At 69.6% G+C, this 114660-nt stretch carries 102 protein-coding genes, 3 tRNA genes and 1 riboswitch (2 of these 106 only partly in view); of the genes, 48 read left to right on the top strand and 57 right to left on the bottom strand.

The genetic code is table 11. The features are described 5' to 3' along the window. The 3 genes from treS to ELQ94_RS12075 form a co-directional block, all read left to right on the top strand. Nucleotides 1–1936, top strand: the 3' portion of a protein-coding gene (treS, locus tag ELQ94_RS12085) for a maltose alpha-D-glucosyltransferase (protein WP_127050849.1). It extends 437 nt beyond the left edge of the window; 1936 of the gene's 2373 nt are visible here — the last part of the coding sequence; its start codon lies beyond the left edge, outside the window; it ends in the stop codon at nucleotides 1934–1936. Nucleotides 1937–1967: 31 nt separating this feature from the next. Then, nucleotides 1968–2318, top strand: coding sequence for a hypothetical protein (locus ELQ94_RS12080; RefSeq protein ID WP_127050610.1), 351 nt, complete (start codon nucleotides 1968–1970; stop codon nucleotides 2316–2318). Between the two features lie 203 nt (nucleotides 2319–2521). Then, nucleotides 2522–2983, top strand: a complete 462-nt coding sequence (locus ELQ94_RS12075; protein WP_127050609.1) for an iron chaperone — start codon at nucleotides 2522–2524, stop codon at nucleotides 2981–2983. A 37-nt stretch (nucleotides 2984–3020) separates the two neighbouring features. Here the strand turns inward: ELQ94_RS12075 and ELQ94_RS12070 are convergent, their stop codons facing one another. The 3 genes from ELQ94_RS12070 to ELQ94_RS12060 all read right to left on the bottom strand — a co-directional run bounded on the left by ELQ94_RS12070 (nucleotide 3021) and on the right by ELQ94_RS12060 (nucleotide 4568). Continuing rightward, the gene (locus tag ELQ94_RS12070; RefSeq protein ID WP_127050608.1) at nucleotides 3021–3407 is read right to left on the bottom strand and encodes an ester cyclase; all 387 of its coding nucleotides are present in this window, start codon (nucleotides 3405–3407) and stop codon (nucleotides 3021–3023) included. Nucleotides 3408–3489: 82 nt separating this feature from the next. Next, nucleotides 3490–3927 carry an alternative ribosome rescue aminoacyl-tRNA hydrolase ArfB gene (arfB, locus tag ELQ94_RS12065; RefSeq protein WP_127050607.1) on the bottom strand — a complete coding sequence of 146 codons (438 nt, stop codon included), beginning with the start codon at nucleotides 3925–3927 and terminating at the stop codon, nucleotides 3490–3492. Nucleotides 3928–4496: 569 nt separating this feature from the next. Beyond that, nucleotides 4497–4568 (bottom strand) — tRNA-Arg (locus ELQ94_RS12060). Nucleotides 4569–4890: 322 nt separating this feature from the next. On the opposite strand from ELQ94_RS12060, the gene ELQ94_RS12055 reads away from it, so the two are divergent. Next, the gene (locus ELQ94_RS12055; RefSeq protein WP_127050606.1) at nucleotides 4891–7449 is read left to right on the top strand and encodes a LamG-like jellyroll fold domain-containing protein; all 2559 of its coding nucleotides are present in this window, start codon (nucleotides 4891–4893) and stop codon (nucleotides 7447–7449) included. Between the two features lie 672 nt (nucleotides 7450–8121). On the opposite strand, the gene ELQ94_RS12050 is transcribed toward ELQ94_RS12055, so the two are convergent. The 4 genes from ELQ94_RS12050 to ELQ94_RS12035 all read right to left on the bottom strand — a co-directional run bounded on the left by ELQ94_RS12050 (nucleotide 8122) and on the right by ELQ94_RS12035 (nucleotide 12043). Then, on the bottom strand, nucleotides 8122–8625 hold the full coding sequence (locus ELQ94_RS12050; protein WP_127050605.1) for an HNH endonuclease: 504 nt from the start codon (nucleotides 8623–8625) through the stop codon (nucleotides 8122–8124). Between the two features lie 351 nt (nucleotides 8626–8976). Further along, the gene (locus tag ELQ94_RS17700) at nucleotides 8977–9765 is read right to left on the bottom strand and encodes a C40 family peptidase (protein WP_208007670.1); all 789 of its coding nucleotides are present in this window, start codon (nucleotides 9763–9765) and stop codon (nucleotides 8977–8979) included. Nucleotides 9766–10022: 257 nt separating this feature from the next. Next, nucleotides 10023–11015 carry a peptidoglycan DD-metalloendopeptidase family protein gene (locus tag ELQ94_RS12040; RefSeq protein ID WP_243696998.1) on the bottom strand — a complete coding sequence of 331 codons (993 nt, stop codon included), beginning with the start codon at nucleotides 11013–11015 and terminating at the stop codon, nucleotides 10023–10025. A gap of 332 nt (nucleotides 11016–11347) precedes the next feature. After that, nucleotides 11348–12043, bottom strand: a complete 696-nt coding sequence (locus ELQ94_RS12035; protein ID WP_127050603.1) for an iron-dependent transcriptional repressor DtxR — start codon at nucleotides 12041–12043, stop codon at nucleotides 11348–11350. A gap of 112 nt (nucleotides 12044–12155) precedes the next feature. Between ELQ94_RS12035 and serC the strand changes: the two genes are divergently transcribed. After that, nucleotides 12156–13268 carry a phosphoserine transaminase gene (gene serC / locus ELQ94_RS12030; protein WP_127050602.1) on the top strand — a complete coding sequence of 371 codons (1113 nt, stop codon included), beginning with the start codon at nucleotides 12156–12158 and terminating at the stop codon, nucleotides 13266–13268. A gap of 72 nt (nucleotides 13269–13340) precedes the next feature. Here the strand turns inward: serC and ELQ94_RS12025 are convergent, their stop codons facing one another. Beyond that, nucleotides 13341–14120, bottom strand: a complete 780-nt coding sequence (locus tag ELQ94_RS12025; protein ID WP_127050601.1) for a DUF3027 domain-containing protein — start codon at nucleotides 14118–14120, stop codon at nucleotides 13341–13343. Continuing rightward, complete coding sequence (locus tag ELQ94_RS12020; RefSeq protein WP_106564800.1) at nucleotides 14113–14496, bottom strand: cold-shock protein; 384 nt, start codon at nucleotides 14494–14496, stop codon at nucleotides 14113–14115. Before ELQ94_RS12020 ends, ELQ94_RS12025 begins: the two co-directional genes overlap by 8 nt. Nucleotides 14497–14742: 246 nt before the next feature. Between ELQ94_RS12020 and ELQ94_RS12015 the strand changes: the two genes are divergently transcribed. The 3 genes from ELQ94_RS12015 to ELQ94_RS12005 all read left to right on the top strand — a co-directional run bounded on the left by ELQ94_RS12015 (nucleotide 14743) and on the right by ELQ94_RS12005 (nucleotide 18687). Next, a complete protein-coding gene (locus ELQ94_RS12015) occupies nucleotides 14743–15012 on the top strand; it encodes a multidrug ABC transporter ATPase (protein ID WP_243696997.1) in 270 nt (89 codons plus the stop codon). A gap of 28 nt (nucleotides 15013–15040) precedes the next feature. Continuing rightward, a complete protein-coding gene (locus ELQ94_RS12010) occupies nucleotides 15041–16912 on the top strand; it encodes a helicase-associated domain-containing protein (protein ID WP_127050600.1) in 1872 nt (623 codons plus the stop codon). 131 nt (nucleotides 16913–17043) lie between these two features. Continuing rightward, complete coding sequence (locus ELQ94_RS12005; protein WP_127050599.1) at nucleotides 17044–18687, top strand: DNA repair helicase XPB; 1644 nt, start codon at nucleotides 17044–17046, stop codon at nucleotides 18685–18687. A gap of 64 nt (nucleotides 18688–18751) precedes the next feature. On the opposite strand, the gene ELQ94_RS12000 is transcribed toward ELQ94_RS12005, so the two are convergent. Together ELQ94_RS12000 and folP are read right to left on the bottom strand one after the other, a co-directional pair. After that, nucleotides 18752–19516 carry a pyrimidine reductase family protein gene (locus ELQ94_RS12000; RefSeq protein ID WP_127050598.1) on the bottom strand — a complete coding sequence of 255 codons (765 nt, stop codon included), beginning with the start codon at nucleotides 19514–19516 and terminating at the stop codon, nucleotides 18752–18754. Next, a complete protein-coding gene (gene folP, locus ELQ94_RS11995; RefSeq protein WP_127050597.1) occupies nucleotides 19509–20438 on the bottom strand; it encodes a dihydropteroate synthase in 930 nt (309 codons plus the stop codon). Before folP ends, ELQ94_RS12000 begins: the two co-directional genes overlap by 8 nt. A gap of 91 nt (nucleotides 20439–20529) precedes the next feature. Here folP and ELQ94_RS11990 point away from each other — a divergent pair, with 91 nt between their 5' ends. From ELQ94_RS11990 to ELQ94_RS11980, 3 genes are all read left to right on the top strand, one after another. Further along, nucleotides 20530–21225, top strand: coding sequence for a response regulator transcription factor (locus ELQ94_RS11990; protein WP_127050596.1), 696 nt, complete (start codon nucleotides 20530–20532; stop codon nucleotides 21223–21225). 14 nt (nucleotides 21226–21239) lie between these two features. Continuing rightward, nucleotides 21240–23009, top strand: coding sequence for a sensor histidine kinase (locus ELQ94_RS11985; RefSeq protein WP_127050595.1), 1770 nt, complete (start codon nucleotides 21240–21242; stop codon nucleotides 23007–23009). Nucleotides 23010–23159: 150 nt separating this feature from the next. Continuing rightward, the gene (locus tag ELQ94_RS11980) at nucleotides 23160–23447 is read left to right on the top strand and encodes a WXG100 family type VII secretion target (RefSeq protein WP_127050594.1); all 288 of its coding nucleotides are present in this window, start codon (nucleotides 23160–23162) and stop codon (nucleotides 23445–23447) included. A gap of 97 nt (nucleotides 23448–23544) precedes the next feature. Here ELQ94_RS11980 and groL read toward each other — a convergent pair whose 3' ends face one another. From groL to ELQ94_RS11960, 4 genes are all read right to left on the bottom strand, one after another. Then, nucleotides 23545–25164, bottom strand: coding sequence for a chaperonin GroEL (groL, locus tag ELQ94_RS11975; protein ID WP_127050593.1), 1620 nt, complete (start codon nucleotides 25162–25164; stop codon nucleotides 23545–23547). 197 nt (nucleotides 25165–25361) lie between these two features. Beyond that, nucleotides 25362–25565: a cold-shock protein gene (locus ELQ94_RS11970; RefSeq protein ID WP_127050592.1), complete on the bottom strand. Its 204-nt coding sequence runs from the start codon at nucleotides 25563–25565 to the stop codon at nucleotides 25362–25364. 204 nt (nucleotides 25566–25769) lie between these two features. Continuing rightward, nucleotides 25770–26357, bottom strand: coding sequence for a LytR C-terminal domain-containing protein (locus tag ELQ94_RS11965; RefSeq protein ID WP_127050591.1), 588 nt, complete (start codon nucleotides 26355–26357; stop codon nucleotides 25770–25772). A 39-nt stretch (nucleotides 26358–26396) separates the two neighbouring features. Beyond that, nucleotides 26397–26699 (bottom strand): DUF3263 domain-containing protein, encoded by a 303-nt coding sequence (locus ELQ94_RS11960; protein WP_127050590.1) that lies wholly within the window; start codon nucleotides 26697–26699, stop codon nucleotides 26397–26399. Between the two features lie 153 nt (nucleotides 26700–26852). Here ELQ94_RS11960 and msrB point away from each other — a divergent pair, with 153 nt between their 5' ends. Together msrB and ELQ94_RS11950 are read left to right on the top strand one after the other, a co-directional pair. Then, a complete protein-coding gene (msrB, locus tag ELQ94_RS11955) occupies nucleotides 26853–27257 on the top strand; it encodes a peptide-methionine (R)-S-oxide reductase MsrB (RefSeq protein WP_127050589.1) in 405 nt (134 codons plus the stop codon). 35 nt (nucleotides 27258–27292) lie between these two features. Beyond that, entirely contained in the window at nucleotides 27293–27832 is a 540-nt protein-coding gene (locus ELQ94_RS11950) for a nitroreductase family protein (protein WP_127050588.1), read from the top strand. Nucleotides 27833–27879: 47 nt separating this feature from the next. Here ELQ94_RS11950 and ELQ94_RS11945 read toward each other — a convergent pair whose 3' ends face one another. The 4 genes from ELQ94_RS11945 to ELQ94_RS11930 form a co-directional block, all read right to left on the bottom strand. Next, a complete protein-coding gene (locus tag ELQ94_RS11945; RefSeq protein ID WP_243696996.1) occupies nucleotides 27880–28815 on the bottom strand; it encodes a DMT family transporter in 936 nt (311 codons plus the stop codon). Between the two features lie 72 nt (nucleotides 28816–28887). Then, the gene (locus ELQ94_RS11940) at nucleotides 28888–29298 is read right to left on the bottom strand and encodes an arsenate reductase ArsC (RefSeq protein ID WP_127050587.1); all 411 of its coding nucleotides are present in this window, start codon (nucleotides 29296–29298) and stop codon (nucleotides 28888–28890) included. Nucleotides 29299–29359: 61 nt separating this feature from the next. Beyond that, nucleotides 29360–29435: transfer RNA gene (locus ELQ94_RS11935), tRNA-Thr, on the bottom strand. 45 nt (nucleotides 29436–29480) lie between these two features. Next, nucleotides 29481–30401, bottom strand: coding sequence for a DsbA family protein (locus ELQ94_RS11930; protein ID WP_127050586.1), 921 nt, complete (start codon nucleotides 30399–30401; stop codon nucleotides 29481–29483). Between the two features lie 304 nt (nucleotides 30402–30705). Between ELQ94_RS11930 and ELQ94_RS11925 the strand changes: the two genes are divergently transcribed. Then, on the top strand, nucleotides 30706–31806 hold the full coding sequence (locus tag ELQ94_RS11925) for an ABC transporter ATP-binding protein (protein ID WP_127050585.1): 1101 nt from the start codon (nucleotides 30706–30708) through the stop codon (nucleotides 31804–31806). 92 nt (nucleotides 31807–31898) lie between these two features. After that, entirely contained in the window at nucleotides 31899–33194 is a 1296-nt protein-coding gene (locus tag ELQ94_RS11920; RefSeq protein ID WP_127050584.1) for a DUF4032 domain-containing protein, read from the top strand. An 85-nt stretch (nucleotides 33195–33279) separates the two neighbouring features. On the opposite strand, the gene rlmB is transcribed toward ELQ94_RS11920, so the two are convergent. The 4 genes from rlmB to ELQ94_RS11900 all read right to left on the bottom strand — a co-directional run bounded on the left by rlmB (nucleotide 33280) and on the right by ELQ94_RS11900 (nucleotide 37555). Beyond that, a complete protein-coding gene (rlmB, locus tag ELQ94_RS11915) occupies nucleotides 33280–34305 on the bottom strand; it encodes a 23S rRNA (guanosine(2251)-2'-O)-methyltransferase RlmB (RefSeq protein ID WP_127050583.1) in 1026 nt (341 codons plus the stop codon). Further along, nucleotides 34292–35716: a cysteine--tRNA ligase gene (cysS, locus tag ELQ94_RS11910; RefSeq protein WP_127050582.1), complete on the bottom strand. Its 1425-nt coding sequence runs from the start codon at nucleotides 35714–35716 to the stop codon at nucleotides 34292–34294. The genes rlmB and cysS overlap by 14 nt, the downstream gene beginning before the upstream one ends. 9 nt (nucleotides 35717–35725) lie before the next feature. Next, nucleotides 35726–36904, bottom strand: coding sequence for a 2-C-methyl-D-erythritol 4-phosphate cytidylyltransferase (ispD, locus tag ELQ94_RS11905; RefSeq protein ID WP_127050581.1), 1179 nt, complete (start codon nucleotides 36902–36904; stop codon nucleotides 35726–35728). Nucleotides 36905–37072: 168 nt separating this feature from the next. Then, a complete protein-coding gene (locus tag ELQ94_RS11900; protein WP_106561850.1) occupies nucleotides 37073–37555 on the bottom strand; it encodes a CarD family transcriptional regulator in 483 nt (160 codons plus the stop codon). Nucleotides 37556–37716: 161 nt separating this feature from the next. On the opposite strand from ELQ94_RS11900, the gene ELQ94_RS11895 reads away from it, so the two are divergent. Beyond that, a complete protein-coding gene (locus ELQ94_RS11895) occupies nucleotides 37717–38211 on the top strand; it encodes a hypothetical protein (RefSeq protein ID WP_166404766.1) in 495 nt (164 codons plus the stop codon). 82 nt (nucleotides 38212–38293) lie between these two features. On the opposite strand, the gene ELQ94_RS11890 is transcribed toward ELQ94_RS11895, so the two are convergent. Together ELQ94_RS11890 and ELQ94_RS11885 are read right to left on the bottom strand one after the other, a co-directional pair. Continuing rightward, nucleotides 38294–38974, bottom strand: a complete 681-nt coding sequence (locus ELQ94_RS11890) for a response regulator transcription factor (RefSeq protein ID WP_127050579.1) — start codon at nucleotides 38972–38974, stop codon at nucleotides 38294–38296. Continuing rightward, the gene (locus ELQ94_RS11885) at nucleotides 38971–40140 is read right to left on the bottom strand and encodes a sensor histidine kinase (protein ID WP_127050578.1); all 1170 of its coding nucleotides are present in this window, start codon (nucleotides 40138–40140) and stop codon (nucleotides 38971–38973) included. The genes ELQ94_RS11890 and ELQ94_RS11885 overlap by 4 nt, the downstream gene beginning before the upstream one ends. Before the next feature lie 186 nt (nucleotides 40141–40326). Between ELQ94_RS11885 and phoU the strand changes: the two genes are divergently transcribed. Then, on the top strand, nucleotides 40327–40998 hold the full coding sequence (gene phoU / locus ELQ94_RS11880; protein WP_127050577.1) for a phosphate signaling complex protein PhoU: 672 nt from the start codon (nucleotides 40327–40329) through the stop codon (nucleotides 40996–40998). A gap of 101 nt (nucleotides 40999–41099) precedes the next feature. On the opposite strand, the gene ELQ94_RS11875 is transcribed toward phoU, so the two are convergent. Then, complete coding sequence (locus tag ELQ94_RS11875) at nucleotides 41100–41849, bottom strand: phosphoglyceromutase (protein ID WP_127050576.1); 750 nt, start codon at nucleotides 41847–41849, stop codon at nucleotides 41100–41102. 55 nt (nucleotides 41850–41904) lie between these two features. Here ELQ94_RS11875 and ELQ94_RS11870 point away from each other — a divergent pair, with 55 nt between their 5' ends. Further along, a complete protein-coding gene (locus tag ELQ94_RS11870) occupies nucleotides 41905–42732 on the top strand; it encodes a class I SAM-dependent methyltransferase (protein ID WP_127050575.1) in 828 nt (275 codons plus the stop codon). 30 nt (nucleotides 42733–42762) lie between these two features. Here ELQ94_RS11870 and ELQ94_RS11865 read toward each other — a convergent pair whose 3' ends face one another. The 4 genes from ELQ94_RS11865 to ELQ94_RS11850 all read right to left on the bottom strand — a co-directional run bounded on the left by ELQ94_RS11865 (nucleotide 42763) and on the right by ELQ94_RS11850 (nucleotide 46073). Then, nucleotides 42763–43896, bottom strand: coding sequence for an FUSC family protein (locus ELQ94_RS11865; protein WP_243696995.1), 1134 nt, complete (start codon nucleotides 43894–43896; stop codon nucleotides 42763–42765). Nucleotides 43897–43900: 4 nt separating this feature from the next. After that, nucleotides 43901–45046 (bottom strand): CAF17-like 4Fe-4S cluster assembly/insertion protein YgfZ, encoded by a 1146-nt coding sequence (gene ygfZ, locus ELQ94_RS11860; RefSeq protein ID WP_127050574.1) that lies wholly within the window; start codon nucleotides 45044–45046, stop codon nucleotides 43901–43903. Then, nucleotides 45046–45642 carry a heme-binding beta-barrel domain-containing protein gene (locus ELQ94_RS11855; protein ID WP_127050573.1) on the bottom strand — a complete coding sequence of 199 codons (597 nt, stop codon included), beginning with the start codon at nucleotides 45640–45642 and terminating at the stop codon, nucleotides 45046–45048. The genes ygfZ and ELQ94_RS11855 overlap by 1 nt, the downstream gene beginning before the upstream one ends. A 137-nt stretch (nucleotides 45643–45779) precedes the next feature. Next, complete coding sequence (locus tag ELQ94_RS11850; protein ID WP_127050572.1) at nucleotides 45780–46073, bottom strand: hypothetical protein; 294 nt, start codon at nucleotides 46071–46073, stop codon at nucleotides 45780–45782. A gap of 78 nt (nucleotides 46074–46151) precedes the next feature. Between ELQ94_RS11850 and ELQ94_RS11845 the strand changes: the two genes are divergently transcribed. From ELQ94_RS11845 to pstB, 8 genes are all read left to right on the top strand, one after another. After that, the gene (locus tag ELQ94_RS11845) at nucleotides 46152–46841 is read left to right on the top strand and encodes a response regulator transcription factor (RefSeq protein WP_208007669.1); all 690 of its coding nucleotides are present in this window, start codon (nucleotides 46152–46154) and stop codon (nucleotides 46839–46841) included. Beyond that, nucleotides 46813–47715 carry a mycothiol synthase gene (gene mshD, locus ELQ94_RS11840; RefSeq protein WP_127050571.1) on the top strand — a complete coding sequence of 301 codons (903 nt, stop codon included), beginning with the start codon at nucleotides 46813–46815 and terminating at the stop codon, nucleotides 47713–47715. Before ELQ94_RS11845 ends, mshD begins: the two co-directional genes overlap by 29 nt. Before the next feature lie 56 nt (nucleotides 47716–47771). Beyond that, nucleotides 47772–49946 carry an RNA degradosome polyphosphate kinase gene (locus ELQ94_RS11835; RefSeq protein WP_127050570.1) on the top strand — a complete coding sequence of 725 codons (2175 nt, stop codon included), beginning with the start codon at nucleotides 47772–47774 and terminating at the stop codon, nucleotides 49944–49946. Then, nucleotides 49943–50890, top strand: coding sequence for an NUDIX hydrolase (locus ELQ94_RS11830; RefSeq protein WP_127050569.1), 948 nt, complete (start codon nucleotides 49943–49945; stop codon nucleotides 50888–50890). The genes ELQ94_RS11835 and ELQ94_RS11830 overlap by 4 nt, the downstream gene beginning before the upstream one ends. Before the next feature lie 169 nt (nucleotides 50891–51059). Further along, nucleotides 51060–52157 carry a phosphate ABC transporter substrate-binding protein PstS gene (locus ELQ94_RS11825; RefSeq protein ID WP_127050568.1) on the top strand — a complete coding sequence of 366 codons (1098 nt, stop codon included), beginning with the start codon at nucleotides 51060–51062 and terminating at the stop codon, nucleotides 52155–52157. A gap of 92 nt (nucleotides 52158–52249) precedes the next feature. After that, nucleotides 52250–53197, top strand: a complete 948-nt coding sequence (gene pstC / locus ELQ94_RS11820; RefSeq protein WP_127050567.1) for a phosphate ABC transporter permease subunit PstC — start codon at nucleotides 52250–52252, stop codon at nucleotides 53195–53197. Further along, nucleotides 53197–54300: a phosphate ABC transporter permease PstA gene (gene pstA / locus ELQ94_RS11815; RefSeq protein WP_127050566.1), complete on the top strand. Its 1104-nt coding sequence runs from the start codon at nucleotides 53197–53199 to the stop codon at nucleotides 54298–54300. Before pstC ends, pstA begins: the two co-directional genes overlap by 1 nt. A 23-nt stretch (nucleotides 54301–54323) precedes the next feature. After that, entirely contained in the window at nucleotides 54324–55103 is a 780-nt protein-coding gene (gene pstB / locus ELQ94_RS11810; RefSeq protein ID WP_127050565.1) for a phosphate ABC transporter ATP-binding protein PstB, read from the top strand. 176 nt (nucleotides 55104–55279) lie between these two features. Here pstB and ELQ94_RS11805 read toward each other — a convergent pair whose 3' ends face one another. Together ELQ94_RS11805 and ELQ94_RS11800 are read right to left on the bottom strand one after the other, a co-directional pair. Beyond that, nucleotides 55280–56194 carry an anti-sigma factor gene (locus ELQ94_RS11805; protein WP_127050564.1) on the bottom strand — a complete coding sequence of 305 codons (915 nt, stop codon included), beginning with the start codon at nucleotides 56192–56194 and terminating at the stop codon, nucleotides 55280–55282. Next, complete coding sequence (locus ELQ94_RS11800) at nucleotides 56191–56901, bottom strand: sigma-70 family RNA polymerase sigma factor (RefSeq protein ID WP_341807732.1); 711 nt, start codon at nucleotides 56899–56901, stop codon at nucleotides 56191–56193. The genes ELQ94_RS11805 and ELQ94_RS11800 overlap by 4 nt, the downstream gene beginning before the upstream one ends. A gap of 353 nt (nucleotides 56902–57254) precedes the next feature. On the opposite strand from ELQ94_RS11800, the gene ELQ94_RS11795 reads away from it, so the two are divergent. Further along, nucleotides 57255–57914, top strand: a complete 660-nt coding sequence (locus ELQ94_RS11795) for a fasciclin domain-containing protein (RefSeq protein WP_127050563.1) — start codon at nucleotides 57255–57257, stop codon at nucleotides 57912–57914. A 278-nt stretch (nucleotides 57915–58192) separates the two neighbouring features. After that, nucleotides 58193–59764: a metallophosphoesterase gene (locus ELQ94_RS11790; protein WP_127050562.1), complete on the top strand. Its 1572-nt coding sequence runs from the start codon at nucleotides 58193–58195 to the stop codon at nucleotides 59762–59764. 507 nt (nucleotides 59765–60271) lie between these two features. Here ELQ94_RS11790 and ELQ94_RS11785 read toward each other — a convergent pair. Further along, a complete protein-coding gene (locus tag ELQ94_RS11785) occupies nucleotides 60272–60901 on the bottom strand; it encodes a DNA-directed RNA polymerase subunit beta (protein ID WP_127050561.1) in 630 nt (209 codons plus the stop codon). 122 nt (nucleotides 60902–61023) lie between these two features. On the opposite strand from ELQ94_RS11785, the gene ELQ94_RS11780 reads away from it, so the two are divergent. After that, nucleotides 61024–61096, top strand: a tRNA-Lys gene (locus ELQ94_RS11780). Between the two features lie 201 nt (nucleotides 61097–61297). Beyond that, a complete protein-coding gene (locus ELQ94_RS11775; protein WP_127050560.1) occupies nucleotides 61298–62461 on the top strand; it encodes a glycosyltransferase in 1164 nt (387 codons plus the stop codon). 11 nt (nucleotides 62462–62472) lie between these two features. Here the strand turns inward: ELQ94_RS11775 and ELQ94_RS11770 are convergent, their stop codons facing one another. Next, nucleotides 62473–63099 (bottom strand): TetR/AcrR family transcriptional regulator, encoded by a 627-nt coding sequence (locus ELQ94_RS11770; protein WP_127050559.1) that lies wholly within the window; start codon nucleotides 63097–63099, stop codon nucleotides 62473–62475. 95 nt (nucleotides 63100–63194) lie between these two features. Between ELQ94_RS11770 and ELQ94_RS11765 the strand changes: the two genes are divergently transcribed. From ELQ94_RS11765 to ELQ94_RS11755, 3 genes are all read left to right on the top strand, one after another. After that, complete coding sequence (locus ELQ94_RS11765; protein WP_243696994.1) at nucleotides 63195–64691, top strand: MFS transporter; 1497 nt, start codon at nucleotides 63195–63197, stop codon at nucleotides 64689–64691. Nucleotides 64692–64817: 126 nt separating this feature from the next. Further along, complete coding sequence (locus ELQ94_RS11760) at nucleotides 64818–65618, top strand: ABC transporter ATP-binding protein (protein WP_127050556.1); 801 nt, start codon at nucleotides 64818–64820, stop codon at nucleotides 65616–65618. After that, on the top strand, nucleotides 65600–67174 hold the full coding sequence (locus tag ELQ94_RS11755) for a transporter (RefSeq protein WP_127050554.1): 1575 nt from the start codon (nucleotides 65600–65602) through the stop codon (nucleotides 67172–67174). Before ELQ94_RS11760 ends, ELQ94_RS11755 begins: the two co-directional genes overlap by 19 nt. Nucleotides 67175–67211: 37 nt before the next feature. Here the strand turns inward: ELQ94_RS11755 and ELQ94_RS11750 are convergent, their stop codons facing one another. After that, nucleotides 67212–68117, bottom strand: coding sequence for an EamA family transporter (locus tag ELQ94_RS11750; protein ID WP_243696993.1), 906 nt, complete (start codon nucleotides 68115–68117; stop codon nucleotides 67212–67214). 114 nt (nucleotides 68118–68231) lie between these two features. Here ELQ94_RS11750 and ELQ94_RS11745 point away from each other — a divergent pair, with 114 nt between their 5' ends. From ELQ94_RS11745 to ELQ94_RS11720, 6 genes are all read left to right on the top strand, one after another. Beyond that, nucleotides 68232–69197 (top strand): MmpS family transport accessory protein, encoded by a 966-nt coding sequence (locus ELQ94_RS11745; protein WP_127050552.1) that lies wholly within the window; start codon nucleotides 68232–68234, stop codon nucleotides 69195–69197. Nucleotides 69198–69253: 56 nt separating this feature from the next. After that, nucleotides 69254–71086 carry a gamma-glutamyltransferase family protein gene (locus ELQ94_RS11740; RefSeq protein ID WP_127050550.1) on the top strand — a complete coding sequence of 611 codons (1833 nt, stop codon included), beginning with the start codon at nucleotides 69254–69256 and terminating at the stop codon, nucleotides 71084–71086. A gap of 151 nt (nucleotides 71087–71237) precedes the next feature. Then, on the top strand, nucleotides 71238–71897 hold the full coding sequence (locus ELQ94_RS11735) for an SDR family oxidoreductase (protein WP_127050548.1): 660 nt from the start codon (nucleotides 71238–71240) through the stop codon (nucleotides 71895–71897). A gap of 46 nt (nucleotides 71898–71943) precedes the next feature. Then, nucleotides 71944–72171, top strand: a complete 228-nt coding sequence (locus ELQ94_RS11730) for an RNA-binding S4 domain-containing protein (protein ID WP_127050546.1) — start codon at nucleotides 71944–71946, stop codon at nucleotides 72169–72171. 211 nt (nucleotides 72172–72382) lie between these two features. Beyond that, nucleotides 72383–72811, top strand: coding sequence for a YciI family protein (locus ELQ94_RS11725; RefSeq protein WP_127050544.1), 429 nt, complete (start codon nucleotides 72383–72385; stop codon nucleotides 72809–72811). Between the two features lie 13 nt (nucleotides 72812–72824). Then, nucleotides 72825–74087 carry an RNA polymerase sigma factor gene (locus ELQ94_RS11720; RefSeq protein ID WP_127050542.1) on the top strand — a complete coding sequence of 421 codons (1263 nt, stop codon included), beginning with the start codon at nucleotides 72825–72827 and terminating at the stop codon, nucleotides 74085–74087. Between the two features lie 102 nt (nucleotides 74088–74189). On the opposite strand, the gene ELQ94_RS11715 is transcribed toward ELQ94_RS11720, so the two are convergent. From ELQ94_RS11715 to ELQ94_RS11670, 10 genes are all read right to left on the bottom strand, one after another. Next, nucleotides 74190–77663, bottom strand: a complete 3474-nt coding sequence (locus ELQ94_RS11715; RefSeq protein WP_127050540.1) for an error-prone DNA polymerase — start codon at nucleotides 77661–77663, stop codon at nucleotides 74190–74192. Beyond that, a complete protein-coding gene (locus ELQ94_RS11710; protein WP_127050538.1) occupies nucleotides 77663–79300 on the bottom strand; it encodes a DNA polymerase Y family protein in 1638 nt (545 codons plus the stop codon). The genes ELQ94_RS11715 and ELQ94_RS11710 overlap by 1 nt, the downstream gene beginning before the upstream one ends. Then, a complete protein-coding gene (locus ELQ94_RS11705) occupies nucleotides 79300–80184 on the bottom strand; it encodes a hypothetical protein (RefSeq protein WP_127050536.1) in 885 nt (294 codons plus the stop codon). The genes ELQ94_RS11710 and ELQ94_RS11705 overlap by 1 nt, the downstream gene beginning before the upstream one ends. 110 nt (nucleotides 80185–80294) lie before the next feature. Continuing rightward, a complete protein-coding gene (locus ELQ94_RS11700) occupies nucleotides 80295–81707 on the bottom strand; it encodes a serine hydrolase (protein ID WP_127050534.1) in 1413 nt (470 codons plus the stop codon). A gap of 180 nt (nucleotides 81708–81887) precedes the next feature. Further along, nucleotides 81888–82865, bottom strand: coding sequence for an aldo/keto reductase (locus ELQ94_RS11695; RefSeq protein ID WP_127050532.1), 978 nt, complete (start codon nucleotides 82863–82865; stop codon nucleotides 81888–81890). A 228-nt stretch (nucleotides 82866–83093) separates the two neighbouring features. Then, nucleotides 83094–84509 carry an amidase gene (locus tag ELQ94_RS11690; RefSeq protein WP_243696992.1) on the bottom strand — a complete coding sequence of 472 codons (1416 nt, stop codon included), beginning with the start codon at nucleotides 84507–84509 and terminating at the stop codon, nucleotides 83094–83096. After that, a complete protein-coding gene (locus ELQ94_RS11685) occupies nucleotides 84506–86314 on the bottom strand; it encodes a dipeptide ABC transporter ATP-binding protein (protein ID WP_127050530.1) in 1809 nt (602 codons plus the stop codon). The genes ELQ94_RS11690 and ELQ94_RS11685 overlap by 4 nt, the downstream gene beginning before the upstream one ends. Beyond that, a complete protein-coding gene (locus ELQ94_RS11680) occupies nucleotides 86311–87204 on the bottom strand; it encodes an ABC transporter permease (protein ID WP_127050840.1) in 894 nt (297 codons plus the stop codon). Before ELQ94_RS11680 ends, ELQ94_RS11685 begins: the two co-directional genes overlap by 4 nt. Before the next feature lie 2 nt (nucleotides 87205–87206). Further along, nucleotides 87207–88154, bottom strand: coding sequence for an ABC transporter permease (locus tag ELQ94_RS11675; RefSeq protein ID WP_127050528.1), 948 nt, complete (start codon nucleotides 88152–88154; stop codon nucleotides 87207–87209). A gap of 58 nt (nucleotides 88155–88212) precedes the next feature. Then, nucleotides 88213–89736, bottom strand: a complete 1524-nt coding sequence (locus ELQ94_RS11670; RefSeq protein ID WP_127050526.1) for an ABC transporter substrate-binding protein — start codon at nucleotides 89734–89736, stop codon at nucleotides 88213–88215. Nucleotides 89737–89927: 191 nt separating this feature from the next. Here ELQ94_RS11670 and ELQ94_RS11665 point away from each other — a divergent pair, with 191 nt between their 5' ends. Continuing rightward, nucleotides 89928–90623, top strand: a complete 696-nt coding sequence (locus tag ELQ94_RS11665) for a FadR/GntR family transcriptional regulator (RefSeq protein ID WP_127050524.1) — start codon at nucleotides 89928–89930, stop codon at nucleotides 90621–90623. Between the two features lie 108 nt (nucleotides 90624–90731). On the opposite strand, the gene ELQ94_RS11660 is transcribed toward ELQ94_RS11665, so the two are convergent. From ELQ94_RS11660 to ELQ94_RS11645, 4 genes are all read right to left on the bottom strand, one after another. Then, nucleotides 90732–91214 carry a YbaK/EbsC family protein gene (locus ELQ94_RS11660; RefSeq protein ID WP_127050521.1) on the bottom strand — a complete coding sequence of 161 codons (483 nt, stop codon included), beginning with the start codon at nucleotides 91212–91214 and terminating at the stop codon, nucleotides 90732–90734. Between the two features lie 10 nt (nucleotides 91215–91224). Beyond that, nucleotides 91225–92100 carry a bifunctional methylenetetrahydrofolate dehydrogenase/methenyltetrahydrofolate cyclohydrolase gene (locus ELQ94_RS11655; RefSeq protein ID WP_127050519.1) on the bottom strand — a complete coding sequence of 292 codons (876 nt, stop codon included), beginning with the start codon at nucleotides 92098–92100 and terminating at the stop codon, nucleotides 91225–91227. A gap of 8 nt (nucleotides 92101–92108) precedes the next feature. Continuing rightward, a complete protein-coding gene (gene glyA / locus ELQ94_RS11650) occupies nucleotides 92109–93398 on the bottom strand; it encodes a serine hydroxymethyltransferase (protein WP_208007668.1) in 1290 nt (429 codons plus the stop codon). Nucleotides 93399–93441: 43 nt separating this feature from the next. Continuing rightward, a riboswitch (ZMP/ZTP riboswitch) is annotated at nucleotides 93442–93546 on the bottom strand. 36 nt (nucleotides 93547–93582) lie between these two features. Next, on the bottom strand, nucleotides 93583–94239 hold the full coding sequence (locus ELQ94_RS11645) for a pentapeptide repeat-containing protein (RefSeq protein WP_127050517.1): 657 nt from the start codon (nucleotides 94237–94239) through the stop codon (nucleotides 93583–93585). 87 nt (nucleotides 94240–94326) lie between these two features. Here ELQ94_RS11645 and ELQ94_RS11640 point away from each other — a divergent pair, with 87 nt between their 5' ends. Beyond that, nucleotides 94327–94848 (top strand): DinB family protein, encoded by a 522-nt coding sequence (locus tag ELQ94_RS11640; protein WP_127050515.1) that lies wholly within the window; start codon nucleotides 94327–94329, stop codon nucleotides 94846–94848. Continuing rightward, on the top strand, nucleotides 94845–96014 hold the full coding sequence (locus ELQ94_RS11635) for an N-acetylglucosamine-6-phosphate deacetylase (protein WP_127050513.1): 1170 nt from the start codon (nucleotides 94845–94847) through the stop codon (nucleotides 96012–96014). Before ELQ94_RS11640 ends, ELQ94_RS11635 begins: the two co-directional genes overlap by 4 nt. A gap of 53 nt (nucleotides 96015–96067) precedes the next feature. Here the strand turns inward: ELQ94_RS11635 and mnhG are convergent, their stop codons facing one another. Genes mnhG through ELQ94_RS11605 form a run of 6 tightly spaced genes read right to left on the bottom strand, consistent with a single transcriptional unit; the run spans nucleotide 96068 to nucleotide 102449 of the window. Then, entirely contained in the window at nucleotides 96068–96466 is a 399-nt protein-coding gene (gene mnhG, locus ELQ94_RS11630) for a monovalent cation/H(+) antiporter subunit G (RefSeq protein WP_127050511.1), read from the bottom strand. Further along, the gene (locus tag ELQ94_RS11625; protein WP_127050509.1) at nucleotides 96463–96726 is read right to left on the bottom strand and encodes an MrpF/PhaF family protein; all 264 of its coding nucleotides are present in this window, start codon (nucleotides 96724–96726) and stop codon (nucleotides 96463–96465) included. Before ELQ94_RS11625 ends, mnhG begins: the two co-directional genes overlap by 4 nt. Next, nucleotides 96726–97322, bottom strand: a complete 597-nt coding sequence (locus ELQ94_RS11620) for a Na+/H+ antiporter subunit E (RefSeq protein WP_127050507.1) — start codon at nucleotides 97320–97322, stop codon at nucleotides 96726–96728. Before ELQ94_RS11620 ends, ELQ94_RS11625 begins: the two co-directional genes overlap by 1 nt. Continuing rightward, entirely contained in the window at nucleotides 97322–98884 is a 1563-nt protein-coding gene (locus ELQ94_RS11615; RefSeq protein WP_127050506.1) for a Na+/H+ antiporter subunit D, read from the bottom strand. The genes ELQ94_RS11620 and ELQ94_RS11615 overlap by 1 nt, the downstream gene beginning before the upstream one ends. Then, nucleotides 98881–99381 (bottom strand): sodium:proton antiporter, encoded by a 501-nt coding sequence (locus ELQ94_RS11610; protein WP_127050504.1) that lies wholly within the window; start codon nucleotides 99379–99381, stop codon nucleotides 98881–98883. Before ELQ94_RS11610 ends, ELQ94_RS11615 begins: the two co-directional genes overlap by 4 nt. Next, on the bottom strand, nucleotides 99378–102449 hold the full coding sequence (locus ELQ94_RS11605) for a Na+/H+ antiporter subunit A (RefSeq protein ID WP_243696991.1): 3072 nt from the start codon (nucleotides 102447–102449) through the stop codon (nucleotides 99378–99380). The genes ELQ94_RS11610 and ELQ94_RS11605 overlap by 4 nt, the downstream gene beginning before the upstream one ends. A gap of 603 nt (nucleotides 102450–103052) precedes the next feature. Here ELQ94_RS11605 and ELQ94_RS11600 point away from each other — a divergent pair. Further along, nucleotides 103053–105569: a sigma-70 family RNA polymerase sigma factor gene (locus tag ELQ94_RS11600; protein WP_166404764.1), complete on the top strand. Its 2517-nt coding sequence runs from the start codon at nucleotides 103053–103055 to the stop codon at nucleotides 105567–105569. Between the two features lie 113 nt (nucleotides 105570–105682). On the opposite strand, the gene ELQ94_RS11595 is transcribed toward ELQ94_RS11600, so the two are convergent. After that, nucleotides 105683–106915, bottom strand: coding sequence for an MFS transporter (locus ELQ94_RS11595; RefSeq protein WP_127050500.1), 1233 nt, complete (start codon nucleotides 106913–106915; stop codon nucleotides 105683–105685). 170 nt (nucleotides 106916–107085) lie between these two features. Here ELQ94_RS11595 and purU point away from each other — a divergent pair, with 170 nt between their 5' ends. The 4 genes from purU (at nucleotide 107086) to ELQ94_RS11575 (ending at nucleotide 110257) form a co-directional block, all read left to right on the top strand. After that, nucleotides 107086–107952, top strand: coding sequence for a formyltetrahydrofolate deformylase (gene purU / locus ELQ94_RS11590; protein ID WP_127050498.1), 867 nt, complete (start codon nucleotides 107086–107088; stop codon nucleotides 107950–107952). Nucleotides 107953–108009: 57 nt separating this feature from the next. Beyond that, nucleotides 108010–108366, top strand: a complete 357-nt coding sequence (locus ELQ94_RS11585; protein ID WP_127050497.1) for a YrdB family protein — start codon at nucleotides 108010–108012, stop codon at nucleotides 108364–108366. After that, entirely contained in the window at nucleotides 108363–109739 is a 1377-nt protein-coding gene (locus ELQ94_RS11580; protein WP_127050495.1) for an FAD-binding oxidoreductase, read from the top strand. The genes ELQ94_RS11585 and ELQ94_RS11580 overlap by 4 nt, the downstream gene beginning before the upstream one ends. A gap of 101 nt (nucleotides 109740–109840) precedes the next feature. After that, a complete protein-coding gene (locus tag ELQ94_RS11575; RefSeq protein WP_127050493.1) occupies nucleotides 109841–110257 on the top strand; it encodes a ribosome-recycling factor in 417 nt (138 codons plus the stop codon). A gap of 181 nt (nucleotides 110258–110438) precedes the next feature. Here ELQ94_RS11575 and ELQ94_RS11565 read toward each other — a convergent pair whose 3' ends face one another. Further along, nucleotides 110439–114077, bottom strand: a complete 3639-nt coding sequence (locus ELQ94_RS11565; RefSeq protein WP_243696990.1) for a S8 family serine peptidase — start codon at nucleotides 114075–114077, stop codon at nucleotides 110439–110441. Between the two features lie 381 nt (nucleotides 114078–114458). On the opposite strand from ELQ94_RS11565, the gene ELQ94_RS11555 reads away from it, so the two are divergent. Next, nucleotides 114459–114660, top strand: the start of a protein-coding gene (locus ELQ94_RS11555) for an Hsp20/alpha crystallin family protein (protein ID WP_127050491.1). 245 nt of this gene lie beyond the right edge of the window; the window shows 202 of its 447 coding nt (coding positions 1–202); its start codon is at nucleotides 114459–114461; its stop codon lies beyond the right edge, outside the window.

Below are 114660 nucleotides of genomic sequence, written 5' to 3'. Positions count from 1 at the left end.
GAGCGCCTTCCAGGCGATCGGCATCAACGGCGTGCACACCGGACCCGTGAAGCGCGCCGGTGGAATCACCGGCTGGTCCGAGACGCCGAGCGTCGACGGTCACTTCGACCGCATCAGCACGCAGATCGACCCCGTCTTCGGCGACGAGGAGACCTTCCTGCGCATGGCCGACGTCGCTGAGGAGCACGGCGGCAGCATCATCGACGACATCGTGCCCGGACACACCGGCAAGGGGGCCGACTTCCGCCTTGCGGAGATGGCGTTCAAGGACTACCCCGGCATCTACCACATGGTCGAGATTCCGCCGGAGGAGTGGGACCTGCTGCCCGAGGTTCCCTCGAACCGCGACTCGGTGAACCTCTCCCCCGCCACGGAGGCGGCTCTCTCCGAGCGCGGCTACATCATCGGCGAGCTGCAGCGTGTCATCTTCTACTCCCCCGGGGTGAAGGAGACGAACTGGAGCGTCACGGCCCCCGTCGTGGGCGTCGACGGCGTCACGCGGCGCTGGGTCTATCTCCACTACTTCAAGGAGGGTCAGCCGTCCGTCAACTGGCTCGACCCCACCTTCGCTGGCATGCGTCTCGTGATCGGCGACGCGCTGCACTCGCTCGGCGACCTCGGCGCGAGCGCCCTGCGTCTCGACGCGAACGGCTTCCTCGGTGTCGAGAAGAGCGCCGAGGGTCTGCCGGCGTGGTCCGAGGGTCACCCGCTCTCCCAGGCCGCGAACCACATCATCGCCGGCATGGTGCGCAAGGTGGGTGGCTTCACGTTCCAGGAGCTCAACCTCACCGTCGACGACATCCGCGACACGGGTGCCGTGGGTGCGGACCTCTCGTACGACTTCATCAACCGGCCCGCGTACCAGCACGCCCTCGCGACCGGCGACACGGAGTTCCTGCGACTCACGCTGCGCACCTCTCTCGAGTACGGCGTCGAGCCCGTGAGCCTCGTGCACGGCATGCAGAACCACGACGAGCTCACCTACGAGCTCGTGCACTGGTCGACCCTGCACCGCGACGACGTCATCACGTACCGGGGCGTCGAGACGACCGGTCTCGCCATCGCCGACTCGATCCGCGCGGAGCTCACGTACGTGCTCACGGAGAACGCCGACTACAACATGGTGTTCACGCAGAACGGCATCGCCTGCACGACGACGTCGCTCATCGCGGCCTCGCAGGGCCACCAGACGCTCGACTCCATCACGGAGGACGACATCCCGAACATCCGCGAGGCTCACCTCGTGCTCGCCGCGTTCAACGCGTGGCAGCCGGGAGTGTTCGCGCTCTCCGGGTGGGACCTCACGGGTGCGCTCACCATCCCGAAGGAGGAGGTCGCCGACCTCATCGCCGACGGTGACACGCGCTGGATCGAGCGTGGCGCGCATGACCTCGTGGGTTCCTCGCCCAACGCGACGCGTTCCCTCTCGGGCATGCCCCGCGCGCGGTCCCTCTACGGCACGCTGCCCGACCAGCTCACGAAGTCCGATTCCTTCGCCACGGGGCTCAAGGAGATGCTGCGGATCCGCGCCGAGAACGGCATAAACACGGCTCGCCAGGTCGACATCCCCAACGTGGCCCAGCGAAGCATGCTCGTGATGGTGCACGAGATCGACGGGGAGGACGGCGAGGTCACCACCCAGGTGACGGTCCTCAACTTCTCAGGCGAGCCCATCGACGGAGCCGTGCTGTCGGAGTCGCTGCCGCCGCGGGCGATCGTGACCGACGTCGCGACGGGCGAGACGATCGCGAAGGTGGACGATCTCCACAGCTTCCCGATCAGCCTCGAGCCGTACGGTCGCGCCTTCCTCATGCTGAAGCCCGGGCCGCCCGAGGTCTCGACGGCCACGACGGCGATCCCGATCATCGTGGGCACGGGCACGTCCGCGATCCCGACGATCACGTCGGCGATGCCGATCATCCCGCCGACGCACTGACCCGGCGAGGCGTCGTCTCGAGGAGGCATCGATGGTGATCGAGGTCCTGTTCAACCTCGCGATGATGGTGCTCGACGCGCTCAGCGTGTTCTTCACCGGGCGTCGACGATTCGACTTCCGTGGGACGGACGCGTCCGAGGACGGTGGGTTCACCCTCGGCCTCGAGCGGCGGAAGAATCATCCGTACCTCGAGATCCGCGTGAAGACGGCGATCGGGACCGGCCGTGAGCACTATCGGCTCACGGCCGAGGAGTACGGACGTTTCCTCAACGATCACGCTGCGGGCGCGGCCTTTGCTGAGGAGTGCCGCGTGGAGCAGCACGACGACCGGTTGTTCCGGCGTCGGCGCTGGTCGGCGGAACAGAGCGACGCTTCGACCTGAGAGCCCGCACCGGCGCGCCGCAACTTTTGCGTCGTGCGCTGCAATTCCTGGTGAGCGCTGCTGCAATTGCTACAGCGCTCACCAAGAACGGCAGCGCTGCACCAGCGCCCATCGAAGTGGTCGATCGAACACCTCGGGAGAAGCGGGCGGCAGGTCCGCGCGGCACACTGGAGTCATCGCATTCGATGACGAAGGAGACCACCATGGCCGAGACCTCGGAACCCACCGATGCCCGCACCGACGACGAGCAGGACGGCTTCTCCGACAAGGAGAAGGCCGCGATGAAGGAGCGCGCCGCCGAGCTGCGGAAGCAGAAGCGCGGTGCGAAGAAGGATCCGGAAGCCGACCTGCTCGAGAAGATCGCCGAGATGCCGCACTCCGACCGTGCGATCGCCTCGCGCATCCACGAGCTCGTCACGGAGCACGCCCCGTCGCTCACGTCGAAGACCTGGTACGGCATGCCCGGCTGGGCGAAGAACGGCAAGGTGCTCTGCTTCTTCCAGGGGGCAGCGAAGTTCGACACCCGCTACGCGGCCCTCGGCTTCAACGACATCGCGACCCTCGACGACGGCACCATGTGGCCCACCGCCTATGCAATCACGGAGATGAACGCGGCTAACGAGAAGCTCATCATCGGCCTGTTGAAGAAGGCCGTGCAGGAGTAGTAGCGGCGAGCGCCGGGAGTCTGCCCCTCGGCCCCGATCAGGCGAGCTGAGCGCGCAGCTCCGCGTCGGACGATCCCGAGAACTCCGCGATCCGGCCGTTTGTCACGCGGTAGATCGCGAACTCGGCCACGTTGACGTGCCGTCGTGTGGGCGCGATGTCGCGGTAGTGGCCGGAGTGCGTTCCGCTCCCTCGCAGGTGCGCGGCGATCCGGTCGTCCTCGATCACGAGCTGGATGCGCTTCCACCGCCAGTCGGGGAAGGCGTGGAAGAACTCCCCGAGATCCGCGATCCATGCCTCGCCCCCACGTGGCAGGTGCGCGCGCCGGACGCCCGGATCGATGAGTGAGCGCACGGCCTCGAGGTCGTGGCGGTTCAGGGCGTCGAGGAACTCGCCGTACCACTCCCCCAGTTCCCACGACTCCACCCGTCCATTATCCCGGGGCGGTGCGGGTGTCGGGACGTGTCGCGGTGACTGCGGGCGAGCGCTACTCGGCCCGCGACGCGCGTCAGTCGGTGGGACGCTTGCGCAGCTGCTTCGTCTGGCTGCGCTTCTGGTTCGCCACCACCCGCCGCTTCTGCGCACCCTTGCTCGGCTTCGTGGCTCGGCGCGGCGCCGCAGGCGGCCGCAACGCGTCGGCGACCACGGTCGCGAGCCGCGCGAGCGCGGCCTCCCTATTGCGCAGCTGCGCCCGCTGCTCCGACGCCGCGATCGTGAGCACGCCGTCCACGAGCCGGCTACTCAGTCGATCGAGGACACGCTCCTTCTGAACGGGCGACAGCGCGCTCGATCCGGCCGCGTCCCACACCAGCTCCACACGCGAGTCCGTCGTGTTCACGCCCTGCCCGCCCGGCCCAGACGACCGCGAGAACCGCCACGACAGCTCGGCGTCGGGGATCGTGACCCCCGACGTCACGCGGAGGCCGGGGCGGTGTGCGGTGGCCATGAGTCCATTATCCCGCGCGTGGGTGACCCGGTGAGAGTGACAGAATCACGGTTGGATGCTTTCCGGCCTCCTCTTCCCACCAGGAGAATCCGCCCGGTATGTCGCGTGACGGCTAAGGGACGCTGATGACGAAACGAACCTCGCCACAGAAACGTGCGACTACGGCTCTCCTCAGTGCAGGAGGGCTGGTGATCGCCGTGTGGCTGCTCAATCTCGCGTACATCTCACTGGACGAGTCGGCCACGCCTCCGACGACCAGCCTCTCGGCGATTCCAACGGGAGCCGAGTCAATTCGGACTGAGAAGATCTGTGCATCCGGGGGATGCTGGCAGGAAGCGACGATCGTGCCGTCCGACGGAGAGTCGCCCGACGATTTGGCGGCTCGAATGGGACTGGCGACGGAGACGTGCTCGCCAGGAACGATCATCGATCCGCGGACCATCTGTCGCGGCTCGATGACGTCGAAGGACGGGCAGCTCGTGATCTACGTGTCGTGCTGGGCTCGCGGCTACTGAGAGCGGCGGAGGGAGGGCGTCCAGTCGGCCTCGGTTCTCGAGACGATCACAGAGTGCCCCTGGAGGGACTCGAACCCCCAACCAACTCCTTAGGACGGAGGTGCTCTTCCATTGAGCTACAGAGGCCAGCGCACGACAGTCTATCCGACGGCCCCGCCCGAGCTCTCGTCGCGCCCTCGGCTCCGCCACCTGAGGCTTTTGAGCGTCTTCGCGCCGGTGTAGCGGCGCGAAGACGCTCAAAGGCCCCACCTGACGGGTGGAAGTCCCGGCGGGTGCGACGGGGTGGGGGCCCGCACAGCGGCGGAATTCCTCCACGTACCGGGCGTTCACCGGCGGGACACGCCACGGGGCGCGGCGGGCCATACAGGGTTCATAGGGAACCGGAAGCGTTGAGACGTTTCCAGTGGAAACGACTCCCCCTCCGTACGACCTTCCGAAGGACACCCCTGTGCATTCCTCCCCCTCCGCCCCCGCCGGCGGATCCGGGCGACGCCGAACCGTCGCTCGTGCGACCGCTGCGGCGGCCGCGAGCGCCGTCGCGCTGAGCCTCCTCGCCACGGCCCCCGGCACCCCCGCCGTCGCCGCGCCCGAGGACCTCGCGTCGCGCTTCACGTTCGCCGTGCTGCCCGACACGCAGTTCTACTCGCGGTATTCCGCCGACCAGTTCCTCCCCCGCTATGGCACCGACCCGTTCCGCGTGCAGACCGAGTTCCTCGCGGAGAACGCCGACGCCCTCAACATCCCGTTCGTCGCGCACCTCGGCGATGTCGTCGACCGCGTGGGAACCACCCGCGAGTGGGAGGCGGCCGACGTCGCCATGCAGACCCTCGACGACGCCCCACTCCCCTACTCGATCCTGCCCGGCAACCACGACGTTCGGAACTCCAACGACCAGCTGAGCGACGTCGACTACGACCTCGCGAACGAGCCGTTCCTCGACTGGTTCGGCCCCGACCGCGCTGCGGGCGTCTCCACCTACGAGGGCAGCGACCCCACCGGGCTCAGCCAGTACCACGTGTTCGAGGCCGAGGGCCAGGAGTTCATGGTGCTCGCCATGACCTGGCGCGCGTCCGACCAGACATTCCAGTGGGCGCGCGACGCGATGGCCGCGCACCCCGACGTGCCCGTCATCCTCACCACGCACTCGCTCCTCAACATCGAGGCCGACCAGGAGACGCCGCGCGACACCGAGTACGGCGACAAGCTGTGGGACGAGCTCATCGCCCCGAGCGACCAGATCTTCCTCACGCTCAACGGTCACTTCCACGGCGCCACGAAGCAGACGAAGATCAACGACGCCGGCCACGCCGTCACGCAGGTGCTCATGGACTACCAGATGGCCTATGAGGGCGGGAACGGCTACCTCGGGCTCATGGAGTTCGACCTCACGAACAACGCGATCAACGTGCAGACGGCGTCGCCGTGGGTCGTCTCGAAGCCGCAGGAGAGCCTCACGAGCTACGACCAGCCCTTCGTCGAGTCCGCCGGTCAGCAGTTCACGATCGACATCGACTTCGCGGAGCGCTTCGCCGCCTTCGACCCCGACTTCACCGCCGGGGAACCGACGCAGCCGAAGCTCACCGAGGTCGCCCGCGACATCCTGCTCGACGGCTTCGAGGGTCCCGACCCCATCTCCACCGAGATCCCGGGCAACTCACTCGACTACCTCGAGGCCGACGGCACCGTCGCGCACTGGCGCATGGGCTCGCTCGACGAGGGCGTGCTGCCCGAGGGCGGCGTCGTGCCCGACGTCGCGAACGGCAACGACCTCACCCGCGCCTCCATCGAAGAGTCCGGTTCCGCCACGGCCGAGGTCGGCGACGTCACGATCGTGAAGGACGACGTGCACGACTTCTCCTCCGACGGCGCCGCGATGTGCTTCGCGAACACCGACCAGGCGGCCGGTCGCTTCAGCTACCTCGAGACCGCCGAGGACGCCCCCGCCAACGACGAGACCTTCGAGGACGGCTACACGCTCGAGACGTTCATCAAGCTCGACGAGAGCTGGACGGCCGAGAAGAACGGGTGGTCCAAGGCCATCGTCCGCTCGGGCAACCGCGAGAAGCTACCCGGCATGCCGTGGTCGCAGTGGGACCGAACGGCGTCCCCCGCCGCCCTCGGTATCTCGAACCTCCGCGAGTTCCAGTACACCGAGGTCCCCACGGAGACGACGAAGGGCGACCGCACCGCCTGGTCCGGCGAGATCATGGTCGACAGCTGGGCGCACGTCGCCATCGTCAACGACCCGGACACCTCGACCACCACGATGTACGTCGACGGTGCCCCCGTGCTCCGCAACGCGACCGACACCCTCGGGCAGAGCATCAACGAGGACACGACATGGCTCTTCGGCGCCGACTTCGTGGACGAGGCCGCTCGCAACGGGTGGAACGGCTGCATCGGCGAGACGCGCGTGATCGACCACGCGACCGACCAGACCGAGTGGCTCACCCAGCGCGCCGACCTCAGCACGCTCACGGTCGCTGCCCCCACGGGCACCCTGCCGTGGGACACGGAGCTGACGGAACTCTCGGGAACCGGCTTCCCCGGCGCCGAGGTCACCGTCGGTGACGCTCCCGTCGACGCCGCTGCGGCGCTCGCAGCGGGCGAGCTCGCCGGCACCACGACGGTCGACGAGGACGGCACCTGGACGGTGTCCTTCGACGAGGCCCTCGCAGCGGGTGACTACGCGGGATCGGTCGTCCAGGCCCTCGGTGCCCGGGCGTCCGACGCGATCGGTCTCGACTTCGCGATCGCCGCGGCACCCGCGGAACCGACCCCGGGACCGACCGACCCGACGGATCCGAGCGACCCGAGCGACCCGCCCACCGCGCCGACGGATCCCTCCGATCCCGACGCCGACGCTCCGGGCACCGGCGGTGACGACGACCTCGCCGTCACCGGTTCCGACGCCGCCCCGTGGCTCATCGGCGCCGCGATCGCCCTGCTCCTCGGAGCAGCGTCCGTCGTGATCGCGCGCACCCGCCGCCGCCACACCGCCGACTGACCCGCACCTCGGTCACAACGCACCCATCCACACCGGAACGCCCCGCCCGCACTCGCGAGCGGGGCGTTCCCCCGTCCACCCGGCTGTCTCCCCCAGCCCGCCCGCCTCACCTTCGGGTGGACGCAAAAGGTCACGCAACCGCCTTCTGGGCAACACAACGCGTCCACCCCGCTGGTCCTCTTCCGTCGAGTGGACGTGAATGGTCATGCGACCGCCTTCTGGAGGACAAAACGCGTCCACCCCCCGCTGCCGTTTCGACCCGACCGCGCCCCACAACCGACCCGCCTGCGATCCATCCGCGATCCATCCGCGACCAACACCCGACCCACCCCAATCCACCGGCCCACCGCACTCGGATGGACGCGAATCGTCGCGCGACCGCCTCCCGGGCGACAAAACGCGTCCACCCCGCTGCTCCCTTTCCGCAGGGTCGACACGAATGGTCGCCCAGTTTCCCGGAAGGCGACAGGTTGCGTCCACCCGGAAGGCGACAGGTTGCGTCAACCTGGAAGGCGACAGTTTGCGTCAACCCGGAAGGTGGCAGTTTGCGTCAACCCGGAAGGTGGCAGTTTGCGTCAACCCGGAAGGCGACAGTCTGCGTCCACCTGGAAGCGGCGCGGTGCAGCGCTCGGCGATGAGGAGCGTGAGGAGCGCGCGGAAGCGAGGTGTGCCTCAGGCCGCGGTGACGATGTCGAGGTACTGGTCCCACACCGGGGTCGTCCGCTCGACGCCGCGCACCGCCCATGTGGGGCCGTGCGGCGTCTTGGGCGTGACGCGGAGCTGCCAGCCCATCTCGGCGGGTGTGCGGTCGCTCTTCAGGTTGTTGCACTTGAGGCAGCACGCCACGAGGTTCTCCCAGGAGTCCTCGCCGCCGCGAGAGCGAGGCAGGATGTGGTCGATCGTCGTGGCCGTCTTACCGCAATACCCGCAGTGCTGCCCGTCGCGACGGAGCACGCCCCGCCGCGTGACGGGCACGCGTCGGGAGTGCGGGACGCGCACGTAGCGCGTCAGCACGATCACGCTCGGGCGATCCCACGAGCCCGATGCCGCCCACACCGGGTGGCCCGTGTCGACCTCGACGACGGTGGCCTTGTCATTCATCACGAGCATGAGGGCCCGCTTGAACGACACCACGGCAAGGGGTTCGTATCCTGCGTTCAGCACGAGTGTGCGCATCGGTTGTTCCTCTCGAACGGCCGCTTGGGTTTCCGGTAATTCGAACTGCACCGACACGAGACGAGGATCCAGGGGTCTTCAGGCAACAAAAAAGGCACCGTCCAATGGACGGCGCCTTTCTCCACTCGGTCCGAGACCGAGGCACAGTTGGCTGAAATGCTTCAGGACGTACAGGCCGCGCGCATCCATGGGGTGGATACCCGTAACCCTGTCCATTCGGCTCCCCTTCTCCTCGAGAAGTGTCAGAGCATCAGAGTAACCCGATTTCGTCGGAAATCGTCCCAGACCAATCGATCGTCCTCATGTCGTCACGCGGAGTTCACACGGGGCTCCCGCAGCCAGGGGAACGGGTCAGCCGTTGATCCGCACGATGTAGTAATCGCTCGTCCAGATGGAACGCATCTGCACGACCTTGCCGGGGCGCGGGGCGTCGAGGATCATCCCGTTGCCCGCATAGAAGCCGTCGTGGCCGTTCATGATGACGAGGTCACCCGGCTGCGCCTCGGACAAAGGGATGCGGGTCCCGGCGGCGGCCTGCGCGCTCACGGAGTGGGCGAGGTCGATGCCGAACTGCGCGTACACATACATGACGAAACCGGAGCAGTCGAAGCCCGAGGGTGTCGACCCCCCGAACACGTACGGGGTTCCCCGATACTGCAGCGCGGTCTGAAACACCGCATCGAGGCTGAACGACGTGGTGGGCACGGATCCGGTTGACGGCGGGGCGGAGGTCGTCCCCGCGGACGTCGCCGACGCGTTGGCGGCGGCCGCGGCACGCGCTGCCGCCTCTGCTTCCGCTGCCGCTTCGGCGGCAGCCAACTCCTCCGGGGTCGTCGCCGAGTAGGCGCCGGCGGAGGCTCCCGCGAGAGCGATGTCACCGTTCACCGTGAGGGACTGCGTCTCGATCGCGGCCGTCTGCGAGGCGGGAGTGGGCTCGGGGCCTGGCTCCGTCGCGAAGGCGGGGAGCGCCGTGGTGCTGAAGAGACCGACGACGATCGCGGTGCCGATGACGCGGGCCCGCGCCTTGCGGGCGCGGCTCGCGGCGACGAACCGTCGTTCCGCTTCCCGGCGGGCGGCACGAGAGGTGTGGATGGACACGTCGGCGGGGGTGGCGGAGCGGCGGATGTCAGCGGAAGTCACGAAATGAATCTCCTGTGCCCGCTCGACGCGACCGGAGTCGTCCGCCGCCTCGCTCGGTGGTTCCGGGATCGATCACCGGGGCGAGGCGCGGGCACCCGGGAACGTGTCAGCCCTGAGAGGATCTGGGGGCGGACCTCGACCACACTAGGCCACGATCAGACGAATGGCCAATTGTCCAGAGCCTCAGGTCACGAACGCATAACGACTGCCAGGTGATTCAGAGTCGGGAGTCACCTCCCGAGGACGCTACGAACGCGTCAGGCCACGCCGTTGGCGCGAAGCCAGGCCATCGGGTCGACGAGGGATCCGTTGATCTTGACCTCGAAGTGGAGGTGGTTGGCCGTCGAGCGGCCGGTGCTGCCGACCTGGCCGATGATCTGGCCGGCCGTGACCGTCTGACCCACCTGCACGGCGCGCGTGCCGTAGGTCATGTGCGCGTAGAGCGTGGAGACCGTCTGTCCATTGATGACATGGTCGATGATCACGGCGACCCCGTAGCCGAAGTAGCCCTCGGAGGAGACGCGCACGACGCCGTCGGCGGCGGCGCCGATCGCGGTACCCCCGGCGCAGAGCATGTCGACGCCGTTGTGGGCTCCGCCGCGCGAGCCGAAGCCGTCGCCGATGGTCGCCGTGACGGCGAGCGGGTACCGGACGGCACCCGAGCCGGCGATCGCGCCGAAGATGGCGGAGCCGCCTCCGCTGGAGCTGCTCGAGTCGCCACTCGCGAGAGCGGCCTCGGCGGCCTTCTTCGCTGCGGCGGCCGCCTCGGCCTCTTCCTTGGCCTTCTTCGCCGCGGCGATCTCCTCGGGGGTGGTCGCCGCGTACATGTCACGGTTCACCGTCAGGGCACCGGAGGCGGAGGAGACGACGAGGGTCTGGGCCGAACCCTCTGCGACGGAGTGTGCCGTCTCGGTGACCGAGACGTCGGGCGCGACCGCGTAGGCCGGGAGCGCGACGGTGGCGAAGAGACCGGGAACGACGAGGGCCACGATGGCCGTGGAGCGGAACGACTTGCGCGGCGCCGGGCGCTTGGCCGCCGATGCCGGAGCGGTACGAGCGGGCTGCCGGAAGGCGTCGTCCGAGGAGCGTGCGTTCGACGTCGGGATCGACGCGGCGGAACGCGGAGCGGATGCGCGCTGTTCGGCGCGAGCGGTGGCCGCCGTGGAGGCGTCTCGACGCAGCGACCGCCGCGAGGGGAGTTCTGACGTGGTCAGCTCGGCGGGAGTCGAATCAGTGGATCGCTCGGGCACGGAACCCTCAGGAGTCGAGGCGGATGACAGAACCAATAGGTGACCTCCGGCGTCCCGAACCCTTGCGGGCAGCTCTCGTCACAACCAGGAAGTTGGCTTCTCCCCGCGATGTGACGAGTCTCGGGACGACTCGCGGGGGGTCCGTCGGTCGGTGTATCGACCTTTGGACTTCCCCGAGAATACGCGAGAATCCGCCGAAAAGCACGTCCTTCGACCGCCATCGGGGGAAAGATAACGACCCGATAACGACGAAACCCGACGTGACCCGGCGTTTAAGCCGCGGACCGCACGAACGCCTCGGCGTGATCGATGTCGATCGACAGGTGCCGGACCTACGCGACGGAGACGTAGATGTGGCCGGCGACCTCGGTCGGCAGCTCGAGTCCGTCTCCGTGGCCGTCCACGCGGACGAGGATGTAGGACCCCGAGGCGGAGAAGGTCGCGGAGGAACCGGGCGTGACTCCCGCCTGCTTGAGCTGCAGGAGCAGCTCGGGTTCGAACTGGACGGGCTCGGCGAGACGGCGGACCGTGGCGACCACGGGCACGTCCGAACCACGGACGGCGTCGACGATGTTCACGACGCCCGTCGTGAACGCAGCGGCTGCCGTGCCTCCCAGTTCCTCGAGCCCGGGGATGGGATTGCCGTAGGGCGACTCGGTAGGGTGACCGAGCACCTCGAGGAGCTTGCGCTCCACCTGCTCGCTCATGACGTGCTCCCAGCGGCAGGCCTCCTCGTGCACGAACTCCCACTCGAGTCCGATGACGTCGCTCAGGAGTCGCTCCGCGAGGCGATGCTTGCGCATGACGTGGACAGCGCGTCGACGACCGAGATCCGTGAGCTCGAGGTGACGATCGCCGGAGACGACGACGAGACCGTCACGCTCCATGCGTCCGACAGTCTGGGACACGGTCGGGCCGGAGTGGCCGAGCCGCTCGGAGATCCGAGCGCGCAGGGGCACGATGTTCTCCTCCTCGAGGTCGAGGATCGTTCGGAGATACATCTCCGTCGTGTCAATAAGGTCGGTCATCGACATCCCCTCCGCAGGTCACGCACGTCGACCCCAGCCTAGTGTTTTCCGAGACCTCCCCGGCGCAGGGCCTCGTCGGGCGGACGGAGCCGTGCGCCTCTACAATCGAGGCATGCCTGAGCTCGTCATCCCCCGTGACCTCCTGCCCGCCGACGGACGATTCGGTTGCGGACCGTCGAAGGTCCGCCCCGAACAGGTCGCGGCCCTCCAGGAGGCGGGGACGTCCCTCCTCGGTACGTCCCACCGGCAGGCGCCCGTGAAGTCGCTCGTCGCCGACGTGCGGCGCGGCCTCGCGGAGCTGTTCGCACTGCCGGACGGCTACGAGATCCTGCTCGCCAACGGAGGCTCCACGTCGTTCTGGGACGCCGCCGCGTTCTCGCTCATCTCCCGCCGCAGCCAGAACCTCGCGTTCGGCGAGTTCGGTCAGAAGTTCGCGACCGCCGCCGCAGCTCCCTGGCTCGACGCACCGGACGTGCGGAAGGCACCGGGTGGCGGGATCGTCGCCCCGGAGGCCGTCGAGGGCGTCGACGTCTATGCGTGGCCGCACAACGAGACGTCGACCGGTGTGATGGCCCCCGTCCGCCGCGTCCACGGCGACTCCGGAGCGCTCACCGTCGTCGACGCGACCAGCGCGGCCGGCGGGCTCCCCGTCGACCTCGCCGAGACCGACGTCTATTACTTCGCGCCCCAGAAGAACTTCGCCTCCGACGGCGGCCTGTGGTTCGCCGCCGTCTCCCCCGCCGCGATCGAGCGCATCGAGCGCATCTCCGCGAGCGACCGGTACATCCCCGAGACGCTGTCGCTCGCGAACGCCGTGGCCAACTCGCGTCTGGAACAGACCCTCAACACCCCGGCGCTCGCCACCCTCGTGATGCTGCGCGCTCAGCTCGAGTGGATGAACGGCAACGGCGGTCTCCCGTGGGCGAGCGAGCGCACCGCGACCTCGGCCGCGACACTCTACGACTGGGCCGAGCGCACCTCGTACACGACCCCGTTCGTGTCGGACGTCGACGCGCGATCGAACGTCGTCGTCACGATCGACTTCGACGACGCGGTCGACGCGTCGGCGGTCGCCAAGACCCTGCGGGCCAACGGGATCGTCGACACGGAGCCCTACCGCAAGCTCGGCCGCAACCAGCTGCGCGTCGCGACCTTCGTTGCGATCGATCCGGCGGACGTCGAGAAGCTCGTCTCGTCCATCGAATTCGTCGTCGACGCCATGTGACGTGCGCCTCTGCACGATGACGAAGGGGCCGGTCGCATCGCGACCGGCCCCTTCGCTGTTCCCGACGAACCGTCAGCGGTCGTCTGCGTCATCCTCGTCGTCGGACTCGTCGTCGTCGGACTCGGAGTCGTCATCGTCGTCGTCGGAGTCGTCGGATTCATCGTCGTCGTCATCGTCGGATTCATCGTCGTCGTCATCGTCATCGGCGTCGTCATCGTCGTCGGAGTCGGCGACGACAGCGTCGATGTCGAGATCGTCGTCGTCCTCGTCGAGGTCCGCCTCGTCGATATCGTCGTCCGCATCGTCGTCGGCGTCGGCGGACGTGGCATCGGCAGCCTCCTCCGACGCGCGGTGGTCCGCGAGCCGGTCGGACCACGGCACCCAGTCGGGCGCCGTGAGCGAACCCTCTCCGGGCATCATCGAGATCTCGAGCACCGTCGGCGCCTCGTCCTCGACCCGCGCGATCGTGACCACCCAGAACCATCCGACGTAGCCGTCGACCCGGCTCGAGAAGCGGAGCGTCAGGACGTGCTCGGCTTCCACCGTGTGACCGGCGTCGGCACCGATGGTGCGTTCGGGCGTGACCTCGAGGAGCGCGGAGCGCGCGAGTGAGCGTGACGCGACGAGGACCTCGTCCGCCTCGAACACGATCTCGGTCGTCGCCTCGTCCGAGGACTCGTCCGCAGGCGCTCCGCCAGCCGAGGAGTCGCTCGCGAGCGGCTCCTCGTGGACCTCATGCACCTCGTCGGTCTCCGGCGCTTCGCGGGTCTCCGCTGCCTCCTCGACGTGCGCATCATCGATCAGGGGCACCGCCAGGTCCCCGGTGTCCGTCGACTCGTCGCGCTCAGGCATCGAGCTCGTCGGCGACGCGACGGAGAACCGCCGCGACCTTCCGTCCCTGCGCACCCTCGGGGTAACGCCCCTTGCGGAGGCCCGTGCCGAGTCCGTCGAGGAGCTTCACCAGATCCTCGACGATGATCGCCATGTCATCGGCGGACTTGCGCTTCATCTTGACGAGGCTGGGCGGCGCCTCGAGCAGACGGACGGAGAGGGCCTGGGCCCCGCGCTTGCCGTCGGCGATGCCGTATTCGAGTCGCGAGCCCGTCTTCACGCTCGTGACGTCCGCGGGCAGAGCGGACGCATGCAGGAACACTTCCTGACCGTCGTCTCCGGCGATGAAGCCGAAACCCTTGTCCTCGTCGTAGAACTTGACCTTGCCGGTGGGCATGGTGACCTCGCTGTGTTTCGAACGCCGATCGTGCCGGCGTCAGGGGGTGATCGTCTCGGACAGGTCCGAGACGGGGGCGACATTCGCGCCGCCCTCCTGAGTTTAGTCGGCGGGGCGCTTGGCTCCTCTCCGTCGCGACCGATCCCGGCCGGTGCGGGCCGTACGCCGCCGATCCCGCACGTCCGATCCGAGCCGGTCCGGCCGCGAGCCGCCGCCCCCCGACCCGTCTGGGCCTATCCTGAGGAGGTGAGCACACCGTCGACGTCCGCCCCTACTCGCATCGAGCGCATTCTCGCGTTCATGCTGATCGGCGTCTTCGCCATCTCGATCGTGGCCCTCTTCACGGTCCTCATCGCCACGTGGGCCGGCGCCGTCGACTTCGGCGGCAGCCTGTGGCCCGTCGTCGCCATGACCCCGTACTTCGGGCTGCCGATCTCCTTCCTCCTCCTCTTCGCGCTGCTCATCATCGCCACCGTGCGGCGAGCGCGCGCAGCCCGACGCGACGACGGGGTCTGACCATGGCCGACCCGCTGAGCAGGCCAGAGTGACCGACACTCTCGCGCTCGCGGGCGCGCTCCGGACGTGGGACGAGGACCGCCTGCGCGCCCTCGTCACGCTCCGCCAGGTCCCCGACGACGCCGCCGTCGACGACCTCTTCGACCTCGCCGAGTACCTCCTCGACCGAGCGCGGCTCGAGGCCGTCGTCCGGCGACTCGATCGCCGCGTCCTCATCGTCCTGGCGGCGGCAGCCGAGCTGAACCGTCCCTTCGCCCTCGAGGAGCTCGTCGCCCTCGTCTCCCGGCACGGTGGCGACACCGCCGGATGGGACGAGGAGGTGCTCACCGAAGCCCGGTCCACGGCCATCGCGTCGGCACTCCTGCTCGACGAGGACCTCGACGTGCCGATCGCAGCGGTGGGCGCGGCACTCGCGGCCGTCGTTCCGCCCCTCGCCCTCGCCTCCCTCCTCCGGGAGGACCGCCCACGCACGCTCGCCGCGGCGGACGATCCGACGGCCGTCGCCGCGATCTCCGCCGAACGCGCCTTCCTCGCATCGGCGCGCACAGGTGACCTGCTCGACGCCCTCCTCCGCCACCCGGCCCGCGAACTCGGACGAGGCGGGCTCTCGCTCCCCGACGCCCGGAACCTCTCGACGATCATCGGGACGGACGTCGAGGCCGTCGGACCGCTCATGGAGCTCGCCTCCGCCGCGCGCCTGGTCTCGCTCGAGGACCGATCCTGGCTCGTCACCACGGTGGGACTCGACTGGCTGGGGCTGCGGATCGCTGACCGCTGGCGCGTCCTCGCGGATTCCTGGCGATCGGGGATCTCGCCCGAGATCCTGTCCATCATGAGTTCGACCCGCCACGGTCATCTCGGCGACCGGCTCGAGGCCTTCGCCCGATGGTGGTTCCCCGCGGGCGGCGACTGGCTCACAGGACGCATCGATCAGCTCGCCGCGCGCTCCGACATCCTCGGCCTCACGGTCGACGGCGCGTGGAGTCCGTCGGCCGTCGCCCTCCTCACCGATGGTGTCGACGCTGCGTCAGAGACCCTCGCACCGTCCCTGCCCGAGGAGGTCGACAAGGTCTACATCCAGAACGACCTCACGATCATCGCGCCGGGGCCTCTCCTCCCCGAGCTCGATCGCACGCTGCGCGGCCTCGCGGACCTGGAGTCGCGGTCCCACGCCTCGACCTACCGGGTGTCGCCGGCGAGCGTCGGCCGTGCGCTCTCGCACGGCACGAACCGCGAGGCGATCCTCGACTTCCTCCGTGGCATCTCCCTCACGGGCCTCCCCCAGCCCGTCGAGTACGTGGTCTCCGAGGCCGCCGCACGTCACGGGCTGATCCGGGTGGGACCGTTCTCGCGGCACGACGGTTCGAACGCCGCGTCGTCATCGACCATCCGATCGACGGACCAGGACTACCTCGACGCGATCCGCGTCGACCAGTCGCTCGCGCCTCTGGCCCTCTCCCCCTCGACGCGATCGGACGGGCGGGGCGGCCTCGAGAGCCGGTTCGCGCCCGATGTCGTCTTCTGGGCGCTGCAGGGCGCTCGCTATCCGGTCGCCGCGGAGACGGCGGAGGGGACGATCGTCCAACTCGCCCGCGAACACCTCGCGGGCGGCACGGAACCCGCTCGGTCGAACTCCGACGCCCTCGTCCGTCGTCTCGTGGAATCCACGGGCGAGGACGGAGAGGCGACGGATGCCGCGTGGCTCGCCCGCCAACTGGACGAGGCCGTGAAGCGGCGGAGCACCATCACGATCGTCGTGAACTTCCCCGACGGCCTCGAGCGCGAGTTCACCATCGAGGCGACCGGCCTGTCCGGTGGCCGTCTCCGCGGCCGCGACGCGAACGCCGACGTCGAACGCACCGTGCCCGTGCGGAGCATCGCCTCAGTCCGACCCGCCTGAGCCTGGTCCCGCGCCGACCTCCGCTCTGCCGCGACCCACGCGAGCGACCGTGCTCTCGGACGCGCGCAACCCCCGACCGCTCAGGCACCCCGTGCACCCGACGGCTCCCGGCCCGAATAGAATTGACCCTTATGTCAGACGGACCTCTCATCGTCCAAAGCGACCGCACGGTGCTGCTCGAAGTGGCGCACCCACTCGCTGAGGATGTGCGCCACGAACTCGCGATCTTCGCCGAGCTCGAGCGCGCGCCCGAGCACGTGCACACGTACCGGATCACCCGTCTCGGGCTCTGGAACGCGCGCGCGGCGGGCCACGAGGCCGACGGCATGATCGCGACCCTCGAGCGTTTCTCAAAGTTCCCCCTGCCGCAGAGCGTCGTCATCGACATACAGGACACGGTGTCGCGGTACGGCCGGCTCGTCATCGAACGCGACGACGAGAAGCGACTCGTCCTCCGGTCGACCGACGAGGCGGTGCTCGCCGAGGTATCGCGGGCCAAGCGCATCGCTCCCCTGCTGATCGGCCACCCCACGCCGGACACGTTCCTCGTCGAGGCGTGGGCCCGGGGTCAGCTCAAGCAGGAGCTCGTGAAGCTCGGCTGGCCGGCCGAGGACCTCGCGGGTTACACGCCGGGCACGCCCCACCCCATCGACCTCGCCGAGGACGGCTGGGGCATGCGCGACTACCAGTCCAAGGCGGTGTCGAGCTTCTTCGACGGCGGCTCCGGGGTCGTCGTGCTCCCCTGCGGCGCGGGCAAGACCATCGTCGGCGCCGGCGCAATGGCCACGGCCGCGACGACGACGCTGATCCTCGTCACCAATACCGTGTCTGCCCGCCAATGGCGCGACGAGCTCTTGCGGCGCACGAGCCTCACCGCCGAGGAGATCGGCGAGTACTCCGGCGAGTCGAAGGAGGTCAAGCCCGTCACGATCGCGACGTACCAGATCCTCACGGCCAAGCGGAAGGGCGAGTACGCGCACCTGGCGCTCCTCGACGCCCTCGACTGGGGCCTCGTCATCTACGACGAGGTGCATCTGCTGCCCGCCCCCGTCTTCAAGCTCACCGCGGAGCTGCAGGCGCGTCGGCGCCTGGGACTCACCGCCACCCTGGTGCGCGAGGACGGCCGGGAGGGCGACGTCTTCAGCCTCATCGGCCCGAAGCGGTTCGACGCCCCGTGGAAGGAGATCGAGGCGCAGGGCTACATCTCGCCGGCCACCTGCTACGAGGTGCGGGTCGACCTGCCCTCCGGCGAGCGCATGACCTATGCAGCCTCGGCCGACGACGAGCGCTACCGCCTCGCCGCCACGGCCCCCGTCAAGCTCGGCGTCGTCCGGCAGCTCATCGAACGGCACGCCGGCGAGCGCATCCTCGTGATCGGCCAGTACCTCGACCAGATCGACGAGATCGCCCAGTCCCTCGGCGCACCGAGCATCACGGGTTCGACGCCCATCGACGAGCGCGAGCGGCTGTACCAGGCGTTCCGCGTGGGCGAGGAGAAGGTGCTCGTGGTCTCCAAGGTGGCCAACTTCTCGGTAGACCTCCCCGAAGCGACCGTGGCCATCCAGGTGTCCGGGTCGTTCGGGTCGCGTCAGGAGGAGGCTCAGCGCCTCGGCCGGCTCCTCCGACCGAAGGAGTCCGGTCTGCCCGCGAACTTCTACACGCTCGTGGCCCGCGACACCGTCGACCAGGACTTCGCCCAGAACCGCCAGCGCTTCCTCGCCGAGCAGGGCTACAGCTACACGATCCTGGACGCGGACTCCCTCGCCGCCGCTTGACTCTCCCCCCGGAAATTCCGCTGTCGACCCGTTTTTTCGAGCACCCGCGGGATTTCCAGGGGGGTCAGCGGGTGTAGCGGAGGAGGAGGGTGTCGTCGGCGCGCACGATGTGGGCGAGCGACAGACCCACCGGACTCTCCGGCACGCGGCCGTGCGCGATCCGGCCGGCGTCGCCTCCCGCGAGCAATGGGCTCACCGTCAGGCACAGGTCATCGACGGCACCGTCGGCGATGAACGCACCGAAGAGCGCGGGTCCACCCTCCGAGTGGATCCGTGGCATGCCCTCGAGAGCGAGGACCTCCCGGACTTCCGTCCCGTCGACGGCCTCGTCTCCACACGCGTAGACGTCCGCGACGCGTGAGAGCGCCGCGACGCGATCGCGGTCGGCGGAGCGGGTCGTGATCACGACGGGACGCACGGGCGCCTCCGTGAAGATGCGGTGGTCGGGATCCAGATCGAGCGACCTCGAGACGATCCCGAAGCGCGGCTGGGCGGCGAACCCCGCGCCCTCCCGGAGGGCGGAGTGGTGGTCGTCGACCCTCAACGCCCCGTATCCCTCGGCGCGGACGGTCCCGGCCGCGACCACCACGACGTCGCACGGCACACGGAGGAGATCGAAGACGCGATGGTCGGCATCCGAACCGAGTCCGCCGCTCAGGCCGTCGACCGTGACGGCGCCGTCGACGCTCGCCACGAAGTTCATGCGCACCCAGGAGGACCCGTCCGTCGGCACTGATTCCTCGTACCAGGCGAGGACGTCGAGGTCCCCCGTGTCGCTGCCCGCGCCACCCGCGCGCGCCCAGACCCGATCGAGCGGCGCGTCAGTCATTGATCTCACCCATGTTGTGTCGGAGCTCCTCGGGTTCTCGCAGCCCGAGGATCGTCTCGGCCATCCGCACCGCCGCCACCGACTCCTTGACGTTGTGCATGCGGACGATCCGGGCGCCCTGCGCGATGCACAGCACCATGGCCGCGAGTGACCCCTCGAGACGCTCGGGCTTCGGCGCACCGATGCTCTCCCCTACGAAGTCCTTGTTGGACACCGCGACGAGGGTCGGCAGCCCGATGCCGACGATCTCCCCGAGGCGCCGCGTCAGCTCGAGGCTGTGCAGCGTGTTCTTGTTGAGGTCGTGGCCCGGGTCGATCACGAGCCGCTCCTCGGGGATGCCACCGTCGAGCGCCCGCGACACCCGTTCCTCGAGGAAGCCGGCCACGTCCCGCACGACGTCCGCGTATTCGGGTCGCGGGTAGACGGTGCGCGGTGCGGCGAGGCTGTGCGTCAGGACGAGGGTCGCATCGCTGTCCGCCACCACCGGGACGAGGTCGGGGTGGTGCAGTCCCGTCGTGTCGTTGATCACATCGGCACCCGCGTCGATGCACGCTCGCGCGACCGCAGGGAGGAACGTGTCGACCGAGATGACGACCTCGGATCGTCTCCTCACGGCCTCGACGACGGGGAGCACGCGTTCGAGCTCCTGCTCGGCGGTCAGCGCCGCCCCTGGCGCGAAGGGCACTCCGCCGATGTCGACCCAGTCGGCCCCCTCCGAGACGGCGCGTTCGCAGGCCGCGACGGCAGCGTCGAGACCGAACGTCCTGCCCTGGTCGTAGAAGGAATCGGGCGTGCGGTTCACGACCGCCATGACCGCCACCTCCCGCGCGAAGTCGAAGGAACGGGCACCGATGCGGCGTCGAGGGCTGCGGATCTCCAACCCCTCCGTGAGTGAGACGAGTGGCGGAAGGGAGGTGGTCATGTGGCCATTCTGACCGACGCGTCGCACGACCGGCTGTGAGCCGCGAGTGGCATTCAGGAATGCTTCAGGGAACACGCAGATACTAGGTTCCATGACCGGCCCCCGCATCCTGATCGTCGACGACGAGCCCAACATCCGCGACCTCCTCACCACGAGCCTGCGCTTCGCCGGCTTCGCCGTCCGGGCCGTCGGAAACGGCGCCCAGACCATCTCCGCCGTCCTCGAGGAGGAGCCGGACCTCATCATCCTCGACGTCATGCTCCCCGACATGAACGGCTTCGGGGTCACGAAGCGACTGCGTTCGGCCGGCTACACGGCCCCGATCCTCTTCCTCACGGCGAAGGACGACACCGAGGACAAGATCACCGGCCTCACCGTCGGTGGCGACGACTATGTCACGAAGCCCTTCAGCCTCGACGAGATCGTCGCTCGCATCAAGGCGATCCTCCGCCGCACGATGCAAGCGGACGAGGACGCCGTGATCCGCGCGGGGGAGCTCACGATGGACCAGGACACCCACGAGGTTCTCGTCGGCTCCACCCCGGTGGAACTCAGCCCCACCGAGTTCAAGCTCCTGCGCTACCTCATGCTCAACCCGAACCGCGTCCTCAGCAAGGCTCAGATCCTCGATCACGTCTGGGAGTACGACTTCAACGGCGACGCGGGCATCGTCGAGAGCTACATCTCGTACCTCCGCCGCAAGCTCGACCAGTTCTCCGACGAGCCGCTCATCCAGACCAAGCGCGGCTTCGGATACATGCTGAAGACCGCCGCGGCGAAGCCCTGACCACCGGCGTTCCCGTGGAGGAGTCGACCCCGAAGCGGGAATCATGGCGGGCGTTCGTCGAGCGCACCGGTGAATGGTGGAACGGGATCTCCCTGCGCACGAAGATCACGGGTGTGACGGTCCTGGTCCTCACGTTCGGCCTGCTCATCGCGGGCACGGGCACGATGGCGATCCTGAAACAGGCTCTCGTCTACCAGGTCGACACTCAGGTGAGCGCGATGTCCGAGAGCAAGGTGCGTGCCTACCTCGAGGGCGATGCGAGTGCCTTCGCCATGCAGTCGCAGAACGAGCTCTTCATGGCGCTCTACGGCCAGGACGGTGCCCTCGTCGATCAGTCGTGGTCGTCGGACGATGCGCTCGCCCCCCGAGTGAGCGAGAACATCGACTTCTCCAAATACCTCGCGGAGGTCGGCAATCCGAACCCCTTCATCACGCACAGCGAGACCGGGGGAACCGAATTCCGGGGCCGGTTCGTGTCCGTCTCGACCGCGGGGTGCGACTCCTGCTACCTCGTCTACGTCGCGGCGTCGATGCGCAACACGGACACGATCGTCGCGACCTACCTCACGATCTTCTTCGGCCTCGGTCTCGGCGTCATCGTCCTCGGCGCGCTCCTCACCCGCATCCTCGTGACCAACACGTTCCTCCCCCTGCGCGAGGTGGAGCACACCGCCGCCCGCATCGCGGACGGCGACTTCAGCCAACGATTGTCGGGCGCGACCCCCAACACCGAGGTCGGCCGGCTCAACCGGTCACTCAACACCATGCTCGCGCGCATCGACCGCGCCTTCCGCGACCGCGCGCGCGCCAACGAGCAGATGCGACGGTTCGTCGGCGATGCGAGCCACGAGCTGCGCACTCCGCTCGTGACCGTGCGAGGCTACGCGGAGCTCTATCGGATGGGAGCCCTCCAGACCTCCGATGACGTCGCCCAGGCGATGGAGCGCATCGAGAAGGAGGCGATCCGCATGGGTGGACTCGTCGAGGACCTGCTCGAGCTCGCGCGCCTCGACGAGACCAAGCCGATGCGGCTCGAGCGTGTCGATCTCAGCCCGATCGCGCGCGACGCCGTCATGGACGCCCGCGCCGCCTCCCCCGCTCGAGACGTGCGGGTCGTCGTGGACACTCCGCCACCCCGCGTCTCCCCTCTGACGCGTCCCGAGGACGTCCCGGTGCAGGCACCACCGCTTCCGGCGATCGTGCGGTCACGGACCGGAACATCGACGGCGACCGGACCGATGGCCCTCGCCGCCGGTACGCTCGCGCGACTCCGCTCCCGTCGGCCGCGGAAGAACGGAGACGAGGAGCAGCCGACGCTCACCTTCGATCCGATCGCGCACACCGTCTCGCCCGAGCTGTCCGTGCCCGCGGTGGTCTTCGCCGAGGAGAACAAGCTGCGTCAGGTCATTGCGAACCTCATGGGCAACGCTCTGCGATTCACGCCGTCCGACTCTCCGCTCGAGGTCGGAGTCTCGGCCGATGCGCTGACCGGTCGCGCGACCATCTCGGTGATCGACCACGGTGAGGGGATCCCTCCCCAGATCCGCGACAAGATCTTCCAGCGCTTCTGGCGGGCCGACAGCTCGCGCACGCGGGAGACCGGTGGCAGCGGACTCGGACTCTCGATCGTCTCCTCCATCGTCGCTGCACACCAGGGCACCGTCACCGTCGTGGAGACCCCTGGCGGAGGCGCGACCTTCCGCGTCGAGCTCCCCCTCGCGGCCCCGGCGGACGACCAGGCGCCCTCGACGGCCGATGGCGCCGAGCCGGTCTCCGGCGCCTGAGCACGTCTCCGCGGCGCCGTCCGCACGTCGTCCACAAGGACGGCTCACCCGGAGTTCCGCACATCCTGCCGCTCCGCCGTCGCCGCGCGATCGCATCCGACCTACCGTTCTGGAGCACGCACACGGCGTGCAGTGACGGACGGAGTGGACATGACGAGATTCCAGGTCGACAGCGAGGCGGCGGCCGGTGCCGCGAGTACGATGCGATCGACGGTCGACCGCGTGCGGACGGAGTGCGCCGCCCTCCACGCGCAGTTGACCGAGCTGCAGGGGTCGTGGACCGGCTCGGCATCGGCCGCGTTCCAGGGGGTCGTGGCCGAATGGCGCTCCACCCAGCAGCGGGTGGAGGAGTCGCTCACGAGCATCAACACCGCGCTCGACCGCACGGTGCAGAGCTACGTGGACGTGGAGCAGCAGAACGCGGCCCTCTTCCGCTGAGGCACCGGGCTGGCGGCGGCACCGCCGCCTGCCGCACGCGAAACGGCGGGGCGCCTCCCGAAGGAGACGCCCCGCCGTCGCGGTGCTACGGGTCGGACTAGAAGTCCATGCCACCCGTGGGGTCGGCCGGCATCGGAGCGGACTTCTCCGGCTTGTCGGCGACGACGGCCTCGGTCGTGAGGAAGAGGCCGGCGATCGACGCGGCGTTGACCAGCGCGGAGCGCGTGACCTTCACCGGGTCGTTGATGCCCGTGGCGAGCATGTCGACGTACTCACCGGTCGCGGCGTTGAGGCCGTGTCCGACGGGGAGCTCGCGCACCTTGGCGGCGACGACACCCGGCTCGAGACCAGCGTTGAGCGCGATCTGCTTGAGCGGCGCCTCGATGGCGACCTTGACGATGTTCGCACCGGTCGCCTCGTCACCCGTGAGGTGGAGGCTCTCGAACGCGGTCTTGCCCGCCTGGATGAGCGCGACGCCACCACCGGCGACGATGCCCTCTTCGACGGCTGCCTTCGCGTTGCGGACGGCGTCCTCGATGCGGTGCTTGCGCTCCTTGAGTTCGACCTCCGTCGCGGCTCCGGCCTTGATGACGGCGACGCCACCGGCGAGCTTCGCGAGGCGCTCCTGGAGCTTCTCGCGGTCGTAGTCGCTGTCGGTGTTCTCGATCTCCTTGCGGATCTGGGCCACGCGGCCGTCGATCTGCTCCTTGGTGCCCGCACCGTCGACGATGGTCGTCTCGTCCTTGGTGATGACGACCTTGCGTGCACGGCCGAGCAGGTCGAGCGTGACGTTCTCGAGCTTGAGGCCGACCTCTTCCGAGATGACCTGTCCGCCGGAGAGGATCGCGATGTCCTGCAGCTGCGCCTTGCGACGGTCTCCGAAGCCGGGGGCCTTGACGGCGACCGACTTGAAGATGCCACGGATCTTGTTGAGGACGAGGGTCGCGAGAGCCTCGCCGTCGACGTCCTCGGCGATGATGAGGAGCGGCTTGCCCGAATCGATGACGAGCCCGGCGATCGCCTGGATGTCCTTGATGTTCGAGATCTTCGAGTTGACGATGAGGATGTACGCGTCCTCGAACACCGTCTCCTGGCGGTCAGTGTCCGTGACGAAGTACGCCGACAGGTAGCCCTTGTCGAAGCGCATGCCCTCGGTCAGCTCGAGCTCGGTGCCGAAGGTGTTCGACTCCTCGACGGTGACGACACCCTCCTTGCCGACCTTGTCGATCGCGTCGGCGATGATCTCACCGATCTGCGTGTCGGCGGCCGAGATGGCGGCGGTGGCCGCGATCTCCTCGCGGGTCTCGATCTCCTTGGCGGACGAGAGGAGCTCGGCGCTGACGGCGGCGACGGCCTTCTCGATGCCCTTCTTCAGGCTGATCGGGTCGGCGCCGGCTGCGACGTTGCGCAGGCCTTCGCGGACGAGAGCCTGAGCGAGGACGACGGACGTGGTCGTGCCGTCACCGGCGACGTCGTCGGTCTTCTTGGCGACCTCCTTGACGAGCTCCGCACCGATCTTCTCGAACGGGTCGTCGAGCTCGATCTCCTTGGCGATGGACACACCGTCGTTCGTGATCGTGGGGGCTCCCCACTTCTTCTCGAGGACAACGTTGCGGCCGCGCGGGCCGAGGGTGACCTTGACGGCGTCGGCGAGCTGGTTGAGGCCGCGCTCGAGACCGCGGCGGGCCTCTTCGTCGAAAGCAATGATCTTTGCCATGTGGTTTTTCGTCCCTCCCGGACGTTGAGAACGTTTTTTAGCACTCCGCTAGCGGGAGTGCTAACACCGATTCTGGCACTCTCCTTCGTCGAGTGCAAGCCGCGTCCCGGGGGGAGGATCGGGCGCTGACGGCACGATACGACGAACGCCGCCGACCGAGGTCGACGGCGTTCGTCGTATCGCTGATCCTCCGGTGTCTACGCCAGGCGGACCGACTCGGCCTGAGGACCTTTCGAGCCCGTCCCGACCTCGAAGACGACCTGCTGGCCCTCCTCGAGGGCCTTGTAGCCGCTCATGTCGATCGCGGAGTAGTGGACGAACACGTCCTGCCCTCCGTCGTCAACGGTGATGAAGCCGTAGCCCTTCTCAGCGTTGAACCACTTCACGGTTCCGTTCGCCATGCCTACTCCCATGTTGCTGTGTCTCTCGGTGCTCGGCTCTTGCCGCTACCGGGCCCGCCGCATCCGCGAGCGCAGCATGCGCGACCACTTCCAGATCGTAGCCACGCCAGGGGGCCGCGGACATGGCCGAGGGGAAATGGTTACAGAGGCTCCTCACCCCGGAAACACGCGGGAAACACAGCGGCCGGACGAGGGCCGCTCGACTCAGCCGGCGGGCGGGACGTAGTCGTCGCCGAGCACGACGACGAGCTGCAGGATCGGCTCCTCACCCTCAGCGGCGTCGATCGCGAAATCGTCGGACAGGGTGATGGCGCCGACGCCGAGCGACTCGGCGAGACCCCGGGCTGCACCCTCCTGGGACGCGTCCTGGTAGTAGACGATCGTCGTCGCCACGTCCGTCTGGTCGGCATTGCTCACCGCGATGTTCTGCGACCAGCCGTCGGCGGCCAGCTGCTCGACGGCATCGGCGGCGAGGCCGGCCGTCTCCGTGCCGTTGAGCACGGTCACGAGCGCCGCGGGGTCGACGACGGCGGGCGAGGGCTCCGCCGTCGCGGAGGGCGACGCGGCCTGCGACTCCTCCTGCTGCGGGAAGACGGCGTCGAGGTCGAGCCGGTCCGTGATGAGCTGGAGTCCCACGATGCCGACGATGACGAGCACGACGGTCGCCGCCGCAGCCCAGGCGAACGCGATCCAGCCTCGTCCTCGTCGCTCGGGGGCTCGATGGGCACCGACGCGCACCGGCTCCGTCGGACTCTTCGCATCGAAACGGTCGCGGGGATGGCTGCGGGTCATTGCGGTGGTGGCGTCTTCCGGTTCTTCGTCGTCGAAGCGTCAGCTCGACGACTGGGGGGTGGAGCGTGCGGCTCGGGCCGCCGATCGAGCATCCCGCATGCGCTGCAGTCTCTTGACCAGCATCGGGTCGTAGACGAGCGCCTCGCGACGATCGAGGAGGGCACCGAGCACCTGATAATACCGGGCGGCCGACAGGGAGAATTCTGAGCGGATCGCGTCCTCCTTCGCACCGGCGTGTTTCCACCACTGGCGCTCGAAGTCGAGGATCGCCCGTTCGCGGGCATCGAGGGGGCGTGCATCGCGGGAGCCGTCCGTCCCTCCGGTGGTCTCACTCGCTGCCATGTCGCCCCTCCTCTCGCGCACATCCTAATCACGCAACGTGTCGCGCACGTTTCGTGGTGCGGCCCGTCGTGGACTGCGCCTCACAACGCACAGAGGGGAACAACCCGGGACGCGTGCGGTTGAATGGAGGAGGACACCGATGGAAGGACACGCATGTCGCACGAAGTGAAGAAGAGCGATTCCGAGTGGCGCGAAGAGTTGAGCCCCGAGCAGTACGCGGTACTCCGCGAGTCCGCCACCGAACGCCCGTGGACGGGTGAGCTCCTCGACGAGGCGCGCGCCGGCCTCTATACGTGTGCGGCCTGCGGCGCCGAGCTCTTCAAGAGCGGCACGAAGTTCGATTCCGGTTGCGGATGGCCGAGCTTCTACGAGTCGGTCGACCCCGAGGCCGTGACGCTCATCGAGGATTCCTCCCTCGGCATGGTCCGCACGGAGGTCCGTTGCGCGACGTGCGACTCGCACCTGGGACACGTGTTCGACGACGGCTTCGGGACTCCGACGGGCGACCGGTACTGCATGAACTCGCTCGCGCTCGGCTTCACGCCGGCCGCCGAGTGACGTCGACCGACGGTGCCGCTCGAGCAGAGCGGGCCGTGACCTTCGAGACCGTCCTCGACGCGGTCGCCTCGCGACGGTCGTGGTCGAGCGTCACCTCGGAGGCGCCGACCCATGACGAGCTCGCGCGCATCGTCGCCGCCGCCGGCCGTGTCGCGGACCACAGTTCGCTGCGCCCGTGGCGCATCGTCGCCCTCCGCGGCGACGCACGTCGGCGTCTCGGTAAGGCGATCGCGAAGGCCTCGAAAGACCGCAAGCCGTCCGACAAGCCCCTCAAGGCTCCCCTCGTCCTCGCCGTGGTGGTCAGCGCGAAGAAGTCGCACAAGGTACCGCGGTGGGAACAGGAGGCGGTCGCGTCCGGTGTCGCCCACACGATGAGCCTGCTACTCGATGCAGCCGGCTGGGGCGTCTTCTGGCGCACCGGCTGGTACACGCGCCACAAGGCCATGCGTAAGGCCCATGGCCTCGAGAAGAACGAGGAGCTCATGGGCTGGCTCTACGTCGGCGGCGTGCCCGAGGGCAGACGCCGCGGATCGCGCCGTGTGGTCGACGCCGAGCGGTTCCTCACCGAACTCTGACCGGGTCGAACTCCGCTCGGGTGCTCGCCGTTCGGACGAGCAGCCTCTCAGCGCCGGATGCTCGCGATGGCCACGGCGACGAGAGCGAGACCGGCGCCGGCGACGGTCGTCCAGTGCAGACCGCCGGCGCCGGGGACGAAGACGTCGAGGAGGACGGCCCCCACGAGCTGGCCGGCGACCGTGCCGAGCCCGAGTACGAGCAGCCCCGTGTGGGACACGAGGAAAGCGGAGACTCCGATGAAGACGCACCCGATCGCACCTCCGATGTAGAGCACCGGGTCGCTCGGGAACGGTGAGGGCGGCCCGGCCACCGCGACGTGCACCGCCGTCGCGACGAGCAGGACGACCGTTCCGATCGCGAAGTTGATGAAGGTCGCGGTCAGCGAGCTTCCCGCGAGCTGACGGACACGGCCGTTCACGGCCTGCTGCCATCCGATCCCGATCCCCCCGAGCAAGGGCATGAGGAGCAGCAGCAGCGGCTTGTCGCCGCCGAACTCGGTCGACACGGCCCAGGCGACGGCCACGAGAGCGAGCGCCGACCCGAGCACACGCATGGTCTGGAAGGGCACGACACCGTGAGGGCCGAAGCCGATCCGGTCGAGCACGAGCGAGGACACCGTCTGGCCCGCGACGATCGCGACGGTGAAGAGGGCGACCCCGAGAGCTGCGGCCGCGATCCCCTGGGACAGGACGAGGAAGGCCCCGGCTCCGCCACCCGCGACCGTCCACCACGGCACGCTCCGGTCCCTCAGCCCCTCGATCACACGGCCGAGACCGCGACGCCCGGGCCGGGAGAAGGCCATGACGGCGATCAGGATCACGAGCCCGGAGCCGAACGACACCGCGGCGGCCGCGAATCCGTCGTCGATCGCGACGCCGAGCGCGCCGTTGATCCGAGCCTGGACCGCCACGAAGGTACCCGCGATGATCGCCATGACGAGACCCAACCACTGCGGGAAGGCCCGCTTCACACCCTCAGTCACACGAACCGCCCGATCGTCTCCGTCACGCACAAACCCGGCGAGTCTACTCCCGCGGCTACAGCACAGGTCCCGCTAGGACGCGTCGGGGACGAGTTCACCCAGCAGGCGTTCCACGCGCGATCGGATGTCGTCGCGGATGGCACGGACCTCGTCGATCGGGCGGCCCTTGGGGTCGTCGAGCTCCCAGTCCTCGTACCGCTTGCCCGGGAAGATCGGGCAGGCGTCGCCGCACCCCATCGTGATGACGGCATCGGCCGCCCTGACCTGCTCGGTCGTCATGAGCTGCGGTACGGCCTGGGAGATGTCGATGCCCTCCTCCGCCATGACCGCGATGGCCGTCGGGTTCAGGGAGTCCCCCGGCTCGGACCCGCCGGATCGCACCTCGACGGCCCCGCCGGAGAGAGCACTCATGTAACCGGCGGCCATCTGGGACCGACCCGCATTGTGCACGCAGACGAACAGGACGATGGGAGTATCGCTCATCGATCGGGTGTCCTCTCGATTCCCTCGCCTGGTCGCGAGCGGTCTTCACGGGGTAAAGATGTGGAGCCGACTGCGGGACTCGAACCCGCAACCTACGCTTTACAAGAGCGTTGCGCTACCAATTGCGCCAAGTCGGCCGACGAGCACCTATCCTAACCATTCGGCGGCGGGCGCTCGACCGATCAGCCGTTCGCGGGGGCGGTGTCCGTCGGCGTGGGGGTCGGTGTCGGAGTCGACGTCGAGTAGGTCTCACTCGAGGCCTGCAGGACGAACGCTCGGAACTCCTCGGTGTCGGTGAGCGAGCCGCTGTACTGCCGACCATTCACGAGGATCGTCGGAGTGCCCTCGACGTTCGTCACCTTCGATCCGGGCAGCGGGCCCTCCTTGGCACGATCGGTGGCCGATTGGATGAAGCCCGAGAAGTCCTGGTCGGTGATGCAGTCGGCGACCCCGCCGGCGCCCGCCGTGTCGGCCATGTCGATGAGCTGCTCGTCGGAGAGCCCGGCGGTCCCCTCGGCCGGCTGGTCCGCGAAGAGAGCGGAGTTGAACGCCCAGAAGCTGTCGGGCGCCGAGTCGGCCACGCACGCGGCCGCGTTCGCGGAGCGGAGCGAGTACTGGGTGCCGGCGGACCGGCCGGTGAGGATCGCGATCGGGTGGATCTCCACGGTCGCCGCTCCGGATTCGATCAGCGATTCCATCTGCTCGCCGTTCGCGCGCTCGAAGTCGCCGCAGTAGGGGCAGAGGTAGTCCTGATACACGCGGATCTGCGCGACGGCCGGATCCTCGGCGGTCGGCACGGGATCGGAGCCCGCGGCGAGGGCCTCCGTCGGGACGGCCGAGAGACCCTGCCCGATCACGATGCCGTCGCTCGCCATGTTCGCCGGGCCGTTCGACGCGGGACGGATCGACGACACCACGACGACGGCGACGATCGCGACGACCGCGAGCACGGCGACGATGATGCCTCCCTGGATCAGGAATCGGTTCCGCAGTTCCTTGCGTCGCTGGGCGGTGCGGAGCTGCTTCGCCTTCTCCCTCGCCGCCTCGCGGCGGTCGTTCTTGGAGACGGGCGTTTCGGGACCGGCAGGCTGTCCGGTTGTCATGGATCCTCGCTTTTGACGTCGTACAGGGCTCGGTACGTCACCCGGGGGCGCGACGTACCTCCCGATAGTAGGCCCGCCTCCTGAGCGTCGGCCACGCCGTGGCTGGACGAACGGTGCATCGGAGACGCGGGCGACCGGAGCATCGCGCCCCCCGTTCACGGGAGTCGTGGCATACTGGGAAGGCGTGACGACGTCGTCGCGTGCGTCGCCGCGTCGACGGCCTCCGTCAGGAGTCCTCGCAGGTCGCGCTTCCATTCACTCGGATCGTCCGGCACGTACCTGCCGGTGAAGGAGAAGACAGAACATGTCATCAGTCACATTCGACAACGCCACGCGTCTGTACCCGGGCGGCACCCGCCCCGCGGTCGACAAGCTCAACCTCGACGTCGCGGACGGCGAATTCCTCGTGCTCGTCGGCCCCTCCGGCTGTGGCAAGTCGACGTCCCTGCGGATGCTCGCCGGCCTCGAAGAGGTCAACGACGGTCGCATCCTCATCGGCGACCGCGACGTCACGGACGTCCCGCCGAAGGACCGCGACATCGCGATGGTGTTCCAGAACTACGCGCTCTACCCGCACATGACCGTCGCCGAGAACATGGGCTTCGCGCTCAAGATCGCCGGTGTCGGCAAGGAGGAGCGCGCGACGCGCGTGCTCGAGGCCGCCAAGCTCCTCGACCTGGAAGAGTACCTCACGCGGAAGCCGAAGGCTCTCTCGGGTGGTCAGCGTCAGCGTGTCGCCATGGGTCGCGCGATCGTGCGTCAGCCGCAGGTGTTCCTCATGGACGAGCCCCTGTCGAACCTCGACGCCAAGCTCCGCGTGCAGACGCGTACGCAGATCGCATCGCTCCAGCGTCGACTCGGCGTCACGACCGTCTACGTCACGCACGACCAGACCGAGGCGCTCACCATGGGTGACCGCATCGCCGTGCTGAAGGACGGCCTCCTCCAGCAGGTCGGCACCCCGCGCGACCTGTACGAGGCACCGCAGAACGTCTTCGTCGCCGGGTTCATCGGCTCCCCCGCCATGAACCTCCTCACGGCAGACCTCGCCGAGGGCGGCGTGAAGTTCGGCGCGAGCGTCGTCCCCGTCGACCGCGACATCCTCAGCACCGCCTCCGGCAAGCAGGTCACCGTCGGTGTGCGCCCCGAGGACATCGTCGTCTCGACCGACCCGGGTGCGGGCCTCGAGGTCGTCGTCGACCTCGTCGAGGAGCTCGGCGCCGACGGCTACCTCTACGGCCACTCGGACGTGGACGGCAAGCGCACCGACATCGTCGCCCGCGTCGATGGTCGCCTCCACCCCTCCATCGGTGACACCGTGCACCTCGTCCCGGCTCCGAACCACATCCACGCGTTCGACGTCGAGTCGGGCCTGCGCCTGAACAAGGCCATCGCCAGCGTCTGACGCTCGATGCTCTGACCACCGACGACGCCGGTCGGCGCGGCTTCTGCCCGCCGGCCGGCGTTCTCTCTTTCCCGAAACGAAATGGCGACACCATGAGCGCGTCCCTCAGCATCACGTCGGCGACCGTCGACCCGGCCCTCCTCGACCTCCCCTGGCACCTGCCGCTGGACGAGTGGCCGAGCGAGACGATCGCGTCGCTGCCCAAGGGCATCTCGCGACACCTCGTGCGATTCGCGTACCTGTCCGGCTACGTGATCGCGGTCAAGGAGACAACGACCGAGATGGCCAGGGGCGAGTACGACATGCTGCGGACGCTCCAGCGACTCGACATCCCGTGCGTGGACCCCCTCGCCGTCGTGGCCGGGCGGTTGAACGACGACGGGGACGACCTCGCGAGCGTACTGGTCACACGCCACCTCAAGTTCTCCCTCCCCTACCGCGCCCTGTTCTCGCAGATGCTCCGGCCCGACACGGCGACGCGACTCGTCGACGCCCTCGCCGTCCTGCTCGTCCGGCTGCACATCGTCGGCTTCTTCTGGGGCGACGTCTCGCTCTCGAACACGCTCTTCCGTCGCGACGCCGGTTCGTTCGCCGCCTACCTCGTCGATGCGGAGACCGGAAAGCTCTTCGACGGCGGCCTCTCGAACGGCCAGCGGGAGAACGACCTCGAGATCGCCCGCGTGAACATCGCAGGCGAGCTCATGGACCTCCAGGCGGGCGGGCGGGTCGAGGACGAACTCGATCCCGTCGAGGTGTCGAACGGCATCGTCGCGTCGTACCGATCGCTCTGGAAGGAGCTGACCGGGTCCGAGTCGTTCGCATCGAGCGAGCGGTGGCGCATCAATCAGCGGGTGCAGCGCCTCAACGAGCTCGGATTCGACATCGAGGAGCTGGCGATCCGTACGGACGCCGGTGGAACCACGGTCCGCATCCAGCCGAAGGTCGTCGACGCTGGGCACCACCAGCGCCGCCTCATCCGGCTCACGGGGCTCGACACGGGCGAGAACCAGGCGCGGCGCCTCCTCAACGATCTCGACTCGTACTCCGCGACGCATGCGCGGGAGGGGCAGGACGTCGACGAAGAGCAAATGGCGCACGAGTGGCTCATCCGCGTCTTCGAGCCGGTCGTCACCTCGATCCCCCGCGACCTCCGCGGCAAGCTCGAGCCCGCCGAGGTCTTCCATCAGCTGCTCGAGCACCGCTGGTTCATGTCCCAGAGGGAGGAGCGCGACGTGCCGCTCGCCGAGGCGCAGACCGCCTACGTCAACGACGTGCTGCGGCACCGCCGGGACGAGGCCACCGTCATCAACCCGCCGACCGAATCGATCGCCGTCCCCGTGGACGACGACGACTCCGCGGAGGACGTCGACTGGCGCGAGCGCGTCTGACCCGCGCGGGCACCGTAATACATCGAAAGCACCCGAGTACTCGGGTGCTTTCGAAGGATCACGGTGCCTACGCAGGTGGGAGGTGCTACTTCTTCGCGGCCCGAGCGCGCGACGTCGAGATCTCGTAGAGCGTGACAGACGCCGCGATACCGGCGTTGAGCGACTCGGTGTCGGCACCGATCGGGATCGAAACGATCGCGTCGCACGTCTCCGTCACGAGGCGCGAGAGTCCCTTGCCCTCGCTGCCGACCACGACGACGAGCGGGCGGTCGGCGAGGTCGAGACCCGGCAGGTCGACGTCCCCTCCCCCGTCGAGACCGATCACGAAGACCCCGGCCTCCTTGTACGCCTTGAGCGTCTGGGTGAGGTTCGTCGCCATCGCGACGGGAACCCGGGCGGCCGCGCCGGCGGAGGTCCGCCACGCCGCGGCCGTGACGCCGACGGAACGGCGCTGGGGAACGATGACGCCGTGTCCGCCGAACGCCGCCGTCGACCGGATGATCGCTCCGAGGTTGCGCGGGTCGGTGATCCCGTCGAGGGCGACGAACAGCGGCGTCTGGCCGGCGTCGACGACTTTCTCGAGGAGATCGACCGGGTGCGCGTACTCGTACGCGGGCACCTTGAGGGCGACGCCCTGGTGGACGCCGTCGTGTCCGGCCAGGCGGTCGAGTTCCGGCCGCATGACCTCCATGATCGGGATGCCCCGCTTCGTGGCGATCTGCAGGATCTCCTTGACCCGGTCGTCCGTCTCGATGCGCATCGCGATGTGCAGCGCCGAGGCCGGGATCCGCGCGCGGAGCGCCTCGACGACGGCGTTCCGACCGGTCACGATCTCGACGTCGTCCTGGTTGCGCGCCTTCCGCTGCTGGTCCTGGCGGCGGCTCTGCGTGGCGCTCGCGGCGCCACGAGGCGCTGAGCCTCCCCGACCGCGCGCCTGGTCGAGCCGGTCCTGCGCGAGCTTGCGCTTGCCGGCGGGGTGGTACGGCCGGTCCTCCGCCTTCGGCGTCGGCTTCTTGCCCTCGAGGGCCTGCCGTCCGTTGCCGCCGGTGCCCTTGAGAGGGCCCTTCTTCGTCTTCCGCACAGCACCTGCGCGGTTCTTACCTACTGCCATCGATGCTCCAGTGTGTGCCTGACGGGGTGTCTTCGATCGTGATGCCGACGGCGGAGAGATCGTTGCGGATCCGGTCCGATGTGGCGAAGTCTTTATTGCTTCGTGCGACCCTACGCTCTTCGACGAGTCTCAGCACGAGCGCGTCGAGAGCGGCCGCCGTCGCATCGCGTCCTCCGGCGGTGCGCCACTCGGCGGAGAGGGGGTCGATACCGAGCACCTCGGTCATCGCCCGCACCTGCGCCTCGGCGGTCGCGACGGCGTCCGGGTCGTCCGCATCCATAGCCTGGTTACCCGCCCGGATCGTGTCGTGCAGCACGGCGAGCGCCTGGGGCACTGCGAGATCGTCGTCGAGAGCCTCCGCGAACGCGGAGGGGACGACCGGCAGGACGCTCCCGGCGAATCGGGTGCCCACGAGCCGGCGCTCCGCCCGATCGAGGAAGCTCTCGATGCGGTCGATGGCGGCCTCGGCCTCGGCGAGGGCTCCATCGTGGAAGTCGATCGTCGACCGGTAGTGCGCGGAGCCGAGCGCGTAGCGCACGGCGATCGGTCGCGCGGACTCCAGGAGGTCGGCGGCGAAGACGGAGTTGCCGAGCGACTTCGACATCTTCTGTCCGCCGACGTTCACGAGTCCGTTGTGCACCCAGTAGGACGCGAAGTCCAAGCCGGCTGCGGAGGACTGCGCCAGTTCGTTCTCGTGGTGGGGGAACCGCAGGTCGAGGCCCCCTCCGTGGATGTCGAACCGGTCGCCGAGATACCGGCGGGACATGGCAGAGCACTCGATGTGCCAGCCCGGTCGACCGGCGCCCCACGGGCTCTCCCAGATCGCCGAGGCCGGTTCGCCGTCCTTCGCGCCCTTCCAGAGGGCGAAATCGTGCGGATCGCGCTTGCCGCGGGGATCGGCGTCGGTCGCGGCCTCCATCGCGTCCACACGCTGACGCGTGAGCTCGCCGTAGGAGGACCAGCTGCGCACGTCGAAATAGACGTCGCCGGAGGAGTCGGTGGCGGGGTAGGCGTGCCCGCGCTCGACGAGGAGCGCGATGATCTCGTGCATCTGCGGGATGCTCGCGGTGGCCCGCGGCTCGTACGTGGGGGGAAGTATCCCGAGGGCGTCGTATGCCGCGGTGAACTCCCGCTCCATCCGGTAGGCCAGGGCCCACCACTCCTCGGCGTCGCTCGCGTTCTGGAGAACCTTGTCGTCGATGTCGGTCACGTTGCGCACGAGGGTGACCGAGAGCCCGGAGGCGCTCATCCAGCGCCGGAGGATGTCGTAGACGAGGGCCGAGCGGAGGTGTCCGATGTGCGGCGACGACTGCACGGTGGGTCCGCACACGTACATCCCGACGCGGCCGGAGACGAGCGGGACGAACTCGCGTAGCGTCGCCGTGCGGGAGTCGTGGAGTCGGAGGGTCACCCGCCCAGCTTATTCGAGGAGCGCACCGGCCTGCGATCGCACGAGAGCCGTGGCGATCGCCGTGACCCCCTCGCCCCGCCCGGTGAAGCCGAGTCCGTCCGTCGTGGTGGCCGCGACGCTCACGGGGGCGCCCACGATCGCGGAGAGCTGTGCCTCGGCCTCCGCTCGGCGCGGAGAGAAGCGCGGGCTGTTGCCGATCAGCTGCACCGCCACATTGACGGGCACGAGACCTGCTGCGGCGAGCACCTCGACGGCACCGACGAGGAACACCTCCCCCGAGGCGCCGGCGAATCGAGGGTCGTCCGTCCCGAAGAGCGATCCGATGTCGCCGAGTCCCCCGGCGCTCAGGAGGGCGTCGACGATCGCGTGCGCCACGGCATCGCCGTCGCTGTGTCCGGCGAGGGCCGCGTGACCCGGCCACTCGAGCCCGGCCAGCCGCAGCGTCCCGATGTCCGAGAACGCGTGCACGTCGATCCCGACACCGGTCCGGAGGTCGGATCGCGACACGAGCAGCTCGGCGCGGCGCAGGTCCCACGGTGTCGTGATCTTGAACGCGCGCTCGTCCCCTGCGACGATTCGCACCGTGCCGCCGATCGCCGCGACCGTCGCGGCGTCGTCCGTGCGCTCGGCCCCGTCATCGGCGTAGGCGCGTTCGATGAGGTCCCGCGGGAACCCTTGCGGGGTCTGCACGGCGCGCAGCCGTTCCCGGTCGACGGTCGCGACGACCGCGTTGCGGTCGTCGATCTCCTTCACGGTGTCGACCACCGCGAGACCGGGCACGATCGCCTCCCCCGTCGATCGCACGGCGTCCGCGACGGATTCGAGTAGCGAGGTGGGGCACAGCGCGCGCGCCGCGTCGTGGACGAGGACCGAGCGGACCGAGGGGAGGAGCGCGTCAAGGCCCGCGCGCACCGATCGCGTCCGGGACGTTCCCCCCGGGACGACGTGGAGGAGTCCGGATGCGATGCCCGCGACGCGCTCAGCGAGAGACCGAGTCTCCTCGACGGCCGACGGCGGGGCGACCACGACGACCTGCGCGGGCGCGCGCATCGCGAACACGCTCGTCAATGCGCGCTCGAGGATCGTCACGCCGCCCAGGGGCACGAGGGCTTTGGGGCGACCTGCGAGCAGGCGGGTTCCGTCCCCGGCAGCGACGACGATGACCGCGAGGGTGGGATCGACACTCATACCCCGACAGTACGACAACCCGCGGCTCGGTCGGCGTCGACCGATCGGACCTCGGGATCACGCCCTGAGACGACGATCGCCCGCCGGTCGGCCGGCGGGCGATGATCGTTCGGATATCCGTCTCGGGCGACGAGCCTCGCGGAGAGGCCCGCCCGGAACACGGAGTCGTCAGGAGGCGAGGACCTCGTCGAGAACGGTCGAGGCCTTCTCTTCGTCGGTCTTCTCGGCGAGGGCGAGCTCGGACACGAGGATCTGACGGGCCTTCGCGAGCATGCGCTTCTCGCCGGCGGAGAGACCGCGGTCCTGATCGCGGCGCCAGAGGTCGCGCACGACCTCGCTCACCTTGATGACGTCTCCGGAAGCGAGCTTCTCGAGATTCGCCTTGTAACGCCGAGACCAGTTCGTGGGCTCCTCGGTGAACGGCGCGCGCAGGACGTCGAACACACGCTCGAGGCCCTCCTTGCCGATCACGTCGCGAACACCGACGAGGTCGACGTTTTCGGCGGGGACCTCGATCACGAGATCACCCTGGGTGACATGGAGCTTCAAGTAGAGCTTCTCTTCACCTTTGATGATCCGAGTCTTGACTTCCGCGATCGTCGCGGCTCCGTGGTGGGGGTAAACGACAGTTTCGCCAACCTCAAAAAGCATGGAATAGTATCCCTTCAGCGTCTCCCAGGATACCACAGGCCCCTCGGGGTGAGGTCCGCCTTACCAGCGCTCCCCCGCGCGAACGCTAGGCTATGACTGAACCGAACCGGCAGCAGGACGGGCATCACCCCCGGCTGCGCCCCGTCCGCTGGAGGCACCCCGTGAGAACCCGCGCCCGCGTCATCGCGTCGATCGTCATGGCGGCCACCGTCGCCCTCGGTACGACGTCGTGCAACCTGCTCGCCCCGCAGGCGACCCTCAAGAAGTACGACCCGAGCGACGGCGTCAGTGCGACGGTCGGCGATGTGGCCGTCCGAAACGCGATCGTGTTCGCCGACGGCGAGGACACCGGCTTCCTGCTCGCGACCGTGATCAACACGGGTTCCGCCCCGCACTCCGTCTCGATCCAGGTGGGCTCGGGCGACGACCGACAGGACTTCACCCTCACGGTGGCCGGCGGTTCGACCACCACCTACAGCGCCGGCGACGCACAGCGCCTCGAGCTCGACCCGCTGCAGGAGCCGGCCGGCGCCGTCATCCCGGTCTTCGTGCAGTACGGCCAGGAGGAGGGTGTCGAGATCGACGTCCCCGTGCTCGAGCAGGACACATTCGCCGAATACGCGACACTCACGCCCACCCCGGCACCGTCGGAGTGATCCCTCCCCTCACCGTGGGGTGTGAGAACGGTGATGGTGCGCGTCTCGACGCGCACCGTCACCGTTTTCATACCCCGGAAGGTCAGGGCTCGAAGCGATAGCCGAGGCCGCGCACCGTCACGAGCATCACGGGATCGGACGGCTTCTCCTCGATGCGCGAACGGATCCGCTTGATGTGCACGTCGAGGGTCTTCGTGTCGCCGAAGTAGTCGCTCCCCCAGACCCGGTCGATGAGCTGCCCGCGCGTCAGCACGCGACCGGCGTTGCGGAGCAGGAGCTCGAGGAGCTCGAACTCCTTGAGCGGCATGGACACCTCGGCACCGCGCACGGTGACGGTGTGACGGTCCACGTCCATCTGGACCGTTCCGGCCTCGAGGACCGATTCCGCCTCATCGATGTCCGGCCCGCGTCGACGCAGGACGGCGCGCACGCGCGCGAGGAGCTCGCGCGTCGAATACGGCTTCGTGACGTAGTCGTCGGCACCGAGCTCGAGCCCCACCACGATGTCCACCTCGGAGTCCTTCGCCGTCAGCATGATGATCGGCACGGACGAGACCGCACGGATCTGGCGGCAGACCTCGGTGCCGGGGATACCCGGCAGCATGAGGTCGAGGAGGACGAGGTCCGCCCCGTTCGCGACGAACTCATCGACGGCCGTCGGTCCGTCCGCGGCGACCCGGACCTCGTATCCCTCCCGACCGAGCAGGTAGGCGAGCGGTTCGCTCAACGATTCTTCGTCCTCGACGAGCAGAATGCTTGTCATCGCGACACCTTTCTCTTGGATCGTCCGCTGGACGATGTGGGCTCCTGGGCGGCTTGGGGAAGCCGGATGGTGAAGGTCGAGCCCCGGCCGAGCTGCGACCAGACCTTGACCTCGCCTCCGTGATTCTGCACGGTGTGCTTGACGATCGACAGGCCGAGTCCCGTGCCGCCGGTGCGACGGGAGCGGGCGTCGTCGACGCGGAAGAACCGCTCGAAGACGCGCTCCTTGTCCTCGTCGGCGATCCCGATCCCCTGGTCGGTCACCGCGATCTCGACGGCGCCGTCCGTCGCCCGCGCGCCGACGCCGACGCGTCCGCCCGGCGAGGAGTAGGCGATGGCGTTCGTCACGAGGTTGTGGACGGCGACGGTGAGCAGCGCTTCGTCGCCGAACACCGCGAGACCCTTGCCCCCGGCGCCGACGAGCTCGACCCCGGCGGATTCGGCCACGACCCGGCTCTGATCGATCGCGGCGGCGACGATGTGGTCGACGTGGATCAACTCCGGGCGGGCGAGGGCGTCGGCGGCCTGCAGGCGCGACAGCTCGATGATCTCGGCCGTGATCTTCGCGAGACGCGCGGCCTCTGCCGTCATCTTCGTCGCGAAGCGACGCACCTGCTCCGGGTCGTCGGCCGCGGTCTGCAGCGCCTCGGCCAGCAGGCCGACGGCGCCGATCGGGGTCTTGAGTTCGTGACTGATGTTCGCGATGAAATCCCGCCGGACCTCGTCGAGCCGCTTGGACTCGGTGATGTCCTCGGCGAGAACGAGGATGAAGCGCGTGCCGAGTCGTGCCGCACGGACCCGGACCATGGCGTTCGACTCGCCGAATCGCCCCCGACCGAGATCGAGCTCGACGACCGCTCGCTCCCCCGTGGAGCGTACGGACACCGCCAGGCGATCGATCTCCTCATGGACGAGCACCCCGCCTCTCACGAGTCCCATGGCGACCGCACCCGGCGAGGCCTTCACGACGTTCGCCGACGGGTCGAGGACGATACCGGCGCTCTCGAGCGCGTCGAGGATCTGGTCGACCCCGTCGGGGACCTTCGGCGACGCGACGTTCGCGACGCGCTCGCTCCGGCGGAACGCCAGGTAGACGAAGCTCGAGAACGCTGCGCCCATGAGAGCTCCGAGAGCTACGGCGGCGAGCACCACCCAGGGGGACTGCATGAGACTAGATTAGAGGTACGCCGACGAGCCGCTCGGACCGGGGCCCCCGGAATTGCGAGCGCCGTCGTGCAGTGTTCATCGTTGCTGCACCGTTCGTTAACCTTCCGACGGCAGGCTTGATGAGACGGCCAGCTGCCGACGGGTGGACGTCGGCGCCCGCACCCGAACGAGAGAGTGACCCCTTTAATGCGCGAAGTGTTCCAGCAGGAGCTGCACGAAGTCCAGCACCGCCTCGTCGAGATCGCCGAACTCGTCGCCATCTCGATCGAGGGCGCGGTCCATGCCTTCAACGAGTCCGACGTCGCTCGGGCCGAGGAGGTCATCGAGAACGACAACCGCATCGACGGCCTCACGGTCGAGCTCGACGAGCTCGCCATCACGATCCTCGCGCGCCAGCAGCCCGTGGCCCGAGACCTGCGGATCGTCGTGAGTGCGCTGCGCATCAGCGCCTCGCTCGAGCGCATGGGAGACATGGCCGAGCACATCGCCCAGCTCGCCCGCTCCCGCTTCCCCGAGCGCGCCGTCCCGAAGGGGCTCCGCTCGACCTTCGCCGAGATGGGCCGACTCGACGTCGAGATCTCGCGCAAGCTCGCCGAGCTCCTCCGTACGGAGGACATGGAGCTGGCCGAGCAGATCCGCGACGAGGACGACGTCATCGACGACCTGCACCTGCGGGTCTTCGACAAGGTCCTCGGCGAGACCTGGAAGGGCGAGACGGCCGCGACCGTCGACGCAACGCTCGCGTCGCGCTACCACGAGCGGTTCGCCGACCACGCGGTCTCGATCTCCAAGAAGGTCCAGTACCTCGCCACCGGCGACTGGAGCGCGGAGAGCGTCACCCCGCTCCCGATGGCCTGATCCCGCAACACCGGAACCCGCAACGCGAAAGTGCGGGCTTTCGTCCCCTCCCCGATCGGGAGAGGGACGAAAGCCCGCACTTCTGCTTGGAGCGGGTGTCGCTACTTCTTGCCCTGGGCGGCGACGGCTGCCGCTCCGGCGGCAGCGGCAGCGGGGTCGAGGTACTCGCCCGGCCCGAGCGGCCGAAAGTCGGCGTCCAGCTTGTAGACGAGCGGGATGCCCGTCGGGATGTTGAGTTCCGAGATCTCCTCGTCGGAGATGCCGTCGAGGTGCTTCACGAGGGCGCGGAGCGAGTTGCCGTGGGCGGTCACGAGCACGGTGCGGCCGGCCGCGAGATCGACCGTGATGTCGGACTCCCAGTAGGGCAGCATGCGGTCGATGACGTCCTTCAGGCACTCCGTGTCCGGGACCGGGCCGTCGATGCCGACGTAGCGGGGGTCGTGCGCCTGCGAGTACTCGTCCCCGGGGTCGATGGGAGGCGGCGGGACGTCGAAGGAACGCCGCCACGTCATGAACTGCTCCTGTCCGTACTCGGCGAGCGTCTGCGCCTTGTCCTTGCCCTGGAGCGCGCCGTAGTGGCGCTCGTTGAGCCTCCACGACCGCTTGACGGGGATCCATGCGCGATCGGCGACGTCGAGGGCGAGGTTGGCGGTCTGGATCGCGCGGGTGAGGACCGAGGTGTAGAGGACGTCGGCCTCGATACCCGCGTCGGCGAGGAGTTCACCGGCCCGCTTGGCCTCCTCCACGCCCTGATCGCTCAATCGGACGTCGACCCATCCGGTGAAGAGGTTCTTCTGATTCCAGTCGCTGTTTCCGTGCCGCAGGAGCACGAGGGTATAAGGCTCTGACATGCTCCCAGCCTATCGGGAGGCACCGGGCGGGCGAGGGCGCTGAGATGATGGATGCATGCCGATCGGAGCGATCACGCGCGGGACCACCAACACGAACCGCCTCCGCCGCGTCGATCGTTTCATCGCCCGATCGGCGGCGTTCCGCGCGTCCGAGGACCCCCTCGTCGTGGACCTGGGGTTCGGGGCCAGCGCCGTCACCGCTCTCGAGACCGCGGACCGCCTACGACGGACCCGCGAGCACGTGCACGTCCACGGCCTCGAGATCGACCCGGAGCGGGTACGGACGGCGCAGCGGCAGCTCGACGATGTCCGCGCCGGACGCACGTCCTTCCCCTCCGACCTCGCGGTGACGGTCGGCCTCGGCGGCTTCGAGACCCCGGCCCCCGACGGCCGGTCGATCGACGTGATCCGCGCCTTCAACGTGTTGCGGCAGTACGACGAACACGAGGTCGCGGCCGCCTGGTCGCGCATGGTCTCGCGTCTCTCCCCCACCGGCGCACTCGTCGAGGGCACATGCGACGAGGTCGGGCGCATCGCGAGCTGGGTGACGATCCCCCGCGACGGCCCCGCGACCTTCACGATCTCGCTCCGACTGACGGACCTCGAGCGCCCGTCGATCGTGGCCGAACGACTGCCGAAGGCCCTGATCCACCGCAATGTCCCAGGCGAACCCGTGCACGACCTGCTGCGGGACCTCGACCGGCAGTGGACGCTGCACGCACCGCTCGCGACCTACGGACCGGTGCAGCGCTTCATCGCCTCCGTCGAGGGCCTGCGGGCGTCGGGCCGCACCGTCGTCGGGACCCGCTCCGTGTTCCGTCTCGGCGAGCTCACGGTGCCGTGGGAGGACGTGGCGCCGATCGGCGGCCCCGTCATCCCGTGATGCCGCTCCGGGCCCGGCCGCGCCCGGTGCTCAGGTGGCCGGAAGCAGGTCCTGAGCGTCGCCGACCGGCATCCCCGTGGCGACGAGCAGGTCCACGACGAGGGGCCTGACCGCGATCACGAGGGCCTGCTCGGATACGGGGGCATCGTTCCCGAGGACCTCCTCAGGGCGCAGATGACGAGCGAGCTCCTCGAGCGTCCGTCGAGCGACCGGCAGCTGCTCGATGTCGTCGAGGCTCGCCGAGAGCAGGGACACGGCACCGCGGATGCGGCCGAGGAGGTCGGCCATCGCCGGTCGTCGCCGCCCGTCTCGCCCGACGAAGTCGAGGCGGCGAGCGATGACCCGCAGATTACGGGTGGCGAGGTCCATACCGGCGAAGATCACGGCCTGACGGTCGAGCTCACCTCGATGGCGTCGGACGAGCGGGGACACCCGCACGATCGCCCGGGACGACTCGAGGGAGGACTGCCAGGCGTCGAGCAGGGGCTGGGTCCCCCTGGCACGCCCGAGGGCGCGCTCCGACTCGTCGTGGTCGCCGAAGCGCAGAGCGGAGACGAGCGAGCCCGTGACGGCCTCGAACTCGGTGAACAGGGCACGGGCCTCGCGGATGGCCGCCCGACGCGGGTCCCGCGGGATCAGGGCGGTGGCCGCGAGCGCCACGAGCCCTCCGATGACGCCGTCGACGACCCGCACGAAGGGTCCGCCGTCCGGCGCGGGGAGGAGCGACACGAGGACCGACTGGATGGCCGCGGCGATCGCGAACGCGGCGGCGGGCGACAGCAGTCGCGCGATCACCAGGGTCGCCGCGAGGACCACGGCGAGCTGGACGATCCCCTGGCCGAACGTCAGCACGACCGCTTCGGCCACGGCGATGCCGAGAGTCATCCCGACAGCCGTCTCGAGCACGCGGGCGGGCCGCGCGTCGCGGACGAAGCCGAGGCTCGACAGGGAGACGGTGACGGCGAGGAGCGGCACCTCGTGGCCGAGCACCTCGTGGGCGATCAGGTAGGCGACGATCGCCGCCACCGTGATCTGCAGGATCGCCGGAGCCGACGTGGACACCCGGTGGAGGGAGAGGCTCGCCAGGACGGGGAGGCGGCGCGCGGGGCGCTGCGCGGACCCGGCGGGTCGTGGCTCGCCGCCCGCTCCGGAGGGCGCGGTCATGAGGTCAGCCGCGGCCGAGGCGCGGAAGCCGGGGGACGTCCGCCGTGGCGCCGGCACCCGGGGGAACGATCGCCTGCTGAGCCGCGGCGACCACCGTGTCGCCGACCAGGACGGAGAGCGGGACGTCCGCGGGAACCGCTCGCTTGATCACGGCGAGCGCGATCGGACCGAGGTCGTGGTGGATCGCGGAGGACGTGACGAGACCGACCTCGCGGGCCTCCCCGTCCTTCTCTGCGGTGATCACGGAACCGTGCGCCGGGAGCACCGCGTCGCTGCCGTCGAGGTGGAGCATGACGATCCGCCGAGGCGGCCGCCCGAGGTTGTGCACCTTGGCGACCGTCTCCTGTCCGCGGTAGCAGCCCTTGTCGAGGTGCACGGCGGTGCGGAGCCAGTCGAGCTCGTGCGGGATCGTGCGCTCGTCGGCGTCGAAAGCCTGACGCGGGCGCCACGCGGCGATCCGCAAGGCCTCGGCCGCGAGCGAACCCGCGACGCCGATCCGGGCGGAGCGGATCATCGCGACGACCTCGTCGAGCCGGTCTCGCGACACGATGGACTCGAACCAGGTCCGCTCGGAACCGGGGTGGGTACCCTCCGCGTACTGCCAACCGCCGGCGGCGACGGCCGCCCAGGGGTCTCGCCAGACCACGGGGATGCCCTCCGGCGCGAAGACGGGGAGCCCGTCCAGCTCCGCAGCGGACGCGATCACCGCGACGTCGACCGACCGGTCGGCGACCTCGACGCGCAGCATGAACCGCATGCGGTCGAGGAACGCGGCGAGCGGGGCGGCGAGCCCGGGATCGACGATCAACCAGGAGGTGCGTCCGTCGTCCACGACACGGGCCGCGAACTCGACCCGACCCTGCGGATCGAGGACGAGGGTCTCGGCCGAGGCCCCTGGGGCGATGTGTCGGAGGTCCTGCGATGTGAGGGCGTGCAGCAGCTGAAGACGGTCCTCACCGTCGAGGGACACCACGCCGAGGTCCGACGCGTCGACCAGGGCTCGACCCGCCTCGAGCTCGCGCTGCTCGCGGAACGGGTCGCCGTAGTGGAGCGGGACGAGGCGCGCGTCGCTCGTAGCGCCGGCTTCCTCCGGCAGGACGGCACCGTCGAGGGCGGCGAACGGCGACACGTCGGCGTCGATCGCGGTCATCAGTCGACCTTCGCGAGGCGGGCGGACGCGTGGGTGCGCAGATCCTGGCCGAGCGCGGCGATGTCCCAGGCCCACAGGAGATCGTTCTCGACGAGCCCGTACAGCCGGGTCGCCGCGGCGTACGGCTTCGAGCCCGCCGTGCGCATGACGGCGTCCGTCGCGAGATCCACCCGCGGTCCCTTGATCTGTCCGAGGTACAACTCGCTCACGCCGCCCGGGTGGACGAGCGCGACCTCGAGGTCGAAGCCGCCGTCCGAATTGCGGAGGGTCTCGACCGACTGGGCCGTTGTGAACGGGCGCGGAGCCGTCGGCGGCAGCATGGCCGGTCCGGGATCACCCTCGAGCTGGGAGCGGTGCAGGCGCCAGTAGCCGCTCTCGGCGGCGAGTGGGGTGCTGTGCTCGTCGTCGAGCCACGAGAACGACGTGTAGTTGAGGTACGGGAGGCCGTCATGGCTGAACGACACGCGCTGACCGAACCGCTGCGAGACCGTGTCGTCGCCGAGCTGGTATTCGACGTTGCCCGCACCCTCCCAGACGCCGATGAGCCACGACAGCGGGACGAGCTCGGACGGGAGGTCGACCGGGATCTCGATCACGATGCGCGGGCGATCAGCGCTGGCCGCGGTACAGGTTGTATACGACGACGCCCGCCACGAACGCGATCGCGAGGCTGGCGAGTCCGAGGAGGCCGAGGTAGAAGAGTTCGAGCGCGAGCATGCGTCGAGTCTACCCGTCAGATCGTGAAGAGGGAGGCGATTCCGATGACGACCGAGCAGAGGACGAGCACGAGGACGGCTCCGGCCACGCTGATCGCTACGCGCGTGAGATACCCGGCGGTGACGCCTCCCGCGAGCTGGATGCCGAAGGTCAGCAGAACGCTCCCGGCGAGCGCGACCCCGAGCCACGCGAACCGATCGTCATCGGGGGTGAACACGCCGACCACGACGGCGGCGACGACGGCCGCGATCCAGACGGAGACGACACCGACCCACGACCTGTCCTGCACCTCGCGTATCGGCTCGCTCATGCCTCCATGATGCCCGACGGCGGGGCACGGCGTGACCACTGGCGTAGTATTGTCGCAGTCACGACCCGGAGGACACGCTTGGCGCAGCTACTCATCCTGACATCGACGGCTGGCGCGGAGGTGCTCCCGTCGCTCGGTCTGCTCAGCCATCGCGTGCGTCAGATCCCGGCTCAGCCGGCCCAGCTCGTGAACGCTCCCGGCAGCGACCTCATCATGGTCGACGCGCGACGCGACCTCGCAGCGGCGAAGTCCCTGTGCAAGATCCTGACCACGACGGGTATCGCCGTCCCCCTCCTCCTCATCCTCACGGAGGGAGGGCTCACCGCGGTGAGCGCCGACTGGGGCGTCGACGACGTCGTGCTCGACACGGCGGGACCCGCCGAGGTCGACGCGCGCATCCGCCTCGCCATCGGCCGACAGGCCCAGGAGCAATCGGCGAGCAAGATCCAGACCTCCGGCGTCGTGATCGACGAGGCGAGCTACTCGGCGAAGGTGCAGGGTCGCCCCCTCGACCTCACCTTCAAGGAGTTCGAGCTGCTGCGGTTCCTCGCGACCCACCCGTCCCGCGTGTTCACACGTGAACAACTGCTCAGCGAGGTGTGGGGGTACGACTACTTCGGAGGGACGCGCACGGTCGACGTGCACGTGCGCCGCCTCCGCGCCAAGCTCGGCGACCTCGAGCAGCTCATCGGCACCGTCCGCAACGTCGGCTACCGGTTCAACGTCTACGAGGACGACAATGCGCAGGCTCCGACTCCGAGTTCGTGATCTGAACGATCCCGACGTCGACGAGACCGTCGGTACGCTCGTGCGGCGCGCGATCGCCGTGGACGGTCAGCCGCCGTTCAACGACCAGGCCCGGCTGGATGCGCGCACCGGCTCCCGCACCCTCATCACGGCGATCGTCCCGAGTGACGACGACGATTCCGAGACCGTCATCGGGGCTGCGATCCTCGGTCAGGGCGAGCTGGAGTTCACGATCGACCCCGAGTGGCGCTCGTACGGGTACGGCGACGCGGCCCTCGGCGCCCTCGTCGGCAGCGCCCCTCCCGCCCTCTCCGCGTGGGCCCACGGCGATCACCCGGCCGCGGGCGCTCTCGCGGCGCGGCACGGCTTCGCCCGTGTGCGCACCCTCCTCCAACTCCGCATGCCGCTCGCGGCGCGTGTGCCGTCGACCGGAGCGCCCCGGGGGGACCTCGAGATCTCGGCCTTCGTGCCGGGCCGTGACGAGGACGACTGGGTCGCCCTCAACGCCATCGCCTTCGCGGATCACCCGGAACAGGGCCGCCTCACGGCGGACGACGTCCGCGCCCGAGAGGCCGAGTCGTGGTTCTCCGCCGACGATCTCCTCCTGGCCCGTGACCCGGACGGACGACTCGTCGGCTCCATCTGGCTCAAGGTGGAGGACGGGATCGGGGAGGTCTACGCGGTGGGCGTGCACCCGGATCGCGCGGGAGCGGGCATCGGCCGCGAGCTCATGCGGGCCGGACTCGATCGGCTCGAGGCGTCAGGAGTCGAGACCGCCGCCCTGTACGTGGAGTCGGACAACGAACCGGCGACACACCTCTACCGATCGATCGGATTCACCGACCACACGGTCGACGTCCAGTACCGTCGCGACCCCTCGGCGCCGGCCCGTTAAGACGAAGTTCACCGACTCGGTCGAAACCGGTCGGGCGCTGGTGACAAGATGTGGGGATGGTTCCCGAGACATTCGCCACCGATGCAGGACTCGACCGCGACGACGACGACTTCGACCCCGTCTTCGAGCAGGACGATCCCGCCCTTCCGGACCACCGGTACCTCGATCGCGAACTCAGTTGGCTCGCATTCAACAAGCGGGTCCTCGAACTCGCCGAGGACCCGTCGCTCCCCACGCTGGAGCGGTCGAACTTCCTGGCGATCTTCGCGTCAAACCTCGACGAGTTCTTCATGGTGCGCGTCGCCGGGCTGAAGCGCCGGATCGCGACCGGCATCGCCGTGCCGACCAACAACGGCCGGTCGCCGAGCGAGGCGCTCGCGGACATCCTCCAGGCGGCGCACGAGCTCCAGTCGCGGCACGCCGCCGTCTGGCACGACCTCGTGGCCCCCGCGCTCAACGACGCCGGCGTGACCGTCGTCACGTGGGACAGCCTCGACGACGAGGTCAAGAGCAACCTCGGGGATTACTTCTCCCTGCAGATCTTCCCGGTCCTCATGCCGCTCGCGGTGGACCCGGCGCACCCGTTCCCGTACATCTCCGGGCTCTCCCTCAATCTCTCGATCCGCGTGCGGAACACCAAGACGGGCCGTGAGGAGTTCGCGCGCCTCAAGGTGCCGCAGATGCTGCCGCGCTTCGTCGCGGTCGACACGGCGACCGAGCCCGAGCGCGTCCGCTACATCACGCTCGAGGACCTCATCGCCAACCACCTCGACTACCTCTTCCCCGGCATGGAGGTCATCGAGCACCACGTCTTCCGAGTGACCCGCAACGAGGACGTCGAGATCGAGGAGGACGAGGCCGAGAACCTCATCCAAGCGCTCGAGCGTGAACTGCTGCGCCGCCGGTTCGGTCCGCCCATCCGCCTCGAGATCACCGACGACATGGACGACGTCACGCTCGGTCTGCTCGTGCGCGAGCTCGACATCACCGACCGCGAGGTCTACCGCCTCCCCGCTCCCCTCGACCTGGGCGGGCTCTTCTCCCTCGGGAGCCTCGATCGTCCCGATCTGCGCTACCCGAAGCACGTGCCGTCGACGGCCGTGCAGCTGCAGCCGAGCGAGCCCAACGGCAAGGCGGACATCTTCTCGTCGATCTCGGCTGGCGACGTCCTCGTGCACCACCCCTACGAGTCCTTCGCCACGAGCGTCCAGGCGTTCCTCGAGCAGGCCGCCGCCGACCCCCACGTCCTCGCCATCAAGCAGACCCTCTATCGCACGTCCGGCGACTCGCCCATCATCGAGGCTCTCATCGACGCCGCCGAGGCAGGCAAGCAGGTGCTAGCGCTCGTCGAGATCAAGGCGCGCTTCGACGAACAGAACAACATCACGTGGGCGCGCAAACTCGAGAAGGCCGGCGTGCACGTGGTCTACGGTCTCGTGGGCCTCAAGACCCACTGCAAGCTCGCCCTCGTGATCCGGCAGGAGGGCAACACCCTCCGCCACTACTCCCACATCGGAACGGGCAACTACAACCCGAAGACGAGCCGCATCTACGAGGACTTCGGTCTCTTCACCGCCGACGACCAGGTGGGCAAGGACCTCACCCGACTCTTCAACGAGCTGTCGGGGTACGCGATCGAGAAGAAGTTCAAGCGACTGCTCGTGGCCCCGCTGCACCTGCGGAAGGGGCTCCTCAAGGCGATCGACGCGGAGCGGCGCAATGCCGAGGCCGGGCGCCCGTCCGGGATCCGCATCAAGGTCAACTCGATCGTCGACGAGGCGATCATCGACGGCCTCTATCGCGCGAGCCAGGCGGGTGTGCCGATCGACATCTGGGTGCGCGGGATCTGTGCCCTGAAGCCCGGGGTCCCGGGGATGAGCGACACGATCCGGGTGCGCTCGATCCTCGGCCGTTACCTCGAGCACTCGCGCATCTTCAGCTTCGCCGGCGACGGCGACCCGAAGACCTACATCGGCAGCGCCGACATGATGCACCGCAACCTCGACCGCCGGGTCGAGGCGCTCGTGAGGCTCACCGATCCGAAGCACCTCACGGAGATCGAGTCGCTCTTCGACTCGGCGATGGACGAGGGCACGATGTCCTGGTACCTCGACTCCGAGGGCGTCTGGACGCGTCACGCGACCGACGAGGACGACAAGCGGCTCGTCGATCTGCAGGAGAAGGTGATGCGCAGCATCGCGACGCGCCGTCGATCGCGATCGCGCCGATGACCTCCCACGACCACTCCGCGATCTACGCCGCCGGCGCCGTCTGCTGGCGCATCGTCGACGGCAAGCTCAAGGTGCTCCTCGTACACCGCACGGCCTACGGGGACGTCACGATCCCGAAGGGCAAGGTCGATCCGGGCGAGACCCTCCCCCAGACCGCCGTGCGCGAGATCAAGGAGGAGACCGGTCTCTCCGTCGCGCTCGGGGTCCCCCTCGGGGCCGCGCAGTACCGCGTGCACTCGAATCGCGAGAAGATCGTGCACTACTGGGCCGCGGAGGTGTCGGACGCCGCCGTGCGCGCGTCGACGTTCGTCCCGAACGCCGAGATCGCCGCCCTCGAATGGGTCACGGTGAAGAGGGCACTCTCATACGCGAGCTACGACCAGGACGTCGAGATCCTCCGCCACTTCGAGAAGCTCGTCGACGAGGGCGTCACGTCGACCTTCCCCATCATCGTCCTGCGGCACGCGAAGGCGACGGCCCACGGGGACTGGGGCGGTTCCGACGCGTCGCGCCCCCTCACCTCGCGCGGGGTCACCCAGGCGGCGGGCATCGTCCCGACCCTCCAGGCGTTCGCGCCCCGCCGTATCGTCACGAGCACCGCGACGCGCTGCATCACGACGGTCGCCCCGCTCGCGGCGGCCCTCGGCCGCACGTCGAAGGCCACGGACGACCTCAGCCAGAACGCCTACGAGCACGGCGAATCGGACGTGCGGGCCGTGGTCGGCAAGCGCATCGCCGCTCGCAAGCCCGCCGTGCTCTGCAGCCACGGCCCGGTCATCCCGCTCATCCTGCGAGAGATCGCACTCGCGACGGGCACCCCGGCCGGCTCCTACCTCGCGAGTGCAGCCGATCTCGAACCGGCGGCATTCTCGGTCGTGCACGTCTCGGCCACGGCTCCGGCGTCGGGCATCATCTCCATCGAGACCCACGAGCCGCGTACCTGACCGCTCCGGAGACCGGGCGAGCGTCCGATCGATGTCGTTTCGGGCGCGGAGCGGACAGGAGCCGTTCACCTGCTGTTTACCGAGCTGATGGAGGCTCGTTAAGCCTCGCACTTAGCGTGAGGGCGGGCCATGCACCGGTCCACACCCCTCCCGAAGAAATGGACACTTTGTGAAGTTCAACACGTTCGGTCGCGCCGCGGCCGTCACAGCAATCGCAGCACTCGCCCTCACGGGCTGCGCCGCGAACGAAGGCGGAGCCACCGGCGGAGACGACTCCGAGAACGCGAGCGACCTCACCGGAACGCTCGTCGGCTCCGGCGCATCGTCGCAGCAGTCGGCTCAGGAGGCGTGGACCGCCGCCTTCCAGGACGCCAACCCCGACGTCTCCGTCGAGTACGACCCGGCCGGCTCCGGTGCGGGTCGCGACACGTTCCTCGCCGGTGGATCGGCCTTCGCCGGTTCCGACCGTGCATTCAACGACGAAGAGGTCGCCGCCGGCGGCTTCGGTGCGTGCACCACGGACGGGATCGTCGAGATCCCCGCCTACGTCTCGCCGATCGCCGTCATCTTCAACCTCGACGGCATCACGTCGCTCAACCTGGACGCGTCCACCATCGCGAGCATCTTCACGGGCGACATCACCACGTGGAACGACGAGGCCATCGCGTCGCAGAACCCGGACGCCGACCTGCCCGACACGGCCATCACCGCCGTGCACCGTCAGGACGACTCGGGAACGACCGAGAACTTCACCGAGTACCTCTACGCCGCGGCTCCCGACGTGTGGACCGAAGAGCCCGACGGAGTCTGGCCGCTCGATGGCGGCGAGGCCGCTTCGCAGACCTCCGGCGTCCTCGACGCCGTCACGGGCGGAACGGGCACCATCGGCTACGCCGACGCCTCGCGCGCCGGTGACCTGGGCACCGTCTCGGTGAAGGTCGGCGACGAGTACGTGCCGTACTCCGCCGAGGCCGCTGCCGCCATCATCGACGCCTCCCCGGTCGTCGAAGGCCGTGGCGAGGGCGACCTCGCCCTCGACATCGACCGCACCACCGAAGAGGCCGGCGTCTACCCCGTCGTCCTCGTGAGCTACCTCATCGGTTGCGAGGAGTACGAGGACCCGGCCAGCGCCGAGCTCGTCAAGTCGTACTTCTCCTACATCGTGAGCGACGAGGGACAGCAGGTCGCGGCCGACGCCGCCGGCTCCGCTCCGATCTCGTCCGACCTGTTCGACAAGGCCACCGCGGCCATCGAGCTGATCAAGTAGTAACCCTCGAGGGTGTGTCCGGCGGCTTCCACGGAAGCGCCGGGCACACCCTCGTCCCACGCGAGACTCCGACCCGACCGAGAGAGCCCGTCATGACCGCTCCAGCTCCCACCGCGCTGATACCCGCGAAACAGCGCCCAGGGGATCGCCTCTTCTCCGGCAGCGCGCTCGTAGCCGGCTCCCTCATCCTCGCCGTGCTCGCTGCGGTGGCCGCGTTCCTCGTGATCCAGAGCGTGCCGGCCGTCACGACGGACCCCGACGACATCTCGATCCTGCGCGGCGCGAACATCGTCGAGTACATCGGGCCGCTCGTCTTCGGTACGGTGTGGGCGGCCTTCATCGCCCTCGTGCTCGCGGTCCCCGTTGCCATCGGCATCGCTCTCTTCATCAGCCACTACGCTCCGCGCCGTCTCGCGCAGGGCCTCGGCTACATCATCGACCTGCTCGCCGCGGTGCCGTCCGTGGTCTTCGGCCTCTGGGGCGGCAACGTGCTCGCACCGGCCATCCAGCCCCTGTACACGTGGCTCGAGCAGAACCTCGGCTGGATCCCGCTCTTCGCCGGCCCCGCCTCGGGCACCGGCCGCACGATCCTCACCGCGTCGGTGGTCCTCGCGGTCATGATCCTGCCGATCATCACGGCCATCTGCCGCGAGGTCTTCCTCCAGACCCCCGTCCTCCACGAGGAGGCGGCCCTCGCCCTCGGAGCGACGCGCTGGGAGATGATCCGCATGGCCGTCTTGCCCTTCGGCCGCGCCGGTATCGTCTCCGCGTCGATGCTCGGCCTCGGCCGTGCGCTCGGAGAGACGATGGCCGTGGCCATGGTGCTCTCCGCCTCCGGCGGCATCACGCTCAACCTCATCAGCTCGAGCAACCCGAGCACGATCGCGGCGAACATCGCCCTGAGCTTCCCCGAGGCCTACGGCGTGAACGTGAACGTGCTCATCGCCTCCGGTCTCGTGCTCTTCGCCATCACCCTGCTCGTGAACACGATCGCCCGCATCATCGTGAACCGCCGCAAAGACTTCTCAGGAGCGAACTGATGTCCCAGATCACCGCACCGCCGAAGACCGGCGAGTCCGCCGGCGCGATGCCGAACTCCTACGCCACCGGCAAGCTCCCGAAATTCGTCCCGTGGGCCATCCTCGCGGCCTCCCTCGTGGTCACGTTCGCCATCTTCGCGCTCTTCGCCGCGGCGGACCCCGAGGGCGGCTTCAACACCGCCGCCGCCGTCTTCCTCGGCGTCGTGCTCTACGGGATCGTGCTCTTCGTGGTCGCCCGCATGATCGAGGGCACACGACGCGCGAAGGACCGCCTCGTGACGACGCTCGTCACGCTCGCCTTCCTCATCGCGCTCCTCCCCCTCATCTCGCTGCTGTCGACGGTGCTCCTCAACGGCACCGCACGCTTCGACCTCCAGTTCTTCACGAACTCGATGCGCAGCGTCGTCGGCGAGGGAGGCGGTGCCCTCCACGCGATCACCGGCACCGTACTGATGACGGGTGCCGCGGCGATCATCTCGATCCCGATCGGCCTCATGACGTCGATCTACCTCGTCGAATACGGCCGTGGCCGCCTGGCCCAGGCCATCACGTTCTTCGTCGACGTCATGACCGGCATCCCGTCGATCGTGGCCGGTCTGTTCGCCTACACGCTCTTCGTCATCATCTTCGGACCGGGTGTGCGCCTCGGCGTGGCCGGCGCGATCGCCCTCGCCGTGCTCATGATCCCCGTGGTCGTGCGCTCGAGCGAGGAGATGCTGCGCCTCGTGCCCAACGAGCTCCGCGAGGCGGCCTTCGCCCTCGGCGTGCCGAAGTGGCTCGTCGTCCTCAAGGTCGTCCTCCCCACGTCGATCGCGGGGCTCACGACCGGCATCATGCTGTCGATCTCCCGCGTCATCGGCGAGACCGCTCCGCTGCTCGTCGCCGCCGGTTACACGAACAACATGAACTACGACCTCTTCGACGGCCGCATGCAGAGCCTGCCGGTCTTCGTCTACAGCTCCTACGTCAGCCAGGGAACCGAGGCGCAGGCCTACCTCGACCGCGCCTGGACCGGAGCGCTCACCCTCATCCTGATCGTCATGGCGCTCAACCTGCTGGCACGCTTCATCGCCCGCGCGTTCTCGCCCAAGCTCAGCCGCTAACCCGAAACCGGAAGACCACACACGTGTCCAAGCGCATCGAAGTCAACGACCTCAACGTCTACTACTCCAAGTTCCTCGCCGTGGAGGGCGTGGGCCTCACGATCGAGCCCCGCAGTGTCACCGCGTTCATCGGCCCGTCCGGTTGCGGCAAGTCCACCTTCCTCCGCACGCTCAACCGCATGCACGAGGTCATCCCCGGCGCCCGCGTCGAAGGCCAGGTGCTCGTGGACGGCGACGACCTCTATGGCCCCGGCGTCGACCCCGTGCTCGTGCGCCGCCAGGTGGGCATGGTGTTCCAGCGACCGAACCCGTTCCCCACGATGTCCATCCGGGAGAACGTGCTCGCCGGAGTGTCGCTCAACAACCGCCGGATGTCGCGTTCGGAGGCCGACGAGCTCGTCGAGAGCTCGCTGCAGGGTGCGAACCTGTGGAACGAGGTCAAGGACCGTCTCGACCGCCCGGGCTCCGGCCTCTCCGGCGGTCAGCAGCAGCGCCTCTGCATCGCGCGCGCGATCGCCGTCTCCCCCGACATCCTCCTGATGGACGAGCCCTGCTCGGCCCTCGACCCGATCTCGACGCTCGCCATCGAGGACCTCATCGAGGAGCTGAAGAAGGAGTACACGATCGTCATCGTGACCCACAACATGCAGCAGGCGAGCCGCGTGAGCGATCGCACCGCGTTCTTCAACATCGCGGGGACCGGCAAGCCCGGCAAGCTCATCGAGTACGACGACACGAACACGATCTTCACGCAGCCCTCGGTCCAGGCGACCGAGGACTACGTCTCGGGCCGCTTCGGCTGATCCTTCGTCACCTCATCACGACGCCGCGTCTCCCCCTCGGGAGGCGCGGCGTCGTCGTCGTCGGTCCGGGGCGCAGGCGCCGCCCTGCCCTACTGGATGGGTGGCGCGGGGAACGCGAAGACCCCCGGTCGCTTCCAGGAGGAGGCGACCGGGGGTCTCATGGCGTGAACGACGAATCAGGCGGGTTCGACCACGAGGACGGGATCCGTCGTCGGCGTGCCGTCCGAGCCACCAGACTTCTCGATCGTGACCGCCACGACGTCGTCGCCTGACAGCGCGCCGGCGAGGACACCCCAGCCGTTGCCGTCGGCACCCGTGTCGAAGACGCCGGCCGAGACCGGACCGCCCTCGCCGATGTACCAGAGCTCGTAGGTCTTGTCGTCGGGGAGCTGCGGGAGTCCGTTCACGACGAGCACGGACTTGCCGAGGTCCTCTGACCACACGAGGGTGGCGGTTCCGCCCTCCTCGTCGAGGTCGACCGTGGTGCGCTGCACGTCGGATGCCGCATTGACTTCCGCGAGAGCGACGGCCTGAGGCAGCTGGTTGCCGTTCTCCACGACACCGGCGAACAGACTCGAACCGACGATGACCACACCGACCGCCGCCGCGGCGACGGCGTAGGACAGCGGCTTCGAGTACCAGCGACGGTTCGCGCGTTCCTGGGCCTTGCGGATCTGACCGGGCGTCGGCTGGGCGCGCCGCTGAGCCGACGCCCCCGCGGTCGCCGAGGCGATGTCCGTGACGGGCGCGACGGGCGATTCCTCGGGGGCGGGTGCCGCCGGAGCATCCGAGCGCTCATGGGTGTCGTCCGCATCGGCATCCGACTCAGCGGCATGCCGCGAACGGGACTCGACCGGGAGCTGCGGCGTCGTGGCGATACGCGCCATGAGCGAGGCCTTCAGGTCCATCGGAGGGGTCTCCGGCTGCACGGCGAGTCCGAGAGCGGCCGAGACCCTCTCGAACGACTCGAGTTCGTCGCGCGCTGCGGGCGACGACTCCAGGAGCGCCTCGAAGGCCGCGGACTCGTCCGCGTCGAGCGCTCCAGCGGCATACACGCTCGCGTCGAACGTCGGGTCGTCGTTGCGGTTCATGATGCCACCCCCATTTCATCTCGAAGACGGATCATTCCGTCGCGTATTCGTGTCTTCACCGTGCCGAGGGGCACGCCGAGCAGTTCTGAGACCTCGCTGTGGCTGTAGCCGCCGTAGTAGGCGAGCGTCACAGCCTCTTTCTGGAGGTCGGTGAGTTTTGCCAGGGCCTTCTTCACCCGCTGGTTCTCCAAACGGAGCTCCGCGGTCTCGGAGACGCTGTCGTAGTCGATCGTGTGGTCTCTGATCCCCACACGGAGGTCCCGGTCCCGGCTCGCTTGCGAGGCACGCACCCGGTCAACAGCCCGGCGGTGTGCGATCGTCATGACCCAGGTGGTCACTCCACCCTTGTTCGGAGCGTACCGGGGGGCGGATTGCCAGAGCTCGACGAAGATCTCCTGCGTCACCTCCTCGGACTGCGACGGGTCCACGAGCACCCGGCGGACGATCGCGAACACACGGGGAGCGAGGCGGTCGTAGAAGTCCCCGAACGCGAGCTGGTCCCCCGACGCGATCCGTGCGACGAGCTGCTGGAGCTCTACGGCAGCGCTGTCGCCCGCAGGAATCTGCTGGGCTCGCGCCTCGGTGCTCGTCTCTTCGCTTGCCACAGCGTCAAGCATGCCAAACAAATCCGAGAAGTCCGGCATCCACTCGCCCGTTAAGGAGGGCCCGTTACAGGAACGTGTCGGAGCGATGTCCAGGACGAGCATGGGGAGGACCTCTCGGATCGTCGACTCTCGCCGCATCAGACGGGTCGGAATGACGAGGATCACCCGGGCGGGCGACGAGGAGAGTTCGTTCAGGCCCGGTTCGGTGCGCTCCTGCGAACGGGTTGGTCCCGGGCTGGTCGCGTGCGACATCCCGGCCTCCCCCGACGTCGATCTCGACTCCCGGGAAGTTTTTCCGTGCTTCGCATTAAGAGGGCTCCATGACGGCGGTGCGGAACCAGAGCGGAAATCGTCCCAATCCTCTCCCCCAGGGGTTCCGAATGCCATATCGAGAGTCGCAGACCAGCGGCTCCTCACCCGGCGCACCGCCGGTCCTAATCACAAGGAGTGTTCTCATGCGAGTGAAGAAGCGCAATCTCATGGCCGTCCTGTCCCTCAGCGCCGTCGCGGCGTTCGGCCTGGCAGCCTGTTCCACCGGCACGTCTTCGGACGACGCGAGCAGCGAGCCGTCCATGACCGAGGAGTCCACGAGCCCCAGCGCCGAGGAGATGGACCCCGCGGCGAACCTCGTCGGACCCGGCTGCGCCGACTACGCCGCGTCCGTCCCGGACGGCGACGGATCGGTCGCCGGCATGGCTCTCGACCCGGTCGCGACCGCCGCGTCCAACAACCCGCTGCTCACGCAGCTCACGGCCGCCGTCTCCGGTGAGCTCAACCCCGATGTCAACCTCGTCGACACGCTGAACAGCGGCGAGTACACCGTCTTCGCCCCGGTCGACGACGCGTTCGCCGCCGTGGACGCCGCGACCGTCGAGGCACTCTCGACCGACGCCGACCTGCTCACGACGATCCTCACCTACCACGTCGTCGAGGGCCAGGTCGCTCCTGACGCCATCGTGGGCGAGCACACCACCCTCCAGGGCGGAACCGTCGAGGTCACCGGCTCGGGCGATGAGCTCATGGTCAACGACGCCAACGTCATCTGCGGCGGCGTCATGACCGCCAACGCGACCGTCTACCTCATCGACGGCATCCTCATGCCGGCCGCCGAGTAATCACGGACGTATGGAAACACAGCGTCACTGAGGCGCACAGCTGACGAAAGCGGTCACGGCACATGCCGTGGCCGCTTTCGCCGTTCCCGGGGCCGGCCACCGTGGGGCCGTGATGAACTGAGGCATCCTCGATTTGGTCCTAGCGGTGTCCCCCGATCGGGGGACATAATGGGCGGACGACCCGCGCGACCGATCCGAGTACATCCGATGCTCGATCGCGTCGCTCTCCGCCCGCCACGTCGCCACATGCGGCGCATCTCCCGAACGGAACCCACCCGATGCACGTCAGATCAGCTCTCGCCTCGATCGGTCTCGCTGCCCTCGTCGCCACGACGGCCGCCGTCCCCGCGGCCTCGGCGGCCTCGGCGGCCTCCCCGAACACCTGCGACTCGATGCGGCAGGACGTCCGCCAGTCGGTCAACCCCGACAGTCAGCAGTCCCTGCTCACGGCGAGCGCGAACGAGACGGAGCGCGCAGCCTCCGTCTGGGGCTTCACGGACCAGCGCGGGTCCGTGTTCGAGGCGGCGTCGTCGCAACGCGACGGCCTCGTCCCCGTGTACCGCCTCTACGAGAACGAGAGGTTCGTGTGGATCCCGGAGAAGCACGGATCGGACGAGATCGAGCGCGCTCAGAGCGTGTACGGCTGGGATCTGCGGAAGGTCGACTTCTGGGCGTCACCGTCCCCGATCGACTGCGGTGTCGGTGTGCACCGCCTCTGGAGCGATGAGCTGAAGACCTTCCGAATGGAGGTCGACGAGGCGCGCATCGCCGATCTGACGGCGACCGGCTGGCGTGACCAGGGCGCCCGCTTCTGGGTGTCCGCCGAGGACGACGTCACGGAGCCGTCGCCGGAACCCGCTCCGGAGCCCGCTCCCGTGCCGGAACCGGAGCCCGAGCAGCCGGTGGAACCCGAGCAGCCGACGGAGCCCACGCCGCCGGTCGAACCCGCGCCGCCGGCCGAGAGCCCGGCCGACGCCGACGGAGTGTTCTCCTTCGCCGTCATCCCCGACACGCAGATGGAGATGGGGAAGACCACTCGCTTCGCCGACCGTACCCGGTGGCTCGTCGAGAACAAGGACGCCCTCGACCTCCGCTACGCCCTCCACACGGGCGACGTCACGAACTGGGGCGAGGTCGACCCCGCACAGTACACGGTCGCGTCCGACGCCATGAAGGTCCTCGACGACGGAGGCATCCCCGCCGCGATCGCGATCGGCAACCACGACACGTCCGCGGTGTGCGCCGGTGGCAAGGCCTGCCCGGGGAAGGACGCCCGGAAGACGGTCAGGGACACCCCGCTCTTCAACGAGACCTTCCCGGCGTCGCGGTACCCGAACATCTCCGCCGTCTACGAGACGGGGCGCGTCGACAACAACGTGCAGACCTTCTCCGCCGGGGGCGCCGACTTCCTCATCCTGACCCTCGAGCTCTGGCCCCGGGTCGAGGTCGTCGAGTGGGCCAAGGATGTCGTGGCCTCGCACCCGGACCACAACGTGATCGTGAACACGCACTCCTACCTCGAGTCGGACGCTTCGATCATGCAGTCGAACGGCGGATACGGTGCGACATCCCCGCAATACCTCTACGACGAGCTGATCTCCCAGTACGCCAACATCCGGATGGTCTTCTCGGGACACGTCGGGATGTCGAACCAGCGCACCGACGTCGGTGTCCACGGCAACACGATCGCCTCGTTCCTCGGTGGCTTCCACAGCCCGGCGAACCCGGTGAAGCTCGTGGAGGTGGACGTCGATTCCGGGTCGCTCACGGCGAAGGTCTTCGTCCCGCAGACGGACACCTACGAGACGCAGTACGACGCGACGATCGACGGCATCGACTTCATCCAGTAGACCACTCCCCCGGTGGAGCGTTTGCGTCGTTTCGCGGCAGTACACCGCCGCGAAACGACGCAAACGCTCAACCTCGTGAGGGGACGGAGCTCGTCCTCGTGAGGGGACGGAAAAGGCCGGGCCGCAGAACGCCTCTCGGCGCGAGGCCGCACACTCACACTCACGCGGCGAAGAATCCCGCAAGACGGTGCGAAAAGGCCGGGCCGCAGAACGCCTCTCGGCGCGAGGCCGCACACTCACACTCGACGCGGCGAAGAATCCCGCAAGACGGTGCGAAAGGGCCGGGCCGCAGAACGCCTCTCGGCGCGAGGCCGCTCGGAGCGGCTAAATGTGGAGCCCGGGGTTACTGCGGCCCGGCCGTGTTCCAGTGTAACGGGGTCCCGGCCGGGCTCATTCCCTGTTTGCGGAGGGCGAACAGCGTGCACATCCGTGACCCGCGCCGCTACCCTGCAGCGTTCGCCCGACCGACGAATCTCCCGGCGTCGCTCGCCCGAAGAGTCGCACGCGTCAGTCGAGCGACTCGGACCGCCAGAGCCGGGCGCAGGACGTGAGCTCCGCGGCGATCGTGGAGTATCGCAGCGCGCGACGTGTGAGTTCGCTCGATCGTTCCGGCTCCGTCAGATCCAGGTCATCGGCCACCGAGGTGCACCCGGCGCTTGCGACGCGGCAGAAGGCCGCAGCGCGATCGAGGGCGACGGCGAAGTCGCCGTCGAACAGGCCCCGGAGGATCTGGTCGGCGAGGGCCGTGATCTCATCGGGGCCCGTGGGTGCCTCGGCTCCGGCCACGACGGGGTCGATCGTGCGCGTGACGGCGACGCCGCGCTCGAAGTAGAACGACGACGACACGGGGTCCTGGCGGATGATGACGCGTAAGAGATAGATGCGCCACAGGGCACCGGGCAGGCTTCGCGCGCTCGCGTGCGACCAGAGGTCCGCGATCGCGTCGATTCCGTGCTCGTCGGTGTAGGAGACGAGCCGCTCGACGATGTCGACGTCGGGGTCGGCCCGGACGCGGGACAGCAGCGCGTGCGAGGTCTCGTGCGCGATGCGACTGGACTCGGCGGGATCGATCCCACCCTGGTACGCCTCGAAGACCGCGCTCGGAAACATCGTCGGCTTGTGGAATTCCTCGGCCATGACCCTCCCCCTCGCTCGCGTGCGCCAGCGCGCACCGCTCAACGCTACCCCGCTCGCGGCGCGCAGGTCCCGGTCTGCCACGTGCCGTCCCGGACCGTCTGTCACGATAGATTGGTCGTCACGGGCCTCTAGCTCAGTCGGTAGAGCAGCGGACTTTTAATCCGTAGGTCGTGGGTTCGAGCCCCACGGGGCCCACCGTCGTCCCCAGGATCAGACGTCCTGAACGCATCCCGCGAAACGGGGGTGAGGCTGCAGGATCGTTCGCGATTCCAATTGCGAGGGATCCTCACGTCCGGTCAGTGTGATCACCGTTCAGGAGTATCACCACTTTTCTTGCCGGCCTCCGGCGCTTCCTCGCAACGCCGATCGCCCGTTGCCCTGACGCAGAGGATCCCCATGGATCTCACCATCATCGTTCCCACGTTCAACGAATCGCCCAACATCGACGAGCTCGTGCGACGCATCACGCCCGTCGTCGCCGGAACCTCCGCCGAGATCGTCTTCGTCGACGACTCGACGGACGAGACGCCGTCCGTGATCGCCGAGGTGGCCGCTCGCGCCGAGATCCCGGTGCGCCTCATCCATCGCGACGACCCGCAAGGCGGCCTCAGCGGCGCGGTCCTCGAGGGCATCGCTGCCGCGCGAGCCGGCTGGTGCCTCGTGATGGACGGCGACCTGCAGCACCCACCGGAGGTCATCCCCACACTCGTTGCCCGAGCCGCCCGCGGCGACGCGGACGTCGTGGTCGCCTCGCGCTACGTCGGCGACGGGAAGGCCGACGGCCTCGCCAACGGCCTGCGGACGCTCGTGTCGCGCGCGTCCACCCTCGTGACGAAGGCCATGTTCCCCATCCGGCTCCGCGACTGCACGGACCCGATGACCGGTTTCTTCCTCGTGCACCGCCCCTCCGTTGTCCCAGACGAGCTCCAGCCGCGCGGGTTCAAGATCCTGCTCGAACTCCTCGCGCGTCGCCCCTTCCGCGTGGCCGAAGTCCCCTTCGAGTTCGCACCGCGGTTCGGCGGAGAGTCGAAGGCGAGCGTGCAGCAGGGCCTGCGCTTCCTCATGCAGCTGGCCATGCTGCGCTTCGGCAAGCTCTCGGGATTCGCCCTCGTGGGCGGCATCGGCACGATCGCCAACATCGCGATCGTCGCGCTGCTCACGGCGTTCGGGACCCCGTTCGTCGTGGCTTCGATCATCGCGGCGGAGGCGACGATCCTCGGCAACTTCGTCCTCCTCGAGCGCTTCGTCTTCTCGGACCTGCGCCAGGATGCGGGATCCGTCTGGAGCCGCCTCTGGAAATCGTTCACGTTCAACAACGTCGAATCGGCGATCCGTATCCCCCTCGCGACCGCGGCCGTGAGCGCCCACCTCATGACGGGGACGATCGCCACGGCGGTCACGCTCGCGATCGCCTTCATCGTGCGCTTCACGTTCCATTCCCTCGTGGTCTACGCCCCTCGGCGCACCGCGAAGGTGTCGTCGATCGCCACATCCCCCACGGAAGCGGCGACCTCCAGGCCGGCGGTCTCCGACTCCGTCGACGAGCACCTCGCGAGCTGACCCCCGGGACGCTACTCCGCTCCGGGCCGCACTCCGGCGGCCGGCAGGATGACGCCGTCGATCGTGTCCTCGAGGAACTCGCGGTCCACGGGCCGTCCGAGCATGAGGACCCGGTACGCGGCCATCGCCGGGCCGATCGTGCAGAGCCGCTCCACGTCGCTGTCGGCGGGGATCTCGTCCCGTTCGATCGCCCGCGCGAAGAGCACACGGTTGACCGACGCGCGCGGCTCGACGAGCGCAGCATAGGCGGCGGTCGCCATCTCCGGGCTGCGGGCGATCATCGACACGATGCCCGCCATGATCTTGAGCTTGCGCTCGGCGTCGCGCATGCTCGGGGTCTTGATCATGGCGACGAGGTCGCCGCGCAGCGTTCCCGTATCAGGCAGGGCATCGAGGTCGATCTCGCCGGCCTTGAGGCAGGCGACGGCGTCGAGGACGAGTTCGGCCTTGGACGACCAGCGCCGATAGAGGGTGGCCTTCCCGGCCTTCGCGCGGGTCGCGACCATGTCGATCGTCATCCCGTCATAACCGGTCTCGGCCAGGATCTCGAGGGCGGCGTCGAGGATCTCGGGATCCCGCGTGTGGTCGCGCTTGCGGCCCAGCCTGGGCTTCGGCTCGTCGAGGTCGGTCTGCGACATCGCGGGCCTCCTTCCGTCATGCCCCAGGTTACCGGTGCATTAATTCCAGAACCAAGCATATCCGGAACTGAATAGTTCCGTATATGCTCATCGTCATGTCAGAAACAACGTCATCGACGGGTCGCCGCCGCTGGGTCACACTCGTCGTCGTCGGGCTCGCGCAGCTCATGGTCGTTCTCGACGCGACCGTCGTGAACATCGCCCTCCCCTCCGCCCAGGCGGACCTCGCGTTCTCCGACGGACAACGCCAGTGGATCATCACCGCCTACTCCCTCGCCTTCGCGAGCCTCCTCCTCCTCGGCGGACGCCTCTCCGACCTCATGGGTCGGAAGCGCACCTTCGTGATCGGCCTCATCGGCTTCGCCGTCGCGTCCGCCCTCGGCGGAGCAGCGACCTCGTTCGAACTGCTCGTCGCGGCCCGCGCGCTGCAGGGCGTCTTCGGTGCCCTCCTCGCCCCCACCGCCCTCGCCGTGCTCACGACCACCTTCGTGATTCCGAAGGAACGCGCCCGCGCCTTCGGCGTCTTCGGCGCGATCGCCGGAGCCGGCGGCGCCGTGGGCCTGCTCCTCGGCGGATTCCTCACCGAGGCCCTCGACTGGCGCTGGAACCTGTACATCAACGTCCCGATCGCCGCCGTGGCTCTCGTCGGAGCCTTCCTCTTCGTACCGAGCATCGAGCGCACGGGACCGCGCCCGAAGCTCGACGTCCCGGGCACGATCCTCGTCTCCGGAGCGCTCTTCGGGCTCGTCTACGGCTTCTCGAACGCCGAGACCGAGGGCTGGGACTCACCCGCCACGTGGGGGATGCTCGCCGGAGCGGCCGTGCTCCTCGTGGCGTTCATCGCCTGGCAGCGACGCACCGTGCACCCGCTGCTCCCCCTCTCGATCGTGCTCGACCGCAATCGCGGGGCGGCGTACAGCTCCGTGCTGATCGCGGGTGCCGGGATGTTCGGCGTCTTCCTGTTCGTGACCTACTACCTGCAGATCACCCTCGGATACTCCCCCATCCAGACCGGGCTCTCCTTCCTGCCGATGATCGGAATGCTCGTGCTCGCCGCGCAGCTCGGGACGAACATCTTCGTGCCACGCTTCGGACCGAAGCTCATGGTCCCGATCGGGATGACCCTCGGTGCGGGCGGAATGGTGCTGCTGACCGTCCTCGACGCGTCGAGCTCGTACGCCGCGAACGTCCTGCCGGCCCTCATGGTCATGGGAACGGCCATGGGCACGATCATGCCCGCGTCCATGCAGACGGCGACCCTCGGCGTCGACCGGCAGTTCGCCGGCGTCGCGTCCGCCATGGTCAACACGAGCCAGCAGGTGGGCGGTTCGATCGGGACCGCCCTCCTCAACACCCTCGCCGCCACGGCGACGGCCGACTACCTCGTCGATCACCCGGTCGTGACGGAGACGATCGGGGTCAACGCCGCCATCGCCGGCTACCAGACGGCCTACTGGTGGGGTGCCGGATTCTTCGCCGTGGGGGCCGTGCTGTCCGCGCTGCTCTTCCGCCGGCGCAGACAGGGTGCGTCGCTCGGTCACGGAGAACCGGCCCCGGCCGCTCGCGACGCGGAGCCCCTGATCGCGCACTGAGCCCGCCCGGGGACGGGAGGAACGGTGAGGTCGTCGTTCCGCGATCCTCTCCCCTGCGCGCCTCCCCCGCGCGGTCTCCCCCGCGCGGCGGAGGCGCGCCAGACGTTCGATCCCTAGCCTGGGGTCATGACCGAAGCCGATCCCGTCATCCCCGTTCCCCCTCCAACGACCTCGGCGCCGGCGCTGCGCATCGCCGGACTACGGAAGTCCTTCGGCGACAAGATCGCCGTCGAGAACCTCGATCTCACCGTGCCGTCCGGGTCGTTCTACGGTCTCGTCGGGCCCAACGGCGCGGGCAAGACCACGACACTGTCCATGGCGACGGGACTCCTCCGCCCGGACGCCGGCACGATCGAGATCCTCGGCACGGACGTGTGGCGCGACACCGTCACGGCGAAATCGCTCGTCGGTGTCCTGAGCGACGGCGTGGCCCTCTTCGACCGCCTCACCGGCGAGCAGCTCGTCACCTATCACGGCCTGCTGCACGGCATGGACCGCGAGACCGTCGCTCAGCGCACGGCCGACCTCCTCGAACTCCTCGACCTGCAAGAGGCCGGGGGGATCCTCGTGGTCGACTACTCGGCCGGTATGACGAAGAAGATCGCCCTCGCCTCCGCGCTCGTTCACGCGCCCCGCCTCCTCGTGCTCGACGAGCCGTTCGAGTCGGTCGACCCCGTATCGGCTGCGAACATCCGCGACCTCCTCGCCGGATACGTGCGCGGCGGCGGCACGGTGATCGTGTCGAGTCACTCGATGGACCTCGTGCAGCGGATGTGCGACCACGTCGCCGTCATCGGCTCCGGCCGCCTGCTCGCCGCGGGTACGACCGACGAGGTCCGCGCCGGGTCGACCCTCGAGGATCGCTTCGTCGAGCTCGTGGGCGGCCGCCACACCACGGAGGGGCCGGCATGGTTGCACACCTCCTGAGGCTGCGGTACCGCCTCCTCCTCAACGGATTCAAGCGCAGCACGTGGGCCCTCGTCTCCGCGGTGATCGGACTGGCCTACGGTCTCCTCGTGCTCGTGGGTCTCATCGTCGGCATGATCGCCCTCTCGTTCAGCGAATCAGAGCTCGTCTGGGTCGTCTCCGTCCTGGGCGGCGGCGTCGCCGTGCTCGGCTGGGTCATCGCCCCGATCCTGCTGCGCGGCTACGACCAATCGCTGAGCGTCGCCAAACTGCGCGTCTTCCCGATCGCGCCACAACGCCTCCTGGTCGGACTGTTCGTCGCCGGTCTCCTCGGCGTCCCTGGGATCGTGACGGTCATCGCCGGACTGTCGACGACCATCGGCTGGATCGGCGAGCCCGTGGCACTCGTGGCGGCTCCGTTCGCCGCCCTGCTCGCCGTCCTCACGTGTGTCGTGGCCTCGCGGGCGTTCGAGTCCGTCGGAGCGTCTCTGGCCGCGGGACGGCGTTACCGGGAGATCATGAGCGTCGCCGTCTTCGTGCCTGTCCTCCTCCTGGGGCCCATCATCGGGCTCGGGCTCCCGGCGCTCTCGAACGCGTCGGCCGATCTGCCGGCGATCGCTCGGATCGTGTCGTGGTCGCCCCTCGGCGCGGCCTGGTCCATTCCGGGGGATCTCGCGCTCGGACGGCCGCTCGAGGCCCTCGCCAAGACGGGGATCGCCCTCGCGACCCTCGCCCTCCTCGTCCTCGCGTGGCGCCGGAGCCTCACGACCCTGCTCGCGACACCGCCGCGCTCCGCGGCCGGGGGCGGGCGTCGGAAGGGCCTCGGCCCGTTCTCCTGGTATCCGGCCACGCCCACAGGCGCGGTAGCCGCGCGCACCACCGTCTACTGGCTGCGGGACCCCCGCTACGGCGGCTCCCTCGTCACGCTCCCGGTCCTCGTCGTCATCGCCGTCTTCGTGTCGATCACCGGCTCGGACTGGTTCCTCGCAGCACTCGGTCCCGTCTTCGCGGCGACCTTCGCGATCACCCTGTGCGCGGAGGTGGCTTACGACGGCACGGCGTTCGCCTCCCACCTGTCGACGGGAGTGAGCGGGGCCGCCGACCGCGCGGGCCGCGTCATCACCCTCGCGATCATCGCCGTTCCCCTCGTCCTCGTCTCGACGATCGTGCCCCTCCTGGTGCTCGACCGCGCCGAGCAGATCCCCGCGCTGCTCGGGATCGGATTCGGGCTCCTCCTCACGGGATTCGGGGTGTCGAGCATCGCGTCGGCTCGGTTCCTCATGCCGGTGCCGGCCGCCGGTGAGAGCCCGTTCAAGACGCCTCCCGGATCGACGTTCTCCGCGCAGCTCGGCATGTACGCCGCCTGGCTCATCATCTTCGTGCTCGCCATCCCCGAGCTCGCCCTCGGGATCGCCGCGATCGTCACCGGCAGCGTCGTCCTGGGCGTCATCGCCCTCGTCGTGGGAATCGCACTCGGCACGGTTCTCATGATCGTGGGGATCCGGCGCGGAGGTGCGCTCCTCGAGCGGCGAGGTCCGGAGCTCCTCGCGAGCCTCACCCGGGCCCGCGGCGCCTGATCCGGACCGGCGAGGCGGACGCGGGGACTCGTGCGTCTCAGACCGGCTGTGGACCCGGCGGGACGTCGCTCGTGTTCGAGCGTGGATTCGTGAGCACCGCACCGGCGCTCGCGACCACGACGAGACCCACCGCCACGATCTGGAGCACACCGAGCTCCTGGCCGAGGATGACGAAGCCCGCGGCCGCCGCGGTGGCCGGGGCGAGGCTCATGAGGATCGAGAAGGCCGCAGGAGGGAGGGTTCGCAGCGCGCGCAGTTCGAGGGCGTACGGGATCGTCGACGAGAGCAGGGCGACCGCGAGTCCCAGCCCCAGGATGGTCGGCTCGACGAGCGTGGCGCCGGTCGTCGCGATGCCGAACGGCAGGACCATCACGGCCCCCACCGTCATGGCGATCGCGAGGCCGTCGAGCTTCGCGAACGCGCGCGACGTCCGCGCCGAGAACAGGATGTACGCGGCCCACATCGCGCCGGCCCCCGCGGCGAACAACACACCGACAGGGTCGAGCTCGGTGAGGCCACCCCGACCGAGGAGCACCACTCCCCCGAGGGCGAGCACAGCCCAGAGCCATCCGATGGCGCGGCGTCCCACCACGACGGACAGGACGAGCGGGCCGACGACCTCGATCGTGACGGCCGCTCCGAGCGGGAGGCGCACGAGGGCCTCGTAGAAGAGGAGATTCATCGCGGCGAGCGCCGTCCCGAACCCGAGCACCGTGACCCACCCGGACCGTGAGTGTCCACGAAGGCGCGGACGGCACACGGCGAGCAGCACGAGCGCCGAGAGGACGAGTCGTAGCGTCACCATCCCGGCCGCGCCGGTCTGGGGGAACAGGAGCACCGCGATCGACGCTCCCACCTCCTGCAGGGCGAGCCCGACGAGGACGAGACCGGCCGCTCCGATCGTCGATGCCGACCTCTGATCGGGGGAGGAAGGGACGGCCACGGTCCGACGATACGACCGGACGGCGGCCGACGACGAATCCACGGGTCCGGGGCGGCCCGCCGCCGGATCCCGTGCTCGGGACGAGCTGTCAGGGGGGTCTGGAAGACTGGCTGCATGTCCTCGCCGAACGATCCCTCCGACCAGAGCCCGCAGACTCCACAGAACGGCGGCTTCACGACGCCGGGAGGCGCTCGGGGAGCAGCGGATTCGTCGTCCGGCGGCCCCTCGTACGGCGCCGCCTCCTCGAGTGCCCAGGGATACAGCGGCCAGGGATACGGCGGCCAGGGCTACGACGGCCGCGGCCACGGCGACCGGAACGGGTACGGGCAGGGAGGGAACCAGCCCGGCTCCGGAGGCCGGCCGCCGTACGGTACGCCGACCGGTGGCACCGGGTCGAGCCCGGGCGCCAACCGCTTCGGTCTGGCCGCGCTCATCATCGGTTGCGTCTCGCTCGTGCTCGCGTTCGTGCCGATCATCAACTACGTGAGCGGCATCCTCGCGCTCGTCGGCCTCGTGCTCGGCATCGTGGGTCTCGTCATCAAGAACCGCACGCGCGGACTCGCGATCGGCGGCGTCATCACCTCCGGCCTCGCTATCGTCCTGTCGATCGTGTTGGCCGTCGTGTACACGTTCGGCTTCGCGTCCACGGTCATCGACGAGATCACCGACCGCATCCCCGGCCCGACCGTCTCGCCCGTCGACCCCTTCACGCCCGAGGCGGGCGTGCCGACCCCCGGCGTCCCGGCGCCGGGCGAGGAGGAACGGACGGTGGAGGTCGTGTACGAGGTCTCGGGCGAGGCGAGCGACGCGACGATCGTCTACCTCTCCGTCACCGCCGCCGACGCGGCGAACGACATCGAGACGCTGTCCGGCCAGGCGCTCCCGTGGACCGAGGACTTCGAGGCGACCGTCGGCGGCGGTTTCGCCTACACGACGTTCAACATCACGGCCACCAATGGGGTCGAGGACGAGGGGCCGATCTCCTGCCGCATCACCGTCGACGGCGTCGTCGTGGCGGAGGACACCTCCGAGGGAGCATCGGGGATCGTGTCCTGCACCTCGAGCGACGTCGTCGGCTGATCCCGGTCCTCCTCGCACCGCACCTCCCCCGAGCCGAACCAGGAAGCAGCCACGCCATGAGCGCACCCGCCAGCGACTCCTTCACCACCCGCCCGACTCTTCGCGGCAACTTCGGGATGGTCGCCTCGACCCACTGGCTCGCGACGGCCGCCGGACAGGCCGTCCTCGAGCGTGGCGGCAACGCCGTCGACGCCGCCGTCGCGGCGGGCTTCGTGCTCCACCTCGTGGAGCCCCATCTGAACGGTCCAGGCGGCGACATGAACGCCATCGTGTCGACCACCGAGCATCCGTCGCCGCGCGTCGTCGTCGGCCAGGGCCCCGCACCGGTCGGTGCCACGATCGAGCACTACCGGTCCGAGGGCCTCTCCGACGTCCCCGGCGCCGGGGCCCTCGCGGCGGCCGTGCCCGGCTCGGTCATGGCCTGGTTCCGCCTGCTCGAGGACCACGGCACGTCGGAGCTCTCCGACGTGCTGTCGTACGCGATCCACTACGCGCGCACCGGACACGCCATCGGCGCCACGGCCGCGCGCACCATCGATCGCATGAGCGCGCACTTCTCCGAGCACTGGGCCGGATCGGCCGAGCAGTGGATGCCGGATGGCCGGGCGCCTCTCGCCGGCGAGATCATCACCTACCCGGCGTGGGCCGATGCGCTCGAACGTCTGCTCGCTGCGGGGGCAGAGCACTCGACGCGGGAGGAACGCATCCAGGCCGCGCGGCGGGAGTGGTCGCACGGGTTCGTCGCCGAGGCGATCGAACGCTTCGTCGCGACGCCTCACCGGCACTCCAGCGGGACCGATCACCGCGGCGTCCTCACGGCCAGCGACCTGGCCGCATTCGACGCGAGCTACGAGGACCCGGCGGTCTTCCGTTTCCGCGGCGTCGACGTAGTCAAGACCGGCCCGTGGGCGCAGGGTCCCGTCCTCCTTCAGGCGCTCGCGATCCTCGACGGGTTCCCTGATCACCTGATCGACCCCGACACGGGGGACGGTATCCACACCATCGCCGAGACGCTCAAGCTCGTGCTCGCCGATCGGGACGCCTGGTACGGCGATCCCGAGACCGCTGCGGACGTACCCCTCGACGATCTGCTCTCCCCCGCCTACGTCGCCGCCCGACGCGCGCTCATCGGGGCGGACGCCTCCCTCGAGCTCCGCCCCGGTGCGTTGGCCGGCCGGACGTCCTGGGCGGTGCCCGCCGCGGAGGCTCCCCCCGCCGGGGAGCGCTCCGCCGCCACCGGGGAACCGACCCTGCGCGCCGGCGATGCCGTCACACCGGACGAGGACTCGACCGGCCACACCCGCGGGGACACGTGCCACGTCGACGTGGTGGACCGGTGGGGCAACCTCGTCTCGGCGACACCGTCGGGCGGCTGGCTGCAGTCATCGCCCACCATCCCCGAACTGGGGTTCTGCCTCGGAACCCGGTTGCAGATGACGTGGCTCGACGCTGATTCACCGTCGGCTCTGACGCCGGGTCGACGCCCGCGCTCGACGCTCTCGCCCACGATGCTCGTGCAGGACGGAGCGGCCGTGGAGGCCCTCGGAACGCCGGGCGGCGATCAGCAGGACCAGTGGCAGCTGCTCTACCTCCTGCGCACGATCGTGTTCGGACACACCCCGCAGCAGGCGATCGACGCGCCGGCGTTCCACACGACCTCGCACATCAGCTCGTTCTGGCCCCGGATCTGGGAGCCAGGCGGTCTCGTCGTGGAGGACCGCGTGGGCGAGGAGACGATCGCCGAGCTGCGAGCTCGGGGCCATGTCGTCTCTCGCGCCGGTGAGTGGTCGCTCGGCCGTCTCTCGAGCGTGCGTCGCGACCCGGTGACCGGCGATCTCTCGGCCGCCGCCAATCCACGCGGCCTGCAGGGGTACGCCGCCGGGCGCTGACGCCGCCGGGCCCTGGGGTCGACGGACGCTCGAGCCTCCGGCGGACACGGAGGCCTCCGGCGGAACCGACGATCGGGGCCGCTTCGCTCCCAGAGCAGAAGAGGAAAAGCGACCCCGGGCGACGTCCGGGTGGGCGACGTAGCATGGCGCCATGGCTACCATCGCAATCGCCGGGGGGCACGGCAAGATCGCCCTGCTCCTCTCGCGCACCCTGTCCAGTGCCGGTCACGACGTCCGCGGGATCATCCGCAACCCCGACCAGCGGTCGGATCTCGCCGCCCACGGCGCGTTGAGCATCGTCCTCGACCTGGAGTCGACCGACGCCGAGACGCTCGCGACCGAGCTCGACGGGGTCGACGCTGTCGTGTTCGCCGCGGGGGCCGGACCGGGCAGCACCTCGGATCGCAAGCTCACCGTCGACCGCGACGCAGCCGTCCTCCTCGGTCGCGCGGCCGTGGCCGCCGGAGTGCGGCGCTACGTGCTCATCTCCTCGATCGGTGTCTCATCGCCCCCGCCCGAGGGCACGGACGACGTGTTCCGCGTCTACCTCGAAGCCAAGAAGGCGGCCGAGGACGGCGTCAAGGAGCTCCCCCTCGACTGGACGATCATCCGCCCGGGCGAACTCACGGACGACGAGCCGACGGGGACCGTCACTCTGACGCCGGAGGACACCCGCGGACCGATCTCTCGAACGGATGTCGCCATCGTCATCGCGGCCCTGCTCGAGCGCGACGACCTCGCCGGCGTGACCTTCACGGCGCTCTCCGGCTCGACCGAGGTCGAGGACGCACTCGACGCACTCGTCCCGTAGCCGTGCGGGGCATGATCGGGTCGTCGTCCGCATCGAACGGACCGGAATGATGTCTCGCGAGCCGGTCGAGGACGTTCCCGTCGGTAGCGACGTCATCCGTCTCGGGCAGTTCCTGAAGTTCTCTGGCCTGCTCGACTCGGGCGGTGACGCGAAGGCGGTCGTCGCCGGGGGCGACGTCCGGGTCAACGGCAGGGAGGAGCGCCGCCGTGGCCGCCAGCTGGTCGATGGTGACGTCGTCGCTCTCGGCGGACGGTCGGTCCGCGTCCGCCCCTGACCTCGAGGGCGATATTGCGGCCCGAGCGCGATACCGCCACGGAGCGCCCTCGGGGCAGAGATAGCACCCTCGGCGGCCGACAGGGGTATCCCTCAGCCACGCAGCGGGGAAGAGGCGAAGAAAGATCCGGTGCCGTGTCGATCCTCGTCCAGTACGTTCGACGCAGAGGTGAGGGCACCACAACGGTCCCTCACCGATGAAGGAGGACACCGTGAAGTACATGCTGATCATGCGCTCGAACGACGAGGCCGTCGAGGCGTACGAGGAGATCCCGTTCGAGCAGATCATCGAGCAGATGGGGCGGTACAACGAGTCGCTCATCGAGGCCGGCGTCATGGCGGCCGGAGAGGGACTGACGGACGCCTCGGAGGGGGTCGTCGTCGACTTCTCGTCGACGCCGCCGACCGTCACCGACGGCCCGTACGGCGAGACGAAGGAGCTCTTCAACGGGTTCTGGATCCTGCAGGTGTCGAGCCGGGAGGAGGCGATCGAGTGGGCGAGCCGGTGCCCGCTCGGCCCCGGGTCGAAGCTCGAGGTGCGCCGCGTGACGGAGCTGTCCGACTTCCCCCAGGACAACGAGTGGATCCAGAAGGAAGCCCAGTGGATCGCCGACGCGGAGCGCGCGAAGGCCGACGAGTAGGCCGTCGCACGCGATGAGAGCGGCGGATGAGGCCGAGGCGGCCGTCGGACGTCGGGTGGCGGCGGTGTGGCGGATCGAGTCCGCCCGCATCGTCGCCGCGCTCGCCCGCGACGTCGGCGATGTCGGGCTCGCGGAAGACCTCGCTCAGGACGCCGTCCTCGACGCCCTGCGACAGTGGCCGGTCGACGGGGTGCCGTCATCCCCCGGGGCCTGGCTCACCGCCGTGGCGAAGCGGAAGGCGATCGACGGCTGGCGCCGGCGCGAGCGCCTCGACGAGCGCTACGCCGCGATGGCATGGGATCTCGAGAGCCGGGTCGACGACGGAGTGCCCTGGGATCCCGACACGATCGACGACGACGTCCTGCGGCTCGTCTTCATCTCGTGCCACCCCGTGCTCGCACCGGAGGCGCAGGTCGCCCTCACCCTGCGACTGATCGGTGGACTCACCACCGAGGAGATCGCACGGGCCTTCCTCGTCCCCCACTCCACGATCCAGCAGCGCATCGTCCGCGCGAAGAAGACGCTCCGGGCGGCGCACGTCCCCTTCGAGGTGCCGGAGCGTCGGGAGTATCCCGAGCGGCTCTCGTCCGTGCTCGGCGTCCTCTATCTGATCTTCAACGAGGGATACGCGGCGAGTGCCGGGGAGGACTGGATGCGGCCGGAGCTGTCGCTCGAGGCGCTCCGCCTCGCGCGCTCCCTTGCCGCGCTCGTCCCCCGGGAGGCGGAAGTGCACGGGCTCGTCGCCCTGTTCGAGTTCCAGGCGTCGAGGTTCGGCGCGCGGACCACGGATACGGGGGATCCGATCCTCCTGCCCGATCAGGATCGCACGCTCTGGGATCGCACGCTCATCGGCCGGGGCTCGGCGGCCCTCGCACGCCAGGACGCCCTCGGTCGGGGGCGAGGCTTCTACGGGCTGCAGGCGGGGATCGCGGAGTGCCATGCGACGGCCGTGCGTGCCGAGGAGACCGACTGGGAGCGGATCGCGCTGCTGTACGAGGCCCTCGGTCGACTCGCTCCCTCCCCCATCGTCGACCTCAATCGCGCGGTCGCCGTCTCGATGGCCGAGGGACCGGCCGCGGCTCTGCGCATCGTCGACGGACTGGTCGCCTCGGGGAGGCTGGCGGGGTACCACCTCCTTCCCAGCGTGCGCGGGGAGCTCCTCGCTCGGCTCGACCGCTCGGACGAGGCGCGCGCGGAGCTCCTCGAGGCGGCTCGGCTCACCGGCAACGAGCGGGAGCGGGCGGTGCTGTTGCGGAAGGCCGACGCGCTGCCGTGACCGTATGAGTCGGGACCACATCGATCTCTCGCCGAGGGCGCCAGGTCGGTGCCGAGGGCGCCAGGTAGAGGTGTAGCCCTCGCTCGGGAGTAGGGCCCTCGGCTATTGGAAGTCGCGGGAGGTCGTCTTGGCGGCCATCGTGAGCGACTCCATGCGGTCGGCGACGACGTTGATGACACCGTCCGGCGAGCGCTCGAGCACACCGCGGATGATCATCGCGGGAGCCTCCCGCGCGACCCGCCGATAGCGGCCCCACACCCCGACGCTGCAGACGATGTTGACGAGGCCCGTCTCGTCCTCCAGGTTCATGAAGGTGATGCCGCTCGCCGTCGCGGGGCGCTGCCGGTGGGTCACGACACCGCTCACCTCGATGCGTCGCCCGGACTCCGCCGTCCGCAGCGCCTCGACGGTGAGGACGCCGCGCCGTGCGAGCGGAGGACGCAGGTGTCGCATGGGGTGATCGTCCGGCGAGATGCCCGTCGACCAGAGGTCGGCGACGAGCCGCTCGGAATCCGTCATCATCCCGAAGAGCGGCGGCTGCACCGTGATCTGCGTGCCCTCGAGCTGATCGGGCCGCTCGGCCGCCGCGTGCGCGGCACCCCACATCGACGAGCGCCGGGAGTCACCGAAGCCCTCGAACGCCCCGGCTGCGGCGAGCGCCTCGAGCTGCGGTGTCGACAGTCCCACCCGGCGGGCGAGGTCCGACATGTCGGTGAAGGCCCCGCCCCGATCGCGCTCCGCGACGATCTGCGCCGCCTTCCGGGCTCCGATCGATCCCACCTCGGCGAGGCCGAGCCGCACCGCGTGGTGACCGTCGCGGCGGTGATCGCGGGAGTCGAACGGGGCGCTCCGATCGAACCGGCCGACGGGCGGCTGCTCGCCGCACACGCACGTGTCGGGACCCGTGTGTCCCGTCTCGGCGCCCGTCGCCTCGAGACCGGCCTCGACGCCGGAGAGGAGGATGTCGGGCCGCAGCACCGTGACGCCGTGCGCACGCGCGTCGGCGACGAGGCTCTGCGGCGAGTAGAACCCCATGGGCTGGGCGCGCAGCAGCGCCGCGAGGAAGGCCGCGGGATAGTGCAGCCGCATCCACGCGCTCGCGTAGACGAGCAGGGCGAAGCTGATCGAGTGGCTCTCCGCGAAGCCGAAGTTGGCGAACGCCTGGATCTTCGCGTAGATCGTGTCGGCGTCCTCCCCCACGATGCCGTTGCCGGCCATCCCCACGTAGAGCTTGTCCTTGAGCGACTCGATCTTCTCCTGGCCGCGCTTCGACCCCATGGCCCGCCGCAGCAGGTCGGCGTCCTCCCCCGTGCACCCGCCGACGGTCATGGCCATCTGCATGAGCTGCTCCTGGAAGAGCGGGACGCCGAGGGTGCGCTCGAGCACCGGTTCGAGCGACGGATGCAGATAGGCGACGGCCTCCTCCCCCGTTCGTCGGCGGATGTACGGATGCACCGCGCCTCCCTGGATCGGACCGGGGCGCACGAGCGCCACCTCGATCACGAGGTCGTAGAACCGCCGGGGAAGCAACCGCGGGAGCGTGCCCATCTGCGCGCGGCTCTCCACCTGGAACACCCCGATGGAGTCGGCCCGGCACAACTGGTCGTAGACGCCGGACTCCTCCTTCGGCATCGACTGGAGGTCCCAGCGTTCCCCACAGTGCTCGGCCGCGAGATCGAACGCGTACTGGAGCGCCGCGAGCATGCCGAGGCCCAGGAGGTCGAACTTCACGAGACCCATCCATGCGCAGTCGTCCTTGTCCCATTGCAGCACCGTGCGCTTCTCCATGCGCGCGTTCTCGATGGGGCACACCTCGCCGACCGGTCGGTCCGTGAGCACCATGCCGCCCGAGTGGATGCCGAGGTGCCGCGGGAAGCCGAGCACTTCCTGGGCGAGACCGATGACGGCCTCGGGGATGTCGTGGTCCTCCGTGGAGGTGAGCGCTCCCCATCGCTCCACCTGCCGCGACCAGGCGTCCTGCTGGCCGGGGCTGTGGCCGAGCGCCTTCGCCATGTCGCGCACGGCGCCCTTCGGCCGATACGTGATGACGTTCGCGACCTGCGCGGCATTGAAGCGGCCGTATTTCTCGTAGACGTACTGGATGACCTCCTCGCGCCGATCCGAGTCGAAGTCGACGTCGATGTCGGGCTCCTCGTCGCGCATGCTCGACAGGAACCTCTCGAACGGCAACCCGTAGCGGATCGAGTCGACCGCGGTGATGTCGATGAGGTAGCAGACCGCCGAGTTGGCCGCGGATCCCCGGCCCTGGCAGAGGATGCCGCGCTTCCGGGCGAACTGGACGATGTCGTGCACGATGAGGAAGTAGCCGGGGAAGTCCTTCTCCTCGATCACCTGGAGCTCGCGTTCGATGCGCACGCGCTTGGCCTCGTCCATCCCGGGATAGAGCCGCTCGGCCCCCCGCCACGTGAGCTCGCGCAACCAGCTCATGGGCGTGTGACCGGCCGGGACGTCCTGCTTCGGAAGTCCCGGTTTGAGGCCGCGCAGCCGGAAGCCGAGGTCGGCGGCGTAGTCGACGGTGCGCTCGACGGCCCCCGGGTAGCGCGCGAACCGGGCGGCCATCTCGGCGCCGCTGCGCAGGTGCGCCGTCGGCGCGGCGGGCAGCCAGCCGTCGAGCTCGTCGAGGCTGCGTCTGGCGCGGACGGCGGCGAGCGCCGTCGCGACGGGGAACTCCCGCGGGGTCGCGTAGTGCACGTTGCCCGTCGCGACCACCGGCACGCGGAGCCTCGACGCGATGAGCGCGAGCGCGTCGTTCGCGGCGCTGTCGCCCGGGTTGCCGTGATCGATGAGCTCGACGGCGACGTTGTCGGGGCCGAACCGATCGAGGAGCGCACGAACCTCCCGGTCGGCCGCATCGGGCCCCTCGGTCTCGAGGGCGAACCGCACGGCCCCCTTCCGGCATCCCGTGAGGATCTGCCAGGTGCCGTCGGCTGTGGACGCCAGATCGTCGAGGTCGTAGACCGGTCGCCCCTTCTCCGCCCCTCCCGCGAGCTGCGCCGAGGTGATGGCCGCGGCGAGCCGGTGGTACCCCTCCTCCCCCCGTGCGAGCACGAGGAGATGGCGCCCCTCCGGATCGGCCACGCCGTTCTGCGGTGCCTCGAGACCGAGGGAGAGCTCCGCCCCGAAAACGGTGCCGAGCTCGGGCGCCTCGGTGCCCCCCGACGGCCCCGCGGAGAGGAGGGGGGCCGGGGTGCGCGAGCGGGCGGTGCTGTGGGCATCGGCCGCCTCGGCGAGACGGACGACGCCGTACAGACCGTCGTGGTCGGTGAGTGCGAGGGCATCGAGACCCAGTCGGGCCGCTTCCTCGACGAGCTTCTCGGGCGGCGAGGCGCCGTCGAGGAAGCTGAACGTGGAGTGGGCGTGGAGTTCGGCGTACGGCACGCGCGGTCCAGACGACTCACGAGGGCCCGGGTCGTCCGGTACGTACGGGGAACGCTTGCGCGACCAGGCCGGGGCGTCGCCGCCGTCCGCTCCGACGGGCGGCGCGCCGGGACGTCGCCGGTCCGAGAGCTGCTTCTCGAACTCCGACCAGGGAATGGGCGGGTTGCTGTAGCCCATCAGTCGTACACCGCCTCGGCCCACCAGCGGTGGGCGGCGAGCACGAGCAGCCACGCCCTGCCCGTCTCGTCGACGAGCTGAACGCGCTGTAGGCTCCGCGCGGTGGAATCCCACCAGCGCTCCGAGACCGGCCAGGGACCGGCCCACGCGCTCACCGGGGACGTGCGCTCAGGGCGCTCCCCCATGCCGAAGCGGGCCGGAGGGGTCGTGAAGGCGCCGCGGTCGTCGACCTCGACGGAGTGCCCGTCGGGACCCGTGACCACGACGGGGCGCGGCTCGGGGAACACGACGCTCGGCGCCGGACCCGGGATGGATCCCGGCCACGGGAGGGTCGCCGAGGCCTCGACCGCCTTGTCTCCTCCCGGCGGGCGGTCGCCCCAGGGCACGAGCAGCTGCCGTTGACCCGGCATGCGTCCACCCGTGACCCGCGCCGTGAGCACGCCGTCGTGCCCGACCATGCTCTGGACGCGCGACAACCCGTGGTGCACGCGCTCATCGGTGCCGTTGCCCCAGAGGCCCTGCTCGTGACGCGACATCGCGTCGACGCTCTCGGGCTCCACACGGATGCGCTCGACGGCGGCCTCGAGCCCCTCCGTGCGTCCGTTGCCCTGGATCTGCCAGCGGACCCGGTCGACGATGTCGGAGGCCGTGAACCAGCGCGGGTGAAGCCATGACCTCTCGCGCACCCCGACGTCCTCGAGCCCGATCTCGACCCGGATGGCCGTGGCGACGAGGGAGGCTGCGCGCAACCGGGCGACGATATCGTCGGCGACCTGCCGGAAGGCGAAGGCGATCTGGTCGACGCGGTCGAGGGCGGCCTCGAAGACGGCCTCCCCTCCGAGGTCGGGCGGAGGTGTGCGCGCGTCGACGTCGCGGGGGTCGAGGCCGCTCGCGAGCGCGTGCAACCGCTCGCCCTCCTCGCCGAAACGGTCGCGCACGTCGAGGGCGTCGAGCGCCGCGAAGTGCTCGAGCGTGTGGATCCCGAGGCGGCGCAGCACGGTCGCGAGTTCCAGGCGGTCGAAGACCGCGAGCGGGAGGGGCGCGAGGAACGCGCGCGCTCCACCCGGCGGCACCACCCGTACGACGTCCTCCGGGCCGCGCAGGCGGGCCTTCGCGAGCTGCTCAGCGGCGAAGAGCGTGTCCGCGATGCCGACGCGCGCGATCGCGCCGGGTGGCGCCGGTACGTCGTGGTCACGGGCGGCCGGATGCGCGTCCGCGACCACCGCGAGCACCGCGGCGGCCGCCTCGGCCTCTCCGCCGTAGTAGCGGCTCGGGCCGCGCGCCTTCACCGCGAGGGTGCCGGGCCGGACGAGTTGGGCACCGGGAACGATGGCCTCGACGGCGGCGATCACCGGCTCGAAGGCGCGGTGGTCGAGGTCCGCGTCGTACGGCATGACCGTGAGCGCCGGGCAGCGCGCTTGCGCCTCGCGGACGCGCAGCCCGCGAGCGACCCCCTCGCGGCGGGCGGAAGCCGAGCATGCGAAGACCTCGCCCTTCATCACGAGCGCGACCGGCGCGGACGGAGACAGACCCGCGGCGTCCGCCGCCGCGATGACCGGCCAGTCGGGGCACCACAGCAGCAGCACACGCGGCGGGGCCGTGGTGGGCGCCGCGAGCGCGGCCCCCCGGCGCGCCATCAGGCCACCTCGACGGGACGGAGGTGGCGCGCGGGACGATCCGCGACATCGTGCTCGCGTTCGACCCCGTCGAGGCGCGGGACGTCGGGACGGGCGGGAACGGCGACCGGCTCGACGGCGCTCACCCCGGCGCGCGCGTCGGGCAGCCACAGCGTGGTGCTCACAGGACGACCGGCTCCCCTGACCTCGGACGTGACGGTGACCTGCCGGGCGGCGAGGTGCCCGTGGCCGTGACCGATGCCCTCCCACGAGGCGCTCGAGACGCGCAACGTCGCCTCGCTCTGGGGCCAGTCGCCGAGCACTACGAGGGCGGCGCCCCGCTGCCGGAGACGAGCGGAGAGTCGCGCGAGGTCCCCGGGGTTCACCCGCCCGGGCGGCCGTGTGAGCACGACGGTGACGACGTCGGCCATGGCCGCCGTGACGCCGAGCCACTGGTCCCCCGGCTCCGGGACGAGCACGAGCCGCTCGAGATCGATGCCGAGCCCCGCGGCCGCCTCCGCGCCGAAGGACGGCACACCCACGACGGCACACCAGGATCCCGCGGCGCTCGGACCGGCGAGCATCGCCATGGCGAGCATCGCCGAGCGGTGCACGGCGTAGCTCGACCCTGCCCGCAGCGCGCCCCCGGGGAGGAGCGGGGCGAGCGCCGGCACGGTGGGGAGCGCCCGGGTGTCGAGCTTCGTCTCCTGCATCCCGCGGATGCGGGCCTGCAGTTCGAGGATGCGATCGAGCGAGGCCCGCGCGTCCGCGACGGCCTCGGCGTCCGCGAGAGCGGCGGAGGCAGCGCCTCTTCCTTCGCCGAAGGCAGCGCCTCTTCCTTCGCCGAAGGCAGCGTCAGTGGCCGTCTCCATACTGGAGTCGAAGGAGATCGCCGCCTGCGCCATGGTTAAACATTCGAACACATGTTCGAATAAGTCAATCCGGATGCGGCGCGTCGTGAACTCGAATCCCCCGCCGCCGAGGCGGCGTTCGGTGACCCCGGATCAGGCCCCGATCAGCCCGCGAGCAGCGCCATCGCGTCCTGCGCCTGGCCGAAGTAGAGCGCCTGATCCACGAGCGCACCGGGGTTCTCCGTCGACGACTGCAGAGTGATCACGTAGGCCTCGTCGCCCTTCTCCACATACCAGCTGCCCGCGAGTACGCCGACGGAGCTGCCACCCTTGAAGGCCACGTAGTCGAACGGGTCCACGACCTCGGGAGCGAATCCGGGGTTGGCCGAGAGGATGTCGCGCACGGGCCCACCCGCCTCCGTGTCCGCGAGCTCCTGCAGGGCGAGATGGGCGGCGACGAGATCGTCGGGGCTCGCGAACCAGTCGACGCCGTCGATCCAGACCGCGTCGACGAGCGCGGTGGGCTCCACGTCGATGAGACCGCCGGGGAGGGCGTCGAGCAGCGCGCGGCGTTCGGCCTCGTCACCGTCCCGCCACGCGTCACGCAGCGCGCCGTCGTCGCCCCAGCCGATCTGGAAGAGGGCGCGCGTGGAGGGGAACGGCGTGTTCAGCGACGGGTCGGAGTGCCCCATGTCGGCGAGCGCCTGCTCGACGGATTCCCGGCCCACGGCGTCCATGAGCATGTCGGTGGCGGTGTTGTCGCTGATCGCGATCATCTTCTCCGCCGCCTCCTGAACGGTCACGGTCGTCCCGCTCTCCTCGTCCTGGAGCTCGCCGGACGGCAGGCTCTTGAGGTCGTCCGTGATCTCGAGGGAGTCGTCCCACGCGATCCGCCCGTCCTCGATCGCCGCGACGACGGCCCCGAGGACGTAGAGCTTGAAGATGGAACCGAGCGGCTGAGCCGCATCGTCGCCCACGGAGAGCACGACGTCGCCGGTCTCACCCCCGGTCACCTCGGTGACGCGCAGGCTCGTCGGAACGTCGAGCGCCTCGACGTTCTCCTCGAGCTCGTCCCAGCTCGCCGCCGGCGTGCGATCGGCGGGTGTCGGCTGGAAGAGCAGTCCGGAGATGAGTCCGTCCGCATCGACGGATGCCTGCAGGTCGAGGGAGCCCTGGCTGTCGCTCACGATCGTCGACACGGCCTGCGTCTCGGTACCCTCGTACGACGTCGGGGTCCACGGCTCCCCCGCTGCGAGCTGGTCGACGATGTCGACGAGCTGCTCCCCCGTGACCGCCGCGAGCATGTCGGCGTTCAGCCGTTCCTCGATCTCGGCCGCCGTCGGATCGATCTCGCCGTTGAGCGCGTCGAGCGTCCACGAGACCTGCTCACCCACCGGGGTGTCGGGGATCGAGACCGCCGAGGGCGCGGGGCTCGCCTCGTCGTCGCCCGCCGGAGTGCAGGCCGAGAGGAGCAGCGCGGACACGACGGCGAGCGCCCCGGCGAGCGCACCCTTCCTCCGCGGAGGGCGGGCGATCGGACGGTTCGTGATCGGACGACGGGGCTGCGCAATACTCATACCCTCATCGCACCATCCGCACCCCTCCGGGCGCGTCCCTCGCGTGACGGATATCCCCCGTCCACCCTCCCCGCCGATGTGCGGACATCGGTCCTCCTCCCCCGCCGAAGTGCGGACTTTCGCCCCCTGAGACGGGAGGAAGAGGGCGAAAGTCCGCACTTTCGCACAGGTGAAGAGTGGTCAGAAGCCCTCGGGGTCCCGGGGGACGTACATCGCTTCGAGGGCTGTCGTCTCCGCCTCGGTCAGCTCGATGTCGACGGAGGCGACGGCGTCCTCGAGGTGCTCAAGCTTCGTCGCGCCGACGATCGGCGACGTCACCGCTCGCTGCTGCCGCACCCACGCGAGCGCGATCTGCGCGCGCGGCACACCGCGCTCCTCGGCGACCCAGGCGACGGCCTCGGAGACCGCGCGATCGCTCTCCTCCCGCTGGCCGTAGAGGGTCTGACCGAAGACGTCCGTCTCGCTGCGCACCGTGCGGTCGTCCCACTCGCGCGTGAGGCGTCCCCGCGCGAGCGGGGACCACGGCAGCACGCCGACCCCCTGGTCGAGGCAGAGCGGGTGCATCTCCCGTTCCTCCTCCCGATTGATGAGGTTGTACTGGTCCTGCATCGACACGAACCGCGTGAAGCCGCCGAGGTCGGCGACGTGCTGTGCCTTCGCGAACTGCCACGCCCACATGGACGATGCCCCGATGTAGCGGGCCTTTCCGGAGCGGACGACGTCGTGGAGCGCCTCCATGGTCTCCTCGATGGGCGTCTCGGGATCCCAGCGGTGGATCTGGTAGAGATCCACGTGGTCGACGCCGAGACGGTCGAGGCTCGCGTCGATCGCAGAGAGGATGTGCGAACGGGAGAGCCCGCCGCCGTTCGGACTCTGCCGCATTCGGCCGTGCACCTTCGTGGCGATGACGACGTCGTCCCGGTGGGCGAAGTCGCGCAAGGCCCGTCCGACGATCTCCTCGCTCGTGCCGTCGCTGTAGACGTCCGCGGTGTCGAAGGTCGTGATGCCGAGCTCGAGGGCCCGGCGGATGAACGGGCGGCTCTCGTCCTCGGAGAGGCTCCACTCATGCGACCCACGCTCGGGGACGCCGTAGCTCATGCAGCCGAGCGTGACCGCCGAGACCTTCAGACCGCTCCGACCCAATCGGACGTATTCCATCGCCGCTCCTCACCCTCGCAGGGACGCCGGACCGCCGTGGCCGGCCTCCCCAGTATCGCGCCGCGCATCAACTTCACCCTCGCGAAGTGCGGACTTCCGCCCCCTCCGTGGTCGCGAAAGGGGCGAAAGTCCGCACTTCTGGTCGCAAAGGGGCGAAAGTCCGCACTTCTCGGGCTGAGCGGGGCGGGGCGGGAGGGGCGGGAAACGTGGGCGTCAGCAGTGCGAACGTCAGCGGATGGGGAAGACGGGTGTCGCAGACTCCGGCCGCGCCGACTCGTACCAGGCGGTCGCGCGCAGCACTCCGATGTCGTCGTGCCGACGACCTGCGATCTGCAGGCCGATCGTGCGACCGTCGGACGTGAAGCCGCTGTTGATGCTGGATGCGGGCTGGCCCGACATGTTGTACGGCACGCAGTAGGCGATGTGCGCCATGCCTTCGTCGGCCTCGCCGAACGGCATCGGCCACTCCGCGGGGAACGCGGCGACCGGGGACACCGGGGAGAGCACGACGTCGAACGGCTGGCTCGCCGCAACGGTCGCTTCACGCATCGCCTGCATCGTGTCGTACGCCTCGAGTACGCGACGCCCGGCGACGTCGGCGCCGCCCGAGCACCACTGGACGATGAACGGCAGCACGCGCTGCCGGTCGGCGACGGAGAGCTTCGAGTAGGTGTTCCAGAAGCGCACGCGCCAGAAGAGGTCGACGGCCTCGAGCATCTCGGGCGTCAGCGCCGGGGCGAGCTCGACGACCTCGGCCCCCGCGGAGGCGAACAGATCGGCCGCCGCCCGGACGGACGCGGTCACCTCGGGATCGACGGGCATCCCCGCCCCGGGATCGAGCTGGAGACCCACGCGCAGGCCCCGGACGTCGCCCTCGAGCGCCGTCCACGGGAGCTCGGCGGGCGGGAGCGACGTGTAGTCGCGCCAGTCCGGGCGGGAGACGGCGGTCATGGCCAGGGCGACGTCGGCGACGGTGCGCCCGAGGGGACCGAGCGAGCGCCCGAAGTACGGGGTGTCGTGCGGGATGCGGCCGTCGCTCGGCTTGAGTGCGACGAGGCCGGCCCACGTCGCCGGGAGACGCACCGATCCCCCGATGTCGCTGCCCAGGTGGATCGGCCCGAAGCCCGCGGCCGCGGCCGAACCGGCGCCTCCGCTCGAGCCCCCGACGGTCCACGCCGGGTTCCACGGGCTGCGGGTGATGCCGTGCAGGCTCGACACCCCGGACGACAACATGCCCCAGTCGGGCATGGTCGTGGAACCGACGATGACGGCCCCCGCCTCGAGCAGCCGCTCGACGGCCGGGTTGTCGGTGTCCGGGAAGGCCGGGCTCCCCGCGGCCGTGCCCGACTGGTACGCCACCCCGCGGCGGTGCATGTTCTCCTTCACCGTGACGGGCACGCCGTCGAGCGGGCCGAGCTCCTCGCCCGCCGCCCAACGCACAGCGCTCGCCTCGGCATCCGCGACGACCTCGTCGGGGACGTACGACGCGAAGACGTTGAGCTCGGAGTTCCGCGCGTCGACGGCGGCGATCACATCCCGCGCGACATCGACGGGGGTGAAGTCGCCCGCGCGATAGCCCGCGACGATCTCGGAGGCGGCGAGTGCGCTCGGTCGGACGGTGGTCGTGATGGTCGAGGGGGTCACGCGTTCTCCAAGGTGTGCTGAAGGGTCGGTGTCGCGAGGACGAGTTGGCGGGTGTATTCGTGCGCCGGGGCGTCGTACAGCTGCTCGGTCGGACCGGTCTCGACGATCTCGCCCGCACGCATCACGGCGACCGTGTCGCAGAGGTGCCGGACGACGCCGAGGTCGTGCGAGACGAACACGAGCGTCAGACCGTACTCGTCGACGAGGTCGGCGAGCAGGTTGAGGACCTGGGCGCGCACGGAGACGTCGAGCGCGCTGACGGGTTCGTCCGCCACGAGGACGCGCGGTCGGCAGACGAGGGCCCGTGCGATCGAGATGCGCTGCCGCTGCCCGCCGGAGAACTCGTGGGGGAAGCGTTCGACCGAGGCGGCCGGTAGGCCGACGTGATCGAGCATCTCGGCCACGAGCCGTCGCCTCTCGGCGGGGGACGCCGCGACGCCGGAGCGCAGGTTGGCGGGGTTGAGGAGCGGTTCGGCGACGATGTCACCGACCGACATGCGCGGGTCGAGAGAGCCCATCGGGTCCTGGAAGACGATCTGCAGGGTGCGTCGCAGTTCCCCGAGGTCCCTCTCCTTCGCGCCGCGGAGCGACGTGCCGACCACCTCCACGTCGCCGGAGGTCGGCTGGTCGAGACCGGACAGGATGCGGAGCAGGGTGGACTTGCCGGAGCCGGACTCCCCCACGATGCCGAAGCGCTCGCCCTCGCGGATGTCGAAGTCGAGACCGCGGAGGGCCTCGACGCGGGCGGCGCGACCGAAGAGACCACTGCGCGAGCGCACGTAGGTCTTGGTGAGTCCGCGCACGCTCACGATGGGCGGGGCGGTCGAGACGGCATCGGCGGCTTCGGACACGGGGGCCGCCGACGGCTCCACGACGGCGGCCGGAGCCTCGGCCGGAGTCCGAACCGTCGAGGAGGGAGAATCCACCGCCGCGGTCTCGGCGTCCGCGTCGCGCCGCAACCGCGCGGGGTCGTAGCCCGCGGCCGTCGCGATCGTGAACAACCGCCCGCCCGCGTCCGTGGCCGTGAGGTCCGAGGCGGCGAGGAGTCCGCGCGTGTAGGGGTGCTGCGGCCGGGTGAAGACGGTCTCGATCGGCCCCTCCTCCACGACGACACCCGCGTTCATGACGAGTACGCGTTCGCACACGCTCGCCACGACGGCGAGGTCGTGCGTGATGAAGAGCAGTCCCGTGCCGCGCTCGGTCACCGCCCGGAGCACGAGGTCGAGCACCTGCTTCTGCACGGTCACGTCGAGCGCCGTGGTCGGTTCGTCGCACACGAGCAGGGCGGGGTCGTTGGCGAGCGCCATCGCGAGCATCACGCGCTGGCGCTGACCGCCGGACAGCTGGTGCGGGTACGCCTTCGCGGTCTCGGCCGGGTTCGGCAGTCCGACGTCGTCGAGGAGCGCGACCGCCCGACGGTCCGCCTCGGCGGGCGACGCGGTGCGGTGGATCGTCATGATCTCGGCGACCTGCCGACCCACCCGCATGAGCGGGTTGAGCGCCGTCATGGGCTCCTGGAAGACCATCGACATGGCGGAGCCGCGCAGTCTCGCGAGCCGGGCGTCGCTCTTCCCGAGCAGGTTGTCCCCGCCTCCCGCCACCGACACGCTGCCGCTCGTCGAGAGGGTGTCGGGCAACAGGCCCATGATGGCCGTCGAGGTGACCGACTTGCCGGAGCCGGACTCGCCGATGAGCCCTACCCGCTCGCCGGGAGCGATGCGGAACGTGACGTCGTCGACGAGAGTCGTGGACCCGGCCGTGACCGTGAGTCCGCGGACGTCGACCGCGAAATCTGCAGAGGTCATCGGTTGCTCCTCATCTTGGGGTCGAAGCGGTCGCGGAGACCGTCTCCGAGCAGGTTGAAACCGAGGACGGCGACCGCGATCGCGAGACCGGGGGCGATCGCCAGGTAGTCGTAGGAGCCGAGGAACTGCTGCGATTCCTGCAGCATCCGGCCCCACGACGGGGTCGGGGGCATGGTGCCGAGCCCGAGGAAGGACAGCCCCGCTTCGGCGAGCACCGCGATGCCGAAGTTCACGGAGCACTGCACGACGATCATGCCGCTGATGTTCGGCAGGACATGGCGGAGCGCGATCCGGAACTCGGAGCGGTTGGCTGCGCGGGCCGCGAAGACGTAGTCCGTCTTCATCACCTGCAGGGTGCCGCTGCGCGCGACGCGGGCGAAGGCCGGGATCGATCCGATGCCGAGCGCGACCATCGCGGTGACGGTGCCGGCGCCGAAGACGGCCCCGAACACGATCGCGAGGAGGAGCCCGGGGAAGGCGAGGAGGATGTCGTTTCCCCGCATGATGAGGTCGCCGAGCCGGCCCTGCCGCATCCCCGCGAGGATCCCGAGCGGGACACCGACGACCACGGCGATGCCGACGGCGATGAAGCCGACGAGCAGCGTGATCTGGGATCCGGCCATGACCGCCGAGAGCACGTCGCGGCCGAAGCGGTCGGTGCCGAACCAGTGCGCCGCACTCGGGAACTGCAGCCGATCGGCGGCGACCGTCGTCTCGGGGTCGTAGGGCGTCCACACGAGTGACACGAGGGCGACGATCGCGACGAGCCCGATGAGGGAGGCGCCGATGATGAGCTGGATCCCGGGCCGGGCCCGCTTCCGGCGGGCGGTCGTCGTGGGCGGTGGGACCGGGACGCCTGTTGCATCGGGCGCGTCGAGGTGCGTGGTCATCGTCACGCCGCCTTTCTCAGTCGGGGGTCGAGCACCGTGTAGGCGAGATCGACGAGGAAGTTGATGAGGATCACGAGGAGCACGAGCACCGCGACGATCGCCTGAACCGCGAGGAGGTCCCGGTTGCCGACGGAATCGACGAGGAGGCTCCCGAGGCCGGGGATCACGAAGACGCGCTCGATGACGACCGAGCCGATGAGCATCGCCGCGAGTTGCACGCCGACGATGGTCACGACGGGTACTCCCGCGTTCCGCAGACCGTGGCGGACGAGGGCCGCCCCCTTCGTGAGCCCCTTGGCCCGAGCCGTGCGCAGGAAGTCCTCCCGCATGATCTCGAGCACCGCCGAACGCACGTAGCGCGTGATGATCGCGGCCTGCACGGATCCTAGAGCGATGACGGGAAGCACGAGCCGGCGGGCGAACTCGACGGGATCGTCGGCCGGAGCGACCCATCCCCCGGACGGGAACCACCCGAGGTGCACGGCGAACACCGCCACGAGCAGGACGCCCACGAGGAAGTTCGGCACGGCGACGCCGACCTGCGAGATGCCCGACAGTACGACCCCGGAGGGATGCTGGTGGCGGATCGCCGCCAGCATCCCGAGGGGCACGGCCACGAGGAGCGCGAGGAGCATCGAGAGGCCCACGAGGATCAGGGTCACCTGGACCCGGTCCACGATGAGCGGCGACAGATCCTGCGACGTGACGTACGACGTCCCGAAGTCACCCCGGACGAGGCCACCCATCCACTGCAGGTACTGCAGGGCGAGCGACTGGTCCGTCCCGTACTCCGCCCGCCACTGGGCGAGCGCCTCCGGCGTGGCGTTGATGCCGAGCGCCACGACGGCCGGGTCACCGGGCATCACGCGCAGCATCACGAAGATGAGCGCCGTGGCGACGAGCAGTGTGGCGAGGAACTGTCCGAGGCTGCTGAGCAGTCGTCGTGCCATCTCGCTCTCCTTCTCTCTCAGGGTCGGTGCGGGTCGCCGACGGACGGCCCGCCGTCGGTCAGTCCGACCAGGTGAGGCCGGACAGGATGAGCGACTCCGTCACCGCGTTGGCGGCGATCCCGTCGAGGTCGGCGTCCGCGACCACGAGGTTCGGGAAGAGGAAGAGCACGTCGGACGCCGCGTCCTCGGAGATCGTGCGCACGACCTCCTGCATCCCGCTCACGTACTCCTCCGGCGTGCCGGAGTCGGCCGCGATCACCTGGTCGGCGATCTTCGAGTTGTCGTAGCCGATGTAGTAGTCGGGGTTGTTGAACGTCGCGAGCACGTCGCGGGCTTCCACCGCGAGGATGACGGACATCTGGTAGTCGGCCTGCGTGAAGACCTTGTCGAGCCAGACGGCGGGGAACTCGGACGACTGGATCGAGGCATCGATCCCCACCTCGGCGAGCTGCGAGACGACGATCTCGGAGACGGCCGTCGCGTAGGGGCGTGTGGGCACGTCGAACGTGATGGAGAGGTCCTCCGCCCCGGCCTCGGCGAGCAGCTCGCGCGCCTTCTCGGGGTCGTAGGGGTACATGTCGGTGAGGTCCTCGTAGTAGGGGTCCGTCGGGGGCACCATGGCGCCGATCTCGGTGCCGTAGCCGGCCCAGGCGGCGTCGATGACGGCCTGACGGTCGATCGCGTACATGACCGCCTGGCGGACGCGCACGTCGTCGAACGGCGCGACCCTGTTGTTCATCGACAGCAGGATCTCGCCGTTCGAGGTCCCTTCGATCACCTGGAAGGCGTCGTCGGACTCGAACTGACCCATGAGGTCCGGGGCCTGCATGTTGTAGACCATGTCGATGTCTCCGGAGCGGAGCGCGTTGGTGCTCGCGACGGCGTCGGCGAAGTAGCGCAGCGTCACGTCGGTGATGTCGGGCTCTTCGCCCCAGTAGTCGTCGCGACCGGCGAGCGTGATGCGGTCGCCGCTCACGAAGCTCTCGACCGTGTACGGTCCGGTGCCGATCGGCGTCGTGGCGAGGTCGTCGACCCCGGTCTCGGAGAACATCGCGCCCACGTACGTTCCCATGTCGAACAGCCACGCGTTGCTCGGGCGGGAGAGGGTGACGCGGAGTTCGGTATCGGAGACCGCCTCCGCCGATGCGACGACGTCCATCTTCGACTTCGTGCCGTTCAACCACGCGTCGCTCTGGACGCGCTCGATGCTGAACACGGCGTCGGCGGCGGTGAAGTCCTCGCCGTCGGAGAAGGTGACCTCGTCGTGGAGGGCGAAGTCGTAGACGGTGCCGTCCTCGCTCACCTCCCAGCTCTCGGCGAGCTGCGGCTGGAGCTCACCCTCCTGGTCGATGGTCACGAGACCCTCGTACACGTTGTTCATGACGACCTGCGGGATCGCGGCGCCGGAGGTCGTCGTGAAGTCGAGGTTGACGGGTTCGCCCGTGAGACCGATCACGATCGCGTCCGACGGGGTGTCGGAGCCGCCGGATGAGCTTCCGGCCGAGCAGGCGGACAGGGCGAGGACGGCGGCCGCCGCGGCTGCTGTCGTCGCGAGTGCGCGACGGGAGGTTCGGGCGTTCATGGAGCTCCTTCGTGAGTCGGGGAGGAAGTCGAGGAGACCGGCGTGGAACGGGGGCCGGGTTACTGGTCAGGCCAGTAACGGACACGCTAGGGTGAGGCGAAAGAGAGCGTCAAGCGGGGAAACAAACATGTAACGCAAGCCTCGTGCATTCTCCTCCCCATCCATCGTCGAGTGCACCGAGAGGGAGAGCGATGAGCTTCACACCCGTGCAGAAGGTCAACGCGTACGAGATCATCGTCGGCCAGATCGAGCAGGCGATCTCCGACGGAACCTACGGAGCCGGCGACCGCTTGCCGAGCGAACGAGCGCTCATGACCGATTTCGGGGTCAGCCGCGCGACCGTTCGCGAGGCGATGCGGGTGCTCCAGGCCACGGGCGTCATCGAGTCCCGGCCCGGCGATCCGCGGGGTCCCGTGATCACCGCCTTCTCCCCCCGCGTGCTCGAGAAGTCGATGGCGAAGCTCGCTCAGCTCGATTCCGTGTCGCGTGTCGAACTCCTGCAGTTCCGCCTCCTCCTCGAGGGCCAGGCGAGTCTCCTCGCCGCCACAGAGCGCACCGACGACGAGCTCGCCGAGATCGCGAGCCGCGGTGAGGACATCGTCGACCTGGCCGATCAGCCGGACGTACGCTTCGGCGAGCGCGTCAACCGCTTCCACCAGGCCATCCGGCGCGCTTCGCACAACCAGATGCTCGAGATCTGTGGCAACGTCGTGGGCGGCGTCATGACCGAGATGATCGACCGCCGGCTCACGAGCGAGACGGACCGGAGCGCTCGCGTGCGCACGAGCGCCCGCGACGCGCGCGCTCGTCGCGGCGATCCGCGACGGGCGCGCCCACGAGGCCGCCGCGATCTCGACGGAGAACATCTACCGCTACTACGCCGATGACCTCTCCGCCGAGGAGACTGCGCGACTCGCCACGATGATGGAGTCGTACCGCACCCTCCCGATCTGATCGCCCCTCGACGATCGCCCCTCGACGAGAGACGACCGGCGTCAGTCCCCGACGACGGGGGTGGGGATTCCTCCCGTGATGCGCACGAGCTCGTCGAACGTCGTGGGGAACACCGTGTGGGCGTGCCCGGCGGCCGCCCAGATCACGGGGTGATCGGCGAGTGCCGTGTCGACCCAGGTGCGGACGGATGCCGGGTGACCGACCGGGGCCACTCCCCCGATGACCTGACCCGTCGCCGCCCTCACGACGTCGGCACTCGCCCGGGCGAGCCGTCCGCCGAGGACGCGGCCGAGGAAGGCGGTGTCGACCCGATGCGCCCCACTCGTCATGACGAGCACGGGTTCGCCGTCGAGTGCGAAGACGAGGGAGTTCGCGATCGCCCCGACCTCGCATCCGATGGCGGCGGCAGCCTCGGCCGCCGTCTTCGCGCTGTCGTCGAACCATACGACATCGCTCGACACACCGGCGGCGGCGAGCGCGGCCTCGACCCGCTCGACCGCCGGGTGCGTTCGCTTCTCGGTCACGGTCTCTCGTTCAGGCGCGTTCGGCGGACTGCACGACGTTCGAGACGAGGAGCGCCCGCGTCATGGGTCCGACACCACCGGGGTTGGGCGAGAGCCAGCCGGCCACCTCGGCCACGGCGGGATCGACGTCGCCCGAGAGCTTCGCCTTGCCGCTCTCCGTGGTGCCCACGCGCGTCACGCCCACGTCGACGACGGCGGCACCGGGTTTGATCCACTCCGGCTTCACGAGGTGGGGCACGCCGACGGCGGCGACGACGATGTCCGCGCGTCGCACCTCCGCGGCGATGTCCGGCGTGCGCGAGTGCGTGAGGGTGACGGTCGCGTCGATGCCCTTGCGCGTGAGGAGCAGCCCGAGGGGACGCCCCACGGTGAGCCCGCGTCCGATCACGGTCACGTGCGTGCCCGCGAGGGCGACGTCGTTGCGGCGGAGCAGCTCGACGATGCCGGCGGGTGTGCACGGGAGCGGAGACGTGAGCTCCCCCGCGACCCCGAGCACGAGACGGCCGAGGTTCGTCGGGTGGAGACCGTCGGCGTCCTTGTCCGGGTCGATCGCCTCGAGGATCTCGTTCTCATCGATCCCACCGGGCAGCGGGAGCTGCACGATGTAGCCCGTCACCTCGGGGGCGGCGTTGAGGTCGCGGACCGCGGCGAGCACGTCCTCCCGCGAAGCGGTGGCCGGGAGGTCGACGCGGATGGATTCCACTCCCACCTCGGCGCAGTCGCGGTGCTTGCCGGAGACGTAGCTACGCGACGCCGGGTCGTCACCCACGAGGAGCGTGCCGAGACCGGGGACGACCCCGCGCTCGCGCAGCACGTCGACGCGCGTACGGAGCTCGGCCTTGATGGCGGCCGCGGCCGCGAGGCCGTCGAGCTTCTGTGCCGTCATGCCCGCGCCTACTGCTCGAGACCGGGGTAGAGGGGGAAGGCGTCGGCGAGTGCCGAGACGCGGCCGCGGAGGGCCTCCACGTCCGCGCCGGGGCGCAGCGCGAGAGCGATCACGTCGGCGACCTCGGTGAACTCCGTCTCGCCGAAGCCGCGTGTGGCGAGGGCGGGCGTGCCGATACGCAGTCCCGACGTGACCATGGGCGGGCGCGGGTCGAACGGCACCGAGTTGCGGTTCACGGTGATGCGCACGTCGTGGAGCACGTCCTCGGCCTGCTTGCCGTCGAGCTTCGAGTTGCGCAGGTCGGCGAGCACCATGTGGACGTCCGTGCCGCCCGTGAGCACGTCGAGGCCCGTGGCCTTCGAGTCGTCGGCCGTGAGACGCTCCGCGAGGATCTGCGCGCCGCGGATCGTCCGGGCCTGGCGGTCCTTGAAGTCGTCGGAGGCAGCCAGCATGAACGCGGTCGCCTTTGCGGCGATCACGTGCATGAGCGGTCCGCCCTGCTGACCGGGGAAGACGTTCGAGTTGAGCTTCTTCGCGAGGTCCTGCTCGTTCGTGAGGATGAAGCCGGAGCGCGGTCCACCGATCGTCTTGTGCACCGTCGACGACACGACGTGCGCGTGCGGGACGGGCGACGGGTGGAGTCCGGCGGCCACGAGACCGGCGAAGTGCGCCATGTCGACCCAGAGCGTCGCGCCGACCTCGTCGGCGATCTCGCGGAAGAGCGCGAAGTCGAGCTGGCGAGGGTAGGCCGACCAGCCGGCGATGATGACGCGGGGCTTGTGCTCGCGGGCCTTCGCGCGCACGTCCTCCATGTCGACGAGCATCGACTCGGGGTCGACGCCGTAGGCGACCGCGTTGTAGAGCTTGCCGGAGAAGTTCAGTCGCATTCCGTGCGTGAGGTGTCCGCCGTGGGACAGCTCGAGGCCGAGGATCGTGTCGCCCGGCTGTGCGATCGCGGAGAGCACGGCCGCGTTGGCGCTCGCGCCGGAGTGCGGCTGGACGTTGGCGTAGGCGGCGCCGAACAGGCTCTTGGCGCGCTCGATGGCGAGGGACTCGGCGATGTCGACGTACTCGCAGCCACCGTAGTACCGGCGTCCGGGGTAGCCCTCTGCGTACTTGTTGGTGAGCACGGAGCCCTGCGACTGCAGGATCGAGACGGGGACGAAGTTCTCGCTCGCGATCATCTCGAGGTAGCCGCGCTGGCGGCCGAGCTCCTGCTCGAGGACCGCGGCGATCTCGGGGTCGACCTCGCTGAGCGGGGCGTTGAACATCTTCTGGGATTCGGAAATGTCGGTCATGTGAGGCTGACTCCTTCTGACAGCGGCGGACGTGAGGGTGCTCCGTATCGGCCCAGGCGTACGGCCGAATCCGTGTCAGTCGCTCCCCGATGGTGACCATCTCCGGCAGATGCGAGGCATCAGCCAAACGCCAGTTGCGACGGGATCAGCATAACAGGATGAACGGCCCGGTCTCGGGGCCGGATCACTCCACACGCACGCCGAGGGCCGCGGCGAAGAGCGGTGCGAACTCGGCGAGCTGGTCCTCCGAGACGATGGCGCCCTTCAGGGACTCGACGCCGGTGATGGTCGAGAACTCGGCGCCGCGGAGATCGACGTCCACGAGCCGCGCGCGTGACACGTCGAGCACCCCGATACGGCAGCCGGGCAGGGCGAGGCGGGTGACCTCGGCGCCTCCGAGGTCGAGCTCCTCCAGCACGGTGTCCCTCACGACCACGTCGGACACCTTCGCCCCACGGAGATTGAGGTACCCGAATTTGGACTGCCCGATCGACACGGACCGCAACTCCGCGTCGTAGAGATCGGTGGACCCGGAACGGGAGGAGACGATCTCCACGTCGCGCCAGAAGGACGACGGCGCGTCGAGGACGGGCGCCTCGAGCCGCTCGATCGTACTGTCGGTGATTCGGGACCCGCGGAGCCGGAGGGCGTCCGAGCGCACCCCGTCGAACGCGCACTCCCCGAACCGCATGTCCGTGAGGTCGAGGCCCGAGACGTCGAGGTCTCCGTAGCGACGCGCGTCGTGAGAGGACTCCTCCACCAGTTCCGCCCGGTCGCCGTCCTCGAGAGGAGGGAGCCGGACGGGCGTGAGACGGGGGGACGAGGAGGTGCGACGAGCCATGCGACCAGTCTGTCGGACGCCCCCGACACCGCTGACCCTCCGCGCGCACGGTCGAGCGACGTCGGCGGCTCGCGGTACCGTGTGGGCATGACGAGCTCGACGGGGACCCTGCCGGAGGACACACGACCGGAGCCGCCCGAACACGGCGGGGAGCGCGAGACGATCGAGGGCTTCCTCGACTACCTCCGCGCGAGCGTCGTCTTCAAGGCGACGGGGTTGTCCGACGCGGACGCGGCGCGGCCCGTGCTCCCGAGCATCACCACGGTCTCCGGCCTCATCCGGCACCTCGCGGACGTCGAGCGGTCCTGGTTCCGCGAGGTCATGGCGGGAGAGGCCGACGTGCCCTCCCGCTGGTCGGACGAGGATCGCGACGGGGAGTTCCGCGTCTCCGATGCCGATGCTCTCGCCGACGTGATCGCCGACTACGAGGCGGCGTGCGCCGAGTCGCGCGCCGTCGCGGCGCGGTTCGGCCTCGAAGACCGGTGCTCCGGGCGGCAGGGCCGGTTCCACCTCCGTTGGATCCTCGTGCACATGATCGAGGAGACCGGCCGCCACTGCGGCCACATCGACATCCTCCGCGAACTCCTCGACGGGGCGGTCGGCGAGTGAGCGCCGTGACGATCATCCACTCCGCCCACCTCGTGGACGGCGGCACCCTCGACGGCGACACCGAGACCGCCGACGCGTGGGTCGCCCTCGCCGACGGTTCCGTCCTCGCGCGCGGCACCGGGGACGGCTGGCGTTCCCTCCAGACGGATCCCGCCTCCGAGGTCGTCGACGCCGGAGGGCGCCTCCTCGTCCCCGGGTTCATCGACCTCCACGTGCACGGCGGAGGGGGGACCTCCATCGACGACGGGGCCGACGCGATCGCGAACGCTCTCGCGTCCCACCGCCGCCATGGGACGACGCGCAGCGCCCTGTCGCTCGTCTGCGCTCCACTCGATGTACTCGTCGACCGGCTCGGCACCATCGCCCGGATCACCGAGAGCGACCCGACCGTGCTCGGAGCGCATCTCGAGGGGCCCTTCCTGTCGCCCGACAATCGGGGCGCGCACGATCCCGCCGCGCTCATCGCACCGACGCCCGAGGCCGTCGCCAGTCTCCTCGAGGCCGCGGGCGGTCACCTCCTGCAGATCACGATCGCTCCCGAGCTCCCCGGGGCGATCGAGGCCATCACCGCGTTGCGTGCCGCCGGTGTCGTCGTGGCGGTCGGCCACACGGTGGGCGAGGAGGAGGACGCCCGGGCGGCGTTCGATGCGGGCGCCACGCTGTTGACCCACGCCTTCAACGCGATGCCCGGCATCCACCACCGGCGCCCCGGTCCCATCCCGGCGGCCGTGGCCGACGACCGCGTCGTGCTCGAACTCATCGCCGACGGCGTGCACGTCGCCCCGTCCGTGCTGGGGCTCGCGTTCGCCGCGGCCCCCGGTCGCGTCGCGTTGGTGACCGACGCCATGGCGGCGGCGGACGGCGCGGACGGCGACTACGACCTCGGCGGACTCGCGGTCACCGTCGATGCCGGCGTCGCCCGCCTGAGGGGCACGGACGTCATCGCAGGGTCGACGCTCACGCAGGATGCAGCGCTCCGCACGGTGGTCGCGGCCGGCGTCCCCCTCGTCGACGCCGTCGCCGCTCTCACCCGGACGCCCGCTCGTGTCATCGGCCGGTTCCCCGAACTCGGTTCGCTCGCGGTCGGAAGCGCGGGCGATGCCGTCCTCCTGTCCCCCGACCTCACGGTCGACGCCGTGTGGGTAGCAGGGGTGCGCTCGAACTGAGCGGCGTCCGGCACGACGTCACGTCCACCCGGGACACGCTCGAACGCCCTCGATCAGTCGCGGGGGTCGTCCCGATCGTCTCGGGACGCCTCCGCTCGATCCCGCGCGTCCGCGCGCTGCACGGCGTCCGCGAGCTCGTCCGTCACGATGAGGTCCCGCCGCAAGTGATCGCCGCGGTAGGCTGCGCGCCCCACCATGTGGGCGGAGATCGGCGCCGTGAGCCCCTGGAAGAACAGGATGGCGATGGCGAACACGACCGTGCCGAGGCTGATGTTCGACACGGCGACGTCCAACACGATGAGCCCGAGCCCGAGGATCTGCGGCTTCGTCGCCGCGTGGAGGCGCGACAGGACGTCGGGGAATCGGAGGAGACCGATGCCAGCGGCGGCGCACAAGAACGCCGAGACCACGATGAACGCGGCGGTGAGGGCGTCGCTCAGCTCGGCGCTCATGTCGTGTCCTGCCGGGCCATGAAGCGGGCGATGCTCACGGATCCGACGATGCCGAACATCGCGAGCGCGAGCATCACGGGCAACGTGTCGGTGTGGCGGTTGACCGCCATCTCGGCCCCGAGGACGCACATGATCGTGACGACGAGGACGTCGGAGGCGATCACGCGGTCGAGCAGGCTCGGGCCGACGACGATCCGATAGATCGAGGCCAGGGCTCCGACACCGAACATGACTCCGGCGGCGACGAGGGCGATCTCCATCAGCGTTCCCCTTCCGGTCGTGCGGTCGAGCGGTCTTCGACCGGAACGGGCTCCGGCGCCGTGCCGCACACGAGCTCCACGTCGTGCGCCGAACCGAAACCACGCACGATGCGCTTCTCCGTCGCGAGAACGCGTGCCCGCGCGGCCTCGACGTCCCGATCATCGTCGGTGTCGAGGACGTGCAGGTACAGGATCGACGCCCCGCGATCGAGGTCGACGACGATCGACCCGGGCACGAGCGACAACGACTCCGCGACCCACATCGTGATGAGATCCGATCGCGTGCGCAGATGAACGGCCACGATCGAGTTCCGCGGCGGCGGTCCCGGCTTGACGACGATCCAGGCGACCTGGAACGAGGCGAGCACGATGTCGACGAACAGCCGCAGGAAGAAGTACACCGCGCGCACGGGGTTCAACCGCCTCGAGAACTGGACGGCGGGGAGGTAGAAGAGGATCGTGACGATCGCGGCGATGGCGATACCGGTGAGGAGCGACAGCACTGTGAACTGCCCCCACAGCATCGCCCACAGGAGGACGAGACCCGCGAAGAGCAGGGCTCGGGAGCCGAAGCTCGCGTGTTCGCGCTGCTGCATCAGGGCACCTCCTCCGGGAACACGGCCCGCACGTAGACCGACGGGTCCTCGACGTTCTCGGCCGCCCGCTCTGCGAGACCGAACAGCGGGCCGGCGAAGACCGTGAGGGCCACGGTCAGGGCCATGAGCCCCGCGGTCGCCGACACCATGAGCGGTGAGACCGTCTTGAGGGCGACGCGGCCGTCGTCCTCGGGGTTCTCGCTGAGCGACGCCATGAGCGAGGAGGAGTAGCCCTCGACCTCCCGTCGACGGCGCCAGAAGGCCATGTTCCAGACGCGGGCGAGGGCGTACAGGGTGACGAGCGAGGTCGCGGCGCCCGCGGCGATCACGACGTAGTCGAGGGGCGTGCCCGATTCGGCACCGGCCCGGAAGAGACCGACCTTGCCGAGGAAGCCCGAGAAGGGCGGTATCCCCCCGAGGTTGAGCGCGCCGATGAAGTAGAGCACGGCCACGACCGGGGCGGCGGTGAGCAGCCCACCGAGCCGACTGAGCGAGGTGGATCCGCCGACGCGTTCGATGAGCCCCGCGACGAGGAAGAGCGCCGTCTGGACGACGATGTGGTGCACGACGTAGTAGATCGTGGCCGTCGTCGCCGCCTCGCTCCCGATCGCAATGCCGAACACCATGTACCCGATGTGGCTCACGAGGGTGAATGACAACAGCCTCTTGATGTCGGCCTGGGCCACGGCGCCGAGGATCCCGACGACCATCGTGACGGCCGCGACGATGAGCAACGGTGTCTGGAGAGGGACGTCGACGAAGAGCACGGTGTCGACCCGGATGATCGCGTAGATGCCCACCTTCGTCAGGAGCCCCGCGAAGACCGCCGTGACGGGGGCCGGCGCGGTCGGATACGAGTCGGGCAGCCAGAACGACAGGGGGAAGAGCGCCGCCTTCACGCTGAAGCCGACGAGCAGGGCCAGGCAGAGAACGAGCTGGATGTTCGGCGGGAGGTCCCGGACCCGCTCCGAGATCAGAGCGATCGTGACCGTACCGGTCGCACCGTAGATGAGCGCGATCGACGCGACGAAGATGATCGACGACATCAGGCTCACGACGATGTACGTGACGCCGGCGCGGATGCGCGCGCCCGTGCCACCCAAAGTGAGCAGGACGTAGCTCGCCGCGAGCAGCATCTCGAACGCGACGTAGAGGTTGAAGAGGTCGCCGGCGACGAAGGCGTCGAACACTCCAGCGGCCAGCACGAGGTAGGTGGGGTGGAAGATCGAGACGGGTGGCGGGTTGCTGTCCCGGTCCGCGATCCCCTGCCCGACGGCGAAGATGAGCACGCCGAGCAGCATGAGGGACGAGACCACGAGCATGATCGCCGCGAGGCGGTCCGCGACGAGCACGATCCCGAAGGGCGCTTCCCATCCGCCCACGTGCACGACGGCTGGCCCGTTCGCGTCGACGTGCACGAGGAGCATGATCGACAGGACCGCTACGGTCGCCAGCACGAGCGTGCTGACGGCGATCTGGATCTTCGGGTACTTGCCGAGCGTGAGCGCGACGGCCGCCCCGAGGAGCGGGAGCATCACGACGAGGGGGACGATGGCGTTCATGAGCGCTCCTCCCTCGTCGTGTCGTCGTGCGTGCTGCGTGCGGGAGCGTCGTCGTCCGGGCGCTCGTCGCTCGCGCGGAGGACCTCGTGCACGGCGGCGTCGTCGAGATCGAGCGGGTCGAAGCTCGATTCCGTCTCGGCCTCGGTCTCGCCCTTGTGCTCGTCTGGCAGGGTGTCGCCCTCCTCCCCCAGCTGAGCGAGCCACCATGAGCGGTAGATGAGGGCCAGGAGGAAGGCCGTGATGCCGAAGTTGATCACGATCGCCGTGAGCATGAGGACCTGCGGGATCGGATCGACGATGTCCGCGTCCGCGGCCGTCCCGGTGACGAGCGGCGGGCGTCCGCTCCCGCCGCTCATGATGAAGATGAGGATGTTCGTGGCGTTCCCCACGAGCAGGAACCCGATGAGCACACGGGTGAGGCTGCGCTCGAGCATCACGTAGATGCCGACGGCGTACATGACGCCCATGAGGATCACGAGCGTGAGGGATGCGCTCATCGGCTCGCCTCCGTCGTCGTGAAGTCGTCCTCGGCCTCGGGATCGAGATCGAGCTCCGCGTCCTCCTGCTGGCGGTCGATCTCGCCGCCCAGGCTCCGGAGGATGTCGACGGTGAGCCCGACGACGACGAGGTAGACGCCGATGTCGAAGATCGTGGACGTGCCGATCGAGAGGTGTCCGATCACCGGGACATCGGTCTCGAGGTAGGCGGATGTCAGGGCGTCCGCGCCGAAGAACAGGGACGCAGCGGCGGTCCCGACGGCCAGCAGGATGCCGGTGCCGAGCAGCTTGCCCGCGTCGATCGGCACCGCCTCGGCGAGTTCGTAGCGGCCGCCGGCCAGATAGCGCGCCACGAGGGCGAGGCCAGCGAGCAGTCCGCCGGCGAAGCCACCGCCCGGCGTGTTGTGGCCAGTGAAGAGCAGGAAGATCGACACGACGATCGCGGGGTGGAAGAGCAGCCGCACGAGGATCTCGAGGAGTACCGAGCGGTTCTCGTCGCGGATCGTGCGGCCGGCGAGCAACCAGGACTGACGCTCACCCGAGGCGAGTCGCTCCTCCGGCGTCGTCGTCCGGCTGACCTTCGGCTCGTCCGTCGCGGGTTGGGAGCGGACGGGCTGCGACTCCTCGTCGGTCCGGTCGGAGGCCTCGCCTCCACCGTGACCGGCGGAGATCGCCGCGGGCACCTCGATCGATCCCGTGAGTCCAGTGCGGTGCCTGACGTCGGCCGGCACCGATCGGCGGTTGGATCGCTGGCGACGCGCCCCCGGGATCCGCTGCGGGGTTCCGGAGCGGCCGGAGACGAACAGCAGGCTCGCGATACCGGTGGCGACCACCACGAGGACCGCGATCTCGTTCATCGTGTCCCATGCACGGATGTCGACGAGCATGACGTTGACGATGTTCCGCCCATGCCCCTCCTCGAGGGAGAGCCGCGGCAGGTCGCCCGCGAGGCTCTCCGCCTGACGCGACGACAACGCGACGGCGCCGACGACCGACATCGTGGCGCCGAACAGGATGCCGACGATCGCCCGCCGGACCTTGCGCACGGGCTTGTTGTGCTGCGCGATGGTCTGGGGCAGACGGCGGAGGACGAGGATGAACGTCACGATCGTGGCGAGTTCCACGAGCGCCTGGGTGAGGGCGAGGTCCGGGGCGCCGTGCAAGCCGAAGAGCGCGACGAGGCCGAATCCGGTCACGCCGGCGAGGAGGACGGCGGTCATGCGCTGCCGGGCCCGCGCGGCCATGATGGTCGCGACGATCATGCACGCGGCGATCACCGGCTGCAGGCCGTAGTCGAAGAGCCGGATGTCCGTCGGCCACGTCCCCGTGGCGATGAGCGCGCCGCCGACGGCGAGGACGAAGACGACGACGATCGTCATGAGGTACTGCGGCAGTCCCCCGCGCTGGGCGAACAGCGTCACCCGGGCCGCGGTCCGGTCCACCGCGTTCACGGTCGTCCAGTAGCCGCGCGAGGCGTCGACCGTGTCCGGCACCCTCGCTTGCAACCGAGCGACGGTGCGACGAGCGACGAACAGGCCGAGGCCGATGGCGATGACGGCGATCGAGAGGAAGAGGGCCGGCTCGAGACCGTGCCACAGCGCCAGGTAGTAGTCGCCCTCGCCGAGGGTGTCGGCGTAGGCGGCGAGCAGGGGGTCGAGGAGGGGGACGGCCACGCCGAGCACGACGCCGGCGAGACCGAGGAGAGCGGGGGCCGCGACGATCAGACCGCTGTCGCGGTGGATCTCCACGGGCTCCTTGACCGAACGGTTCGCGAACGCGCCCCAGACGAAGCGCGCGCTGTACGCGACCGTCAGCACGGAGCCCACCGCGGTTCCCACGAGGGCGATCCACGCCCAGACGTCGCCCTCGAGACCTGCCTCGATGAAGGCCGTGAACACGGCCTCCTTGCCGACGAATCCGATGAGCGGGATGATGCCGGCCATCGACGCCGTCGACAGCACGGCCGACACCGTGAGCACCGGCATCGCCCGGGCGAGGCCGGTGAGCTTCCGCCAGTCGCGCGTCCCCGTCCGGTGGTCGATGATGCCGACGGTGAGGAACAGCCCGGCCTTGTAGACCGCGTGCGCGAGCAGCATGGTCGCCCCCGCGAGGGCCGCGTCACGCGTGCCGAACCCGACGATCACGAAGAGGAACCCGAGCTGGCTGACCGTGCCGTACGCGAGGACGAGCTTGAGGTCGTACTGCCTCAACGACCGCCAGGCACCGACGAGCATCGTGAACACGCCGAAGCCCACCACGACCGGGATCCAACCGGGCGACTCCGCGTAACCGGGGGCGAACCGGGCGACGAGGTAGATGCCGGCCTTCACCATCGCCGCCGCGTGCAGATACGCGCTCACGGGAGTGGGAGCGGCCATCGCCGCCGGCAGCCAGAAGTGGAACGGGACGATCGCCGACTTCGACATCGCCCCGACGAGAACGAGCACGATCGCGATCGACGGCCCCACTCCCTCCGGGGGCGCGGCCACGAGCTCGGAGATGCGGGTGGTCCCCGCCTCGACGCTCAGGATCACGACGCCGACGAGCATGACGAGTCCGCCGAGCGTCGTGACGAGGAGCGCCTGCAACGCGGCACCCCTGCTCTCCTTCCGGCCCGTGTAGTGGCCGATCAGGAGATAGGAGAGCACGCTCGTGATCTCCCAGTACATGAACATCACGATCACGTCGTCGGACGTGACGAGCCCGTACATGGTGCCGGCGAACCCGAGGAGGAGCGCGGCGAAGCGGCCGAGCGACGGCTCGTCGTCCGAGAAGTAGGAGGCGCAGTAGACGAGCACGAGGGCCCCGACCCCCGTGACGACGAGCGCGAGCAGCCAGGCGAGCGCGTCCATCCGGAAGCTCAGGACGATCTCGAGCTGCGGGATCCACGCGAACGACTCGTCGACACTGCCCCCGGCCTGGAGGATCACGGGAGTGGCGACGAGCGTGTGCACGAAGGCGACGACCGGAACAGCGGCCAGGACGAAGAAGGCGCGTCGCCCGAGGAGACGGACGATGGCGGGAGCCGCGAACGACAGCACCGCGAAAAGCACTGTCATGATCGCCATGGGGGTCCCTCGAGGTGGTCGGCTGGGGTGGTCGGCCTGGTGTCCCTATTAATCTATCAGCGGTTTGCAGTCGTCGGTCCGGAACCACGGTGACGAACCCGATACATTCCGCTCGTCGCATGGACCACGGTTCACTCGCTCGAGCGGAGGTGGTGGGCTCCCCCGAGCACCACCACCCCGCTGGAGATCCGGACCCGAGCTCGTGCCCGCGGGGTCCGATCCTGCGTCCAGAAGGACAGAGCAGGTCCGTGCCGGCATGGCCGAATGGGTGCCGGCGTCCGTCACCGCGAATGCAAGAACTCGGTGACGGCGACCGAGGCCGGGAGTTCGGCTGGGCCGGCTCCGTGGACTCGTCGTCACCCCGAGAGAGTGCGACGTCTCCGGATCATGACGCGACTCCGGGAACGACTCCATCGGACCGTCATCCACAGGTTCGAGATTTCCTCCCACGGGGCCCGTCGGAAGAGGAGAATCGGGAACCGACGTCATGATCCGGCCGAGGACGCGTCTCTCAGGATGAAGCCCCACCCGAACCCGGCTCCGGATCCCGCGCACACACCCGATCGCGCCCCCCGACGAGCTGCCGAGCCATACGGAGAAGTCGTGCACGACGAGAGCACCGCACCCACCAATGCATCAGGATCGGACGCGACCCCCGAGGACCTGACGGCGGACGACGCGATCGTCGACGACGTGACGACCGACGACGTCCCCGCCTACTCGCAGTGGAACGACGCGTCCGACGGCGATCTCATCCTCTACACGCGCGCCGGTGACGGTGCAGCCTACGGCGAGCTGTGGCGCCGTCATGCCCGCGCAGGGCGAACCGTCGCCCGTTCCTTCACCTCGTCGCTCGACCCCGACGACCTCGTGCAGGAATCGTTCGCGAAGATCTACCAGGCGCTCCAGAAGGGCGGTGGTCCCACCGGAGCCTTCCGCCCCTACCTCTTCACGACCATCCGCAACACGGCATCGGCGTGGGGTCGGGCACGACGCGAAGCGTCGATCGACACGCTCGAGTCCTTCGAGGATCCTGCATCCCGCGACGAGGAGACCATGGCGGCACTCGATCGCAGTCTCACGGCCACGGCGTTCCGCAGCCTGCCGACCCGGTGGCAGGAGGTGCTCTGGTACTGCGAGGTCGAGCGGATGACCCCCCAGCAGGTGGCGCCCCTCCTCGCGATGAAGCCCAATGCGGTCGCGGCACTCGCCTACCGGGCGCGCGAAGGACTGCGGCAGGCCTGGATCCAGGCCCACATCGCGGCCGTTCCCGCGGACTCCGAGCACCGCTGGACGATCGAACGGATCGGCTCCTACACCCGCGGAGCGCTCGGCAAACGTGATACCGGCAAGATCGAGGCCCATCTCGACGGTTGCGCGCGCTGCACGATCGTGGCGGCCGAGGCCCGAGAGGTCGGATCGCGCATCGCTCTCGTCCTCCTCCCGCTCGCGGCCGGCACGGCCGGTGCGACGGGCTACCTGGCGTGGCTCCAGACCGGCTCGTCGTCTGCCTTCACGACCGCCGCGATGCCGGCCGCCGTTCTCGGCGGACACGGGGCCTCCCTCGGCGTGCCCGTGGACCCGTCGCTGCTCGGCTCGCTCACGGGCGCAGGAGCCGCTGGTTCCGGGGCCGTCGGTTCAGGGGCCGTCGGTTCAGGGGCCGCGACGTCGGGTGCCGTCGGTTCGGGAGGCACAGCAGTCGGGGCCTCGTCCGCCGGCGCGGCCTCCGCCGGCGCCGTCTCCGCCGGTACGATCTCCGCCGGTACGATCTCCGCCGGAGCCCTCACGACCGGAATCGTCTCGGGCGTCGTCGCCCTGGTGACCGCCGGAGCCGTGGCCGCCACGCTCGCGTTCAGTCCGACGGCGACCGCCCCGGCCCCCGGCCCCCAGGCCGGTTCGGAGACCGTCACTGAGACCGCGCCCACCGAGACGTCCGACGAGCGCTCGGACCTCTCGTCCGGTGCCGATCCATCCGCCGCCGGGTCGCCCTCATCACCCCCGACCACGGCTCCCCCGTCCTCCGAGCCCCAGGAGTCGTCGACGCCGGAGCCGAACACACCGACCGAAACGAGCACGCCCGACGACGGCACCGACACCCCGACGCGTCCGACCGTCCCCATCGCCCCGGCCAGACCGACCGAGCCGGCCAAACCGACGGAGCCGGAGAACCCCGTCGACCCCGAGCCGTCGATCCCCTCGGCGCCGTTGATCACCATGATCGATCAGGGCGAGGGTGATGCCCTCTACCCGGTCGTCCAGGGATACGGCGACGACGGCGCGACCGTCACCATCCGCCGCGGGACCGAGGTGCTCGCCGAGATCCCGAGCAACGAGGACGGGGGCTTCTGGGTGTCCGAGCCCCTCACGTCACTCCCGGTCGGCGAGAGTGAGATCTCCATCGAGCAGACCGTCTCGGGATCGACGTCCGCGGCGGTCCGTCAGACGGTCACGGTCCGCGAGGCACCGAGCCTCGTCGACCCGGTGGATGGTGCCATCCTGTTCGCGACGGACCTCGATCTCACTCTCGGGAGCGCCTTCCCGGGCGCCGTCGTCGCCGGTTCCGTCGATGACCAGCCGATTTTCACCTGCCGCTACGACGAGTCGGGCACGACGTCGACGTGCGGGTGGAACGAGGGGGCGCAATGGACCTCGCTCGGCCTCGAATGGCACACGGTCACCGTCGCCTACACGGACGAGACCGGTCGAACGGGGCCCGCACGTCAGATCAGGGTCTTCGTCGTCCTCCCCACGGGCACGACGGAATCGCGTTCGGCATCGTCCTCCGACGAAGCGGCTGCGGTCACAGATGTGGACGCGGCATCCGATGCGTTCCCCCATCCGGACGGCGCCGACGCGTCCCGTGAGGCCGAGGACGATCCCGATGTCGGTGCACCGGCGCCGTCGGGAGGCCCTGGCGTGATCGAGACCGGGCCGAGCATCCCAGCGATCGAGGAGACGGAGACGGGCACGCCGGACTCGGACACACCGGACGTCGCGGCGCCGGATGCCGAGACGTCCGATGCCGAGACGTCCGATGCCGAGACACCGGACTCGGTGATGCCAGGGGCACCGTCTCCTGCGACGCCTGCGACACCCGACCCCGGCTCGACGACGGACTGACGACGAGCCGATCCGACGAGGCTCAAGACCGTCTCGACGCCCGACCGCGACCGACCAGCACGACGATCACCAAGCCGATCACCGACTGACCACGAGCCGCGATCCGACGAGGCTCAAGACCGTCTCGACGCCCGACCGCGACCGACCAGCACGACGATCACCAAGCCGAGCACCGTGAGCACGATCTGTGTCGGAGGCAGCGCTCCGAGTCCCCCGGTCTCCAACAGCCACGCGCCGACAAGTGCTCCCCCGCCGATCCCGACATTGAAGGCCGTCGTGTAGAAAGCGGCGGCCGTGTCGCGGATGCGCGTGCTCGCCACCTGGAGGACCCGCGTCTGCATGAGCGGCGGGATCATCCCGAACGCCACGCCCCAGAGCATGACGGCGATGATCGCGACGACGGTGTTGCCGACCGCCAGAGCGGCGATCGTCACGAAGAGCGCGGAACCGGCGAGCGCCGCGACGAGCCCTGTGCTCGGTCGACGCGCGAACACCGTGCCCGAGAGCACCAGTCCGGCGGCACCGGCGATGCCGTAGCCGAACAGGACGACGCTGAACAGGCTCGGGTCGATGCCGATCTCCTGCGTCATGAACGGCGCGATGTAGGTGTAGATGGCGTAGTGGCCGATCATGACGACGGCCACCGTGAGACACACGAGAGCGACCGGAAGCGCCGTCGGATCGAGGGAACGCCGACCGTCCGCGGCCCGGTGCGGCGCCCGCCGTTCCGCCGGACCGACCCCCGGGAGCAGGAGCCCCACCGCGACGACGCCGATCGCGAAGGCGATGGCGACGGCCACGAAGCCCCATCGCCAACCGATCGCCTGCCCGAGGGCGGTGCCCAGGGGCACACCCAGAACGAACGCGAGCGTGCCGCCGGCGATCGTGACGGAGACGGCGCGCGCGATGAGGTCCTTCGGCACGAGCCGTGCGGCGTAGGCCGGCACGGTGGACCAGAAGAGTCCGTGCGCGAGGCCCCCCAGGATTCGGCTCGCCACGACGAGGGTGTAGTCGGGGGCGAGCGCCGTCAGCAGGTTGGCGAGCCCGAGAAGCGCGATGACGCCGAGGAGGAACGGCTTCCGCGGGATGCGCAGGGTCACGGCCGTCAGCGGCGCGCTCGACACGACGACCGTGAAGGCGAACACCGTCACGAGGAGCCCGACGGAGGCCTCGGTGACGCCGAGGTCGGCGCTCATCTCCGGGAGGAGCCCGGTCGGCATCATCTCGCTGGTCACGGAGAGGAACGTCGCGACGGACAGCGCGATCATCCCCCACCAGGGGAATCGGGCACCGGACGGGATCGAGCCGGTGGGCGTGAGGAAGGATCGGTCAGGAGAGGTGGTCATGGCGCGGCACAGACAATCATCGGAGGGAAACGAGAGACGTTTGGCGTTCACTCGGCTGGTGGCGATGCGACCGCTCGAGTTCGTCTGCGCGCCGATGTGCGCGCCCAGGGCCGGGGGGAATCACCGACCGCTGGCAGTCTACGCCTCCCGCGTGGCAATACCCTAGGACGGTGACCGACCACAACACGACCCTGAACCACTGGGTCCTCACCATCGTCTGCGCCGATCGACCCGGCATCGTGCACGCCGTGAGCGGCGCCGTCGTGGGCGCGCTCGGCAACATCACGGAGAGCCAGCAGTTCTCGAGCGCCGATACCGGACGCTTCTTCATGAGACTCCAGGTCGAGTCGGCCGCGGATCGCGAGACATTCGCCGCCGCGCTCGAGCCGATCGCCGATCGCTACACGATGCAGTGGAGGCTCGACGTCGTGGGGCGCCCCCTCAAGACCCTCGTCCTGGCCTCGACGGCCGCGCACTGCCTCAACGACCTGCTCTTCCGGCAGCGCGCCGGCCAGCTCGCCGTCGACATCCCCCTCGTGCTCGCCAACCACGGGAGCCTGCGCGACCTCGCCCAGTTCTACGGCGTGCCCTTCGTCGCGGCACCGGTCACGAACGCCCAGGAGAAGGCGGCCTTCGAGCGGCGCATCGTCGACGCGGTCGAGGAGCACGACATCGAGCTCGTCGTGCTCGCCCGGTACATGCAGATCCTCTCCCCCGAGCTGTGCGAGCGCCTCGCCGGTCGGGCCATCAACATCCACCACTCGTTCCTCCCGGGCTTCAAGGGCGCGAACCCCTATCGGCAGGCGCACGCCCGCGGCGTCAAGCTCATCGGCGCCACGGCGCACTTCGTGACGAGCGATCTCGACGAGGGCCCGATCATCGAGCAGAACGTCGTCCGGGTGGACCACTCCCGCTCCGCATCGGAGCTCGTCGCGATCGGTCAGGACGAGGAGAGCCGCACCCTCACCCAGGCCGTCAAGTGGTTCTCGGAGGACCGCGTCCTGCTGGACGGCGCACGGACAATCATCTTCCGCTGACCGACGTCCTCTGACCCGCGTGCGACGGGCCACGGCTCGCTCGCCTAAAATCGACCCGTGACTGCAACGACCTCCCCCACGCGCATCGGTGTCAACGACGTCCTGCGCCTCGTCCTCGAGCTGTTCGCGTTCGTGACGCTCGGCATCTGGGGCTTCGTGGCCTTCGAGTTCCCGCTCGCCATCGTCGTGGGCATCGGCGCACCGGCCGTCGCGATCCTGCTGTGGGCGCTCTTCCGGTCCCCGAAGGCCGTCTTCTCCATCGACGTCTTCGGCCGATCCCTCGTCGAACTCCTCGTCGTCGCCGCCGCGACCCTCGCCTGGCTCGACCTCGGGCACCCCGTGGTCGGCCTGGTCTACGCGGCCGTCGCGGTGATCAGCGGCGTCGTCGCCGGCCGACGCGAACTCGGTCGATGACCGATCCGGCGGCGGTCCTCGAGGCGCTCCGTCTCGAACTCGGCGACGCCGTCGTGACGGATCCGGCGCGACTCGAAGCGGCCCGCGGTGACAAATCCGGGCACCGATCCGACGCGCCTCCCCTCGCGATCGTCGATGCGCGCTCGATCGAGGATGTCCAGGCGACGATGCGGATCGCCACGCGGACCCGGACCCCGGTCGTGACCCGCGGAGCCGGGACCGGGCTCGCCGGCGCCGCTCTCGCGACGACCGGCGAGATCGTGTTGTCGACCCTCGCGATGGACCGTGTGATCGAGATCGACGAGGACGACCTCCTCGCGGTCGTGCAGCCGGGCATCCTCAATGGTCGATTCAATGATCTGCTCGGCGAACGCGGTCTGTGGTTCGCGCCCGACCCGGCGTCCCGGGCGATCTCGACCGTCGGCGGCAACATCGCCACGGGCGCCGGCGGGCTGCTCTGCGCGAAGTACGGCGTGACGCGTGATGCGGTCCTCGGGCTCACGGTCGTCCTCTCCGACGGCCGCGTCATCCGCACCGGCCACCGCAGCGTGAAGGGAGTGACGGGGCTCGACCTCACAGCGCTGATGGTCGGGTCGGAGGGCCTGCTCGGGATCGTCGTCGAGGCGATCGTGCGGATCCGACGCCGGATCGAGGGCACGGTCGCGACGATCGCCTCGTACTTCCCCGACGCGGCGAGCGCCGCGCGCGCAGCATCGGCCGTCTCGGCAGCCGGGGTGCAGCCCGCGGTGATGGAGCTCATGGACGCGCGATCCCTCGCCGCGGTGGACGCCCTGCTCGGCACGACGATGGGAGCGGCGGGAGCGGCCCACCTCGTGGTGCAGACCGACGGCCCGGCCGCCGCGAGTGAAGCCTCCTCCGCCCTCGCGATCATCGAATCGTTCGGCGGGACGGCGGAACTCACGACCGACCCTGCCGAGGGCGAACGACTGTTGGCCGTTCGCCGGGCCATGCACCCCGCGATGGAGCGGCTCGGCACGACCCTCATCGAGGACGTCTCCGTTCCACGTAGCGCCCTCCCCGCGATGTTCGCCGCGATCGCGGACGTCGAACGACGATTCGGCGTCACCATCCCGACCGTCGCGCACGCGGGGGACGGCAATCTCCACCCGAACTTCATCTTCGACGGCGACGTGGTCCCCGACCACATCTGGGAGGCGGCCGACGCCCTCTTCACCGCGGCCCTCGCACTCGGGGGCACCCTCACGGGCGAACACGGGATCGGCATCCTCAAGCGACGGTGGCTCCAGGACGAGTTGGGCGCCGACCAGGTCGACCTGCAACGCGGCATCAAGGCCGTCTTCGACCCGCTCGGCATCCTCAATCCCGGCAAGGTCTTTCCTCCCGCCGAGTGAGGCCGGATCGATGTGCACCACCCCCTCGTCGGTTCCATCCGCCCTGTTAGGGTCGGGTCGTCACAACCACACGAGAACCAGGGGCCCCAGACATGACCAGGATGACCACCACCCGCTCGATCCGCGCCGTCGCGGGCGTCTTCGCCGTCAGCGCACTCCTGCTCACCGGTTGCACCGGCGGGCAGTCGAAGGAAGAGGCCTGCACGCAGCTGAACACCGAGCTCGAGGACGCGCAGACCGAGCTGCAGGACAGCATCTCCAACATCGCGAGCGACCCGGACGGCGCGATCGACGCCCTCGAGACGTTCCAGGGGTCCTTCTCCGACAGTGTCGACGACATCTCGAACGACGAGATCAAGGACCTCGGCGAGAACGTCGAGGAGGCCCTGGACGACTACATCGAGGTCACGTCTGACGCGGTCGACGACCCGGAGAACGCTGACAGTGCGGCGCTCACCGACGCGATCGAGGAGTTCCAGACGCAGACCGAGGCCTTCTCCGAGGCCTGCGGCTCCTGAGCCCCAGGCTCCTGAACCCCGGGCTCCTGAACCCCGGGCTCCTGAGCCCCGGGCTCCAGAACCCCAGGCTCCTGAACCCCGGGCTCCTGAGCCCTGGGCTCTTGAACTCCTCCCCCGAACGACAGCGGTCCTGCAGGGATTCCCCTGCAGGACCGCTGTCGCCTGCGTCAGACCGCCCCGATCAGAAGACCACGAGGATGAGTCGCGGAGCTCCCGTCGAGCCCGTGTGCGTCTCATCCCCCGCGTAGCTCACCTTCACGGTGTGGATGCCGGATCGCAGCTTCGGCAGGGTGATCTTCGCCTTCCCGTTCGCGTCGAGGACGGCCTCGATCTTCTTCGAGCCGACGGTCACCACGACAGTGCCGGTCGCGGGCTCCTCGGAGCCGCTCGTCACCGTGACCGTCGCCGTGTAGGTCGACCAGCTGAATCCGACGACCGGCGAGACGGAGAGCGCCACCTTGGAGGCGAACGCGACGACGACTCCCGCGGACGTCGCCGAACCGGCGGGGATGCCCTCCCCGGTCGCCGTGACGACCACCGTGAGGGTCTTACCCTGGTCGGCCCGCTTGACCGTGTACGTGGCCTTCTTCGCTCCGGGGATGTCGACCCCGTCGGCCTGCCACTGGTAGGCGAACGTGAGGCCGTCGACGTCCCACTCGCCCGGTGTCGCCGTGAGCTTCTTCCCGGCGGCCGGCGTGCCACTGATCGTCGGTGCGACCACGTTCACGGGCGCCTCGGGCTCCGGCTCGGGTGCCTCGCCGCTCGTGACGGAGACGACCGTCGCCTCTCCTGTCTCGCCGTAGACGACGAGGCCGAGGTAGGACGACTCCGGAGCGAGCCCCGCCCACGACGCGGTGTAGGTCACCGGTTCGCCCTGCACTCCGGCCAGTTCGGCGGGATCGACCGTGAAGTCGCCCTCACCCTGCCCCGGGACGATGGAAGCCGTACGGACGTCGAAGGCCGTCGCGCCCGAGTAGACCTGCGCGATGACGAGGTAGTCACCGGCCTCGGGAGACCAGATATCGACCTGCTCGTCGGCCGAGCCCGTCGCCGACTGCCAGCCCGCGACGGGGTTCCCGTCACCGTCCAGCTGGTAGACGATGAGGTCGAGATCGGCCGTCTTGTCCACCGCGATGAGCGAGAATCGTGCGAGCGACGCTCCGTCGGGCACGGAGACGGGGTACTCGAACTCGTCCCCGGCGGAACCCGAACCCGTGTGGCCATCGGTGGAACCATCACCGGTCGCGAGCACCGACGGCGCGAGCCCCTGAGCCGACAGCGGGATCGATCCGGTCCCACCGGGCGTCACCTCGACGCCGACGCTCCCCGAGACGCCCGTGCCGTCGACCTGGTCGGGGGCGACGATCGTCACGGGCTGCACGGCGATCGGCGAACGGACCGTCGTGCCGTCCGTTCCCTCCCACACGAGCGAGCCCGTGGAGAACTCGTCGAGCGGAGCGTCGGTCCGCGAGAACGTCACCGTGTACGACACGGACTCGCCCTCGGCGATCGTGAACGACGCCGGCGTCACCTCGGCGGTGATGCCGGGGATGTCGATCGGCTGCGCCGTGTAGGTGCCGGCGGTCGTCGCGGTCACGGTGCGCGTGATCGTCTCCGGCGCCGTGAGCGAACCGATCGCGATCGATGCGAGGTTGAGGCTCGACGGATCGGCCGGTTCGACGTCGGGTGACAGCTCGTACCCGGCGCCCTCGATGTAGGACGCCCAATCGTCGAGGTCGTTCAGGTAGAGCAGTCCGGCGTCGAGGAAGCTCCCCGGCTCGACCTGGCCGGCACCCTGGACGAAGGGATCGGTGACGTCCTCACCCGCGGCGTCGACCGTGTTCGACGCGCTCGTCATGAGCGCCGACTTGATCTCGGCCGGCGTCGCGAGCGGGTGCACGCCGAGGTAGAGCGCTCCGAGGCCCGCGACGTGCGGGGCGGCCATCGAGGTCCCGGAAAGGAACCGGAATGTCGGGTCGGCACCCTCGGCATTCGGTCCGCCGGCGAGGATCGCCACGCCGGGTGCCGAGACGTCGGGCTTCAAGATGTCGCTGCCGTCCGCGAGCACGGGTCCACGGCTCGAGAAGCCGGCGACCTGCGGGCTCGGGGGCGACGGGAAGTCGGAGACGTTGTCCGGCAGGAAGGTGGCAGTGGCCCCCTCCGTCTGCGCGTAGGCGACGATGGCGTCGTGGTACGTGGCGTCCACGTGCACCGTCGGGACGCTGTGCTCGTCGAGGTCGATCGACCCGGGGATCGGGTTCACCAGGAGGAGTCCGATCCCGCCCGCACGGGCGACCTCGGCCGACTTGGCGGTGCGATCGTAGGTCCCGCGGTCGCACACGACGATCTTTCCGGCGACGAGCTCGCCGTTCAGCGAGTCCGGTCCGCAGAGGGCGGCGTCGGCGACGCCGTCGGCCGCGACGTCACCGGCCCACACGAGCTCTCCGGTGAGCGCCTCGGCGCCCTCGGTCCGGTCCACCGTGATAGAAGCACCGGGGTAGGCGGAACCGTCGCCGAGTTCGGCCGTCGCCTCGTAGCTCGGGATGGTCGAGGCAGCCACGGTCGTGATCCAGGGCGACGCGTTGTCGAGCGTCGAGGCACCGGGACCGTCGTTGCCGGCGGACGCCGACACGAAGATGCCGGCAGCCGCTGCGCCCAGGAAGGCGTAGTCGGTCGAGGAGACGGTCGTCTCCGCCGCCCCGCCTCCGATGGAGTAGTTGATGACGTCCACGCCGTCCGTGACGGCCTGCTCGATGCCGGCGAGGAGGTCGGTGGTCGCGCAGCCGTCGTCGGTCGTGACGGCCGGGTCGGGACCCGACCAGCAGACCTTGTACGCCGCGATCTTGGCTGCGGGAGCGACACCCGAGATCTGGCCGTAGTCCACTCCGCTCACGCTCGCGTCGACCCCGTTGTTGCCGGCGGCCGTGCTCGCGGTGTGCGATCCGTGTCCGTCGCCATCGCGGGGCGAGACGTACTCGCCGACGCTCGCGTCGCCGACCCGGTCGGCACCGAAGCCCTCGAGGAAGTACCGAGCACCGATGACCTTCGTCGAGCAGGACGACGCGGCGAACTGCTCACCCTCCTCGCAGATGCCGCGGAAGGTGCCGCCGTCCGCCTTGGGATAGACGACCTCGTCGCCGTCGAGGAAGGGCTCGTCACCGGGCGCGATCCCGAGGGGTTCGCCCGCGAACGAGGGGTTCTCGGGCGCGATGCCCGTGTCGAGGACACCGACGACGACGCCGGCGCCGGCCGCGTCGACTCCGCCGACGCCCTCCCAGACCCCGCCCTCACCGGACAGGCCGAGGAAGTCGGTGGACGACTGGGCGGTCGGGTGCAGGATCTCCTCGGCCTCGAGGGCGACGACGCGCTTGTCGGCCGAGAGGGAGCTCGCCTGCTCGCTCGTCAGATCGGCGGCGAAGGCGTTGACCGTGAGTGTGTACGAGTAGTCGATGGTCGCATCGACCTCGCCCGCCACGTCCTCCTGCTCCTCAGCGAGGTAGTCGGTGTAGTCGACGACGTCCTTCGCGCCGGGGTTCAGTTTGTCCCCCGCACCCGGCTGCGTGGCGTCGAAACCGGACACCCCTCCGTCGTAGGTCGCGGCCGGGTCGTCGGCCAGGGTGATGATGTACCGGCCGGCGTCGAAAGTCGTCTTCCCGGTCTGCTGGGCGAACGGCGTCGTCGGTGCGGCCGAGGCGGCCGTGCTGCCGAGGAAGCCGATCGTCGTGATGGCCAGTGCGGCGGTAAGTCCACCGGCGAGCGCTCGGCGCGCCCCGGCTGCTCGTGCGCCGGCTCGTGGCCTGCGCGAATCTGAATATCTCACGGATACCTTTCCCGTCTCGTGTTACGGATGACGCCCGTCACATGCGGCGTCGTCGTGCGAGGGTTTCGGGTACCCAGGAGCGAAACTAGCGCAGATGTGTCCCCCGAGGGAGGGCCACGTGTAAACGTCACGTTACGAGGATGGATGTCCGACGATCGTCGGGAACGGTGCCCCGCGATCGACCAACGGCCGGACGGTGCGTCAGGTCGGGCGTCCGCCGCGCCATCGAGCCACGCACGCGCCGATCGCGCACGGCGAACACCGGATCTGGCACTCTCCGGGGTAGAGTGCTAATCTTTTCTCAGGTTGAGTCACCTCGACTCAACTCTCACAAAGACCGAGCCGGCCGCGACCCAGCGGCCCCCGACAAAGGAGAAAACGATGGCCATGAACTTCGATCCGTTCCGCGAGCTCGACCGCGTCGCCGGTGCATTCCTCGACACGCGCCGGGGACCGCGACTCATGCCGATGGACCTCTACCGCGACGGAGACCACTACGTCCTCGCGGCGGATCTCCCGGGCATCGACCCGGGCTCCGTCGACATCGACGTGGACGGCCAGCTGCTCACGATCCGCGCCGAGC

The organism is Labedella endophytica (assembly GCF_003990045.1).
GTDB classification, from domain to species: Bacteria; Actinomycetota; Actinomycetes; order Actinomycetales; family Microbacteriaceae; genus Labedella; species Labedella endophytica.
Note: the sequence above shows the minus strand (reverse complement) of the source record. Positions and strands in the feature narration are given on the sequence as shown.

Bases quoted from the DNA above. Each gene is read 5' to 3' on its own strand.
- ELQ94_RS12080 (WP_127050610.1), top strand. From the start codon at position 1,968: ATGGTGATCGAGGTCCTGTTCAACCTCGCGATGATGGTGCTCGACGCG.
- ELQ94_RS12075 (WP_127050609.1), top strand. From the start codon at position 2,522: ATGGCCGAGACCTCGGAACCCACCGATGCCCGCACCGACGACGAGCAG.
- arfB (WP_127050607.1), bottom strand. From the start codon at position 3,927: ATGGCCACCGCACACCGCCCCGGCCTCCGCGTGACGTCGGGGGTCACG.
- ELQ94_RS12050 (WP_127050605.1), bottom strand. From the start codon at position 8,625: ATGCGCACACTCGTGCTGAACGCAGGATACGAACCCCTTGCCGTGGTG.
- ELQ94_RS12035 (WP_127050603.1), bottom strand. From the start codon at position 12,043: ATGACCGACCTTATTGACACGACGGAGATGTATCTCCGAACGATCCTC.
- serC (WP_127050602.1), top strand. From the start codon at position 12,156: ATGCCTGAGCTCGTCATCCCCCGTGACCTCCTGCCCGCCGACGGACGA.
- ELQ94_RS12025 (WP_127050601.1), bottom strand. From the start codon at position 14,120: ATGCCTGAGCGCGACGAGTCGACGGACACCGGGGACCTGGCGGTGCCC.
- ELQ94_RS12020 (WP_106564800.1), bottom strand. From the start codon at position 14,496: ATGCCCACCGGCAAGGTCAAGTTCTACGACGAGGACAAGGGTTTCGGC.
- ELQ94_RS12005 (WP_127050599.1), top strand. From the start codon at position 17,044: ATGTCAGACGGACCTCTCATCGTCCAAAGCGACCGCACGGTGCTGCTC.
- ELQ94_RS12000 (WP_127050598.1), bottom strand. From the start codon at position 19,516: ATGACTGACGCGCCGCTCGATCGGGTCTGGGCGCGCGCGGGTGGCGCG.
- folP (WP_127050597.1), bottom strand. From the start codon at position 20,438: ATGACCACCTCCCTTCCGCCACTCGTCTCACTCACGGAGGGGTTGGAG.
- ELQ94_RS11990 (WP_127050596.1), top strand. From the start codon at position 20,530: ATGACCGGCCCCCGCATCCTGATCGTCGACGACGAGCCCAACATCCGC.
- ELQ94_RS11980 (WP_127050594.1), top strand. From the start codon at position 23,160: ATGACGAGATTCCAGGTCGACAGCGAGGCGGCGGCCGGTGCCGCGAGT.
- groL (WP_127050593.1), bottom strand. From the start codon at position 25,164: ATGGCAAAGATCATTGCTTTCGACGAAGAGGCCCGCCGCGGTCTCGAG.
- ELQ94_RS11970 (WP_127050592.1), bottom strand. From the start codon at position 25,565: ATGGCGAACGGAACCGTGAAGTGGTTCAACGCTGAGAAGGGCTACGGC.
- ELQ94_RS11965 (WP_127050591.1), bottom strand. From the start codon at position 26,357: ATGACCCGCAGCCATCCCCGCGACCGTTTCGATGCGAAGAGTCCGACG.
- ELQ94_RS11960 (WP_127050590.1), bottom strand. From the start codon at position 26,699: ATGGCAGCGAGTGAGACCACCGGAGGGACGGACGGCTCCCGCGATGCA.
- msrB (WP_127050589.1), top strand. From the start codon at position 26,853: ATGTCGCACGAAGTGAAGAAGAGCGATTCCGAGTGGCGCGAAGAGTTG.
- ELQ94_RS11940 (WP_127050587.1), bottom strand. From the start codon at position 29,298: ATGAGCGATACTCCCATCGTCCTGTTCGTCTGCGTGCACAATGCGGGT.
- ELQ94_RS11930 (WP_127050586.1), bottom strand. From the start codon at position 30,401: ATGACAACCGGACAGCCTGCCGGTCCCGAAACGCCCGTCTCCAAGAAC.
- ELQ94_RS11925 (WP_127050585.1), top strand. From the start codon at position 30,706: ATGTCATCAGTCACATTCGACAACGCCACGCGTCTGTACCCGGGCGGC.
- ELQ94_RS11920 (WP_127050584.1), top strand. From the start codon at position 31,899: ATGAGCGCGTCCCTCAGCATCACGTCGGCGACCGTCGACCCGGCCCTC.
- rlmB (WP_127050583.1), bottom strand. From the start codon at position 34,305: ATGGCAGTAGGTAAGAACCGCGCAGGTGCTGTGCGGAAGACGAAGAAG.
- ispD (WP_127050581.1), bottom strand. From the start codon at position 36,904: ATGAGTGTCGATCCCACCCTCGCGGTCATCGTCGTCGCTGCCGGGGAC.
- ELQ94_RS11900 (WP_106561850.1), bottom strand. From the start codon at position 37,555: ATGCTTTTTGAGGTTGGCGAAACTGTCGTTTACCCCCACCACGGAGCC.
- ELQ94_RS11890 (WP_127050579.1), bottom strand. From the start codon at position 38,974: ATGACAAGCATTCTGCTCGTCGAGGACGAAGAATCGTTGAGCGAACCG.
- ELQ94_RS11885 (WP_127050578.1), bottom strand. From the start codon at position 40,140: ATGCAGTCCCCCTGGGTGGTGCTCGCCGCCGTAGCTCTCGGAGCTCTC.
- phoU (WP_127050577.1), top strand. From the start codon at position 40,327: ATGCGCGAAGTGTTCCAGCAGGAGCTGCACGAAGTCCAGCACCGCCTC.
- ELQ94_RS11875 (WP_127050576.1), bottom strand. From the start codon at position 41,849: ATGTCAGAGCCTTATACCCTCGTGCTCCTGCGGCACGGAAACAGCGAC.
- ELQ94_RS11870 (WP_127050575.1), top strand. From the start codon at position 41,905: ATGCCGATCGGAGCGATCACGCGCGGGACCACCAACACGAACCGCCTC.
- ELQ94_RS11865 (WP_243696995.1), bottom strand. From the start codon at position 43,896: ATGACCGCGCCCTCCGGAGCGGGCGGCGAGCCACGACCCGCCGGGTCC.
- ygfZ (WP_127050574.1), bottom strand. From the start codon at position 45,046: ATGACCGCGATCGACGCCGACGTGTCGCCGTTCGCCGCCCTCGACGGT.
- ELQ94_RS11850 (WP_127050572.1), bottom strand. From the start codon at position 46,073: ATGAGCGAGCCGATACGCGAGGTGCAGGACAGGTCGTGGGTCGGTGTC.
- mshD (WP_127050571.1), top strand. From the start codon at position 46,813: ATGCGCAGGCTCCGACTCCGAGTTCGTGATCTGAACGATCCCGACGTC.
- ELQ94_RS11835 (WP_127050570.1), top strand. From the start codon at position 47,772: ATGGTTCCCGAGACATTCGCCACCGATGCAGGACTCGACCGCGACGAC.
- ELQ94_RS11830 (WP_127050569.1), top strand. From the start codon at position 49,943: ATGACCTCCCACGACCACTCCGCGATCTACGCCGCCGGCGCCGTCTGC.
- pstC (WP_127050567.1), top strand. From the start codon at position 52,250: ATGACCGCTCCAGCTCCCACCGCGCTGATACCCGCGAAACAGCGCCCA.
- pstA (WP_127050566.1), top strand. From the start codon at position 53,197: ATGTCCCAGATCACCGCACCGCCGAAGACCGGCGAGTCCGCCGGCGCG.
- ELQ94_RS11805 (WP_127050564.1), bottom strand. From the start codon at position 56,194: ATGAACCGCAACGACGACCCGACGTTCGACGCGAGCGTGTATGCCGCT.
- ELQ94_RS11800 (WP_341807732.1), bottom strand. From the start codon at position 56,901: ATGCTCGTCCTGGACATCGCTCCGACACGTTCCTGTAACGGGCCCTCC.
- ELQ94_RS11795 (WP_127050563.1), top strand. From the start codon at position 57,255: ATGCGAGTGAAGAAGCGCAATCTCATGGCCGTCCTGTCCCTCAGCGCC.
- ELQ94_RS11790 (WP_127050562.1), top strand. From the start codon at position 58,193: ATGCACGTCAGATCAGCTCTCGCCTCGATCGGTCTCGCTGCCCTCGTC.
- ELQ94_RS11785 (WP_127050561.1), bottom strand. From the start codon at position 60,901: ATGGCCGAGGAATTCCACAAGCCGACGATGTTTCCGAGCGCGGTCTTC.
- ELQ94_RS11775 (WP_127050560.1), top strand. From the start codon at position 61,298: ATGGATCTCACCATCATCGTTCCCACGTTCAACGAATCGCCCAACATC.
- ELQ94_RS11770 (WP_127050559.1), bottom strand. From the start codon at position 63,099: ATGTCGCAGACCGACCTCGACGAGCCGAAGCCCAGGCTGGGCCGCAAG.
- ELQ94_RS11765 (WP_243696994.1), top strand. From the start codon at position 63,195: ATGTCAGAAACAACGTCATCGACGGGTCGCCGCCGCTGGGTCACACTC.
- ELQ94_RS11760 (WP_127050556.1), top strand. From the start codon at position 64,818: ATGACCGAAGCCGATCCCGTCATCCCCGTTCCCCCTCCAACGACCTCG.
- ELQ94_RS11755 (WP_127050554.1), top strand. From the start codon at position 65,600: ATGGTTGCACACCTCCTGAGGCTGCGGTACCGCCTCCTCCTCAACGGA.
- ELQ94_RS11745 (WP_127050552.1), top strand. From the start codon at position 68,232: ATGTCCTCGCCGAACGATCCCTCCGACCAGAGCCCGCAGACTCCACAG.
- ELQ94_RS11740 (WP_127050550.1), top strand. From the start codon at position 69,254: ATGAGCGCACCCGCCAGCGACTCCTTCACCACCCGCCCGACTCTTCGC.
- ELQ94_RS11735 (WP_127050548.1), top strand. From the start codon at position 71,238: ATGGCTACCATCGCAATCGCCGGGGGGCACGGCAAGATCGCCCTGCTC.
- ELQ94_RS11730 (WP_127050546.1), top strand. From the start codon at position 71,944: ATGATGTCTCGCGAGCCGGTCGAGGACGTTCCCGTCGGTAGCGACGTC.
- ELQ94_RS11720 (WP_127050542.1), top strand. From the start codon at position 72,825: ATGAGAGCGGCGGATGAGGCCGAGGCGGCCGTCGGACGTCGGGTGGCG.
- ELQ94_RS11715 (WP_127050540.1), bottom strand. From the start codon at position 77,663: ATGGGCTACAGCAACCCGCCCATTCCCTGGTCGGAGTTCGAGAAGCAG.
- ELQ94_RS11710 (WP_127050538.1), bottom strand. From the start codon at position 79,300: ATGGCGCGCCGGGGGGCCGCGCTCGCGGCGCCCACCACGGCCCCGCCG.
- ELQ94_RS11705 (WP_127050536.1), bottom strand. From the start codon at position 80,184: ATGGCGCAGGCGGCGATCTCCTTCGACTCCAGTATGGAGACGGCCACT.
- ELQ94_RS11700 (WP_127050534.1), bottom strand. From the start codon at position 81,707: ATGAGTATTGCGCAGCCCCGTCGTCCGATCACGAACCGTCCGATCGCC.
- ELQ94_RS11695 (WP_127050532.1), bottom strand. From the start codon at position 82,865: ATGGAATACGTCCGATTGGGTCGGAGCGGTCTGAAGGTCTCGGCGGTC.
- ELQ94_RS11685 (WP_127050530.1), bottom strand. From the start codon at position 86,314: ATGACCTCTGCAGATTTCGCGGTCGACGTCCGCGGACTCACGGTCACG.
- ELQ94_RS11680 (WP_127050840.1), bottom strand. From the start codon at position 87,204: ATGACCACGCACCTCGACGCGCCCGATGCAACAGGCGTCCCGGTCCCA.
- ELQ94_RS11675 (WP_127050528.1), bottom strand. From the start codon at position 88,154: ATGGCACGACGACTGCTCAGCAGCCTCGGACAGTTCCTCGCCACACTG.
- ELQ94_RS11670 (WP_127050526.1), bottom strand. From the start codon at position 89,736: ATGAACGCCCGAACCTCCCGTCGCGCACTCGCGACGACAGCAGCCGCG.
- ELQ94_RS11665 (WP_127050524.1), top strand. From the start codon at position 89,928: ATGAGCTTCACACCCGTGCAGAAGGTCAACGCGTACGAGATCATCGTC.
- ELQ94_RS11655 (WP_127050519.1), bottom strand. From the start codon at position 92,100: ATGACGGCACAGAAGCTCGACGGCCTCGCGGCCGCGGCCGCCATCAAG.
- glyA (WP_208007668.1), bottom strand. From the start codon at position 93,398: ATGACCGACATTTCCGAATCCCAGAAGATGTTCAACGCCCCGCTCAGC.
- ELQ94_RS11645 (WP_127050517.1), bottom strand. From the start codon at position 94,239: ATGGCTCGTCGCACCTCCTCGTCCCCCCGTCTCACGCCCGTCCGGCTC.
- ELQ94_RS11640 (WP_127050515.1), top strand. From the start codon at position 94,327: ATGACGAGCTCGACGGGGACCCTGCCGGAGGACACACGACCGGAGCCG.
- mnhG (WP_127050511.1), bottom strand. From the start codon at position 96,466: ATGAGCGCCGAGCTGAGCGACGCCCTCACCGCCGCGTTCATCGTGGTC.
- ELQ94_RS11625 (WP_127050509.1), bottom strand. From the start codon at position 96,726: ATGGAGATCGCCCTCGTCGCCGCCGGAGTCATGTTCGGTGTCGGAGCC.
- ELQ94_RS11620 (WP_127050507.1), bottom strand. From the start codon at position 97,322: ATGCAGCAGCGCGAACACGCGAGCTTCGGCTCCCGAGCCCTGCTCTTC.
- ELQ94_RS11615 (WP_127050506.1), bottom strand. From the start codon at position 98,884: ATGAACGCCATCGTCCCCCTCGTCGTGATGCTCCCGCTCCTCGGGGCG.
- ELQ94_RS11610 (WP_127050504.1), bottom strand. From the start codon at position 99,381: ATGAGCGCATCCCTCACGCTCGTGATCCTCATGGGCGTCATGTACGCC.
- ELQ94_RS11605 (WP_243696991.1), bottom strand. From the start codon at position 102,449: ATGGCGATCATGACAGTGCTTTTCGCGGTGCTGTCGTTCGCGGCTCCC.
- ELQ94_RS11595 (WP_127050500.1), bottom strand. From the start codon at position 106,915: ATGACCACCTCTCCTGACCGATCCTTCCTCACGCCCACCGGCTCGATC.
- ELQ94_RS11580 (WP_127050495.1), top strand. From the start codon at position 108,363: ATGACCGATCCGGCGGCGGTCCTCGAGGCGCTCCGTCTCGAACTCGGC.
- ELQ94_RS11575 (WP_127050493.1), top strand. From the start codon at position 109,841: ATGACCACCACCCGCTCGATCCGCGCCGTCGCGGGCGTCTTCGCCGTC.